Annotated in this window: 89 protein-coding genes and 4 pseudogenes; 29 read left to right on the top strand and 64 right to left on the bottom strand. The window is 74.3% G+C overall.

Translation table 11 applies throughout. The annotated features are described in order from the left end of the window. Nucleotides 1–189: 189 nt before the first annotated feature. Nucleotides 190–1,221, bottom strand: a complete 1,032-nt coding sequence (locus DEH69_RS26960) for a LacI family DNA-binding transcriptional regulator (protein ID WP_258534987.1) — start codon at nucleotides 1,219–1,221, stop codon at nucleotides 190–192. Nucleotides 1,222–1,642: 421 nt separating this feature from the next. Next, nucleotides 1,643–1,882: a hypothetical protein gene (locus DEH69_RS33175; protein WP_258534986.1), complete on the bottom strand. Its 240-nt coding sequence runs from the start codon at nucleotides 1,880–1,882 to the stop codon at nucleotides 1,643–1,645. Here DEH69_RS33175 and DEH69_RS26955 point away from each other — a divergent pair. Beyond that, nucleotides 1,868–2,374: a M15 family metallopeptidase gene (locus tag DEH69_RS26955; protein ID WP_258534985.1), complete on the top strand. Its 507-nt coding sequence runs from the start codon at nucleotides 1,868–1,870 to the stop codon at nucleotides 2,372–2,374. The genes DEH69_RS33175 and DEH69_RS26955 overlap by 15 nt on opposite strands. 25 nt (nucleotides 2,375–2,399) lie before the next feature. On the opposite strand, the gene DEH69_RS26950 is transcribed toward DEH69_RS26955, so the two are convergent. From DEH69_RS26950 to DEH69_RS26875, 16 genes are all read right to left on the bottom strand, one after another. Next, entirely contained in the window at nucleotides 2,400–4,073 is a 1,674-nt protein-coding gene (locus tag DEH69_RS26950; RefSeq protein WP_113689593.1) for a hydantoinase B/oxoprolinase family protein, read from the bottom strand. Next, entirely contained in the window at nucleotides 4,070–6,178 is a 2,109-nt protein-coding gene (locus tag DEH69_RS26945) for a hydantoinase/oxoprolinase family protein (RefSeq protein WP_113689592.1), read from the bottom strand. Before DEH69_RS26945 ends, DEH69_RS26950 begins: the two co-directional genes overlap by 4 nt. Nucleotides 6,179–6,224: 46 nt before the next feature. Then, complete coding sequence (locus DEH69_RS26940) at nucleotides 6,225–7,286, bottom strand: aminotransferase class V-fold PLP-dependent enzyme (RefSeq protein ID WP_113689591.1); 1,062 nt, start codon at nucleotides 7,284–7,286, stop codon at nucleotides 6,225–6,227. Nucleotides 7,287–7,338: 52 nt separating this feature from the next. Then, nucleotides 7,339–8,079 (bottom strand): aspartate/glutamate racemase family protein, encoded by a 741-nt coding sequence (locus tag DEH69_RS26935; RefSeq protein ID WP_113689590.1) that lies wholly within the window; start codon nucleotides 8,077–8,079, stop codon nucleotides 7,339–7,341. Continuing rightward, entirely contained in the window at nucleotides 8,076–8,945 is an 870-nt protein-coding gene (locus DEH69_RS26930; RefSeq protein WP_113689589.1) for an ABC transporter ATP-binding protein, read from the bottom strand. The genes DEH69_RS26935 and DEH69_RS26930 overlap by 4 nt, the downstream gene beginning before the upstream one ends. Then, complete coding sequence (locus DEH69_RS26925; RefSeq protein ID WP_220131347.1) at nucleotides 8,942–9,766, bottom strand: ABC transporter ATP-binding protein; 825 nt, start codon at nucleotides 9,764–9,766, stop codon at nucleotides 8,942–8,944. The genes DEH69_RS26930 and DEH69_RS26925 overlap by 4 nt, the downstream gene beginning before the upstream one ends. A gap of 5 nt (nucleotides 9,767–9,771) precedes the next feature. Continuing rightward, nucleotides 9,772–10,647, bottom strand: a complete 876-nt coding sequence (locus DEH69_RS26920; protein WP_220131346.1) for an ABC transporter permease — start codon at nucleotides 10,645–10,647, stop codon at nucleotides 9,772–9,774. Then, complete coding sequence (locus DEH69_RS26915; RefSeq protein WP_113689587.1) at nucleotides 10,644–11,597, bottom strand: ABC transporter permease; 954 nt, start codon at nucleotides 11,595–11,597, stop codon at nucleotides 10,644–10,646. The genes DEH69_RS26920 and DEH69_RS26915 overlap by 4 nt, the downstream gene beginning before the upstream one ends. Beyond that, nucleotides 11,594–13,150: an ABC transporter substrate-binding protein gene (locus DEH69_RS26910; RefSeq protein ID WP_113689586.1), complete on the bottom strand. Its 1,557-nt coding sequence runs from the start codon at nucleotides 13,148–13,150 to the stop codon at nucleotides 11,594–11,596. Before DEH69_RS26910 ends, DEH69_RS26915 begins: the two co-directional genes overlap by 4 nt. 616 nt (nucleotides 13,151–13,766) lie before the next feature. Further along, nucleotides 13,767–14,966 carry a 4-carboxymuconolactone decarboxylase gene (gene pcaC, locus DEH69_RS26905; protein WP_258534988.1) on the bottom strand — a complete coding sequence of 400 codons (1,200 nt, stop codon included), beginning with the start codon at nucleotides 14,964–14,966 and terminating at the stop codon, nucleotides 13,767–13,769. A 98-nt stretch (nucleotides 14,967–15,064) separates the two neighbouring features. Further along, nucleotides 15,065–16,486 (bottom strand): 3-carboxy-cis,cis-muconate cycloisomerase, encoded by a 1,422-nt coding sequence (pcaB, locus tag DEH69_RS26900; protein WP_258534984.1) that lies wholly within the window; start codon nucleotides 16,484–16,486, stop codon nucleotides 15,065–15,067. Further along, nucleotides 16,473–17,075 (bottom strand): protocatechuate 3,4-dioxygenase subunit alpha, encoded by a 603-nt coding sequence (gene pcaG / locus DEH69_RS26895; RefSeq protein WP_113689585.1) that lies wholly within the window; start codon nucleotides 17,073–17,075, stop codon nucleotides 16,473–16,475. Before pcaG ends, pcaB begins: the two co-directional genes overlap by 14 nt. After that, nucleotides 17,054–17,821, bottom strand: coding sequence for a protocatechuate 3,4-dioxygenase subunit beta (pcaH, locus tag DEH69_RS26890; protein ID WP_113689584.1), 768 nt, complete (start codon nucleotides 17,819–17,821; stop codon nucleotides 17,054–17,056). The genes pcaG and pcaH overlap by 22 nt, the downstream gene beginning before the upstream one ends. Before the next feature lie 8 nt (nucleotides 17,822–17,829). Beyond that, nucleotides 17,830–19,023 (bottom strand): thiolase family protein, encoded by a 1,194-nt coding sequence (locus tag DEH69_RS26885; RefSeq protein ID WP_181727621.1) that lies wholly within the window; start codon nucleotides 19,021–19,023, stop codon nucleotides 17,830–17,832. Next, nucleotides 19,020–19,811, bottom strand: coding sequence for a CoA-transferase subunit beta (locus tag DEH69_RS26880; protein ID WP_113689583.1), 792 nt, complete (start codon nucleotides 19,809–19,811; stop codon nucleotides 19,020–19,022). Before DEH69_RS26880 ends, DEH69_RS26885 begins: the two co-directional genes overlap by 4 nt. Further along, entirely contained in the window at nucleotides 19,808–20,668 is an 861-nt protein-coding gene (locus DEH69_RS26875; protein ID WP_113689582.1) for a CoA transferase subunit A, read from the bottom strand. The genes DEH69_RS26880 and DEH69_RS26875 overlap by 4 nt, the downstream gene beginning before the upstream one ends. A 127-nt stretch (nucleotides 20,669–20,795) precedes the next feature. On the opposite strand from DEH69_RS26875, the gene DEH69_RS26870 reads away from it, so the two are divergent. Next, complete coding sequence (locus DEH69_RS26870; RefSeq protein WP_113689581.1) at nucleotides 20,796–22,538, top strand: IclR family transcriptional regulator C-terminal domain-containing protein; 1,743 nt, start codon at nucleotides 20,796–20,798, stop codon at nucleotides 22,536–22,538. 51 nt (nucleotides 22,539–22,589) lie between these two features. On the opposite strand, the pseudogene DEH69_RS33170 reads toward DEH69_RS26870, so the two are convergent. The 4 genes and pseudogenes from DEH69_RS33170 to DEH69_RS26850 all read right to left on the bottom strand — a co-directional run. Beyond that, nucleotides 22,590–24,176: pseudogene (locus DEH69_RS33170) on the bottom strand (hydantoinase B/oxoprolinase family protein); the annotation flags it as partial. A 14-nt stretch (nucleotides 24,177–24,190) separates the two neighbouring features. Beyond that, complete coding sequence (locus DEH69_RS26860) at nucleotides 24,191–26,257, bottom strand: hydantoinase/oxoprolinase family protein (protein WP_181727620.1); 2,067 nt, start codon at nucleotides 26,255–26,257, stop codon at nucleotides 24,191–24,193. After that, nucleotides 26,254–27,204 (bottom strand): FAD-binding oxidoreductase, encoded by a 951-nt coding sequence (locus tag DEH69_RS26855; RefSeq protein WP_220131345.1) that lies wholly within the window; start codon nucleotides 27,202–27,204, stop codon nucleotides 26,254–26,256. The genes DEH69_RS26860 and DEH69_RS26855 overlap by 4 nt, the downstream gene beginning before the upstream one ends. Next, nucleotides 27,201–28,220, bottom strand: coding sequence for a phosphotriesterase (locus DEH69_RS26850; RefSeq protein WP_113689577.1), 1,020 nt, complete (start codon nucleotides 28,218–28,220; stop codon nucleotides 27,201–27,203). The genes DEH69_RS26855 and DEH69_RS26850 overlap by 4 nt, the downstream gene beginning before the upstream one ends. Nucleotides 28,221–28,307: 87 nt before the next feature. Between DEH69_RS26850 and DEH69_RS26845 the strand changes: the two genes are divergently transcribed. Next, nucleotides 28,308–28,805 (top strand): RidA family protein, encoded by a 498-nt coding sequence (locus DEH69_RS26845; protein WP_113689576.1) that lies wholly within the window; start codon nucleotides 28,308–28,310, stop codon nucleotides 28,803–28,805. Next, on the top strand, nucleotides 28,802–30,037 hold the full coding sequence (locus DEH69_RS26840; RefSeq protein WP_181727619.1) for an MFS transporter: 1,236 nt from the start codon (nucleotides 28,802–28,804) through the stop codon (nucleotides 30,035–30,037). The genes DEH69_RS26845 and DEH69_RS26840 overlap by 4 nt, the downstream gene beginning before the upstream one ends. Before the next feature lie 23 nt (nucleotides 30,038–30,060). Here DEH69_RS26840 and DEH69_RS26835 read toward each other — a convergent pair whose 3' ends face one another. The 22 genes from DEH69_RS26835 to DEH69_RS26730 all read right to left on the bottom strand — a co-directional run bounded on the left by DEH69_RS26835 (nucleotide 30,061) and on the right by DEH69_RS26730 (nucleotide 59,535). Then, on the bottom strand, nucleotides 30,061–31,119 hold the full coding sequence (locus DEH69_RS26835; RefSeq protein ID WP_113689574.1) for an ABC transporter ATP-binding protein: 1,059 nt from the start codon (nucleotides 31,117–31,119) through the stop codon (nucleotides 30,061–30,063). Further along, nucleotides 31,116–31,988, bottom strand: a complete 873-nt coding sequence (locus DEH69_RS26830) for an ABC transporter permease (RefSeq protein ID WP_113689573.1) — start codon at nucleotides 31,986–31,988, stop codon at nucleotides 31,116–31,118. The genes DEH69_RS26835 and DEH69_RS26830 overlap by 4 nt, the downstream gene beginning before the upstream one ends. A 4-nt stretch (nucleotides 31,989–31,992) precedes the next feature. Continuing rightward, a complete protein-coding gene (locus tag DEH69_RS26825) occupies nucleotides 31,993–32,865 on the bottom strand; it encodes an ABC transporter permease (RefSeq protein ID WP_113689572.1) in 873 nt (290 codons plus the stop codon). A gap of 134 nt (nucleotides 32,866–32,999) precedes the next feature. After that, the gene (locus tag DEH69_RS26820; protein ID WP_113689571.1) at nucleotides 33,000–34,073 is read right to left on the bottom strand and encodes an extracellular solute-binding protein; all 1,074 of its coding nucleotides are present in this window, start codon (nucleotides 34,071–34,073) and stop codon (nucleotides 33,000–33,002) included. Nucleotides 34,074–34,633: 560 nt separating this feature from the next. Next, nucleotides 34,634–36,913, bottom strand: a complete 2,280-nt coding sequence (locus DEH69_RS26815) for a N,N-dimethylformamidase beta subunit family domain-containing protein (protein ID WP_113689570.1) — start codon at nucleotides 36,911–36,913, stop codon at nucleotides 34,634–34,636. Between the two features lie 16 nt (nucleotides 36,914–36,929). Continuing rightward, nucleotides 36,930–38,552 carry an amidohydrolase gene (locus tag DEH69_RS26810; protein WP_113689569.1) on the bottom strand — a complete coding sequence of 541 codons (1,623 nt, stop codon included), beginning with the start codon at nucleotides 38,550–38,552 and terminating at the stop codon, nucleotides 36,930–36,932. Beyond that, nucleotides 38,537–39,607: a PotD/PotF family extracellular solute-binding protein gene (locus DEH69_RS26805; protein WP_113689568.1), complete on the bottom strand. Its 1,071-nt coding sequence runs from the start codon at nucleotides 39,605–39,607 to the stop codon at nucleotides 38,537–38,539. Before DEH69_RS26805 ends, DEH69_RS26810 begins: the two co-directional genes overlap by 16 nt. A gap of 69 nt (nucleotides 39,608–39,676) precedes the next feature. Continuing rightward, the gene (locus DEH69_RS26800) at nucleotides 39,677–41,158 is read right to left on the bottom strand and encodes an amidase (RefSeq protein ID WP_220131344.1); all 1,482 of its coding nucleotides are present in this window, start codon (nucleotides 41,156–41,158) and stop codon (nucleotides 39,677–39,679) included. After that, a complete protein-coding gene (locus DEH69_RS26795) occupies nucleotides 41,155–42,525 on the bottom strand; it encodes an amidohydrolase (RefSeq protein ID WP_113689567.1) in 1,371 nt (456 codons plus the stop codon). The genes DEH69_RS26800 and DEH69_RS26795 overlap by 4 nt, the downstream gene beginning before the upstream one ends. Beyond that, nucleotides 42,522–44,240 (bottom strand): gamma-glutamyltransferase family protein, encoded by a 1,719-nt coding sequence (locus DEH69_RS26790; RefSeq protein WP_113689566.1) that lies wholly within the window; start codon nucleotides 44,238–44,240, stop codon nucleotides 42,522–42,524. The genes DEH69_RS26795 and DEH69_RS26790 overlap by 4 nt, the downstream gene beginning before the upstream one ends. Before the next feature lie 52 nt (nucleotides 44,241–44,292). Further along, the gene (locus DEH69_RS26785) at nucleotides 44,293–44,670 is read right to left on the bottom strand and encodes a hypothetical protein (protein ID WP_147255879.1); all 378 of its coding nucleotides are present in this window, start codon (nucleotides 44,668–44,670) and stop codon (nucleotides 44,293–44,295) included. Beyond that, nucleotides 44,657–46,267: a GMC family oxidoreductase gene (locus DEH69_RS26780; protein ID WP_113689564.1), complete on the bottom strand. Its 1,611-nt coding sequence runs from the start codon at nucleotides 46,265–46,267 to the stop codon at nucleotides 44,657–44,659. The genes DEH69_RS26785 and DEH69_RS26780 overlap by 14 nt, the downstream gene beginning before the upstream one ends. Next, nucleotides 46,264–47,283, bottom strand: coding sequence for a phosphotriesterase (locus DEH69_RS26775; protein WP_113689563.1), 1,020 nt, complete (start codon nucleotides 47,281–47,283; stop codon nucleotides 46,264–46,266). The genes DEH69_RS26780 and DEH69_RS26775 overlap by 4 nt, the downstream gene beginning before the upstream one ends. Before the next feature lie 4 nt (nucleotides 47,284–47,287). Beyond that, nucleotides 47,288–48,301, bottom strand: a complete 1,014-nt coding sequence (locus tag DEH69_RS26770; RefSeq protein ID WP_113689562.1) for a phosphotriesterase — start codon at nucleotides 48,299–48,301, stop codon at nucleotides 47,288–47,290. A gap of 43 nt (nucleotides 48,302–48,344) precedes the next feature. Beyond that, a complete protein-coding gene (locus DEH69_RS26765) occupies nucleotides 48,345–49,811 on the bottom strand; it encodes an aldehyde dehydrogenase (RefSeq protein WP_113689561.1) in 1,467 nt (488 codons plus the stop codon). 25 nt (nucleotides 49,812–49,836) lie between these two features. Next, nucleotides 49,837–51,366 carry a glutamine synthetase family protein gene (locus DEH69_RS26760; RefSeq protein WP_113689560.1) on the bottom strand — a complete coding sequence of 510 codons (1,530 nt, stop codon included), beginning with the start codon at nucleotides 51,364–51,366 and terminating at the stop codon, nucleotides 49,837–49,839. Further along, nucleotides 51,359–52,696, bottom strand: a complete 1,338-nt coding sequence (locus DEH69_RS26755) for an aromatic ring-hydroxylating dioxygenase subunit alpha (protein WP_113689559.1) — start codon at nucleotides 52,694–52,696, stop codon at nucleotides 51,359–51,361. The genes DEH69_RS26760 and DEH69_RS26755 overlap by 8 nt, the downstream gene beginning before the upstream one ends. 117 nt (nucleotides 52,697–52,813) lie before the next feature. Further along, the gene (locus tag DEH69_RS26750; RefSeq protein ID WP_113689558.1) at nucleotides 52,814–54,766 is read right to left on the bottom strand and encodes a primary-amine oxidase; all 1,953 of its coding nucleotides are present in this window, start codon (nucleotides 54,764–54,766) and stop codon (nucleotides 52,814–52,816) included. Then, nucleotides 54,763–56,304 carry a gamma-glutamyltransferase gene (locus tag DEH69_RS26745; protein ID WP_113689557.1) on the bottom strand — a complete coding sequence of 514 codons (1,542 nt, stop codon included), beginning with the start codon at nucleotides 56,302–56,304 and terminating at the stop codon, nucleotides 54,763–54,765. Before DEH69_RS26745 ends, DEH69_RS26750 begins: the two co-directional genes overlap by 4 nt. A gap of 1 nt (nucleotide 56,305) precedes the next feature. Then, nucleotides 56,306–57,433, bottom strand: coding sequence for an N-methyl-L-tryptophan oxidase (gene solA / locus DEH69_RS26740; RefSeq protein WP_113689556.1), 1,128 nt, complete (start codon nucleotides 57,431–57,433; stop codon nucleotides 56,306–56,308). Next, entirely contained in the window at nucleotides 57,430–58,680 is a 1,251-nt protein-coding gene (locus DEH69_RS26735) for an aminotransferase class V-fold PLP-dependent enzyme (RefSeq protein WP_113689555.1), read from the bottom strand. The genes solA and DEH69_RS26735 overlap by 4 nt, the downstream gene beginning before the upstream one ends. A gap of 111 nt (nucleotides 58,681–58,791) precedes the next feature. After that, nucleotides 58,792–59,535, bottom strand: coding sequence for a GntR family transcriptional regulator (locus DEH69_RS26730; protein ID WP_113689554.1), 744 nt, complete (start codon nucleotides 59,533–59,535; stop codon nucleotides 58,792–58,794). A gap of 281 nt (nucleotides 59,536–59,816) precedes the next feature. On the opposite strand from DEH69_RS26730, the gene DEH69_RS31810 reads away from it, so the two are divergent. Then, nucleotides 59,817–60,140, top strand: coding sequence for a hypothetical protein (locus DEH69_RS31810; protein ID WP_181727618.1), 324 nt, complete (start codon nucleotides 59,817–59,819; stop codon nucleotides 60,138–60,140). Between the two features lie 13 nt (nucleotides 60,141–60,153). On the opposite strand, the pseudogene DEH69_RS26720 reads toward DEH69_RS31810, so the two are convergent. Beyond that, nucleotides 60,154–61,093: pseudogene (locus DEH69_RS26720) on the bottom strand (RNA-guided endonuclease InsQ/TnpB family protein). A 180-nt stretch (nucleotides 61,094–61,273) separates the two neighbouring features. Further along, the gene (locus DEH69_RS26715) at nucleotides 61,274–61,921 is read right to left on the bottom strand and encodes a cysteine hydrolase family protein (protein ID WP_113689552.1); all 648 of its coding nucleotides are present in this window, start codon (nucleotides 61,919–61,921) and stop codon (nucleotides 61,274–61,276) included. A 183-nt stretch (nucleotides 61,922–62,104) separates the two neighbouring features. Here DEH69_RS26715 and DEH69_RS26710 point away from each other — a divergent pair, with 183 nt between their 5' ends. Further along, a complete protein-coding gene (locus DEH69_RS26710; RefSeq protein ID WP_113689551.1) occupies nucleotides 62,105–62,833 on the top strand; it encodes a TetR/AcrR family transcriptional regulator in 729 nt (242 codons plus the stop codon). A 102-nt stretch (nucleotides 62,834–62,935) separates the two neighbouring features. On the opposite strand, the pseudogene DEH69_RS33720 reads toward DEH69_RS26710, so the two are convergent. Beyond that, a pseudogene (locus DEH69_RS33720) lies at nucleotides 62,936–63,307 on the bottom strand (hypothetical protein); the annotation flags it as partial. Between DEH69_RS33720 and DEH69_RS26700 the strand changes: the two are divergent. Beyond that, complete coding sequence (locus DEH69_RS26700; RefSeq protein ID WP_113689550.1) at nucleotides 63,306–63,527, top strand: hypothetical protein; 222 nt, start codon at nucleotides 63,306–63,308, stop codon at nucleotides 63,525–63,527. The pseudogene DEH69_RS33720 and the gene DEH69_RS26700 overlap by 2 nt on opposite strands. Before the next feature lie 238 nt (nucleotides 63,528–63,765). Beyond that, nucleotides 63,766–65,454: a hypothetical protein gene (locus DEH69_RS26695; protein WP_258534983.1), complete on the top strand. Its 1,689-nt coding sequence runs from the start codon at nucleotides 63,766–63,768 to the stop codon at nucleotides 65,452–65,454. Between the two features lie 33 nt (nucleotides 65,455–65,487). On the opposite strand, the gene DEH69_RS26690 is transcribed toward DEH69_RS26695, so the two are convergent. Continuing rightward, nucleotides 65,488–67,674 (bottom strand): hypothetical protein, encoded by a 2,187-nt coding sequence (locus DEH69_RS26690; RefSeq protein WP_258534982.1) that lies wholly within the window; start codon nucleotides 67,672–67,674, stop codon nucleotides 65,488–65,490. 535 nt (nucleotides 67,675–68,209) lie between these two features. On the opposite strand from DEH69_RS26690, the gene DEH69_RS26685 reads away from it, so the two are divergent. Next, entirely contained in the window at nucleotides 68,210–69,880 is a 1,671-nt protein-coding gene (locus DEH69_RS26685; RefSeq protein ID WP_258534981.1) for a carbohydrate-binding module family 20 domain-containing protein, read from the top strand. A gap of 7 nt (nucleotides 69,881–69,887) precedes the next feature. Here the strand turns inward: DEH69_RS26685 and DEH69_RS26680 are convergent, their stop codons facing one another. From DEH69_RS26680 to DEH69_RS26645, 8 genes are all read right to left on the bottom strand, one after another. Then, the gene (locus tag DEH69_RS26680; RefSeq protein ID WP_181727617.1) at nucleotides 69,888–70,904 is read right to left on the bottom strand and encodes a YcaO-like family protein; all 1,017 of its coding nucleotides are present in this window, start codon (nucleotides 70,902–70,904) and stop codon (nucleotides 69,888–69,890) included. Between the two features lie 14 nt (nucleotides 70,905–70,918). Beyond that, nucleotides 70,919–71,236, bottom strand: a complete 318-nt coding sequence (locus DEH69_RS26675; protein WP_113689548.1) for a hypothetical protein — start codon at nucleotides 71,234–71,236, stop codon at nucleotides 70,919–70,921. A gap of 283 nt (nucleotides 71,237–71,519) precedes the next feature. Then, entirely contained in the window at nucleotides 71,520–72,281 is a 762-nt protein-coding gene (locus DEH69_RS26670) for a S9 family peptidase (protein ID WP_181727616.1), read from the bottom strand. Beyond that, complete coding sequence (locus DEH69_RS26665) at nucleotides 72,278–73,027, bottom strand: aldehyde dehydrogenase family protein (RefSeq protein WP_113689547.1); 750 nt, start codon at nucleotides 73,025–73,027, stop codon at nucleotides 72,278–72,280. Before DEH69_RS26665 ends, DEH69_RS26670 begins: the two co-directional genes overlap by 4 nt. After that, complete coding sequence (locus tag DEH69_RS26660; RefSeq protein WP_113689546.1) at nucleotides 73,024–74,019, bottom strand: xanthine dehydrogenase family protein subunit M; 996 nt, start codon at nucleotides 74,017–74,019, stop codon at nucleotides 73,024–73,026. Before DEH69_RS26660 ends, DEH69_RS26665 begins: the two co-directional genes overlap by 4 nt. Continuing rightward, entirely contained in the window at nucleotides 74,016–74,642 is a 627-nt protein-coding gene (locus DEH69_RS26655; RefSeq protein ID WP_113689545.1) for a (2Fe-2S)-binding protein, read from the bottom strand. The genes DEH69_RS26660 and DEH69_RS26655 overlap by 4 nt, the downstream gene beginning before the upstream one ends. A gap of 130 nt (nucleotides 74,643–74,772) precedes the next feature. Continuing rightward, nucleotides 74,773–76,389, bottom strand: coding sequence for a helix-turn-helix domain-containing protein (locus DEH69_RS26650; protein ID WP_147255877.1), 1,617 nt, complete (start codon nucleotides 76,387–76,389; stop codon nucleotides 74,773–74,775). Between the two features lie 30 nt (nucleotides 76,390–76,419). Beyond that, nucleotides 76,420–77,478: a DUF917 domain-containing protein gene (locus tag DEH69_RS26645; protein ID WP_113689543.1), complete on the bottom strand. Its 1,059-nt coding sequence runs from the start codon at nucleotides 77,476–77,478 to the stop codon at nucleotides 76,420–76,422. 256 nt (nucleotides 77,479–77,734) lie between these two features. On the opposite strand from DEH69_RS26645, the gene DEH69_RS26640 reads away from it, so the two are divergent. The 6 genes from DEH69_RS26640 to DEH69_RS26615 all read left to right on the top strand — a co-directional run bounded on the left by DEH69_RS26640 (nucleotide 77,735) and on the right by DEH69_RS26615 (nucleotide 84,341). Next, a complete protein-coding gene (locus DEH69_RS26640) occupies nucleotides 77,735–78,988 on the top strand; it encodes an ABC transporter substrate-binding protein (protein WP_113689542.1) in 1,254 nt (417 codons plus the stop codon). Nucleotide 78,989: 1 nt separating this feature from the next. Beyond that, on the top strand, nucleotides 78,990–79,895 hold the full coding sequence (locus DEH69_RS26635) for a carbohydrate ABC transporter permease (RefSeq protein ID WP_220131343.1): 906 nt from the start codon (nucleotides 78,990–78,992) through the stop codon (nucleotides 79,893–79,895). A 28-nt stretch (nucleotides 79,896–79,923) separates the two neighbouring features. Then, a complete protein-coding gene (locus DEH69_RS26630; protein ID WP_258534980.1) occupies nucleotides 79,924–80,724 on the top strand; it encodes a carbohydrate ABC transporter permease in 801 nt (266 codons plus the stop codon). A gap of 77 nt (nucleotides 80,725–80,801) precedes the next feature. Then, complete coding sequence (locus tag DEH69_RS26625) at nucleotides 80,802–81,542, top strand: aspartate/glutamate racemase family protein (protein ID WP_113689540.1); 741 nt, start codon at nucleotides 80,802–80,804, stop codon at nucleotides 81,540–81,542. Between the two features lie 100 nt (nucleotides 81,543–81,642). Next, nucleotides 81,643–83,211, top strand: coding sequence for a hydantoinase/oxoprolinase N-terminal domain-containing protein (locus DEH69_RS26620; protein ID WP_113689539.1), 1,569 nt, complete (start codon nucleotides 81,643–81,645; stop codon nucleotides 83,209–83,211). Next, on the top strand, nucleotides 83,208–84,341 hold the full coding sequence (locus tag DEH69_RS26615; RefSeq protein WP_113689538.1) for a DUF917 domain-containing protein: 1,134 nt from the start codon (nucleotides 83,208–83,210) through the stop codon (nucleotides 84,339–84,341). Before DEH69_RS26620 ends, DEH69_RS26615 begins: the two co-directional genes overlap by 4 nt. 197 nt (nucleotides 84,342–84,538) lie before the next feature. Here the strand turns inward: DEH69_RS26615 and DEH69_RS26610 are convergent, their stop codons facing one another. The 3 genes from DEH69_RS26610 to DEH69_RS26600 are packed head-to-tail and all read right to left on the bottom strand — an operon-like array spanning nucleotide 84,539 to nucleotide 87,944. Further along, nucleotides 84,539–85,453 (bottom strand): TIGR03619 family F420-dependent LLM class oxidoreductase, encoded by a 915-nt coding sequence (locus DEH69_RS26610; RefSeq protein ID WP_113689537.1) that lies wholly within the window; start codon nucleotides 85,451–85,453, stop codon nucleotides 84,539–84,541. Nucleotides 85,454–85,507: 54 nt separating this feature from the next. Continuing rightward, nucleotides 85,508–86,704, bottom strand: a complete 1,197-nt coding sequence (locus DEH69_RS26605; RefSeq protein ID WP_113689536.1) for an acyltransferase — start codon at nucleotides 86,702–86,704, stop codon at nucleotides 85,508–85,510. A 43-nt stretch (nucleotides 86,705–86,747) separates the two neighbouring features. After that, nucleotides 86,748–87,944 (bottom strand): MFS transporter, encoded by a 1,197-nt coding sequence (locus tag DEH69_RS26600; RefSeq protein ID WP_113689535.1) that lies wholly within the window; start codon nucleotides 87,942–87,944, stop codon nucleotides 86,748–86,750. 277 nt (nucleotides 87,945–88,221) lie between these two features. Here DEH69_RS26600 and DEH69_RS26595 point away from each other — a divergent pair, with 277 nt between their 5' ends. The 10 genes and pseudogenes from DEH69_RS26595 to DEH69_RS26550 form a co-directional block, all read left to right on the top strand. Beyond that, on the top strand, nucleotides 88,222–89,475 hold the full coding sequence (locus DEH69_RS26595; protein ID WP_113689534.1) for a sedoheptulose 7-phosphate cyclase: 1,254 nt from the start codon (nucleotides 88,222–88,224) through the stop codon (nucleotides 89,473–89,475). Further along, nucleotides 89,472–90,242, top strand: coding sequence for a cupin domain-containing protein (locus tag DEH69_RS26590; RefSeq protein WP_113689533.1), 771 nt, complete (start codon nucleotides 89,472–89,474; stop codon nucleotides 90,240–90,242). Before DEH69_RS26595 ends, DEH69_RS26590 begins: the two co-directional genes overlap by 4 nt. Then, the gene (locus DEH69_RS26585) at nucleotides 90,239–90,667 is read left to right on the top strand and encodes a hypothetical protein (RefSeq protein WP_113689532.1); all 429 of its coding nucleotides are present in this window, start codon (nucleotides 90,239–90,241) and stop codon (nucleotides 90,665–90,667) included. The genes DEH69_RS26590 and DEH69_RS26585 overlap by 4 nt, the downstream gene beginning before the upstream one ends. A 1-nt stretch (nucleotide 90,668) precedes the next feature. Then, nucleotides 90,669–91,760: a zinc-binding dehydrogenase gene (locus tag DEH69_RS26580; protein WP_113689531.1), complete on the top strand. Its 1,092-nt coding sequence runs from the start codon at nucleotides 90,669–90,671 to the stop codon at nucleotides 91,758–91,760. 116 nt (nucleotides 91,761–91,876) lie between these two features. Further along, nucleotides 91,877–92,662, top strand: coding sequence for an SDR family oxidoreductase (locus DEH69_RS26575; RefSeq protein WP_113689530.1), 786 nt, complete (start codon nucleotides 91,877–91,879; stop codon nucleotides 92,660–92,662). Nucleotides 92,663–92,731: 69 nt separating this feature from the next. After that, nucleotides 92,732–93,835 (top strand): VOC family protein, encoded by a 1,104-nt coding sequence (locus DEH69_RS26570; RefSeq protein ID WP_113689529.1) that lies wholly within the window; start codon nucleotides 92,732–92,734, stop codon nucleotides 93,833–93,835. 45 nt (nucleotides 93,836–93,880) lie between these two features. Then, complete coding sequence (locus DEH69_RS26565; protein WP_113689528.1) at nucleotides 93,881–94,981, top strand: ketoacyl-ACP synthase III family protein; 1,101 nt, start codon at nucleotides 93,881–93,883, stop codon at nucleotides 94,979–94,981. Nucleotides 94,982–94,985: 4 nt separating this feature from the next. Beyond that, complete coding sequence (locus tag DEH69_RS26560; protein ID WP_258534979.1) at nucleotides 94,986–96,008, top strand: ketoacyl-ACP synthase III family protein; 1,023 nt, start codon at nucleotides 94,986–94,988, stop codon at nucleotides 96,006–96,008. Next, on the top strand, nucleotides 96,005–96,634 hold the full coding sequence (locus tag DEH69_RS26555) for an AAA family ATPase (protein WP_113689526.1): 630 nt from the start codon (nucleotides 96,005–96,007) through the stop codon (nucleotides 96,632–96,634). The genes DEH69_RS26560 and DEH69_RS26555 overlap by 4 nt, the downstream gene beginning before the upstream one ends. Next, nucleotides 96,631–96,909 (top strand): annotated as a pseudogene (locus tag DEH69_RS26550) (GH3 auxin-responsive promoter family protein); the annotation flags it as partial. The gene DEH69_RS26555 and the pseudogene DEH69_RS26550, both read left to right, overlap by 4 nt. Here DEH69_RS26550 and DEH69_RS33165 read toward each other — a convergent pair. Continuing rightward, nucleotides 96,861–97,007 (bottom strand): hypothetical protein, encoded by a 147-nt coding sequence (locus DEH69_RS33165; RefSeq protein WP_258534989.1) that lies wholly within the window; start codon nucleotides 97,005–97,007, stop codon nucleotides 96,861–96,863. The pseudogene DEH69_RS26550 and the gene DEH69_RS33165 sit on opposite strands and share 49 nt — an antisense overlap. A gap of 156 nt (nucleotides 97,008–97,163) precedes the next feature. Here DEH69_RS33165 and DEH69_RS31805 point away from each other — a divergent pair, with 156 nt between their 5' ends. Then, nucleotides 97,164–97,505 (top strand): alpha/beta fold hydrolase, encoded by a 342-nt coding sequence (locus DEH69_RS31805; RefSeq protein ID WP_181727625.1) that lies wholly within the window; start codon nucleotides 97,164–97,166, stop codon nucleotides 97,503–97,505. Then, entirely contained in the window at nucleotides 97,502–97,831 is a 330-nt protein-coding gene (locus DEH69_RS33160) for a methionine biosynthesis protein MetW (RefSeq protein ID WP_258534978.1), read from the top strand. The genes DEH69_RS31805 and DEH69_RS33160 overlap by 4 nt, the downstream gene beginning before the upstream one ends. A gap of 28 nt (nucleotides 97,832–97,859) precedes the next feature. Here the strand turns inward: DEH69_RS33160 and DEH69_RS26535 are convergent, their stop codons facing one another. After that, nucleotides 97,860–98,255, bottom strand: a complete 396-nt coding sequence (locus tag DEH69_RS26535) for a MerR family transcriptional regulator (protein ID WP_113689525.1) — start codon at nucleotides 98,253–98,255, stop codon at nucleotides 97,860–97,862. Nucleotides 98,256–98,333: 78 nt separating this feature from the next. On the opposite strand from DEH69_RS26535, the gene DEH69_RS26530 reads away from it, so the two are divergent. Together DEH69_RS26530 and DEH69_RS26525 are read left to right on the top strand one after the other, a co-directional pair. After that, nucleotides 98,334–99,560 carry an MFS transporter gene (locus DEH69_RS26530; RefSeq protein ID WP_113689524.1) on the top strand — a complete coding sequence of 409 codons (1,227 nt, stop codon included), beginning with the start codon at nucleotides 98,334–98,336 and terminating at the stop codon, nucleotides 99,558–99,560. 97 nt (nucleotides 99,561–99,657) lie between these two features. Then, complete coding sequence (locus tag DEH69_RS26525; protein WP_113689523.1) at nucleotides 99,658–100,539, top strand: NADP-dependent oxidoreductase; 882 nt, start codon at nucleotides 99,658–99,660, stop codon at nucleotides 100,537–100,539. 99 nt (nucleotides 100,540–100,638) lie between these two features. Here DEH69_RS26525 and DEH69_RS26520 read toward each other — a convergent pair whose 3' ends face one another. From DEH69_RS26520 to DEH69_RS26510, 3 genes are all read right to left on the bottom strand, one after another. Then, nucleotides 100,639–101,073 carry a MarR family winged helix-turn-helix transcriptional regulator gene (locus tag DEH69_RS26520; RefSeq protein WP_181727615.1) on the bottom strand — a complete coding sequence of 145 codons (435 nt, stop codon included), beginning with the start codon at nucleotides 101,071–101,073 and terminating at the stop codon, nucleotides 100,639–100,641. A gap of 121 nt (nucleotides 101,074–101,194) precedes the next feature. Next, nucleotides 101,195–102,418 carry a sulfotransferase gene (locus tag DEH69_RS26515; RefSeq protein WP_147255875.1) on the bottom strand — a complete coding sequence of 408 codons (1,224 nt, stop codon included), beginning with the start codon at nucleotides 102,416–102,418 and terminating at the stop codon, nucleotides 101,195–101,197. 388 nt (nucleotides 102,419–102,806) lie between these two features. Beyond that, nucleotides 102,807–103,505 (bottom strand): CBS domain-containing protein, encoded by a 699-nt coding sequence (locus DEH69_RS26510; protein WP_113689520.1) that lies wholly within the window; start codon nucleotides 103,503–103,505, stop codon nucleotides 102,807–102,809. Nucleotides 103,506–103,681: the final 176 nt, after the last annotated feature.

Below are 103,681 nucleotides of genomic sequence, written 5' to 3'. Positions count from 1 at the left end.
ACTGCGCCATCTCTACCCAACCACACAGCAAAATTAAGCTGCAACAATCTACTAGGATGGGTTTACGCATGGATTCGTCCGTTCTTGAAGGCACATGCAGATGCGGAGGCGGATGAAGTCGGCGAGGGGGCGGGTGGCAGCCCGCCCCCAGTCACCGGCCGTGGATGGTCAGGGATGAGCAGATCGCGGTCAGCCTCCCGGGGCGGAAATGGATTCTCGGTCGCGCAGTGGCATCGTGATGCGATGAACCGTGGCGTCCAGCGGCTCCCCGCCGAGGATCAGCTCGACGGCGGTGCGTCCCATGTCGTAGTGCGGCAGGGCCAGGGTGGTCAGGGCGGGCCGGAGCCAGGACGCGATGTCCTGGTCGTCGAAAGAGATCACGGAGACATCCCCCGGCACGGACAGGCCGGCTTCGGCCAGAGCCTGATAGGCACCGAAGGAAATCCGGTCGGTGGAGCAGATCAAGGCCCGCGGCCTCGCGCCCTCATCGAGGATGCGGCGCACCTCGCGGTAGCCGTCCTCGGAGTTCCAGTCGCACTCGATGACGCCGTCCAGCCCGCTACCGGCTTCTCGCAGTACCTCCTGGATACCGCGCATGCGCTCGTTTCCCGCGAAGACTCCCTCGGGGGTGGCCGGCAGCGCCTGGTGGCCGCCCACGGCCCAGATGCCTTCGGTACGACCGGCCTCCACCAGCAGCCGCGCCGCCACGCGGCCCGCATTGACCTCGTCGGGAATCACCGAAGGCGCGTCGAACCCGGGCGCGAGGCAGTTCAGCAGTACGACCCGGCGCCCGTGCAGCTCGGTCGGCGGGGTGATGTAGTGCGTATACATGGCGGCGAAGATCACGGCGTCGACCTGCCGGTCCAGCAGCGCGTGGATGAGCCCCGACACCGCATGCCGATCACCGCCCGTTTCCGCGATGAACACCAGATGCTCGTTGGCGTACGCGGCGTCGAGGGCTCCCCGGATGACTTCACCGGCGAAGGGCGTCGTCGTGATCGAGTCGGAGACCAGGCCGATGGTCTGGGTGGAGCGCGTGCGAAGGCTGCGCGCGTTGACATTGGGGCGATAGCCGAGCACGCGAGCCGCCTCAAGCACCTTGTGCCAGGAACTTTCGGAGATCCGCATGTCGGTGCGACCGGAGAGCACGAACGACGCCGTCGTTGGGGAGACCCCCGCCGCACGGGCGACATCGGCCATGGTCACGCGGCGTCCGGTCACAGAGAACTCCCCGGTGGCTGAATCGAATTAGCAGGTGCTCTGCACCATGCTGGAGGGCTACCACACCGTCAAGACCCCCATCAGTAACGTGTTGGCAACAAGCGGCCCAGGGCGCGTGTACCGGCCAGGCCGCCCGTGTCATGGGGGTGTCGCGTGGCGTTGGCTCTCGCTTCAGCGCTCGAGTGCGCCGCGGCCCGACGCGGCCGCCAGCTAAATCGTTTTGGTTCGCGACCGGACAGGGCGATGGAGTCGCCGCACAGGCGCCGCGGGAGTCATGGCGTCGATCGCGGTGGCCCGCCGCTCGATCCCTCAGTCGCGGTGGGCCTTCTCGGCGTGCGCCGTCCCGGCGATCGAGGCGGGGCGGGCGGCCGGGCCGCCGAGGGCGAACGCGTGGAGAAGCGGCACGAGGATGAGGAGCACGTCAGCCCCCCTCGCGCGGATCGGGGTCCCTCTCGACCAGCGTGAGGGCCGCGCGCAGGGCGGCGGCCTCGTCGGGGTCGAGCCGACCGGCGAACCGCACGAGGGCGCCGGTCCGGTCGGCCGTGGTGTCCAACGCCTGCTCGAGCAGCGCCGCGGTGTAGTCATCGGCGGAGCGAACGGCATGTGGCGCGAGGGCTGCCCGGCCACCCGCGAGGACCTGCGCCGGGTGGAGATCAACCACATCGACTTCGACGGCGAGGTCTCCCGCGGCGTTCTCGTCGTCAACGCGGATGTCGCCGACAGCGTCGTCCGCATCTTCACCCGCCTCTTCGACGAGCGCTTCCCCATCCGCAGGATGCGGCCGGTCGAGGAGTACGAGGGCGACAACAACGCCAGCATGGCCGACGACAACACCGCCGCCTACAACTGCCGCCGCCCCGACCAGATCAACGCCCCGCAGGCCGAGTCCCCGCACGCCAACGGCCGCGCCATCGACATCAACCCCCGCGAGAACCCCTGGCGGGACCCGCGCTGCGCCTGCTGGTCCCCGGGACCCGAGTTCGCCGAACGCGATGAGGGCCGGGGCAGGATCCTCGAAGGCGGCCTCGTCTGGCGGGCCTTCACCGAGGAGGGCTGGATCTGGCAGAACATCGACGTCCCCGACTACATGCACTTCGACACGGGATACCCCTCGGGCCCCTTCACCCCTGAGCCACGCGTCAACTCCCCGTGAATCACCGGACGTCCGGATCCCGCCCTCACGCGGAGCCGTAGACGTCCCGGGCGCGCCGGGGCGAGATGTAGGCGTCGGCCACGTCGCGGGCGACGAGCTCGGGGTCGCGCTGGCGCGGGTCGCCGTAGCCGCCCCCGCCGCCGGTGAGGACCTGGACGCGCTGGCCCGCGGCGAGCCGCAGGTCGGTGATCTTGTTGAGCCGACGCTCGTCCGGCGTGCCGGGAGCGACCACCGCGACCGGGCCTGTGGCGTCATGGCCGCCGAACAGCCCCCAGGCCGGGGTGAGGGACCGGTCGAGCCACAGCGAGAGGGCGGTGCCGTCCTGCTCGACCCTGAACGTCTTGTGCACGCCCAGGCCGCCGCGGAACCGCCCCGCGCCCTCGGAGTCCTGCCGCAGCCCGTAAGCCTCGATCGTGAGCGGGAACTTGTTCTCCACGAACTCGATGGGCAGGTTCTTGAAGTCCCCGTTGATGACGTTGATCATCCCGTCCTGGCCGTCGCCGTCGTGGAACGCGCCCCAGCCACCGGTCTCGGCGTCGATGAGCACGAAGTCCTCGGCGCCCGCGCCGTCGCGCGCGGTGCCGACGAACGAGACGATCATCGAGTCGCCGAAGTGGGCGGCGGCGACCCGTTCGGGCAGCACCGGGGCCAGCGCCCGCTGCACGAGGTCGATGAGCAGGCCGAGCGGCGTGTAGTACCACTGGACGGGCGCGGGCTCGCGGGCGTCGAAGACGCTGCCGTCGGGGATCACGACGCGCAGGTTGCGGAAGTTCCCGCCGGTGACCGGCGCCTCGGGGTTGATGAGCTCCTTGAACGCGACGCGGCACGCGGAGATCGCCTGCACCCGCCCCGAGTTCACCGGGCCCGGGGTGGCCGCGCTCGAACCGGTGAGATCGACGGCGATCTCGTCACCGGCCACCCGGACGGCGACCTGGACGCGCACCGGGGTGCCGGACACGCCGTCGTCGTCGATGAGGCCCGCCGCGGTGTATGTGCCGTCGGGGATGGCCGCGACCGCGCGGCGGTCCAGCTCCTCGGACTGGCGGAAGATGTCGGCCGTGGCGGCCTCGACCACCGGGCGGCCGAACTTCAGGTAGAGCGCCCGAAGGCGCTCGGCGCCCTTGTAGCAGGCGGCGACCTGCGCCTTGAGGTCGCCGCGGCGGGCGGCGTGGAAGAAGCTGTTCAGCGCCAGGATGTCGAAGATCTCCTCGTCGGGGACGCCCGCCTTCACCAGCCTGACCGGTGGGATGCGCAGCCCCTCCTCGTAGATGTGCCGGGTGCCGGTGGACACGCCGAGGTCCTTGCCGCCCAGGTGCCCGCCGTCGGCCCTGGTGGCGGCGAACGCCACGAGCGCGCCGTCGACGAAGATCGGCGCGAGCACGGTGATGTCCGTCAGGTGGGAGCCCTGGATATAGGCGTCGTTGAGGACGAACACGTCGCCGTCGGCGTAGCCGTCGAGCCCGATCTTCGCGGTCACGTGCTCGATGCACGCCTGGATGTTGCCCAGGAAGATGGGCAGTCCAGGCGCCTGGCCGAGCAGCCGCGCCTGGGCGTCGTACAGGCCGACGGCGCAGTCCTTCGCCTCGTAGATCACGGGGGTGTGGGCGCCGCGGAAGAGGGAGACGCTCATCTCCTCGGCCGCGGAGTTGAAGCCGTTGCGGATGACTTCGACGACGACGGGGCTGACGGTGGCGGTCATGTGCGGTTCCTGTCCGGGTGAGCGGGGTCGGCGGGGTCCGCGGGGGCGCGGGTGATGTCGAGGGAGCCGTCGGCGTCCACGACGGCTCGCCAGCCGGGCGGCACGACGGTGGTGGCGGTGAGCTCGGCCAGCACTGCGGGCCCCGGGACGGTGTCGCCCGTGGTGAGGTCGGCGCGGGCGACGACGGCGATCTCGTGGCGCCTGCCGTCGTACACGCCCTCGATGACGTGCGGCGGCCCGGCGGGCGCGGGCAGCTCGGCGGCGGCGGGCGGCTGGGCGGCGGGCGGCTGGGCGGCGGGCGACTGGGCGGCGGAGGGCTCGGCGGCCGACCGCTTGGCGACCAGCGCGAGCCTGGCGTTGACGACCTCGACGGGCGTGTCGGGCGACGCGAAGCCGAACAGCACGCGGTAGCGCTCGTCGAACGCCGCGCGGATGGCGCGGACCGGGCCGAGCCCGTCGATGGCGAGGTTCACGCTGTACTTCTGGCCGCGGTAGCGCAGGTCGAGCGAGCGCTGTTCCACCACGGGCCCCGCGGCCTCGATCGTGGCGACGAGGTCGGGGTCGAGGTCGGCGCGCACCGCGGCGAACGCGTCGTCCAGGTCGGCGGGGGTGACGGCGTCAAGCGGGCGGAGCAGCGAGGCGGCCCCGTCGTGCCGGAGCGGGGCGTGCAGCATGCCCCACGCCGAGAACGCCCCGGGGCGCGGCGGCACGACCACGCGGTCGATCTCGAGCTCGGCCGCGAGCGCCACGGCGTGCAGCGGGCCCGCGCCTCCGTAGGCGAGCAGCGTGAAGTCGCGGGCGTCAAGGCCGCGGCGCAGCGTGATCTGCCGGATGGCGTCGGCCATCGCGCTGTTGGTGATGGTCAGGATGCCCTCGGCCGCCTCGGTCGCGGTCAGCCCGAGCGGCGCGCCGTAGTCGGTGAGGGCCGCGGCGGCCAGGTCGGGGGAGATCGCCATGCGCCCGCCGAGGAAGTGCTCGGGCGCGATCCGGCCGAGCACCACGTTGGCGTCGGTGGTGGTGGGTTCGCGGCCGCCCAGCCGGTAGCAGACCGGCCCCGGCCTGGCGCCGCTGCTGCGAGGGCCGACGCGCATGCTGCCCGCCTCGGTCCAGGCGACGCTGCCGCCGCCCGCCCCGACGCTGAGCGTCTGCACCGAGGGGACCAGCACGGGGAACCCTTCGAGCTGCGACTCGAGGGCGATCTGCGGGGCGCCGTCGACGATCAGGCTCACATCGAAGCTGGTGCCGCCCATGTCGACGGCCAGCACATGCCCGGTCCCCAGCCCCGCGCCGATCGCGCCCGCGCCGATGACGCCGCCCACGGGTCCCGACATGACGACGCGGACCGGCTGCGCGGCCGCGACCCGCTCCGTGAGCACCCCGCCGTTGGACTGCATGACGAAGACCTCGCCGCCGAAGCCGCGTTCGGTGAGCAGCTGGCGCAGGCGGGTCACATAGCCGCGGATGACGGGGGCGATATAGGCGTTCAAGACGGTCGTGCTGACGCGTTCGTACTCGCCGAGCTCCGGGGCGATGTCGCTTGACGCGGTCACGGGCACCGCGGCGGGCAGGGCCGCGCGCAGGGCCTCGGCCGCGGCGCGTTCGTTGGCGGGGTTGACATAGGAGTGCAGGAACGCGACGGCCACCGACGCGTAGCCGCCCGCGGCCAGCAGGGCGGCGACGTCGCGTAGCTCGCCGGGGTCGAGGGGGGTGACGACCGCCCCGTGCCGGTCGGTGCGCTCGCCCACCTCGAACACGTCGCGACGGCCGAGCAGCGGCACCGGCTTGCGGTACTGGTTGTCGTACATGTCGGGGTGGTTGCCGCGGCCGATCTCGTACACGTCGCGGAACCCGCGGGTCGTGACGAGCGCGGTCCTGGCGCCGCCGCGCTGGATGAGCGCGTTCAGCCCCGCGGTGGTGCCGTACACGATCCCGGCGACGCCCGTGTAGTCGCCGTCGACGATCTCGTCGAAGCCGCGCACCACGCCGACGGCGATGTCGTCGGGCGTGGTGGGGACCTTGGTGGCCAGGCAGGCACCGGTGGCCTCGTCGAGGCGCACGATGTCGGTGAAGGTGCCGCCGACGTCGGCGGCGAGTCGATAGGTCATGGGGGTCCTTCCGTGATGCGGCTCGCTCGTGCGGCGCGGCGCGCCGTCAGGGGGCGGCGGCGAGCCAGGCGTCGGCCGCCGCTTGGGCCGCGGCGCCGGTGTCGGCGCCCGCGGCGTGGGTGAGGGCGACCAGCTCGCCGAGGGCGCGGGCGAGGGTGGCGTGGCGGCCGTAGTGGCTGACCCGCAGGTAGGCGCCGCGCGGGGTGGTGTCGCCTGCCACCCAGTGGCCGCCCGCCGCGGCGGCGCGCCAGGCCAGGTCCCGCGCGGCCACGCCGGATGGCACGGCGACGGTGGTGGCGAGCGGGCTGGCGTGGCGTTCGTCGGCGACCCACGGGGTCAGCCCGGCCGCGAGCAGCCCCGCCCTGACCGCGGCGCGCGTGGCGTGGTGGCGGGCGATCCTGGCCTCGATCCCCTCGGCCTCGACGGCGGCGACGGCCCGTTCGGCCGCCGCAAGCTCCGGCACCGAAGGGGTGCCGGGCAGCGCGCCCGCGGCGGCGCTCTCCGCCGCGGCGCGCCGCAGATAGGGGAGGTTGAGCGTGGACGCGTAGGTGTCGTCCTGCCGGTCGAGCAGCGCCCAGCCGCGGTCGGACAGGGTGGCGACGGACAGCCCCGCGGGTCCGCCGAGCGCCTTCTGCGGCCCGATGACGACGGCGTCGGCGCCGCGGGGCGCGGCCAGGCCGCCGACCGCGGCGACGGCGTCGACCGCGACGGCGGCGCCGTGGCGGTGCGCGACCGCCGCGATGTCGTCGACGGGGTGGGCGACGCCGGTGAGCACCTCGGCCTGGGTGAGCAGCACCGCGGCGGTCGCGGGCGCCGCGCGCAGCAGCGCGTCGACGCGGTCGGGGTCGGCGGGCTCGCCGTCGGGGAGGTCGAGCACGGTGACCGGCGCCCCCGCGGCCCGCAGCCACGCGCTCGTCAGCCGCCCGTAACGGCTCGACTCGATGCTGAGCACGGGGCGTTCCGACCGGCCGATGCCGTGGGCCAGCGCCTCGAGGGCGACCACGGCCTCCGCCTGAAGAAGCACGGATGGCCCCGCGCCGCCCGCGAGCCGTCCGAGATCGTCGGTCAGCCGGGCGTAGCGGTCGGGTGGGAAGGGGGTCTCGCTCATGGCGGTGCTCCTTGGGTCGAGTGGGCGGTGGCCCGGGCCGGGCGGCGCGGGGTCACCCCGCGGGTGCGCGGCGGGCCAGCGCCAGCGACTCGGTGTGCCGCGCCAGCAGCTCCACCGGGTCGAGCACCGGCAACGGGGTCAGTCCGGTGAGGGCGTCCGTGGTGCCGGTCCAGTAGGTGCAGGCGGGCAGGATGCTGCGCGCCCCCGCGGCCTCGGCGCGCCGGACGGCGGCGGGCCCCGACCGTTCGAGGCCGAGGCGCTGGGCCGCGATCAGCGCGTCGCCGACGTCGCGCGCGGTGTGCGTGGCGTCGGCACGTTCCACGGCGGGCCTGGCCACGGGCACGGGCTGCGGCGCGGTCATGAGGTCGGCCATGCCGTACCTGGCGGCGAGTTCGGGCACCCAGTCGGTGCCGTGCCGCTCGCTCTCGCCGTCCCCAGGCGGCACGTCCACATACAGGACGCACAGCGGGGCGAGCGCGGGGAGCAGGGCGCGGGCGGCCTCGAACGGTGCGGTCACGGGGATCGACACGGCGGCGCGGGCCTCGGCCAGGCCGGGGTCGGAGCAGCAGGAGATGCCGACCGCGTCGTAGCCCGCGCGTTCGGCCGCGACGACCGCGCGGACGAGGACGGGCACAAACAGCTCCTCGGGCGGGACATACACGGTCTCGGGCAGCCCTGGCAGGTGCCTGACCTCGACGTGGGTGTCCTGGCGCACGGCGCGGCGCGCGGAGCGTTCCTCGGCGGGCAGGTGCATGTCCGTGCCGACCGGGGCGAGCAGGAGAACGCGGGTCATGCCGTCGCCTCCCGCGGCTCGGCCGGGCGCGGCAGGCGCGGCACGGCGGCGATCAGGGAGCGCGTGTAGTCGTGCGCGGGGTGGCGCAGTACGTCCCGCGCGCCGCCGTGCTCGACGACGCGCCCGTCGCGCAGCACCGTGACCGTGTCGCACAGGTGCGCCACCACGGAGAGGTCGTGGGAGATGAGCAGGATCGTCACGCCGAGCCCGTCGCGCAGCCGGGCGAAGAGGTCGAGGATCGTCGCGCGCACGGCCACGTCGAGCGCGGAGGTCGGCTCGTCCGCGACCAGGACGCGCGGCTCGACGGCGAGGGCGCGCGCGATCGCGATGCGCTGGCGCTGACCGCCCGAGAACTGCCGCGGCCTGGCCCGCAGCGCCTCGGGCGGCAGGCCGACGAGGTCGAGCAGCTCCGCGGCGCGCTCGGCGCGGGCGGCGCGCGGCACGAGCCGATGCACGGCCAGCAGCTCGGTCAGCGTCTGCCCGACGGTGAGCCGGGGGTTGAGCGAGGCGAAGGGGTCCTGGTAGATCATCTGCAACGCCCGGCGCTGCGCCACGGTGCGGTGGCGGGTCAGCCGCTGCCCGCCGAGCGTCACGGTGCCGCGGGTGGGCGTGACCTGGCCGGTGAGGCAGCGGGCGAGGGTGGTCTTGCCCGACCCCGACTCGCCGACGACGCCGGTGATGGTCCCGCCCGGCACGTCGAGGTCGACGCCGTGCAGCACGGGCGTGGACCCGTAGGACACGGTGACGCCGTCCACGCGCAGGTCCGCGGACAGGCCGGTGGTCGGGTCCGCGGTCGGGTCCGCGGTCGGGTCCGTGGTCGGGTCCGTGGTCCGGGCCGCTGCCGGGTCCGCGGGTTTCGCCTTCATGGCGTCTCCAGTTCGAGGGCGCGCGCCGCGTCGATCAGCTCGCGTGTGTAGGGGTGCCGCGGTGCGGTCAGGACCTCGGCGACCGGGCCCGCCTCGGTGACCCGCCCGTGGCGCAGCACTGTGACGGAGTCGCAGACCGAGGTGACGACGGGCAGGTCGTGGCTGACGAACACGACCGTCAGCCCGAGGTCGCGGCGCAGGTCGGCGAGCAGCCGCAGGATGGTGGCCTGCACCGTGACGTCGAGCGCCGTGGTGGGCTCGTCGCACAGCAGGATCCGGGGCCGGGCGGCGAGCGCGAGGGCGATCACGACCCGCTGGCGCTGACCGCCCGACAGCTCGTGCGGGTATCTGCGGGCGAGGGCGGCCGGGTCGGGCAGCCCCACCTGGGTCAGCAGCGCGACGCTCCGGTCGCGGGCGGACCGCCGCCCTTCGCCGCCGACCACCCGACACACCTCCCGCACCTGAGCGCCGACCCTGGCCAGTGGGTCGAGGGCGCTCAGGGGGTCCTGGAACACCATGCCGACGCGCCCCGGCCCCGCGTCCCTCAGGCCGCGCGGGCCGAGGGCGCGCGTCGTGCCGAACGCCGTCGCCCGCCCGGCCTCCACCCGGGCGCGGGCGGGCAGCAGGCCGAGCACGGCGCGCAGCGTCATGCTCTTGCCCGACCCCGACTCCCCGACGATGCCGAGCGCGCCACCGGCCTCGACGGCGAACGACACGTCGTCGACGACGGTCCGCTCCGCCGCCCCCGCGCGCACCGTGACCCGCAGCCCCTCGACGCGCAGCCCGCTGCGCTCCGCCGTGCCCGCCGCCGTACTCGCCACCGTGGTCACCGTTCCCCCCACAGGTCCGTCAGCCCGTCCGCCACGAGCGACAGGCCCACCCCGGTCACGACGACGGCCAGCCCCGGCGCCGTGGCCAGCCACCACTTGGTGGTCAAAAACGCCCGGCCGTCGGCGATCATCGAGCCCCAGTCGGCGGTGGGCGGCTGGATGCCGAGCCCCAGGTAGGACAGCGTGACGACGGCGGCGATCACGAACACCACGTCGGTGAACAGGAACACCACCGCCTGCGGCAGGGTGTTCGGCAGCACGTGCCGCAGCAGCACCCTGCGGTGCGAGAGGCCGCTCTCCCGCGCCGCGTGGACCCACGGCTGGGCCGCGGCCACGGAGGTCGCCGAACGCGTCACGCGCGCGTAGGCCACCCAGCCCACCAGGGCGTAGGCCACATAGATGCCGCGCTCCCCCGTGCCCACCACGGCGACGATCGCCAGGATCAGGACGTAGAAGGGGAACGCCAGCACCGTGTCGACGAGGTAGGACATGCCCCGGTCGAGCCGACCGCCCGCATAGCCCGCGACGCTGCCGACGAGCGTGCCGACCAGGAAGGGGATGACGACCGTGACCGCGCCGATCCGCAGGTCGGTGCGGGCCGCGTACACCAGCCGGGAGAACACGTCGCGGCCGAGGTGGTCGGTGCCGAGCAGGTGCTCCCCCGACGGTGGCAGCAGCGCCGCCCGCAGGTCCTGGGCTGCCGGGTCGTGCGGCGCGATCAGCGGCGCGCACAGCGCCGCGAGGACGACGGCGCCGACGATGACGAGGCCCGCGACGAGCGAGCGATGGGCCAGCGCGCGCCGCAGCCGGGGCACGGGCGCGGCGAGCGCGGTCGCCTCGGGTGCGGCGGACGCCGCGGGGGCGGCGGTCACGCGGCCCTCCTCAGCCGGGGGTCGAGGAGCGCGGCGAGGTGGTCGGTCACCAGCGTGACCAGGACGACGGCGAGCGCCGTGTAGATGACCACGCCCTGGATGACCGGCAGGTCGCGGCTGCCGATCGCGTCGAACATCAGGTCGCCGAGCCCGGGCAGGGCGAACACCTTCTCCACGATCAGCGCGCCGCCGAGCAGGTAGGAGATGTTCGTGCCGACCAGCACGAGGGCGGGGAGCGCGGCGTTGCGCAGCACGTGGCGGGCCAGGATCCGCCGCTCGGGGAGACCGGCCGCGCGGAGGGTGGCGACGAAGTCGGCTCGCAGCACCTCGACGAGCTGGACGCGCAGGCTGCGTACCAGGACGGGCACGATGGCGAACGCCGCGGTGAGCGCGGGCAGCACGACGCTGACCGGGTAGCCGTCCCTGACGCCGCCGACGGGGAACCATCCGAGCCGCACCGAGAACAGCAGGATCAGCAGCAGCCCGGTCCAGAAGGCGGGCATCGCGATCCCCGCGGTGGTGAGGATCCGCACCGCGTGGTCGGCGACGCCGTCGCGGTGCGTGGCCGCCCACAGCGCGAGCGGCACGGCCAGGACGACGGCGAACACCGTGGCGAACGCGACCAGCCAGAGCGTCGGTTCGACGCGCGCGAGGATCAGCTCGCGCGTCGGCACGTCGTTCACCAGCGAGGCGCCGGTGTCGCCCTCGGTCACAAGGCGCGTCATGAACTCCCAGAACTGGACCGGCAGCGGCTCGTCGAGACCGAGCCGCTCGCGCAGGTCCGCGGCGGCCTCGGGGGTGGCGCGGCCGCCGAGCAGGGCGGTGGCCGCGTCCCCGGGGATGAGGCGCACAAGGAGGAACGCGATGACGACGACGCCGACCGCGACGCCGCCCGCCCGCAGGAGGGCGTGGGCCACCCGGCGCGCGAGCGGCGTGGCGGCCGCTCTCATGAGCCGGTCACCTCGTGCAGGCGGGTGGTGCCGTTGGGCAGGACGACCAGCCCTTCGACGCCCGCGCCCGTCGCGGTGATCGTCGGGATGTAGGTCAGCGGCACCGTCGGGACCTCGTCGGCGGCGATCTGCTGGATGCGGGCGTAGACCTCGGCCCGCGTGGCGTCGTCCGTGGCCGCGACGCCCTGGGCCGCGAGGTCGATCACCTCGTCGTTGCGGTAGCCCGTGTGGTAGGAGTCGGCCACGTCAGGCAGGAGCTGCCAGCGCACGAGGTTGCTGGGGTCGCCGGTGTCGCTGATCGCCCAGGTGACGGCCAGGTCGTAGTCGCGTTCGCCGAAGCGGGCCCAGAACGTGGTCGAGTCGAGCGTCTCGATCTCCACCGTGACGCCGATCTCCGCGAGCGCGGCCTGGATGGCCTGGGCCTGCTGTGTCTGGCTGGCGGAGGAGTTCTCCACGATGAGCGTGGTCGCGAGCCCGTCGGGGTGTCCTGACCGCGCCAGCTCGTCGCGCGCCGCCTCAAGGTCGTGGCCCAGCACGTCGGTGTCCTGGGCGGAGAACTGGATGCTCGGCGGCAGGAACGTCGTCGCGGGGGTCGCCGTGTCGTAGGTCGTCGCCGCCGCGATCGCCTCCCGGTCGAGCGCCGAGGCGACGGCGCGGCGCAGGCGCACATCGGCGAACGCGCCGTCCACGGTGTTGAACGCGAGCAGGCCCTGCTGCCAGGAGTCGGAAGAGTTCACCCGGACGTCGGGGTTGGCCTCGAGCTCGGCCACGTTGGCGGCGGGCACCGCGTCGATCACGTCGACCTGCCCGGCCTGGAGCTGCTGGAGGAGCTGGTTGTCGTCGTCGACGACCGTGAAGACGACCTCGTCGACCGACGGCTGGCCCTGCCAGTAGGCGTCGTTGGCGGCGAGGGTGATCTCGCCCGTGGTCCTGTCCCAGGAGTCCACGGTGAACGGGCCCGTGCCCACCGGGTCGTCGAAGAACTCCTCCTCGGTGCGCCCGCCGAGGTCGGCGGGCAGGATCCCATTGGCGAAGGTCGCCAGGTCGGCCAGCAGCGGCGCGTACGGCTCGGACAGCGCGACGACCACGGTGAGGTCGTCGGCCGCGGTCACGTCGGTGATCGGCGCGGACAGCGGCAGCGCGCCGCCGACGTCGAGGTGCCGGTTCAGGGTGAAGACGACGTCCTCGGCGTCCAGGGCCGAGCCGTCCGCGAACGTGACGTCGTCCCGCAGGGTGAACGTCCAGCTCAGGCCGTCGTCGGCGACCTCGTATGACGCGGCGAGGAGCGGCTCGACGCTTCCGTCCTCGCGCAGCTCCACCAGGGGTTCGAAGATCTTGTCGAGCGTGTAGGCGTTGTTCGTGGCGAGCTCGTCCGCCGTCGGGTTGAGGTCCGTGACGCCGCGGCTGGTGCGGGCGAACACCAGGGTGCCGTCGCCCGATCCGGCCGCGGCGTCCTGCTCCCCTGAGGGCGAGCCGCAGGCCGCGCCCGCCGCGAGCACGACGAGGGCGATGAGGGCGGCGGCCATGGGCCGCCGCGGGGCGTGTCTGTCCATGGGGATGTCCTTGCGGTCGATCGGATCACCACGGCGCGGCGCGGGCGCGGCGCGGCACGGGGAGGGGAACCGCTCGGCGCCGCCAGGCGCGCGGCCTGGCGGGGCGACGAGGGAGTGGACGACGCACGCCGACGGGCGGTGGGCCGTTCCCGCAGAGGAACGCGAGCGCCCTGGCCTCATGGGCGGGGCTGTGCCGACGGGCCGTGACGGCCCGGGCAGCCACGCCTCAGCGGCGGGCGCTCACGCAGGACATCGTGAGCCGGTCACCGAGTGCGGCTGGACGCAGAGCACCACGCGCAGCGGACGCGGGGCGCCGCAACGACGGGGCGCGGCCACGCGCGCCCGGTCCAGGGCCCGTGCCGCGCGGCCCACGCGTGCTCCGCCGCCGCGCATCGCGCGGCACGGCGGGGCCGGGGCCTCGGCGGACATGGTGCTCCACGGGGTTGTTCGGTGGGCGCCGGGGACACCGGTCGCCCTTCAGATGCGGGCGGTCGCGCGCTGGCGCTTGTGGCCTGCGCGCTCAGCATGCGATCGGCCGGTCCGCCCTGTCAACCGGCGTCCGCACGCCGGACGCGCGCCCCCGCGTGACGCCGCCCACACCCTCCGGTGTGCGCCGTCAGGGGGAGGGCTCCTCGCCGTCCGCCTCGCGCAGGGCCCTTCCCGCGATGGTGAACGCGGCGTTCGCGGCGGGCACTCCGCAGTAGACGGCCGTCTGGAGCAGCACCTCGGCGATCTCCTCGGGGGTCAGGCCGTTGCGCAGCGCGGCCCGGGTGTGCAGGGCCAGCTCGTCGTGGTGGCCGCCCGCCACGAGGGCGGTGAGCGTGACGCAGCTGCGGGCGCGGCGGCTGAGCCCGGGGCGGTTCCAGATCTCGCCCCAGGCGTAGCGGGTGAGGAAGTCCTGGAAGTCCTCGGTGAACGCGGTGGTGCGGGCCCTGGCCCGGTCCACGTGCGCGTCGCCGAGGACGGCCCTGCGGATGGCGGTGCCGACCGCGCGCCGTGCGGCGTCGGTGCCGGGGTCGCCGCCCCGGGCGGCGGGGGCGGCGGGGGCGGCGGGGGTGTCGGGGGTGTCGGGCTCGGCGAAGTGGCCGAGCAGGGCGGCGCCCACGGGACCGGGGCGTTCGACGTTGACCAGGTGCGCGGCGCGCGCGATCTCCACCAGGTCGGCGCCGGGGACGGCGTCGGCGATCTCCCTGGCGTGAGCTGGCGGGGTCACCGGGTCGTCGCGTCCGGTCAGCACCAGGGTGGGGGCGGTGATGGCGGGCAGGTCGGCGCGCAGGTCGCAGGCGGCGAGCGCGGCGCAGCACGCGGCGTAGGCGCCGTCGTCCGCGCACCGCAGGTCGGACAGGAGCGCGGCGCCGAGCGGGGTGTCCGCCACCTCGGGCGCGAACCAGACGCCGGTGCGGCCCGGCACCAGCGCGCCCGTGCCGCGGGCGGTCACCGTGGCGGCGCGTTCGTGCCATGGCTCGGGCGGGCCGAAGTGGGCGGAGGACGACAGCACGGCGAGGCGCGAGACGCGGTCCGGGTGACGGGCGGCCAGGTGGAGGCCGATGGCGCCGCCCAGGGAGATCCCGGCATAGGCGAAACGCTCCCAGCCCCGCGCGTCGGCCAGCCGCAGCACCGTCGCGGCCAGGTCGTCGAGCCTGGCCGCGCCGTTCGGCGGCAGCGGGGAGGCGGCGGAACGGCCATGGCCCGGCAGGTCGAAGCGCAGCACGCGGTGATGGCGGGCCAGCGCGGCGAGTTGGGGCTCCCAGACGGCAAGCGATGTGCCGAGCGAGGGGCCGAGGATCAGCGGGGGCCCATCGGGCGGCCCCGCCATGCGGTGGTGCGGCAGCGCGTCGTTCGGCGGAACGTCGTTCGGCGGAACGTCGCTCGGCGGAACGTCGCTCGGCGGCGTGGCGTTCAGTGGTGCGGCGTTCATGGGGCGCACCGGCCGAGTGCGCGGTCGACGAGGGAGGCGGCGGAGCCGAGGTGGTCCAAGGGGTCGGCGAGGGCGGCGAGGCCGGGCATGCGGTCGGCGAGCGAGGGCTCGGCGGCCAGCAGCGCGTCGGCGAGGGCGACGCCGCGCGCGGCCGCGTCGCGCGCGGCCGCGTCGAGCAGGCGGCGGGCGCGGGGGCGGCCGAGCAGCGGGGTGAGGGCGAGGGCCAGCCGCTCGCTGACGACGAGCCCGCGGGTCGCGTTCAGATTCCGCCGCATGCGCGCGGGGTCGACGCGCAGGCCCTCGGCCAGCTCCGCGGCGTCGCGGGCCGCGCCACCGGCGAGGCGCAGCAGCTCGCGCAGCGCCTGCCACTCCGCGTGCCAGGCTCCGGCGGGGCGTTCGTCCTCCGCGGCGAGCGAGCCGAGCAGCGTCGCCGCGAGCGCGGGAGCCTGCCGGGCCGCGGCGGCGATCAGGGTGGCGCGCACGGGGTTGCGCTTGTGCGGCATGGCCGAGGATCCACCGCCCCGCCCCTCGGCGACCTCCCCCACCTCGGTCCGCGACAGCACCAGCACATCGGCGGCCATCTTCCCCAGCGCGCCCGTGGTCAGCGCCAGCGCGCACCCCAGGTCGGCGACCGGTGCCCGCAGCGCGTGCCAGGGAACGGCGGGCTCGTCCAGGCCCGTCTCGCGCGCGTACACGCGCAGCAGGCGCACGCCGGGGTCGCCCTCGGGGCCCCACGCGCCGCCAGGGGCCATGGCCGGGGCCTCCGCCGTGAACGCCGCCAACGTGCCCGCGGCGCCACCCAGTTGGGCGGGCAGGGGGAGCCCGGCCAGGCGGTCGCGCGCGGCGGTGACAAGGGTGTGCCACCCCGCGGCCTTGAGGCCGAAGGTGGTGGGGACCGCGTGCTGGGTCAGGGTGCGGCCGGGCATCGGCGTGGCGCGGTGGGCCTCGGCCAGCGCGGCCACGGCCTCGGCGGTGCGCGCCAGATCGGCGAGCACGGCCCCGCGCGCCCGGCGCGCCGTCGTCATGAGCGCGGTGTCCAGGATGTCCTGGCTCGTCGCGCCGCGGTGCACATGGTCGGCCGCCGCCTCGTCGCGGGCGGCGACCGCGCGGGTCAGCTCATCGACGAGGGGGATCACGGGGTTGCCGCTCGCGCGGGCGCGCAACGCCAGCGCGCGCGGATCGATGCGCGCCGTTTCGGCGGCGCGTGAGACGGCCTCGGCCGCCTCGGCCGAGGTGAGGCCGACCGCGGCGCGGGCGCGCGCGAGCGCCGCCTCGGCGTCCAGCATCGCGCGCACGAACGCCGCGTCGCCGGTGGCGGCCTCGGCCGCGGAGCCCGCCCACCCGGGGGAGAGCAGGCCCACGTCGGGGGCGCGGTCATCGGAAATCCGGTCATCGGAGATCCGGTCATCGGAGATCAAGGAAGACCGTCTCCTTCTCGCCCTGGAGGTGGATGTCGAAGCGGTAGCGCCGAGCGGGTCCGAGCGGCTCGGCCTTCGCCACCAGCGTCGCGCGGCGGGCGGGGTCGAGCGAGGCGAGCAGCGGATCGGCGGCGAGGGCCGCGCGGTCGTCGGGGAGGTACAGGCGCGTGAAGAGGTGGTGCAGCAGGCCGCGCGCGAACACGCACACGCTCACATGCGGCGCGTGCCCCCCGCGCGCCCCCGGCGGCAGCGTGCGGGCCGACCAGCGGCCATCGGCGTCCGTGGCGACCCTGCCGAACCCCGTGAACTCCTGGGAGAGATCGCCGTCGCGGCGGGCCAGCGAGCCGGGCGCGCGCGGCGGGCGGCCTTCGGGGGCGTTCTGCCACAGCTCGACGATCGCGTCGGGAACGGGCCGCCCCGCGCCGTCGTGGACCCGGCCGTGCACGGTGACGGCCCCGGGGTGACCCGCGGGCGCGAGGTCGCCGCCGCCGGCGAACGGCAGGGCGTGGCCGAAGAACGGGCCGACCGTCTGCGAGGGCGTCGGCGGCAGCGCCGCGGTGCCGCCCGTCACCGGCCCTCCTCGGCCCATGTGGCGCGGGGGCCGTCGAGGACGATGTCCCACCGGTAGCCGAGCGACCACTCGGGGCGCGAGAGCGCGTGGTCGTAGGTCGCCACGAGGCGCCGCCGTGCGTCGTCGTCGGTGACGGAGCACAGGACCGGGTCGTGCGCCATGAGCGGGTCGCCGGGGAAGTACATCTGCGTCACCAGGCGCTGGGTGAACGCCGTGCCGAAGACCGAGAAGTGGATGTGAGCGGGGCGCCAGGCGTTGTCGTGGTTGCGCCAGGGGTAGGCGCCAGGCTGGATGGTGGTGAAGTGGTAGGAGCCGTCGGGCCCGGTCAGCGCCCGGCCAGCGCCGGTGAAGTGCGGGTCGAGCGGCGCGGGGTGGCGGTCGAGGCGGTGGGCGTAGCGGCCCGCGGCGTTGGCCTGCCAGATCTCGACGAGCTGGCCCGCCACCGGGCGGCCCGCCCGGTCCAGCAGCCTGCCGGTGACGGTGATCCGCGCGCCCTGGGGCTCGCCGCCGTGCTGCCGCGTCAGGTCGGCGTCGAGCGGGGAGACGTCGGAGTCGCCGAAGACGGGCCCGTGCAGCTCCACCGCCTCGGGGTCGAGTGCCACGGCGACCAGCGGCCTGGTGGGGTGGCGCAGCGCGCTGCCGCGGTAGGGCGGGTAGTCGCGCGGCGGATGGTCGGAGGCGGGGGCGCCGGACGCGCGTTCACGCCGGTATGCCGCCCGGTGGGCGGCCATCTCGGCGTCGATGTCCCGCTGGGTGGGTGTCATGGGACGGGTCACCTTTCGAGTACCAGGGCGAGCCCCTGGCCGACGCCCACGCACAGGGCGGCGACGCCGACTCCCGTGTCGTGCGCGGCGAGTTGGTGGGCGACGGCGCCGGCCAGGCGGGCGCCGGACGCGCCCAGCGGGTGGCCGATGGACAGGGCTCCGCCGCGCGGGTTGACCAGGGCCGGGTCGAGGTCGGGCAGCTCGGCCAGGCAGCCAAGCACCTGGGCGGCGAACGCCTCGTTGAGCTCGACCGTGCGCAGCTGGTCGAAGCGCCGCCCGGCCCTGCGCAGCGCGGCGGTGACGGCGGCCACCGGGCCGAGGCCGTACCACTGCGGCTCGATGCCGGTGACGGCCGAGGCGGCGACGCGGGCAAGCGGCGTGCGGCCGGTGAGCTCGATGCCGCGCTCGTCGGCGATGAGCAGCGCCGCCGCGCCGTCGTTCAGCGGGGACGAGGTGGCGGCGGTGACGGTGCCGTCGGGGCGGAAGGCGGGCCTGATCCTGGCCAGCGCCTCCGGGGTGCCGCCGTCGCGGACGCTCTCGTCGCGTGGCAGGTCGACGCCGGGGAGGGGCACGACCTCGGCCGCGTAGTGTCCTTCGGCCCAGGCGCGGGCCGCCCTGGCGTGGCTGGCCAGGGCGAACGCCTCCTGCCGCGCGCGGCCGATGCCGTGCTTGGCGGCGATCAGCTCGGCGCCCTCGCCCAGCGGAACGGTCCACTCGGGCGGCATGCGGGGGTTGACCATGCGCCAGCCGAGCGTGGTGGAGTGCAGCTCCTGGTGGCCCGTGGGAAAGGCGCGCTCCGGCTTGGGCAGCACCCATGGCGCGCGGCTCATGGACTCCACGCCCCCGGCGACGACGACCGAGGCGTCCCCGACCGCGACCGCGCGGGCGGCCTGGATCACGGCCTCGAGGCCCGAGGCGCACAGCCGGTTGACGGTCGCGCCGGGCACCGTGGGCGGCAGCCCGGCCAGCAGGGCGGCCATGCGGCCGACGTTGCGGTTCTCCTCGCCCGCGCCGTTGGCGTTCCCGATGACCACGTCGTCGACCTTCGCCGGGTCGAGGGCGGGCGAGCGGTCGAGCAGGGCGCGGATCACGTGGGCGGCCAGGTCGTCGGGGCGCACGCCCGACAGGGCGCCACCGTAGCGGCCCACCGGGGTGCGGACGGCGTCGGCGATATAGACGTCGCGCGTGGTCACGAGGCTCATGCGGCTTCCTCCCGCGGGGACTTGAGGGCGCGCAGCGCGGCCAGCTCATCGCCGGTCGGGGGCTCGGTGACGGCCGGGTCACGGGGGACCCGCACCTCCCAGCCCGTTGCGGCGCGCACCCGGTCCACGGTCACGCCGGGGTGCAGCGCGGTGAGCGTCAGCTCGGCGGTGCCGGGGTCGGGGGTCAGCACGCCCAGGTCGGTGATGACGGCGACGGGGCCGCGCCCCGGCAGCCCGAGCGCGGCCCGGTCGCCAGGGCCCGTGCCATGGCCGACGGTGGTGACGAAGTCGAGGCGGGGCACGAAGCCGCGCCGCGAGTGGCGCAGCACCAGCAGCACGCGGCCGCAGCCCGCGGCGATCTCGGGGGCGCCGCCCGCGCCCGGCAGCCGGATCTCGGGCCGCCCTGGACCGCGGCTGACGGCGGTGGTGTTGACGTTGGCGAAACGGTCCACCTGGGCGGCGCCGAGAAAGCCGACGTCGATGCGCCCGCCCTGGAGCCAGTAGTTGAACATCTCGGGCACCGGGACCACCGCGTCCGCCGTGTCGGCCAGCTCGCCGTCGCCGATGGACAGCGGCAGCCTGGCGGGGCGGGCGCCGATGGCCCCCGACTCGTAGATCAGCGTCAGGCCGGGGTTGACGGTGCGGCGCGCGAGGTTGGCGGCCGTGCTTGGCAGGCCGATGCCGACGAAGCACGTGCGGGCTCCGGCCAGCGCGCGGGCGGCGTTGACCTCCATCAGCTCGTCGGGCGTCCAGTCGGCGGTCCAGTCGGCGGTCGGGTCGGCGGTCATCGGGGCGTGGCTCCTTCCCTGGGGCTGACCTGGGTGCGGGCCCGGGTGCGGACCTGGGTGCGGACCTGGGTGTCGAGCCAGGCCGTGAAGGTCTCCCGGTCGCGGGAGATGGCGTCCCACTCCCGGTAGAAGGCGTTGTCCCGCGTCGAGTAGCCGGCCGCGTAGGAGGGGTGGGCGCCGCCGGGGACCACGGCGACGGCGTCGACGACCCACGTCGGCAGCGTGAGCGCGCCGGGGCGTGGCTCCAGGGCGGGGACGACCTCCTCGACGGTCACCAGCACGCGGCGGGCGGCGAGCACCGCCTCCTTCTGCACGCCCGTCAGGCCCCACAGCTGAACGTTCCCCGCGGGGTCGGCGCGCTGGGCGTGGATGACGGTGACATCGGGGTTGAGCGCGGCGACGGCCGCCAGCTCCGCGCCGGTGAACGGGCAGACGACGGTCGCCACGGTGTCCGTGCGGCGCGGGATGTCGCTGCCCCGGTAGCCGCGCAGCACGGCGAACGGCAGGCCCGATGCCCCGGCCACATAGCGGTTGGCCATGCCCGCGTGGCTGTGCTCGTCCAGCGCGAGCGGGCGCGGCCAGCCGTTCTCCACGGCGTCGCGGAAGCGGTGCAACGACCCGACGCCGGGGTTGCCTCCCCACGAGAAGACGAGCCTGGCGGCCAGGCCCGCGCCGATGAGCTGGTCGTAGACGACGTCGGGGGTCATCCTGACCAGGGTCAGATCGGCCCTCCCCTGCCGGATCAGCTCATGGGCGGCGGCGAACGGGATGAGATGGGTGAAGCCCTCCATGGCCACGGTGTCGCCGTCGTGGATCAGGTCGGCCACGGCGTCGTGGAGGGAGCGGATGTCGGCCATGGGAGGTGCGCCCCCTCGACGTCGGGCGTTCGCCTGGTGAACTATTGTTCGCGAACGGCTGCGGGTTCGAGTGTGGGCTCGGCTCCGCCGCACTGTCAATGGGAGCGACGAGGAGGGCCGTTCCACGATGGCGACGCCCAGTCCGGCCACGACGACCACGACCACGACCACGACGACATCGGCGCCGCCGCCCGAGGCGGTGGGGCCGCTGCTGCGCGGGCTGGCCGTACTGCGCGCGCTCGCCGCGGGGGGCGGCGGCCTGTCGGCGGGCGAGCTGACCCGGCTCACCGGCCAGGCCCGTTCCACGGTCGACCGCACGCTCGGCACCCTGGCGCGCCTTGGCCATGTGCGGTGGGAGGACAAGGCGGCGGTGCTCGCGCCGCGGCTGATGGAGGTGGGCAACGCCTACCTCGCGGCCTGCCGCGTCCCCGAGCTGCTGGGCGGGCGGGTGGACGAGCTGGCCGACGCGCTCGACGAGTCCGTGTCGCTCGCGGTGCCCGACGGGGACGGGGTGCGCTTCGTCCACCAGGCGACGCGGCGGCGGGCGATGTCCCTGGCCTTCCGCCTCGGCGACCTGCTGCCAGCGGAGTGCGGCGCGCCCGGCGCGCTGTTCGCGGCCGGTTGGGGCCCGCGGGACTGGGAGCGCTGGCGCGAGCGCAGGGCGGCCGACCCGGACCGCGCGGCGTTCCCCGCCGTTCCTCCGGGGGCGGCCGCGCGCGGCGCCGCGTCGTTCGAGGACCGCGTGGCCGCCGCCGCCCGCGCGGGGCGCTCCGATGACGACCAGCTCATCGAGCCGGGGCTGATCGCCATCGCCCTGCCGGTGCGCGGCGGCGACGGGCGGCCTGTCTGCGCGGCCAGCGTGGTCAGCCACACCAGTCGGCACAGCCTGGCGAGCCTGCGCCGCGAGCTGCTTCCGCCGCTGCGCCGCGCGGTCGCCGCCATGGAAGCCACCCTGGCAGCTCCCCCGCCGCCCGCCGCGCCCGAGGCCCCTCCCGAGGCCCCTCCCGAATCCGCCGCCGGGTCCGCGTCCTGGGCCGTCGCGGCCCGCCTCCGCGCCGCGAAGCACGAGCTGGGCGCCGGGTTCGTGGAGTCCCTGGCCCGCGGCCTGGCCGTGCTCGCGTCGTTCGACGCCGCCCGTCCGGCGTGCACCCTGGGCGAGTTGGCGCGCGCCACCGGTCTCGCCAGGGCCACCGTGCGCCGTTCGCTGATCACGCTGGAGCACGCGGGCTACGTCGCCAGGACGGGAACGGCCGGGTCAGGAGAGGTCTTCCGCCCTCTGCCCCGGGTGCTTGAGCTGGGATACGCCGATCTTTCGGGGCTGACGCTGCCGCGGATCGCCGGGCCGCACCTGGCCCGCCTGGTCGAGCGGGTCCACGAGTCGGCCTCCCTGGCCGTGCTGGCCGGGGACGACATCCGGTACGCGGCGCGCGTCCCGACCGTGCGCATCATGAGCGTCGACATCGCCGTCGGCACCCGCTTCCCCGCCTACGCCACCTCGATGGGCCGGGTGCTGCTCGCCGACCTGCCGACGGAGGAACGCGCCGCCAGGCTGCGGGACATGGAGCCGCGGCCGCTGACCCGCCACACCGTCACCGACCGCGCCGAGCTGGCCGCCGTGCTGGATCGCGTCGCGCGCGAAGGGCACGCGCTCGTGGACGGCGAGCTCGAAGAGGGCCTGCGCTCGCTCGCGGTCCCCGTGCGCGACCGCGCCTCACGGGCCGTCGCCGCCGTCAACGTCTCCACGCACGCCGGCCGCCGCACCGCCGCCGAGGCCAGCGCCGCGCTGCTGCCCCCGCTGCGGGACGCCGCGGCGGCCATCACGGCTGACCTCCGCGTCGCCAGCCGCTTCGCCCCCGTCCGCCCGCTCTGAGCGCGCGGCGCGCCGCGGGGGCGCGCCCGGGGGCCCGCCCGGGGGCCCGTATCCCCCGCCGCCCGCGGCGGTGAGCCGCACGATGTCGCCCTCGCGGACCGAGAGGGACGACGTGTCGTACGGCAGCGGCTCCCACGGGCCGCCCGCCCGGCTCACCATGGCGCTCGCGGGCGCGCCAGGGCCGCCGCCCGCGGCGCCTGGCGCGGCGTGCTCGGGGCGGCGCTGCTCCGCCGCGACGCGGCCGCTCGCCCGGTCGGCGAGCAGCTCGTAGTCGCGGCGCACCGCGAGGCCGCCTCGCCAGGTCCCCTGACCTCCGCTGCCCGGCACAAGGGCGCAGGAGCGCACGCGCCACGGGTACTCGAGCTCGATGACCTCGGCGGAGATGAGCGCGCAGTTGGAGGTGTACGCGTCGATGCCGTCGTCGCCCGCCGCGCCGCGGCGCGCCCCGCCCCCGCCGCCGACGGTGTCCATGAGCGTCTTCGACGCGCCGGTGCGGGGATCGACGGCGTGCATCAGCAGTACGGGGAACGAGACATGGCTCGCCGCGACGGCGCGCTCGGGCAGCAGCTCGCCCAGCGCGCGGAACACCACGTCGGTGAGCGCCTGGACGGCCATGTGCCGCGACATCACCGCCGCGGGGCGGCGCGGGCGGAAGAGCGACCCCTCGGGCGCACGCGCCTCGACGTGCCGCATATAGCCGTGGTTCTGCCGGATGCCGGGGCCGAGGAAGCAGCGCAGGGCGTAGTAGAGGCCCGAGTACGTGCTCGACCAGGGCACGTTGAACGTCCCCGTCGTCTGCGCCGCGGAGCGCGAGAGGTCCACGGTCATGCGGCCGTCGGCGACGGTCACGGCCGCGTGCACGGGCAGCGGCTCGTCGTAGTGCAGGCCGTCGCCGTCGAGGAAGCCGGTCGCCGTCACGGTGCGCTCGGGCCAGCCGCGCAGGACCGCGGCGGCGCGCGCCGACGTGTCGTCGATGAGGTCGTCGGCTGCGGCGCGCAGCGTGGCGGCGCCGTGCCGCGCGGCGAGCTCGCGAAGCCGCTCGGCGCCGCGGCGGCACGCCGAGAGCTGCGCCATGAGGTCGCCATCGACCGACTCGGGGTCGCGCACGTTGCGCAGCAGGACGTCCCACAGCGCGTCGTTGCGGACGCCGCGCTCGACGAGGCGCACGGGCGGCAGTTGCAGCCCCTCCTCGTAGAGGTCGCGCGACGCCTCGGGGTGGCCGGGGACCGCGCCCCTGTTGCGGGCCGAGACGCCGCCGATGTCGACGTGGTGCGCGACGGTCGCGACATGGCCGAGCAGCTCGCCGCCCGCGTACACGGGCATGAACACCTCGAGGTCGGGCAGGTGGGTCGCGCCCGCGTAGGGGTCGTTCGTCACGACGACGTCGCCGTCGTCGAGCGGGCCCGTGCGGGCGAGGGCGCCCGCGAGGGCGAACTCCAGCGTCCCGGCCTGCGCCGGGATGAGGTGCGAGTCGGCGACGAGGCGGCCTCGCGCGTCCAGGAAGCCGCACGAGAAGTCGAGCATCTCGCGGATCAGCGGCGAGAACGAGCAGCGCTTGAGCAGCAGCGCCATCTCCCCGACGACCGCATCGAAGCCGTTCCACAGCAGCTCGCGCACCGCCGGGTCCTTCACTCTCATCGGCCCGGCTCCCATCAGTTCTCCTCGCGTTCGATGACCATGCCGAGGCCGTCGGCCCTGGCCACCCGCCAGCCGCGCGGGATGAGCGTCGTGGTGTCGGTCTGCCGCACGATCGCGGGCCCGCACAGCCCCGGCTCGACGTCAGCGCGTTCGACGACGGTGTACTCGACCGGCGTGCCCGTGGCGTCCCAGCCAGGGCGGCGGCGCCACACGGGCGCGCGCGGCGGCCCGTGGCCCGCCGCCCAGTCCACGGCGGCGCGCGGCACGACGGCCCGCACCCGCAGGGTCACCAGCTCCACCGGAACGCCGTCCCACGCGTGCCCGTACGCCGCGCGGTGGGCCTCGGCGAACGCGGTCTCGAGGCGTTCGGTGTCCTCGCGCCGCAGCGCGCACGCCCCGGAGACGGGGATCGTCAGCTCGTACGCCTGCCCCGCGTAGCGCAGGTCGGCGTCCAGGCTCAGCTCCGGCGCGTCGGCCACGCCCGCGCCGCGCAGCAGGCTCGTGGCCTCGTCGACCAGCTCGCCGATGAGCGCGTCGACGCGCGCGTGGTCGAGTGCGCGCAACGGGGCGACGTAGGTGCGGCCGACGTCGTGGCGCCCTTCCCCCATCAGCAGCCCGAGCGCCGAGGTCAGCCCCGGGTGGCGCGGCACGACGACGCGCGCGACGCCCAGGTCCTCCGCGATCGCGCACGCGTGCAGCGGGCCCGCGCCGCCGAACGCCAGGAGCGCGTGGCCGCGTACGTCGATCCCGCGAGCGACGGTGACCGCGCGCAGCGCGTCGGCCATCAGCCCGTCGGCGACGCGGATGACGCTCGCGGCCGCGGCCTCGGCCGACAGGCCGAGCGGCCCCGCGACGTCCCGCTCGATCGCTGCCCTGGCGCGTTCCGCGTCGAGCGGGAGCGCGCCGCCGAGCAGGCCCGCGGGATCGATCGAGCCGCGCACGAGGTGCGCGTCCGTGACGGTCGCGTGCGGGCCCGAGCCATAGGCGGCGGGGCCCGGGTCTGCGCCCGCGCTCTCGGGGCCGACCCGCAGCGAGCCGAAGGCGTCCACGCGCGCGAGCGACCCGCCGCCCGCGCCGATCGGCAGAACGTCGATCTGCGGCAGCGCGACCGGCAGCCCGGCGACCTCGCCGCGGTAGCGGCGGCGCGGCAGCCCGCCCTCGATCAGCGCGACGTCGGCACTCGTGCCGCCGACGTCGAGCATGACGACGTCCGGCTCGCCCAGCCGCAGGCCGAGCTCGGCGGCGGCGACGGCGCCAGCGGCGGGCCCCGAGACCAGCAGCGCGACGGGCAGCCTCGTCGCGAGCGCCGCGGGGATGACGCCGCCGGTCGACGTCATGAGCTGGAACGCGCCGCCGAAGCCCCGCTCGCGCAGCCGCGCTTGGAGCCGCGCGATGTAGCCGCCGGTGCGCGGCAGCAGCGCGGCGTTGAGCACGGTGGTCGCGGCGCGCGGGTACTCGCGGAACTCCGCCGCGACCGACGAGGACAGCGTGACCGGCACGCCGGGCAGCTCCTCGCGGACGAGGGCGCCAGCGCGCCGTTCGTGCGCGGCGTCGGCGAACGAGAACAGGAAGACGACCGCCACGGCGTCGACGCGGCCCGCGAGGGCCCGCGCCGCGCGGCGCACGTCGTCCTCGGCGAGCGGGGTGACGACGGAGCCGTCCGAGCCGGTGCGCTCGCGCACGCCGTGGACGCGCTCGCGCGGCACGAGCGCGGCGGCCTTGGGCCGCCACGGGTCGTAGAGGTCGGGGCGCTGCTGCGTGCCGATCTCGAGGATGTCCTCGAACCCCGCGGTGACGAGCAGCCCGACGCGGGCGTGGTCGCCGGTGAGGACGGCGTTCGTCGCGACCGTCGTGCCATGGACGACGGCGGTGATGTCGCCTGGCGCGAGACCGGAGCGTTCGAGCAGGCCGTCCACCGCGGTGACGAGGGCGAGCCCTGGATCGGCGGGCGTGGAGCGGACCTTGTGGACGTGCAGGGTGCCGTCGGCCGCGAGGAGCGCGGCGTCGGTGTGCGTGCCGCCGATGTCGACGGCGATGACGTTGCGCGCGCCCGCGGCCGCGCCGTTCACAGCCCCGTTCACAGCCGCTCCAGGAGGTCGGCCGCCGCGCGGGCTGACCCCCAGGACAGCGCCACGCCCGCGCCGCCGTGGCCGTAGCAGTGCACGACGTCGCGTCCGCAGAGCCGTTCGGCGGCCAGGCGCACCTCGGGGCGCACGGGCCGGTGGCCCACCGCCCTGCCGATGACGCGGGCGCCCGCGAGCGCGGGCTCGGCCAGCGCGGCGCGCCGCAGGAGCGCGCGCTCGGTCGCGCGGTCGGCCCTGGGATCGAACACGCCGTCCTGCGCGGGTCCTCCGACGACGACGTCGTCGTGGCGCGGGACGACGAACAGCGGCGCGAGGGGTCCGTCGCGCACGATCGTGGTGCGGGTCAGGCCCGGGTTTTCCAGCAGCGCGACCTGGCCGCGGACGGGCCGCAGCGCGGCGTCGCCCGCAAGCGGCCCCGAGCCGAGCCCCGCGGCGAGGACGAGGACGTCGGCGCCCGGCGCGCAGTCCGCGAGGGCGGGCACCTCGCGCGGCTCGATGTCCACGCCCGCGGCGGCGCAGCGCTCGCGCAGCCAGGGCAGATAGCGGCTGGTGTCGACGAGCGGGACGCTCGCGACGGTGCCATGGCGGTATCCGGGGGGCAGCTCGTCGGCCCTCGCCTCGCGCAGCGGCGGCGTGAAGCCGCGCGTCCACGGGTCGGGCGCGGCCGGGCCGACGCCGACCGTGCGCGCCTCCTGTTCGCGCACGCCGGTGTGGGGTCCGGCGTCGCGGCGCAGCCGGGCGAGCGTGGCGTAGGCCCACTCCCGCACCCGCTCGCTCCGCTCGACGAGCGGCACCGCCCACAGCGCCGCCGCCGCGGCTGAGGCCGTCCGCTCGCCGCTCTCGCGCGCGAGCACGCGCACCGCGTGTCCGCGCTCGGCGAGCACCAGCGCGCAGCTGAGGCCGATGACCCCGGCCCCGATGACCGTCACGGGGCGACGCGTCACGGGGCGCCCTCCCCGCGGTCGAGGAGGCGCCGCGGCTCGTCCACGAGCATCCCGGTCAGGCGCCCCGCCGGGATGCCGCGCTCGCGCAGCGCGGGCGCGATCCGCGCCATCAGGTGGCCATAGCCGTGGCCGCCGTGCGTGCGCAGCTGGGCCTTCGTCCACAGCGATCCGCCCAGGACGTGCCGCGCCCGCGGGTGTGCGGCGCAGAACCGCGCGAAGAACTCGAGGCGTTGGGCGTCCGAGGGGTTGTGGACGCGGCCGACGTGGCTGTCCTCCGTCCCGAAGCACATCTCGAGCACGGCGCCCTCGGCCGCGAGGTCCGCCCAGTAGGCGGCGTCCATGTACTCGTCGGCGTTGGTGAGGACGACGCGCTCGGCGGGCAGCCCCTCGGCGGCGCACAGCGCCAGCACCTCGGGGCCGCGGGTCGCGCCGGGGTCGAGCCGCACCGCGACGGCGGCGCCGGCGCGGATGGCCGCCCGCGCGGCGGAGCGCAGCATGGAGCGCTCGGCCTCGGGCAGGTCGGCCGTCGTGCCCATGATGCCGAGGATCCCGGCGCGGTAGCCGGTGCCGGGCACCCGGTCGAGCAGCGCACCGGCCAGGTGGCGTTCGAGGCCGTCCTCGTCGAGCTCGGCGATCCACGCGGGGAGCGTGGCGCGGATGTAGGCGCCGTAGGCGCACACGATGGTCATTCCCGAGCGCCGCGCGACGTCGGGCAGGCCGGCGTGGTCGGGCCCGAGGCCCCACGAGGTGTCCTCGACGAGCGAGCGCTGCCCGAGGGCGACGGCGGCCGCCAGCTCGGTCACGGCGACATCGGGCTCGTCGAGGCGCAGGTTGTCGGCCAACGCCAGCATGTTCAGGCGCAGATGGCCGATCGTCCCCGGGCCCACACGGTCGCCCGAAGGGCCTGGCGCCGAGCCGTCGCGCCGGAGCGCGGAGGCGTCGCTGAGGACGTGGTCGTGCATCGACGTCACGCCAAGGCGCTCCGCGGGTATGGGCCCGAGCACCGTCTCGATCATCGCTCCGCCTCGATCCCGGGTCTCGACCACCCCTACGGTGGATCCAAAGAAGATAGTATCGGATACACATCGAACGCGGGAGGGTCCATGGCCGGTGCCGAAGAGAGAGTCAGGGAGCTGGGGCTCGACATCCCCGACTACGCGGATCCGCCCTATGGGCGGCGTTATGGCCCCATGAAGCCGTTCCACCGCGTCGGCGACCTGCTCCAGCTCAGCGGGCTAACCCCCGAGACCCGCGCCGGTGAGCGGCTGCACCCCGGCGTCGTCGGCGTCGACGTGACGGTCGCCCAGGGCTACGCGGCCGCGCGGCTGACCGCGATCCACGCGCTCGGCATGATCCGCTACGCGATCGGCTCGCTCGACAACGTCGCGAGCCTGTCGCGGGCCCTGTGCTTCGTGGTCTGCCCGCCGGGGTTCGAGCTGCCGCACGAGGTCTCCAACGGCGCGAGCGATCTCTTTATCGAGGTCTTCGGCGACGAGATCGGCAGCATGGGCCGCGCGTCGATCGGCGCGACGGCGCTCTCCCGGCACAACTGCTTCGAGCTCTGGCTCGACCTGGAATGCCTTCCCGAGCCGACCGCGTGAGGGGAGCAGCCCGCGACATCACCAGGACGGTCCCGTTCTGGCTCGTCTTCGCCGCCTCGACGCTGGGCGCGATGACCAACGCGGCGAGCACGCCCGTCATCCCCGTGTACGTCGAGCGCGTCCTGGGCGGCGGCACGACGCTGTCGGGGCTGGTCATCGCGCTCGCGGCGGCCGCCTCGGTGATCGCCATGCCGGTCGCCGGGATGCTGGGCGACCGGCGCGGATACCGGGTGGTCGCCCTGGCGGGCGGCGCGGTGGCGGCGCTCGGCATGGTCCTGCTCGCCGTCGTTCCCTCGTTCCTCGGGGCGGGCATCGGGCGCGTGCTGTTCGGGCTCGGCAACGCCGCCGCGATGACGCTCGTGATGACCTGGCTCGTCGCGATGGCGCCCGTGGCGCAGCGCGGCAAGGCCCTGAGCGTCTTCGGCCTGAGCGTGTGGATCGGGCTCGCCCTCGGGCCGCAGATCGGCGCGGCCGTGAACCAGGCGATCGGTCCCGCCGCCGTCTTCGCCGTGTGCGCCGGTCTCGAACTGGCCACCGCCGCGCTCATCGCCTGCCTGCCGCGCCCGCCGCGGCCCGCGCCGTCGGCCAGGGGAGCGCCTGGGCCGCGGCGCGCGGTTGCCGTCAGGCGCGCGTTCCTCGCGGTGCGGGTGCCAGGCGCCGTCGCCGCGGCGGCCTGGTGCGGCGAAGGACTCATGCTCGGCTTTCTCATCGTCCACCTGGAGGCCGGGGGCGTCCCGGCGAGCGGCCTCACGGGCGCCGCCTCCGTCTTCGCGGTCTTCTCGGTCAGCGTCATCGGCGCGCGCATCGCCCTGGCGAGCCTGCCCGACCGCATCGGCCCCGTGCGCTCGACCGCGATCTCGCTGTGCGCGCTCGCCGCGGGCCTGGCCACGCTCGGGCTCGCGCGCGACTTCTGGGTCGCCGCGGCGGGCGTGGCGCTGACCGGCGTCGGCTTCTCACCGCTCTACCCGTCGCTGACGATGCTCGCCACGGGCGGCCTGACCGCGGGGAACAGGGCGCTCGGCCTGGGCATGTTCTCCAGCTTCACCAGCGTCGGGCACGCGGGCGGGGCCCTCGTCGGCGGGCTTGTCATCGCCGTCGCCTCGACGACGTGGGCGTTCGTGCTCGTCGCGGGGCTGCAACTGGGGGCGCTCGCCGTCGTGACGCCCTTCGGCCGCGACGACGCGCCGCGCGAGCGCCACGCCGGGGAGGCGCCGCGCGACCCCGCGGCATGAGCCCCCCGGCGCCGCGCGACGGGTTAGGCGGCGACCGGAACGGGCCGGGCGGGCGGCGTGTCGATGACATGGACGCGCTCCGGGTCGCGGCAGACGACCCGGACGCGCGTGCCCATCACGAGCGACGACGCGTCCACGGACGGGGGCAGCGAGCACACGACCTTGCGGCCCGCGTCGGTCATCAGCTCAAGGCGGAACCGCGTGCCCTGGAAGCTCAGGAGGTGGATCGTGCCCTCGACGTGCCACGCGGGACACGGCTCGTCGCCCGGGACCAGCTCGAGGTCCTCGGGGCGCAGCACGGCGGTGCCGTCGGCCTCGGCGCCCAGCGGGTCGTCGAGGATGCGCCCGCCCGAGGTGGGCAGCAGGTTCGCCTCCCCGAGGAAGCCCGCGACATACGCGTCGACGGGGTGGCGGTAGAGGTCCTCGGGCGAGTCCACCTGCACCAGGGTGCCGTCGCGCATGATCGCGACGCGGTCGGACATCGTCAGGGCCTCCGTCTGGTCGTGCGTCACCGACACCGTCGTGATGCCGACCTTGCGCTGGATGCGCGTGAGCTCGACCTGCATCTGCTCGCGCAGCTGCTTGTCGAGCGCCGCCATCGGCTCGTCGAGCAGGAGGATGCCGGGCCTGGCCGCCAACGCCCGGGCGAGCGCGACGCGTTGGCGCTGGCCGCCGGAGAGCGTCGCCGGGGCGCGGTCCGCCATGCCGGGCAGCTGGACGAGGGCCAGCATCTCCGTGGCGACGGCGCGCCGCTCCTTGGCGGGGCGCCGCGCCGCGAGGAGCGGGAACGAGACGTTCTCGCCGACCGTCATGTGCGGGAAGAGCGCGTAGGACTGGAAGACGACGCCGACGTTGCGCTTCTGCGGCGGCCGCCCGCCGACGTCCACGCCGTCGAACGCGACATGGCCGCTGTCGACCGCCTGGAGGCCCGCCACGACGTTCAGCAGCGTGGACTTGCCGCTGCCGCTCGCGCCGAGCAGCGTGACGAACTCCCCGGGGCGCACATCGAGGGACACGCCCTTGAGCACGTGGTTGTGGCCGAGCGTGACGTGCACATCCGAGATCGAGAGTGCGATGGTCATGGCGTGACTCCTTCGGGCGCGGCCGGGCCTTCGGCGCGGCGGGCGGGCACCGCGCGCCCCGCCCCCCGCCGCACGGCCTTGCTGACGGGGACGATGGCGAGCACGAGGAGGGCGAGTCCCGAGACGAGCGTCGAGGCCGCGGTCAGCTCGGGCGAGAACGCCTCCTGCGACGCGTTGAGCATCTGGAGGGGCAGCGTCTGCTGGCCCGGCGGCATCAGGAAGACCGCGAGGACGACCTCGTCGAAGATCACGACAAAGGCGAAGAGCGCACCCGACAGCAGATAGGGCAGGATCGCGGGCAGCTCGATCTTCCACAGGATCAGCGGCCACCGCGCGCCGAGGGTGCTCGCCGCGGGGCGCAGGGCCGGGTCGATGCGGGCGATGCCGCCGGAGACGATGACGAAGACATACGGCAGGGCGATGAGCGCGTGCCCGACGACCAGGGTCGCGAGCGTGCCGCGCAGGAAGGGCAGGTCCATGGTGACGCCGTGGAGCCCGACCGCGTAGGCGATCGGCGGGAGCGCGATCGGGACGATGAAGAGCGTGCGTATCCAGCGCTGCGCGGTCCTGTTGCGCACGCGGGTCAGCCCGAGCGCGGCCAGCGTGCCGAGGGCGGCCGCGATGACGGTGGAGAGCGCGGCCGTCCACAGGGACAGCCGGAACGACTCGGTCCACTCGGGGTCGGCGAGCACCTCGGCGTACCAGTCGAGGGAGAAGCCGTCGGGCGGGAACAGGATGAAGCTGCCCGACGTCCACGACGTCGCGACGAGCACCAGGAAGGGAACGATCAGGAGCAGGCTGGAGAGCATCGCCACGACGACGATGGGGGTCCGGTACCAGCCGAGGCTGCGGCCGAGGGTCGTGCTCATCGCGTCATCCCCACTTCTCGCTCACCCGGAACAGGCGGTCGGCGAGGAGATAGACGATCATCGTCCCGCCCACCAGGAGGATGCTCATCGCGGCCCCGATGTCCGGCCGGTTGGCCTGGTTCATCTGGGCGTTGATGACGCCGGACACGGTCATGTTGCCCGGGCCGCCGAGCAGCAGCGGCGTGACGTAGAAGCCGAGGGACATGACGAACACGAGCACTCCCCCGCTCAGCATGGACGGCAGGATCTGCGGCCAGGTCACGGCGCGGAACGTCAGCCACGGCCCGGCTCCGAAGATGGTCGCCGCGCTGAGCTGCTGCCGGTCGATCGACTGGAGGGCCGTCATCACGGGCAGCACCGCGAACGGCAGCATGACCGCCACCATGGCCGGATACATCCCGGCCGTCGTCTGGTACAGCTCGATCGGCTCGTCGGCCAGGCCGAGCAGGTCGAGGAACCAGTAGATGGCGCCCCGTGGCAGTTCGAGCAGCATCCATCCGAAGGAGCGCACCATGATGGACGTCCAGAGCGACAGGACGAGGGCCGCGAGCAGGGTGAAGCGCAGCCACGTGGGCGAGGCGACGACCGCGAGCGCGTAGAGCGTTCCCAGGACCATCGTCAGGGCCATGACGATGACCGCCATGACGACCGTGCGCGCGAGCGATCCGGTGAACGCGGGCACGTCGAAGGCGTCGGCATAGGCGGCGGTGCCGCCCTCGAAGGACCGTCTGACGAGCGTGAGGAGCGGGAACCCGAGCGCGAGCGCGAAGAAGGCGAGGGGTGGCCACAGGAGCCACCGGTGCTCGGCCCTCGACACTCCAAGCGGCTTGCGCCCGCGCGCGTCCGTCCGCGCTCTCGGCATGGTCAGCGATGGCATGCTCACTCCGTCATGCTCCGGAAACCCGACATGTGGATCCAATGTAGTTATTAATGGATGCCTTCCCTTGCGGTCGTGTTTCGGGAAGGTGACAAACGGCCGCGGCGGACAGCCCCTCCGCCGAGAAGGGGTGCTCAGCCCGCGAGCCAGGCCGTGTAGGAGTCGAGCAGCAGCTGCCTGTGGTCGGCACGCCACTGCTCGTCCCAGCGCAGGACCAGCTCCTCCTTGTCGGGCGAGTTCGCCAGCTGCTCGGTGACGTCGGCGGGGAGGTGGTCGAACACCTCGGAGTTCACGGGGCCGTAGAGCGTCCGCTCCACGAACGCCGCCTGCCGCTCGGGGTCGTCGATCCACTCGGCGAGCGCGACGACGGCGTCGGGATTGCCCGACTCGGCGGGGATCACAAAGCCGTTGGGGGTGATGAACGCCTGGTTCCACTGCACCGTGACGTCGGCCCCCGCGTTCCGCAGCGCGGTGAACTGACCGGTCACGGTCACGGCGATCGAGGCGCTGCCGCTGGTCAGCAGCTGCTGCACCTCGGGGTAGCTCTGGTAGAACACAAGCTCGTCGCGGATCGCGTCGAGCCTGGCCTCCGCGCGCTCGATGTCCAGCGGGTACAGGTCTTCGGGAGCGACGCCGTCGGCCAGCAGCGCGATCTCGTACGACGCGTCGAAGCTGCCGGGGGCGCCGGGCCAGGCGCGCTTGCCCGGATAGGTCTCCGTGTCGAAGAAGTCCGCCCAGTCCTCGGGCCCCCCTTCGGGGAACGTCTCCGTGAGCCAGCCCTGCGCGAGACCGGCGTAGAAGCCGCCGACGACATAGGGCCGCAGCCCCTCGGGCAGGAGGTCGCCGCGGATGTCCTCGGGCAGCTCGACCAGGTTCTCGGCGTTGGCGAGCGCGTCGGCGGCGGCGACCTGGAAGACGTCGTAGTCGCCCGCGTCGCCCCCGAGCATCCCGTTGAAGACGGCGTCCTCGATGGGGACCGACACCACGTCGACGCCGGTCTCGTCGGAGAAGCCGTCGAAGTAGGCGGCCTGGCGGCTCTCGTTGGTCGGTCCGCCGTAGTCGGCCCAGACGATGTCGCCGCCGATCCCCGACGCGCCGCCGTCGGACGGCGGGTCGCCGGAGTCGGCGCAGCCCGCCGCCAGGGCGGCCACCACGGCCATCGCCGCACCCATCATCGCGACGCGGCGTACTCGGATGATGGGTGCCATGCGATCCTCCTCGGGACGGCGCGATTCCACCGGATGGATCCAATCTAGATGAGAGTGGATCCTGGATGGTAGCGGGGATGTTTCGGGCCCGCAACCGTTGGCGCATCCGCTGGGGCGACGGGCGGGTGGGCGCGACGCCGGGGCCGCCGCGCGAGCTTCGCCGCGCGGGCGGCCCCGAGCTTGCGCCCTCCCGCCGAACCCCGTCGGCGGCTGCCGGGTTGCCCCCGGTGGGCGACCGCACCAGCACGACCCGGGCCCCGCCCGGCAGCCCGCGAGTCCGCGCGCTCACGCCCGTCGGTGGGCGACCGCATCGGCAGGACCGGCGCCCTGCCCGGCAGCTCCCGAATCCACGTGCTCCCGCCGAACTCCGTCGGCTGACCACCGCGCCAACGGCACCGGCCCCGTACTCCCGGGCCGGTGCGCGGGCTTCGCCGCGTGGGCAGCCCCCCGAAGCCCGCGCCATCACGCCCGTCGGCGGATGGCCGCCCCAGGAGCCGGGCCGCGCTCCCGGACGAATCCCGTTGGTGGGCGCCGGGTTGGCCCCGGTGCCCGCCCGTTGCTCAGGGGTCCAGGACGGGCGTGTCCGAGAGGAAGCGGTCGATGACGTTGCCGAGCAGGCGGCCCACGGGCGTCTCGCCGCCCGGGTCGCACAGGGCCCCGGCGAACGCGATCGACCCGGTCGAGAACACCGCGCCGCCACCCGCGCGCGGCACCAGGACCAGGTCGGATCGCACCCTCGGGTTGCGGGCGCCGCCCAGGATCCTGCTGGTCATGTTGAAGTTCTCCCTGGCCTCCAGCATGTCGTCGCCATGGCCGACCGAGGTCGCGAGAACGACGGCATCGGGCGACGTGCCGAGCTGCGGGCTGGCCGAGTCGATCTCCAGGCCCGCGGCCCCGCCCGAGACGCCGTGGCGCCCGAAGCCACGCGCGCCGCTGGCGTTGAGCACGCCGTCGAAGACCCAGGCCACCCGCGGGTCGTCCGTCGCGCGGCGGTACCCCGCGGAGGCGCCGGGATTGCCCGCCGCGACAAACCCGACGCCGAACGTCTTCTGCGGGGCACGCCCGCGGAAACGCCAGATGCCGCCCGGCTCGCCCGTGAACGACAGGTGGTACTCGCCAGGCTCAGCGCACCACGCCTGGGTGCCGCCCCACCTGCGGATCTCGATGACCTGCTCGTCGCACGGGTCGAACGCCGTGACCCAGTACATCCCGTTGCCGCCCAGGTAGAGCAGGCGCCCACCGGTCGAGGCGTACTCCTCGTAGGCGTCGAGCATGCGCCCGGTCGCGTACTCGGGGTGCGATCCCGTCATCACGGCCGCGTAGCGCGAGAGCAGGGCCGCGCCCTCGCGGTGCACGTCGGCGTCGGTGGCGATGTCGAAGGCGCGGCCGGTGCGATCAAGCCAGTCCACGATCTGCATGTCGCCGGTGAACTGCCACACCGGCGCGTTGTGGTCGTAGACGCGCTCGCGCATCGTGAGGATCGGGCGGCGCCAGCTGGAATAGAAGACCGGCGAGCCGTCGCCGTGCGCCTCGTACAGCGACAGGCCGAGCTCGCGGTGGGCGTCGCGGAACAGCTCGAAGTCGTCGAGCGTGGGCACCATCTGGCTCCACACCTGCGTGCGCGGACTGTCGACGCCCACGTGGTCGTTGGCGTACGCGAGGTAGGAGTTGGTCGGCAGGACGAGCAGCAGCGGCGCCGTGGCCGAGCCCTCGGGCGGCCCGACGAACACGGGCACGAGGTCTTCCGTGCCGTCGTCGGCCGTGAGGCGCGCCGCGTACACCCCGCTGCGCAGGTCCGGTGGGAGCGCGATCCCGCCCTGCGACACCCAGCCGCAGTCCGTCAGGTCGTCGCGGTGGAAGTGGATCGCCGCGTACGCGTCCGGCGCGAACCGCGCGTCGGTGACCTCGCCGCTCCAGCCGGACGCGGTGACGGCGCGGTGCGGGTGGTGCGCCGTCACGCCGTGGTGGCCGCGCCCGCTCGCGTCGGTGACGCGGGTGGTGGCGGCGATGCCCTCGGGTCCGATGTCCGCGCCCAGGTCCCAGGCCGCGACGACCGCGGGGTGCTCCGCGAGCCGCGCCCGTGGGCCGGTCGCCGAGGCGTCCGCGACGATCACGGGGTTCTCGACGCGGCCGTCGAAGCCGAGCTCGGGACGGCCCCCCGCGCCCAGCGAGCGGCACCCCCACAGCAGCGGCCCGGCCGCGGGCACGACGCGCGCGCCCAGGACCGCGGACGCGGTGGCCGTCCCGCCGGGCGGCCGCACGAAGCGGTTCGAGGCAACGGTCCCCGCGGGGGTGACCTCGATCCGAAGCCGCTCGCCTGGGCGGCCAGGGATCGCCGCCCTGACCTCGACCCAGCAGCCAGCGGCCAGCGGCTCGCCGACGGCGAGGCTCACCGGGCCCGCCGTCGTGCACACCCCGACGCACGCCCGCCCGTCAGGGCCGAGCCCCACCCACCAGCCGGTGCCGTCCGCGGCGTGCGCGATCGCGACCTGGGGGCCGAGCGCCGGGTCGCCCGGCGTCGTCGGCAGGAGCGCGAACGCGACGAGGAGCCCGCCCTGACCGATCGGTGGAACGCCGTCGAACCGCGCGTACGACCCGGTGGCCGTCGGCTGGTCGATGCCGCGCGCCGCCACGGGCGCGGCGCCAGGCACGTTCTCGATGCGGCGGCGGACGCCCGCCGACGGGATCTCCAACGCCGAGAGCCTGACCAACTCGCCGCGCCAGCTCGCCGCCGCCGTGCTCACATGCAGCGCGACCGTGTCGCCTGGGCGGTAGGAGATCCGGTCGGTGTAGCCCATCACGCGCCGCGGCACGACCACGCCGGGTGCCTCGTCGCCCATCAGTGCCCTCCCCCGCTCATGCGGCGAAGACCTCGCGCCCGCCGACGACGGTGCGCAGGACGGTCGCTTCCGCGAGCTCGTCGTCGTCGGCCTCGACCGGGTCGGCGCTCACCTCGACCCAGTCGGCCAGCTTGCCTGGCGCGAGGCTGCCGCGGGCTTCGTCGGCGAAGCAGTAGTAGGCGGAGCCGAGAGTCCACATGCGCAGCGCCTGGGCCGGGGTGAGCGCCCAGCGCGCGCCGAGCGCGCCGGTGCGCCCCCGCACGCGCCGGGTCCTCGCCTGCCACATGCCGAACAGCGGCGACATCGGGAAGTCGGGGCCGTCGGACCCCCCGGCCATGCACACGCCAGCGGCGGCCCACGCGCCCAGCGGGGCCAGGTCATCGGCGGCGGCGCCGAAGCGGTCGGCGATCCCGGCGCCGACCCGCCAGTGCATGGACGGCTGGGTCGACAGAACGACGCCGAGGCGGGCCGCGCGCTCCATCGACTCCGCCGAAGGCCACAGATAGGCGTGCATGATCGAGAAGCGCAGGTCGCGGATCGGGTGGCGCCGGTCGGCCCGGTGGAAGCAGTCGAGCACGATCCGCACCGCCTCGTCGCCGACGGTGTGCACGGCGAGCGACCAGCCGCGGGCCGCGCAGTGGTCGACGAGCGCCTGGAACGTCGCGGTCGAGCACACCTGGGTGCCGTGGTAGCCGGGCCTGCCTGGCCACTCGCGGCCGATGAGCGCGGTGCCGAAGCCCCCCGTTCCGTCGAAGTACACCTTGAGCGGGCCGATCCTCAGCCGCTCGTCGCCGAAGCCCGTGACGGTGCCGAGCCCGGCAAGGAACTCCTCGGGCGGGAGCGCGGTGTCGACCAGCGGCATCGCGAGGGTGCGAAGCGTCAACGTGCCGCGCGCCCACGCCTCTTGGTAGACCGCCAGCTCGGCAGGGACGAGCCCTGGCTCGGCGGCGCCCACGACGCCCAGGCTGTGCAGGTGCGCCTGCCCCTCGGCGAGCGCGGCGTGCAGCGCGTCGCGATCGACGGGCGGCACGTGTGAGAACACCAGGTCGGCCGCGGGCCGCTCGACGAGCACGCCGGTCGGCTCGCCTTCGGCGTCGCGCTCGATGGTGCCTCCGGGCGGGTCGGGCGTGGAGCGGTCGATCCCGCACCGCGCGAGCGCCGCCGAGTTCACGATGGCGTCGTGCGTGCGGCGGTCGAGGTAGAGGGCGGTCGTGCCCGAGACGGGATCGAGGTCGTGCCGGTCGGGCAGCCGCCCCTCCGCCAGGTCCTCGGCGTGGACGTGCAGGCCCGCGACCGCCCAGTCGAGGCCGGGGTGGCCCGCCAGCCAGTCGCGCACGCGCTCGACGATCTCGCGCACCGAACCGGCCTCGGAGATCGTCAGCCGCCGCCGTTCGAGGCCGACGACGAGCGTGTGCACATGGGCGTCGATGAAGCCGGGCAGCACCGTGCCGCGGGCCTGCTCGACCCGTGCCGACGGGCTGAGCGCGCGCAGCGTCGGCAGGTCGCCCGTCGCGGCGACCCGGTCACCGCGCACGAGCATCGCCTCGGCCGTCGGCCGCGCGGCGTCCATCGTGCGGACGCGGCCGCGGACGATCACGTCGCGATCGTCCGCGGCCTGGCCGTTCAGTCGGCCAGCCATGCCGTGTACCAGTTGAGCAGGTCCTCGGTCGCCTCGGCGCGCGCCTGTGAGTCCTGGTAGACCACGGCGGTGTGGCCTGGGGCGGTGACCAGCCCTTCCTGGATGTCCTCGGGGATGTACTCGTACGCCTCGGGGTTGCCTGGCCCGTAGCTGGTGCGCGCGGCGAACTCGGCCTGGCGCTCGGGGTCGTGGAAGTACTCGGTGAGCGCAAGGATGTTCTCGGCGTTGGGCGCCTGACTCGGGATCGCGATCACGTTGGGCGACACGACCGCCTGCTCCCACGAGACCGTGACGTCCTGGCCCGCGTTGCGCAGCGCCGTGAACTGACCGCTCGGCCCCATGGCGACGGCCGCGGTGCCCGAGACGAGCAGCTGCTGGATCTCCGGATAGGACGTGTAGAACACCATGTGCGGGCGCAGCTCGTCGAGCTTCGCCGAGCAGCGCTCGAAGTCGAGCGGGTACAGCGCGTCGGGGGCGACGCCGTCGGCGAGCAGGGCGATCTCGCACGAGCTGTCGTAGCTGCCTGGGGTGCCGGGCCAGGCGCGGTCGCCCGGATAGGTCTCGACGTCCCAGAAGTCCGCCCAGGTCTCGGGGCCGCCGTCGGGGAACGTGTCGCTGAGGTAGCCCTGGGCGTGGCCGACGTGGAACGTTCCGAACGCGTGGGCGCGGATGTCCTCGGGCAGCGCCTCGTCCTGGTACTCCTCGGGGATCTCAAGGAGGTTGTCCACGTTGGCGTACACCAGGTCGAGCCCGACGTGCGTCGCGTCGTAGTCGCCGGGGCCGCCCGACAGCATCTCCTCCTGCATCGCGTCGTTGACCACGACTGAGACGACGTCGACGCCGGTGTCCTCGGTGAACGGGGCGAAGTAGACCTCCTGGCGGGCCTCGTTGGTGGGGCCGCCGAAGTCGGACCAGATGATCTCCCCGCCGAGCCCGGACGCGTCGTCGCCCGCCCCCGATTCGTCCTCGGCACAGCCTGCGAGCAGCACCAGCGTCGCGGCGAAGGCGACGCCCGCGGCCTTGCGGCGTCGGCGTCGTGTGAAGGGTGAACGCATGGGACTCTACCTCCGAGCTCAGCATGATTGGATCCAAAGTATTTACTAGGGGATCCACTTGGGTTGCCTTCATGTGTCCGGCGCGTTGCCGGTTCGTGGGGCGGTGGAGCCGGGGGCGGCGCGGACATGGCCGATGACGGCTTCGACGGCGGCGCCGATCGCGAGCAGGCGCGCGTCCTCGCGGGACGGCCCCACGAGCTGCATCCCGACGGGCAGCCCCTCGGGGGTGAAGCCCGCGGGCGTCGTCAGCACGGGGTGCCCGGTGACGGTCAGCCGACAGGCCGTGCGCTGCCACGCGAAGTACCGCGCGAGGCGCACGCCGTCGATCTCGTCGACCCATTCCACGTCGGCTGGCGGCGCGGCCACGGGCGTCGCCGGGTAGGCGACGGCGTCCACGTCGTCGAGCACGGCGGCCGTGGCGCGGAATAGCTCCGTGCGCCTGGCCAGCGCGTTCGCCAGTGCGTCGGCGGAGATCGCGCGGCCTTCGGCGACGTTGCGGAGGTAGTCGTCGCGCAGCCCTGAACGCCCCGCGTGCGCCCCGCCGTCGGCGCCGAAGCCGAACAGCTCGATGGCCTCCCAGCACGCGTCCGCGCCCGCGAGGTCGGGCTCGACATCGACGACGGTGACGCCAGCGGCCTCAAGCGCCGCGCGCGCCCCGGCGTGCACCGCGCGGACATCGGGGGCGATCGGCAGCCCGCCGACGTCGGGGCTCCAGGCGATGCGCAGCCGGGCGGGGTCGAGGTCGGCCACGCGGCCGAGCGCGGCCGGGTCGTCCACCCAGGACAGCGGCCAGCGCCGGTCGCGGCCCGCGATGCCCGAGAGCAGCAGCGCGGCGTCCCTGGAGTCGCGCGCCATCGGGCCCAGCACGACATGGGGGTTCCACGCGTCGCCAGGCCGCCCGCTCGGCACCGTCCCCGGCGTGGGCCGCAGCCCCACGACGTTGCAGAACGCGGCCGGGAAGCGGATGCTGCCGCCGCTGTCCGAGCCGTCGGCGAGCGGCAGCAGCCCCGCGGCCAGCGCGGCGGCCGCGCCGCCGCTGCTGCCGCCCGCGTGGCGGCTGGGGTCCCAGGGGTTACGGGTGGTGCCGCGCACGGAGTTGAACGTCAGCGTGCCGAGACCGAACTCCGGGGTGTTCGTCTTCCCCACGATGAGCGCGCCGGACGCGCGCAGGCGCTCGGCGAGCACGCTGTCGCGAGCCGCGGGGCGCGCGTCGCGGTAGGCGGCGGAGCCATGCGTCGTCGGCAGCCCCGCGACATCCATCAGGTCCTTGACGGCGGTCGGCAGGCCATGGAGCGGGCCGAGGTCGTCGCCGCGCGCGACGGCGCGGTCGGCGTCCGCCGCCATGCGCAGCGCGAGGGACTCGGGGACGCGCGTGACAATCGCGCGCAGCCCATCGGCGCCCTCGTCGATCTCGTCGATGCGCGCGAGGTGGTGCCGCATCACCTCGACCGCCGACAGCTCGCGGCGGGCGATCGCGGCGGCCAGGTCCCGGGCGGGCCACCGGTGCAGGGGAAGGCCGCCGGGGTCGGCGGCCGCCGCCGAGGCCGTCACCGCCCGTCCCCCGCCCCGGCCTTGAACACCGTGCGCCCGCCGACCTCCGTACGCAGCACGCGCAGCGCGCGCAGCGCGTCCGCCCCGACGGCCAGCGGGTCCGCCGACCACAGGGCCCAGTCGGCGAGCGTGCCGACGCGCAGCATCCCCCGTTTCCCCTCGGCGAGGCTGGCATGGGCGGCGCCGACGGTGTACGCGGCCAGCGCCTCGTCCACCGTGATCGCCTCGTCCAGGCTGAGCGGCACGTCCGATCCCTCGATGCGCCGGGTGACCGCCTGCCACATCAGCAGGCGCGGGTCGAACGCGAAGAACGGCCCGTCCGAGCCGAACGCCACGACGGCCCCTGCGTCGATCCAGCTCCGGACGGGGTTGGCGCGCTCGGCGCGGTCCCCGAGCCGCTCGCGGAGCCCGCGCCCGTTGTGCCAGATGATCGAGGGCTGCAACGAGGCCACGACCCCGCAGCGCGCCGCCGCCGCCAGGTCCGCCTCGCGTGGTTCGAGGTAGGCGTGGATGAGCTGGAAGCGCCGCTCGCGCACCGCCGCGCCCGCGGCGGCGAACTCCCGCGTCACCGCCTCGATCGCCGCGCCGCCCACCGCGTGCGCGCCGACGCCCCAGCCGTGCTCGGCGCAGAAGCGCACCAGCCTGGCGAGGTCGTCGTCCGCCATCCGCCGCAGCCCGCGGTAGCCGGAGTCGTCCCAGGGCTCGTGGAGGAGCGCCTGGCCGCGCAGGCCCTCGCCGTCGACATAGATCTTGATCGGGCCGATCCGCAGCATGTCGTCACCGAAGCCGGTCGAGACGCCGGTGCCCGCCAGGTGCGCGATCACGGCGTCGATGTCGGGGGTCGGCGCCGAGCCGGGCTCGAGGTAGGGCATGGCCAGCGTGCGCATCGTCAACGCGCCGAGCCGGTGCGCCTCCTGGTAGCCGCGCATCTCGTCGATCGTCACCGCGGGGTCCACGACGCCGGTGAAGCCGAGCGCGTGCAGCAGCGGCTGCACGCGGCGCAGCCCGGCGACCCGCTGACCGAGCGCGGGCTCGCCGCCGGGCCATGTCGCGTCGCCCGCGGTGCGCCGCATCGCCGCGGCGTACGCGTCGGCGTCCGCGCCCGCGTCCAGGTACGCGAGCGCCTTCAGGCCGCCGCGCTGCATGTGCAGGTGCGCGTCGATGAGGCCGGGCAGGATCACGCCGTCGTGCGGGTGCTCGGGCGTGCCCGCGGGCACCGCGGCGCGCACGTGGTCGACGGTGCCGACGGCGAGGACCCGGCCGCCCGCGACCGCGAGCGCCGAGGCGCGCGGCCGCAGCGGGTCCATCGTCACGACGGGCGCGATGTGGACAACGGGCGCGGCGGCGTTCTCGCGAGGGGCGGTCACGCGACCACCGCCTGGGCGGGCTGGCGCGGGTCGGCGGCGGACGCGAGGAACCCCGTGCGGGCGTCCAGGTAGATCGCCTCGACGGCCGCCGCGTCCCGCGTGAAGGCGGGCCAGCGCCGCACATCGTGCCCTCGCCGCGCCAGCTCCGCGAGGACGGCCGGGTCGAAGCGGTCCTCGACGAAGACGTGCGCCGCGAGGTAGTCGAAGGGCGCGAATGAGTTGGGGAAGCTCCACGTCGAGAAGCGCGGCGCGTTCACGGCCTCCTGCACCTCCATGCCGAAGTGGAAGGCGTTGAGGAAGACCTGGAGCATCGCCTGCACCTGCATGTCGCCGCCGGGGCAGCCGAACGACAGCACGCTGCCGTCGTCGCGCACGGCGATCGCGGGGCTCGGCGTCAGGCGTGGCCGCTTGCCCGGCGCGACCCCCGCGGGGTGGGCGGGGTCGGGCCGCGACTGGAGGCCGCGCAGCGAGGGCACGATCCCGGTGCCGGGGATGACGGGCGATGTCGACGCGCCGTCGGACGGCGTCGCCGAGAAGGCGTTGCCCCAGCGGTCGATGACGCACACATAGCTCGTGCCGCCCTCGCCGATGTGGCGCACCTCGTCGGCGCTGATCGCCTCGGGCAGCGCCTGCGACGCGCCGAAGAGCGCGGGCGGCAGGCCGGGGAAGGCGCGCTCGGGGTCGATCGCCGCGGCACGCGCGGCGATGTGCTCGTCGCCCAGCAGCCGTTCGAGCGGCACATCGACGAACTCCGGGTCGCCGAAGTGGTGTTCGCGATCGGCGAAGACGCCCTTGAGCGCCTCGACGACCGTGTGCGCATACGCGGGGCTGTTGTGCGCGAGACCGCCGATGCCATGGCGTTCGAGGATGAGCAACGCCTCGGCCAGTATCGGGCCCTGGCACCAGGCGCCGCACGTGAGAAGGGTGAAGTCGCGCCAGCGGGCCTCGACGACCGGCTCACGGCGCGAGCGGAACTCCGCGAGGTCGTCATGGCGCAGATAGCCGCCGTTCGCCTCGTGGTAGGCCACGATGCGGTCGGCGATCTCGCCCTCGTAGAACGCCGCGCGCGCGGCCTCGAGACCGGCGACGCGGCCGCCGCCCGCGCGCTCCTCGGCGTCGATCATGATCTGGATCGTGCGGGCGAGGTCGGCCTGCACGAAGCGCTCCCCCACCCTCGGCGGGCGGCCGCCCGGCAGGTAGATCGCCGCGTTGGCCTCCCACCTGCGGTAGCCCGCCTGGCGCTTGGCGATGCCGTCGGCGAGCAGCGGGAAGACGGGGAAGCCGTCGCGCGCGAGGCGCGCCGCGGCGGCGGCGACCTGGGCGAAGGTCATCGTGCCGTGGTCGCGCAGCGCCGTGATCCAGGCGTCGGGCGCGGCCGGGACGACGGTGCGCAGGACGCCGGTGGGGATGGTGCCGCCGTGCTCGGCCATGAACAGGTCGGCCGGGAGGCGCCGCGGCCAGACGCCGAGCCCGTCGAGGCTCACGGCGGTGCCGTCGGCGAGGCGGATCATGAGGGGCGCGACCCCGGCGAAGTTGACCTCGTCGGCGTGCAGCACGGCGAGCGCCATGCCCGCGCAAGCGCCCGCGTCGACAGCGTTGCCGCCCGCCTCCAGGATCGCGAACGCCGCGGCCGAGGCCAGATGGTGCCCGGACGAGACCGAGTGCCGCGTGCCGACCAGCGCCGGATTCGGCGCCAGCCAGGTGGGTGACGTCATGGTCGGACCTTCCTCCATTGTTCGGTGGTCTCACGCCGCCGTGCGCGGGGGCTCACCAGTCGAGCCCGAGGTCGCGCAGCCGGCGTTCGAGGACGGCGTGTTCGGCCGCGCCCCTGTCGGGGTGGCGCCTGGCGTCGACGATCCGCGGCGGCCGCCCCCTGACCGCCGCTCGGGCGGCGATCGCGAACCCGTCGGGGAGCCGCACGATCGCGTAGCGGGGCAGCTCGGGGTCGGGGTTGCGGCGCACGAAGTCCAGCACCTCGGCGATGTCGGGGTCATAGGGCGGGGCGGGCGCGGCGCGGGCGCGCGCGATGAGCTCGGCGGTCACCAGGGCCCGCACCCGGGTCCGCAGGATCTCGGCGTCCTGGATCGACAGCGCCATCGCGGCCCTCACCCCGCCGCCGCGGGCGCGCGGTTCAGCTCGTCGCACGGCACGCGCCCGCCTCCTCGAGCAGCAGCCGGGCGACCTTCTCGCCCATCACGACCGCGGGCATCGCCGTCGTCGCGCGGGGGACCCTCGGCATGATCGAGCAGTCCGCGATCCGCAGCCCCTCGACGCCGTGCACCCGCGCCCGCTCGTCCACGACGGACAGGGCGTCGTCCTCCGTGCCCATGCGGCAGGTGCCCACGGGGTGCCAGTAGTTGTCGGGGCTGCGGTACAGGTGCGCGACGAGCGCGTCCCGGTCGAACGTCTCGGGTCCCGGGTGGATCTCCGCGCCGACGAGGGGGGCGAGAGCCGGGTCCGCCGCGAGCTCCCGCAGGATCGCGGCGCCCTCGGCGAGCACGGCGACGTCGACGCCCTCGGGGTCGGCGAGGAAGCGGTGGTCGATGAGGGGCTTCGCCTCGGGGTCGGCGTCGCGCAGCCGGACGAACCCCCGGGAGCGCGGCTGGAGCGCGGAGACGCCCACGCTCCAGCGCTTGCGCTCGATCAGGTGGGTCGGGCTGTACGGCAGGAAGTGCAGGTCGAACGCCTCCGTGTCGAAGCTCGACGCGGCCTTGCCCATCGCCTGCTCGTCGGGGCACCAGCCCGCCGCGCGGGCGCGTCGCATCGCGGCGGTCATCTCGTCGGAGCCCGCCCAGCTCATCAGCAGGAACGGCTGGTCGTGCAGGTTCTCGCCGACGCCGGGCAGGTGCAGCGTGAGCGGGATGCCGAGGACCGCGAGCTGCGCGTAGGGGCCGATGCCCGAACGCAGCAGGATCGTGGGCGAGTTGTAGGCGCCGCCCGCGAGCACGACCGTTCCGGCCCGCACGGTGGCCGCCTCGCCCCTGTGCCTGACCACGACGCCGGTCGCCCGCCCGTCGGCCACGGTGACGCGGTCGACGAGGGCGTCGCCGACGATGCGGATGTTGGGCAGGGCGCGCACGGGGTCGAGGTAGGCGAAGGCGGTGTTGACGCGCGTTCCGTCCACGATGTTGACCGCCTCGGGGGCGAATCCTGCGGCCTCGTCGACGTCGTTGAGATCGGCGAGCCGCGGCATCCCGACGGCGGGCGCCGCCTCGTACCAGGCGCGCTGCCACGGGGTGAGCTCGTCGGCCCGGTAAGTGCGCACGCGCATGCGCCGCGTGCCCTCGGCGAACAGCGGCAGCAGGTCGTCGGTCGACCAGCCGGTCAGCCCGGCCTCGGCCCACGCGTCGTAGTCGCGCCGGTGCCCCCAGGTCTGGGTGCAGCCGTTGACGTCGGAGCAGCCGCCGATGGCGCGGGCGCGCTCGAAGCCGACGGTCCAGGGGTAGCCGTCGCCCGAGTCGTAGCCCCAGTCGTGCGAGCGCCCCAGGCGCGTCGCGTCGACGAAGTCGGCGGGCCAGGCGGCGGCGCCCTCGGGCCCGAAGTCGGGGCCCGCCTCCAGGAGGAGCACGTCGAGACCGGCCTCGGCGAGCCGGGCGGCGACGACATTGCCCGACGTGCCGCCGCCGACGACGACATACTGGGCCTCTTCGGGCAACACGCCCGTGTCGCGGGCGCGTTCGGCGCCGGTGGGTGTTGGGGTGGTCGGGGTGGTCGTGGGTGTTGGGGTGGTCGGGGTGCTCATGGGCGGTCCAGGAGGCGTCGGGGCTGGTGGACGAGGATCGTGTCGACCACGGCGGTGTCCCCGCCCGCCAGGTCGGTGATCGCCGGGGCGATGCGGCGGAAGAGGTGGTCGTAGCCGTTGCCGCCGTTGCGGTGGAGGTTGGCCTGCGTCCAGACGTCGGCGCCGATGATCAGCTGCCCGCCGAACCCCTCGCCAAGAAGCCACTCGACCATCTGGAGCCGTTCCACGTCCGTGGGGTTGCGCAGCGCCGGGGAGCCGTAGCAGAAGTCCGAGCCGAACGTGTCATAGCCGAGCACGGCGCCCGCCTGGGCGATCTCGCGGTGGTATCCGCGGTCCCACCGCTCGTCGAGATGGCCGATGACGACCCGGTCGGCGGGCATCCCCTCGTCGAGGAGCGCGGCGAGCACCGCGGTGCCGCCCGCGCCGCGGAAGGACAGGTGCGCGTAGACAGCGGCGCCCGTGCGCGCCCCGGCGCGGCCCGCCGCCCGCACGAGCCGCCACTCGGCCGGGGTGATGGGCCAGCTGGTCCCGATCTCGCCGAGCAGGGCGGGCCTGATACCGCTGGCGCCGACGCCGTCCGTGAGCTGCGCCACCAGGATCTCGGTGAGCTCGTCCACGCCCGCCTCGCGCACATGCGCGGGCATCGTCTCCTCCACGTAGAAGCCCGCGCCGACCAAGACGTGCACGCCCGCGCGGCGCGAGATCGCCGGGAGTTCGTCGACGCGCCGGCCCATGCCCTCCAACGTGAGCTCCACGACGGCCGACGCGCCCGCCTCTCGCACCCAGCTCAGCTCGGCGGCGGCGACGTCCGGGTCGTCGAGCACCAGGTTGCCCGGCAGTGACAGCGCGTTCCAGCGCAGATAGGCCGCGAGCTCGGGGCCCATCGGCACCCCGGCGGGCGGCAGCTCCCCCGGCGGCTTGGCCCACAGGCGCAGGTCGCTCAGCAGGTGCTCGTGCATCGACGTCGGGCCGAGCCGCTCGGGCTCGATCGGTCCGAGCACGGTGTGAACGGGCACGGGATCACCGTCCGAAGATCGCGCGGCGCGGATTGGCGGTGTGGATGAGGTCGAGCACGTCGGGGTCGATGCCCGCGCTCGCGGCGAGCGCCCTGAACTCCTCGAACAGGAACGTGTACCCGGGCCCGCCGAGGGCGCGCATGTGGGAGCGCTGGCAGACGTCCTGCGAGAGCAGGATCCGGTCCTGGTACCCCTTCTCGATCAGCGTCCTCAGGTAGGAGAGCCGCCTGTCGATCTGGTGCGCGACAAGCGCGCCGCCGATGCGGCAGGTCATGAGGCAGTCGAACTGGACGAACGCGCCGCGCCTCGCCAGTTCGAGCGAGTAGTCGACGCTCTTGACGGTGTCGGCGTGGCCGATCACCACGCGCGCCGGGTCGACGCCCTCCTCGCGCAGGATCTCCAGCTGCGCCAGGCCGGTGGGGAACGACGCCGCGTGCGTGCTGACCAGGGCGCCGGTCTCGCGGCTGGCCCGCGCGGCGGCGCGGAACGAGCGCTCCTCTACGGCCGTGATGTGCGAGAGATCCGACGCGACCTCGCCGATGATGCCCGCGCGCACGCCCGTGCCGGGGATCTCGTCGAGCAGGTCGGCGATGAGGAAGTCCGCGATGGTGTTGGTCGCGTTGCGGTCGAACCAGCGCTTGTCGAGGTAGGTGTCGTAGTAGTGGCCCGTGCCGAGGATGACCTGGACCCCGGTCGCCTCGGCCATCGCCTTGGTGGCCAGGACGTTGGCGACCGAGCGCGACCCGGTCCTGGGGTTCTGCTGCATGTCGCGCGGGTCCTGGCTCCAGCCGACGGGAGCCGCGTAGTCGCTCAGCTCGCCGTTGGTGACGTCGATCAGCGTCGAGCCCCCGGCCGCGGTGAAAAGACCCAGCTCGGCCTCGGCCTCCGACCACACGTTGAGGTAGCCGTCCTGGGGCGTCGTCCTCGTCATGTTGATGAAGATGTGCTCATGCGTCAGCGTGACCCCCAGCTGCTCGGGAAGCAGGGGGCCCGTGACGCTCTGGACCGTCTCGGCCATGGTCGTCCTCTCCGCTCGGATCGCCTGGATCGCCTGGATCGCCTCAGGGCGCCTGGATCGCCATGACGACGCTCTTGGGTTCGCAGAAGCCGCGCAGCCCCTCGTCCCCGAGGTCCCTGCCGAGGCCCGAGGCGCCGACGCCGCCGAAGGAGAGGGCCGGGTCGAACACGTTGTAGGTGTTCACCCAGACCGTTCCGGCGCGCAGCGCCGCCGCCATCCGGTGCGCCCTCGACAGGTCGCGGGTCCAGACGCCCGCGGCGAGGCCATAGGCGGTGTCGTTGGCGATGCGGATCGCGTCGTCCTCGTCGTCGAACGGGATGACCCCCACCACGGGCCCGAAGATCTCCTCGCGCGCGATGGTCATGTCGTTCGTGACCCCGGTGAAGAGGGTCGGCTCAACATAGAACCCCGGGCCGCGCGTTCCTCCGCCGACGGCCAGGGTCGCGCCCTCGTCGACGCCCTTCGCGATGTATCCGAGGACCCGGGCGCGCTGCTCCTCGGACACCAGCGGCCCGACGGTGACGCCGCCCGCGAGGCCGTCGCCGACCGGCACCGCCGCGACCGCGTCGACCAGGCGCCGCGTCATCGCGTCGGCGACGGACCGCTGCACGAGCAGGCGGCTGCCCGCCGTGCACATCTGGCCCGAGTGCCCGAACGACGCCCGCATCGCGGTCACGACGGCGGCGTCGAGGTCGGCGTCGGCGAAGACGATGTTCGGGCTCTTGCCGCCGAGTTCGAGCGTGAGGCGCGTGAAGCCGTCGGCGGCGGCGTGCGCGACGGCGCGCCCGACCTCCGTCGATCCCGTGAACGACACCTTGGCGATGCCGGGGTGGCGGCTGAGCGCGGCGCCGACGCGGCCGTCGCCGGTGAGGACGCTCACGGTGCCGTCGGGGACGCCGGCCGCGAGCAGGATCCGCGCGAGGCGCAGCAGCGTCAGGGGCGTGTCCTCGGCGGGCTTGGCGACCACCGTGCAGCCCGCGGCGAGCGCGGGGGCGAGCTTGAACGCCGCCGTCATGAGGGGGAAGTTCCACGGCAGGATGACGGCGACCGGGCCCACGGGTTCGAGCACGGTGTAGGCGTGGTGGCTTGCGCCGTCGACGGGGACGACGGTGCCGCCCAGGCGCGAGGGCGCCCCGGCGAAGTGGCGGAACGCGCGCGCCGCGCTGGCCGTGTCGGCGCGGGAGCGCTCGATGGGCTTGCCGTTGTCGCGTGTCTCGAGGATCGCGAGCTCTTCGATGTCGTCCTCGATTCCGTCGGCGACGCGGTGCAGGATCCGCGCCCGTTCGAGGGGGGCGAGCCCGCGCCAGCGGCGGTCCTCGTGGGCCGCCACCGCGACCGCGACGGCCGCGTCGACGTCGGCGTCGGTGGCCTGGGCGACGGTGGTGAGCACGTCCTCGGTGGCCGGGTCGACGACGGCGCGGGCCTCGCGGCCGCCCAGGGCGACCCACTCGCCGCCGCACAGGAACGGCTCGTAGCCCGGCAGCGCCGTCACGGTGGTCCTGATGGTCATGTGCGTCCTTCCGGTGGCGCCGGCTCTAGAAGATCCCGAAGTACTCGCGCTGCTCCCAGTCGGAGACATGGCGCAGATACCGGTCGAACTCGGCGCGCTTGATCGTGGCGTACCACTCCACGACCGTGTCGCCGAGCGCCGCCCTGAACGCCGCGTCGCCTTCGAGGGCGTCGACGGCGGCGCCGAGGCTGGACGGCAGGCGTGGGGCGTCATCGGCGTAGGGCGTGGCCGTCGGCGCCGGGGGGACGAGGCCGCGGTCGATCCCGTCCATCCCGCTGACGAGCTGGGACGCGATGTACAGGTAGGGGTTGGCGGCGGGCTCGCCCGAGCGGTTCTCAAGGCGCGTCGCGGGGTCGCCCTGGCCCCCGACGGCGCGGATCATGGCGCCCTTGTTGTCGATGCCCCACGCGACCCGGTCGGGCGCGAGCGAGTACGGCTGGTAGCGCTTGTAGCCGTTCACGGTCGGCGTCGTGAACGCCGCGGCGGCGAGCGCGTGGTCGAGCAGCCCGGCGAGATAGCGCGCCCCGAGGGGCGAGAGCGCGTCACCCGGCGCGTCGGGTAGGAACGCGCCCGCGCCCGTCGCGAGGTCGTGGAGCGACTGGTGCAGGTGCCACCCGGTGGAGGCGCCTTCCGCGCCCTGCGGCCGTGACATGAACGTCGCGTGATAGCCGAGTCCCGCGCTGATGCGGCGCACGGCCGTGCGGCACAGGACGACCGCGTCGGCGATGGCGGCGGCGTCACCCGCCTCCATCGTCAGCTCGAACTGGCTTGGCCCGAACTCCAGCTCGATCGAGCGCAGCGGCAGGTCGAGCAGCGTCAGTCCGCGGTAGAGGGCGTCCACGAGCGGCTGCATCGCGTCTAGGCCCTCGTCGTGGAGCAGTTGCGCGCCGCGCGTCGTGGGCAGGGCGGCGGGCGCGGCGCCAGGCCGCCCCGGGCCGCCGACGTGCTCGGGGCCGACCTCGGCGCCGGCGGCGCGGAACACGTGGAACTCCAGCTCGGCGCCCACCGTCATGCCGTAGCCGCGGGCGGCGAGCGCCGCGAGCCCGTCGCGCAGGATCGAGCGCGTGCAGAACGGCACCCTGGCGCCGTCGGGGAAGCGCACGTCGCACAGGAGCGTCGCGGTGCGCTCGGTCCAGGGCAGGACGCGGAACGTCGTCGGGTCGGGGACGAGCACGATGTCGCCCGCGCCACTGAAGCCGCCGACGCCCACGCCGGTGTCGGCGGCGAAGACCGCGAAGACCGAGAGGCCCGAGGTGTCCTTGAGCAGCAGCGAGCTGGGCGCCGTGACGCCGGAGCGCAGCGCCGCGGGCACCGCGGCCCTGGTGAGGGTCTTGCCGCGCAGGACGCCGTGCTGGTCGACGAACGAGAAGCGCACCATCTCGATGCCGAGCTCGTCGATGACGCGGCGCATCTGGCCCGCTGCCGCGTACTGCGCCTCGCTCCACAGGCCGTGCCGCTCGATGAAGCCGCCCCGGTCCTGGCTGAGCATCGGCCGGGCGGACACGCCTCCGCCCGCCGCCGCGACGGGGCGCTCGTCCGCGTTGCGCTCACGCATCGGCCGGGACCTCGGCCCGCTCGGTGCCCGAGGCCCACGGCGACGCGCGCCTGCGCTCGCGGTCCCGCTCGACCCACCGGGTCTGCCACCCGGCGTCGGGGGCGATCGTGTCGACGGCGAGCGGCCCGGTGAGGGCCGCGGCCTCCGCCTCGCTGACGGGGCGCGCCGGGGTCGGGGCGCCCGCGGCGAACGCGTCGATGGCGCGCAGCAGCAGGCGCCGGTTGGCCGTGACGGCGCGGTCGGAGGCGCCGAGGCGCTCGACCGTGCGGTCCTGGATGCGGCCCATGCTCTCGACGGCCCACTGGTCGTGGACGTTGATGTCGAGGCCCATCCCGGTGTAGGTCAGCTCCCGCTGCTCCCGCGGGTCGAAGCCCCAGTCGTTGCCCCGGTTCCGCAGGGGCCGGTAGTCGGGGAGGCTGACGCCTTCGAGGCGCTGCCTGAGCAGGGTCTCCTTGTCGGTGCGCTCGGCGAAGTCGTACCAGATCATGTACCAGTGGTGGTTCTCGTCGTCGATGGGCACGTGCCACTGGGTGAAGACCTTGGAGGTGCCGAAGGGGACGACAAAGGCGTTGGGGAAGAGCAGATTGGTCACCCTGACGTGCTTGATGTCCTCGGCGAGCTGCCGCAGCGCGTAGACGCGCAGGCCGTGGTCGGCCCTCTCCACCTCGATGTCGGGGCGGTGGTTCTCGCCGACGAGCGTCGAGAGCTTGCGGCCCGTGCCCTCGACCTCCTCGCTGAACTGCTGGCCGTAGACCTCGCGCGGGTCCTCCTGGATGAAGCGGTGGAGAAAGGAGACATGGCTCGGGTCGATGCCGCCTTCGAGTCCCTGGAGCCAGTTGCACTCCCACAGGCCCTTGAAGGCGAACGTGAACTCCTCGGGCGCGACAAAGCAGTCGTAGTGCGGGAAGGGCGGCGGGTCGCCCGCGCCGAGGTAGGCGAAGACGATCCCGTTGCGCTCGACACAGGGGTAGTTGGCGATCCTGACCTTGCCGAGGAACCGGCTGTGCTCGGGCTCGGCGGGCTGCTCGACGCAGCGCCCCTCGCCGTCGTAGAGCCAGCCGTGGTAGAGGCACCTGATGCCGTCGTCCTCGAGCCGTCCGAAGGACAGGTCGACGCCGCGGTGGGCGCAGAACCGGCTGATCAGGCCCCAGCCCTTGGGCCTGCGGAACAGCACAAGGTCCTCGCCGAGCAGCCTGATCGCCTTGACGGGGCGCTCGGCCGGCATCTCCGAGACGAGCGCCGCGGGCTGCCAGTAGGAGCGGAGCAGCGCGCCGAGCGGCGTGCCGGGACCCGAGCGGGTGATCTTGTCGTTGTCTTCCTGCTTCAGCATGCCGCGCGACTCCCTCGCTTCCGACCACCTGATCAGGTATCCGATCTGGATACTATTGGATCCAATGCTTGCGTGTCGAGGGCGGCGACTGTGTGCGCCGCCCGGAGACGCAGGCCATCACGGGGGCGTTGCAGGCGCGTTCCCTTCGCATGAGCAGGATGTCGCGCCGCCCCCGTGGCAGTGCCCGGAAGGCCGCGACGGCGGGACGTCGAGCGAGGGGTTGCGGTCGAAGAAGCCGTCGGGCTCAAGGCGCAGCCCTATGCGCTGCACGGGCATGATCGGCCAGTCCTCGGGGCGCGCGTAGTGGTGCGAGGCGATCACGGGCCACAGGACGAGCTCGGCGCCGTCGAGGGGGCGGTCGGCGCGCTGCCACGCCGTGATGCCCTCCTCGCCCAGCGGCGCCTGGTTGGGGTACTCCCCCGCGATGAAACGTTCGGCCGGGTCGTATGCCGTCGCCCACAGGTGCTTCGCGACGAACGGCGCCTTGCGCTCGACGACGCTGCCGGGGCGCGCGAACAGGCGCGTGGTGTCCGGCAGCGCGAGCCTGAAGGCGGTGGGGTCGCCGAACCGGTTGACGCGCTCCGCGCTCTCGACGCGCCAGTGCACGGCGCGCGACGGGTCGTTGGCGCGGGCGGCGGTCCGCTCGGACGCGATGACCGTCGGCACCATGCGGCACGCGTTGCCGTAGGGGTTGAGCGTCTCGTCCTCCTCGACCTCGGCGTGCACCTCGACGAGGCGGTTGAGCGGCCCGTCGACGGCGGTGTCCAGGCGGATCGCGAAGTAGTGCTGGTGCGTGGGCGCCTGGACGCCTGGGCTCATCAGGCGCCCGAACGGCGGCGTCGCGCCGTCGGCCGTGCCCGACACCGAGAGGATCCCCGTGAGCTTGACCTCGAGCTCGATCGCGCCGTCCTGGTAGAGGGACCAGTAGAAGCCGTAGTCGTAGTTGGCGACCGTCGCGAAGAACGAGATGACCAGCCGCCGCGAGCGGCGCACATCGGCCTCGCCGGTCCGCGTGTTGACGTGCTTCCACAGGACGGAGAAGTCCTCCTCGTGCAGGCACACGCCGTTCTTGACCGTCTTGACCTCGCCGAGGCCGTCGAGCACGTGGGCGTCGAAGTAGTGGATCTCGCCCAGGCAGTCGCAGCCCAGCTCGAGCGAGGCGGTGAGCGGCCCCGCGCCGTACTCGCCCCAGTCGAAGAAGTTCTTGCGGTAGGCCGTCGGGTCGGAGTCGAGGTAGGGCACATACATCTCGTTGACGGCGGCGCGCCGCAGCACGGGCCGCGCCGTGCCGCCCTCGCGATAGGTCAGGTCGTGCAGCACCAGCCCCTCGCGGTGGGTGAAGCCGACGCGGAACGACCAGTTCTGCCACGTGACCTCGTGCCCGTCCACGGTGAAGCCCGGGCCATCGGGCTGGGTGATCTCCAGCGGCGCGACGTCGCGGTCCGCGCCCCAGGTGCCCGAGCGGTACACGCCGGTCTCGCCCGCCATCGGCACCACGCCGTGGTCCTCGATACGGACGACGTCAAGCGTCTCCAGGTCGACGATGGGCACAAGCCCCGCCACGGGGCGCGCATAGCCGTTGTCGTCCTCCGACTCGCGGTGCCACACGGTGCCCCAGCTGAGCCTTCTGTCCTTCAGGTCCTCGGGCTCGAAGCCCGTGATCGACTCGGGGTCGACCCACACGAGCGAGGTGTCGTGGATCCCGCGCCTGGCCAGGGCCTCCTTCAGCAGCGGGTGCTCGCGGGCGGCCCGCGCGACGAGGCGGGCCTCCTCGGACGAGACGCCGGGCCGCTTGGCGTCGACGGGCCGCCATCCGACCAGGGACGCGGGGCGGTCGGTGCCCGCCGTCCACGCGGTGACCTCCCACGCCTCGTGCGCGTCGGGGTTCATGACGACGAGCCGCGCCGGGCGGCCCTGGCCCGGCGCGAGGCCCCTGGCGAGTCCTTCGTCGACGGCCATCCCCCAGAAGCGGGGACGGGCGCCGATGCGCTCGTCGCGCCGGACAAGGGCGACGACGCCTGCGATCTCCTCGGGGTCGAGCGGGTCGCTCCACCGACGTGCCGTGATCATGTCTCCTCCTCGGGGTGGCGGGTGCGGGACGGGCCGACGACGACGCTCACGCCGTCGGCGCGGGGGTCGCTCGCCCCTTCGAGCACGGGCCCCGCGGGCCCCGCGCGCCGCCGCACGACCTGGACGTGGCCCGCGGCGTCGTCCCTTGCGGGGAACCGGGCCACGGGCAGCCCCGCCGCCCTGGCCGCCGCGGCGACGTCGTCGCCGACCCCGGGCTCGGCGACAAGGGTGAGCCCGGCGTGGCCGAGGTCCACGTCGCCGACCACCCAGCGCGGACGGGCCAGGATCCCGTCCAGCGGCCGGGCCGCGTCCGTCATCGCGGGGACCAGCTGGGCCAGGATCCAGGGCTGGGCCCGCCCGCCCTGGCAGCCGGCGACGACCGTGGCCCCCGCCGCGTGGACGATGACGGGGCACAGCGTGTGCGGGGGCCGCGCCCCCGGGGCGAGGCGAGCGGGCGACGCGGGGTCAAGGCTGAACGCCGCGCCGCGGTTGTGCAGTACGACGCCGGTTCGGGGGTCGAGCAGCCCGGCCCCGAAGCTCTGGAAGACGCTCTGGACAAGGGTGACGCCCCAGCCCTCGTCGTCGATCGCCGCCACCGCCACGGTGTCCCCCGCGGCGCGCGGCTCGGGCCCGACGGCGGCGGGCGCCGCGTCGAGCCGCAGCAGGGCGCCGAGGTCGGCGCCGCCCGAGCGCGGGTCGCCGAGGTGCGCGGCCCTGGCCGCGACACCCGCCAGGCTGGCCTCGACCACGCGCGCAGGTGCGGGTTCGAATCCCGCATGCGCCGCGGCGCGCGCGACGCCCAGGAGCACGGGGCCCACGGAGGGCGGCGGCGCGACCGACCAGGCGCGCCCGGCGACCTCGCGGGTCACGGCGGGGGACGTCTCGGGCCGGTAGCGGGCGAAGTCGGCGAGCGTGTGCACGCCGCCCCGCGCGCGCAGCGCCCCGACCAACGCCCGCGCGGTGTCGCCCTCGTAGGCGTCGCGCGGATCGGCGGCGAGCCGCCGCAGCGTCGCCCCGAGTGCGGGCTGGCGCAGCGTCGCCCCGCGCGTCAGTGGCTCCCCGCCTGGCGCGAACACCGCGCGCAGGCCCGGGTCGGCCAGGACCGCGGCGCGGCGGGCGCGCAGCGCGCGGTCGAGGCCCGCGCTCACCCGGGTGCCGTCGTCGGCCGCGCCCGCCGCGTCGCCGAACGCCGCGCGGAGCGGCACGTTGCCGCCCAGGCGGGCCAGTTCGAGCCACCCGGCGACGATCCCCGGCACGGTCACCGCGTGCGCGCCCTGCCGGGGGACGGCGGTCCAGGTGGCCGCCGCGCGGTCGATGGCGCGGGGCGCCGTGCCCGCCGCGACGACCGCCGTGGTCGTTCCCCCCGGCGAGCGGACCAGGGCGACGAGGTCACCGCCGAGCGCGCACTGGTGCGGGTAGACGACCGTGAGCATGACGGCGGCGGCGAGGGCGGCGTCGAGCGCGTTGCCGCCCGCCGCGACGGCGCGCTCGCCCGCGGCGACGGCGTCGCGGTGCGGGGCGGCGAGGGCGACGGCCATATCAGAACCCCCGCCTGGCCGTCGAGACGAAGTCGAGGTCGGGGCGCGGAACGCCGTCGCACAGGTCGGCGGCCGCGTCGCCGAGGGCGGGCCCGAACTTGAAGCCGTGCCCCGAGCAGGCCGCCACGACCACGACCTCGGGGGCGTCGGCGAGCGGGCCGATGACGAAACGCCGGTCCTCCGTCATCGTGTAAAGGCACGCGGCGGCCTCGACGGGCGTCGTGTCGAGCCCCGGCACACAGGAGGCCAGGAGCTCGCGCAGCTCCGCGACCTCCCGCCGGCTCGGCGGGGCCTGTGGCTCCTCGGGGTCCCAGCGCGGGCCCGCGTCGACGCCGATCTTCACGCCGTTTCCCCCGGCGTCGGGGATGCCGAAGACCAGTCCTTCGGGGCGGTCGACGGAGAAGGCGCCCAGGCGCGGCGGCATGCCGACGGGCTGGCCCGCCCGAACGGTCACCGTGAGGATGCGCCAGACCTCGAACAGGGGCGCGAGCGACGGCACGAGCGCGCCCGACCAGGACCCGGCCGCGATCACCAGGCGGGCCGCCGTCAGCACACCGTCGTCGGTCGCGACGCGGACGCCCGCCCCCGTGGGCTCCCAGCCGCGCACCCGCGCGCCGTGCCGCAGCTGCGCGCCATGGGCGAGCGCGGCACGGCGCAGCGCCGCCAGCGCGCCCGCGGCCTCGATGACTCCGGCGGCGGGGTCGTGGACCGCCCCGTATCCCTCGGGCACGGCGAGCCCGGGCATGCGGCGGGCCAGCTCGGCCGGGTCGTCGACGGTCTCGCAGCCAGGACCCTGGAGCCGTGACGTGCCGCGGTGCGCGTAGAGCCCGCCCGTGCGGCGCACGAGCCGCTGGCCCGACTCCGCCTCGAGGGCGGCCCAGGCCGCGAACGCGCGCTCGACGAGGCCGTTCCACGCGGGGTGGGGGTAGGCGCGGCGGATCATGCGGGTCCTGCCGTGCGATGACCCCCTGGCGTGTCCGGGGAGGAAGCGTTCGAGCGCGATTACGCGCCGCCCGCGGCGCGCCAGGCTCGCGGCCGCGGCGCTGCCGTGCACGCCGAGCCCGATGACGACGACATCCGCGTCGTTCGCGCTGTTCGTGTCGTTCGTGTCGTTCGCGCGCCGGGTCATCCGTTCGCCTCCCCGCCGCGTCCCGCGGCGACCGCGCGGACGGCGTCGACGAGCGCGCCGATGTCGGCCTCGTCGTTGTAGACGTGGACCGACGCCCTGACGACCGAGGGCAGCGCCCGCGCGCCGAGGTCCCACTGGCCGTGGGTGGCTGGCACCGAGACGACGCGGACGTTCCTCGCGGCGAGCGCGTCGACCACGGCGGGGCTCTCCACGCCGTCGACGACGAACGTCACGATCGCGGACACGGGGCCCTCCGGGTCGGCGATCCGCACGCCGGGGAGGTCCGCGAGCGCGGAGCGCAGCAGCGCGGCGCGTGCGCGCAGCCATCGCTCGGTGCGCCGCGGCGAGCGGGCGATGGCCTCGCGCAGCGCGGCCCCCAGGCCGAGCCGCGCGGCCACCGCGCTCTCCCACGACTCGAACCGCCGTGCGTTCCGGCTGAGTTCCCAGCCGGAGGCCGACACCCAACGGGCCCCGCGCACATCGGGGGCGGTCGGCGTCAGCCGCTCGAACAGCGGCTCGCCGACATAGGCGAAGCCGGTGCCGCGCGGGCCGCGCAGGAACTTGCGGCCCGTCGTGACGAGCGCGTCGCAGCCGATGGCCCCCACGTCGACGTTCAGGTGCCCCACGGACTGCGTCGCGTCCAGGATGTAGGTGGCCCGGTGGCGCCTGGCGATCGCGCCGATGCCCTCCACGGGCTCGACGAGCCCGGAGGACGTGGGGATGTGCGAGACCGTGAGGATCGAGGGCCGCCCGTCCGCGAGCAGGGCGTCGAGCGCGTCGAGGTCGACCCTCCGGCGGCCGTCGACGGGCGCGACGACCAGCTCGACGCCGCGCTCCCCCGCCATCGCCATGAGGTGCAGCGCGTGGCTGACATAGGTCGTGCTCGACGCGATGACGCGCTCGCCGCGCCCTGGCCTGAGCGCGTCGACGAGCACGCGCAGGCCCGTGGACGCGCTGTCGAACAGGGCGATCTCGTGCGCCCTGGCGCCGATGAGCTCGGCGGCCGCCGCGTACACGTCCTCGGTCCGCTCGCGGGCCGCCGCCGCGGCCTCGTAGCCGCCGTGCCGCTCCTCAAGACGCAGATGGTCGACGACGGCGGCCATGACGCCGTGTGAGGGCAACGCGGAGCCCGCGGCGTTGAAATGGTGCGACAGACCCGCGCCGACGGTGCGCGCGCGCTCGGCGGCGACGTCGGTCTCCGCCCCCGTGCCGGAGGAGGTGACAGGTGCCGCCTCGATCGAATCCATCACGCATCACCCTTCCGTGGGGATCCAAAACTAACACGAGTGGATCCAACACGGCCACGGAAGCGTGCGCGGAACGCCTCGGGGCGGGTGAGACGCCAAACGGCGGGCGTTCTAGGCCGCCGGGACTCCGCCCCGGCCGCGGAAGACCGTCGACGAGCGCTTCTCGTACCACTCGGCCAGCTGCTCGCCCGCCTTCACGACGTGCTCACGCATGTGGGCCGCCGCGGCCTCGGCGTCCCCCGCGGCGAGGGCGGCCACGATGCGCTCGTGCTCGCGGAAGTTCTCGTCGCGATGGCGCGTGTCGTTGACGATGAGCTGGGCCGAGACATTGCGGGGAAACGTCTCGTTGACGTCGTTGACCACCTTGGCGAGACGGGCGTTGCCCGAGATCTCGGCGATCAGGGTGTGGAAGCGGTCGTTGTCCCGCTGGCTGACCGGCAGACCGGCCGGTTCGCCCCTGCTCTCCGCGACGGAGTGGTCGTACATCTCCTGGTTGACGCGGCGCAGCTCCTCCATCTGCTCGCCGGTGATCCGGCTGACCGCCCGCGCGGCGGCGAGCGCCTCGAGCTCCGCGCGCACCTCGTAGGCTTCGCGCACCTCCCAGGGCGCGGGGACCCGCACGACCGCGCCGCGATTGGGCAGCACCTCGATGAGGCCGCCGCTCTGCAACTGGCGCAACGCCTCGCGCACCGGCGTTCTGCTGACGCCAAAGTCGGCGGCGAGCTCCGCCTGGCGCAGCTGGGCGCCGATGGCGATCTCGCCGGACATGATCCGACCGCGGATGCGGCCTGCGAGGTCGTCGACGAGCGCGTGACCGTTCTTGGCCTCGGCATTCAGGCCAGCGGTGTCGGACATCCGCGGACTCGCTCCCTTCAACTCACCTGGAATCCACCTGGAACGGACGGGGACGCAGGGGCGCACGGCGGCGGCTCCGTGAGCGCGGAGTCTCCTCGCGCCCGTGCGATCGCCAGGAAAGCCTAGCGAATCCGAAACGAGGGGTCCTGGATCCAGCCACCGGGGGGCGGGGCGGGCGGCGGCCGAAACGGCCGTTTAACGCCCGGCTCACGCCCCCGAGACGCGGGCGGCGCCCAATTCTGTCGATCGACCGAAAGAAATATCCTCCGCGGGAGATGACCATGGCCGCACCCGCTTCACGACCTGACCCCGCCGCCCCACCGGCGCCTACCACGGCCCCCACGCCCACCACGGCCACGACCCGGGCCGCCCGCGCACACGCCCGCGCGCAGGGGGGCGCCCGCGTCACCGACATGCCGACGGTGCCCGCGACCGACCACCCGAGCCCGCGGCCCGGCGTGCCCTCCAGCCTTCTGACCTGGGCCGAGACCATCGGCGGCGGCAACTACAGCCACCGGGTCCTGGCCCGTGGCACCGCCGTCGAGCTGACCGACACCGAGGGCGACGCCTGCGCCCATGTGCCAGCAACGTCAACTGGTTCTTGACTTCCTGCCCCGTCTAAAGGTGGGGGGTTCCAGCGGTCGCCCGCTGGCGTTCCTGCTTCACCGACGACTGCCCTGTCCGGGAGGACTCCCGTTGAGGTCTTACACCGTCTCCACAGGCTGCTGCCGCCAGCCCGGCGGCCAGGATGGCGCGTGCCGCGTTCACATCACGGTCATGCACCGCGCCGCACTCGCACGTCCACGTCCGGACGTTCAGCGGCATCTCCGCCGCGACCCTGCCGCAGGCCCCGCACAGCTTCGAGCTGGGGAACCACCGGTCGATCACCACGAGGTCACACCCGCGCACGCCAGCCGCGCACGGTCACGCCCCTCATGCCGGGGATTGGCGATCTTCTCCCCGGTGGACAGGGTCACCAGGGACGTGATGCCCACGTCGACACCGACCGCCGCACCCGTGGCGGGGCCCTCGGTGATGGTGTCCTGGCACAGCAGGGAAACGAACCAGCGGCCCGCCGCGTCACGGGAGACGGTCACCGTGGACGGCTCCACTCCCTGAGGCAGCGGACGCGACCAGCGGATATCCAAAGGCCCGCTCATCTTCGCCAGCGTCAGCCGCCCATCACGCCAGGTGAAGGCGCTCCGGGTGTACTCGGCCGACGCCCTCGACCTCTTCAGCGACTTGTAACGGGGGTACCTGGCCCGCTTGGCAAAGAAGTTCCCGAACGCGGCTTGAAGGTGGCGCAGCGCCTGCTGGAGCGGAACGCAGGACACCTCGCCCAGGAAGGCGAGCTCCCCGGTCTTCTTCCATTCCGTGAGCGCGGCGGACGACTGCGCGTAGGAGATCCGGCGCTGCTCGCCGTACCAGGCCCGGGTGCGCTCCTCAAGCGCCTTGTTGTACACCAGACGGACACAGCCGAACGTCCGCGACAGCTCAGCCGCCTGCCCGTCCGTGGGGTAGAAGCGGTACTGAACGCCCGCTTGACCTGCCGCGCCACACCTCACAACCCATCAGCTCCCGCGTGAATGGCAGGCGTCGGCCGGTGCGCGGCGCACACCGCTCCGCCCCGACGGCCAACCGGCCCTCCCCGCCCCGCTCCACCGGAGCCTCGTCCCCTCCCCGGCCCGAAAACCGGGGCATCCACGAAGGAAAGCTCTGATGACGCCCTGAGGGCCGCTCAGGTGGCGCGCGCGGCGAGGTGGGTGCGATCGGCGACGGCCACCTCGGGGTTGGCGGGCGCGGTGGCCAACCAGCCGAGCACATCGGCCTGTTCGACGAGCGCGTCCCGTTGCAGATAGCGGATCGCCCGCAGGGCGGCGTCGTGGGCCTGGCTGGTGGACCCCGCGACGCAGTCGGTGACCACCCTGACCCGGTAGTCGTGCTGGTGGGCGTCGACGGCGGTGTAGTGCACGCACACGTCCGTCAGGCCGCCGATGAGGATCACCGTCCCCGCCTTGTACGCCTTGAGCACGATCTCCAACTCGGTGCCGAAGAAGGCCGAGTAGCGGCGCTTGCGGATCAGGAACTCGTCGGGCCTCGGCCTCAGCCCCGGCGCGAGCTCCGTCTCGGGGCGGCCCTCGACGCAGTGCGGCCCCTCGGAGCCGTCAAGCTCGCGCCCTATGTCGATGAGGTTGGGCTTGTGCACCTCCTGGATCCACACCACGGGGATGCCACGCTCCCGCGCGCGGTCGACGAGGTGGCGCTGCCGCGGGGCGCGTTCGCCACGGCCCGGCATGTGCGGGATCCCGGTGCCGGGCTCGGGCCTTTCCACCCCGCCGCCCTGGATGTCCACGACGATCAGCACGGCGTTGCCGACGACGTTCATGAGCAGGGATCCCCTCGCTCGGCTTGCTGATTTCTGTCAACGACAGAAACCTAACCCGGGGAAGCCGGGCGGAGCATGACCGGGGCGTAAATTCTGTCAACGACAGAAACCCGGGCGGCCTCTGGTACGGTGACCGCGCCGACGCGGTGCCCGCGCGCCGTCGGCGACCCGGAGGGAGGGACCATGCCGCATGCCGAGCACGCCAAGGGCGCGCGCCGCGGCCCCGGACGCCCGCGCGCCGCCCCCAAGCGGCACAACGGCCTCAGCACGCGCGACGAGATCCTCGCGGCGGCGTCCGCGCTGTTCGCCGCGCGGGGGTACGAGGCGACGAGCACGCGGCAGATCGCCGACGCGGCGGGCGTCAGACAGGCCACGCTGTACTACCACTTCACCGACAAGCAGGCGATCCTCATGTCCCTGCTGTCCAGCACCGTCACGCCCGCGCTCGCCCTCGCCCGGTGGCTTGACGCGGCGGACCTCACGCCCGAGGTCCGGATGTGCGCGCTCGTCCGCTACGACGTGCACACCCTGCTGCGGGACCGGCTCAACCTCCATGTCATCTACCACTTGCCCGGGCTGGTGTCCCACGACTTCGAGCCCACCCGCGCGGCCCAGGCCAGCCTGCGCGACACCTATCGCCGATTCGGCCGCGCGGTGCTCGACGCCATGCACAGGCCCGACCGCGCCGACCTGCTGGCCCGCGACCTCGACCTCGTCTTCGCCCTGGTGGAGGCGGCCGTGCCACAGCGCCAGTGGGGCGGCGACGAGAGCCGGTCCGCCTATGCCGCGTCGGTGGTGCGCGGCTCCCTGCGGCTCCTGGGGATCGAGGAGGCCCGCATCCCCGGGATCATCGCGTCCGCCGCCGAAGCGCTCGACGCCTACCCCGGCGCGCCGGGGCCGAAGGCGCCGTAGGCGGACCGGTCGGCGATGCCGCGGGCCCTTAAGCCCTCGCTTCCAGACGTCGAAGAGGCTGGCCCGGTCGGTGTAGGCGCCTGCCAGGCACGAGACGATCACGATCGGGGCCAGCAGGCCGTAGGGGATGCGGGCGATGCGCACCCAGATGCCGACCAGCGGGAGGTTGAGGATCAGCGGATGACGTTGGCGACGAAGAAGCTGGCGATGATCGCGGCCGTGCCGCGCCGCAGCTCGTCGCGGTCGGGGAGGATCCGGCCTGTGGGCCGCGTGGCCAGCCGCGGGGTGCCGCCGCGCAGCGCGCTCAGGACCGCGCTCCGCCACGACGACCGTCCTGCCGGGGCCCGCCTCGGCGGCCACGGCCGCGCCCCTCACGATGAACGGGCGCGACGCCCGCCCGAGGCGCCGGGAGGGCGGCGCCTTCCCCACATCGCCCGCGCGGTGCACAGCCTCCGCGCGCTGACGGGGGGTCATGCGGGGCCCGGGGAACGAGGGACCTCTGGCCGAGCGGCGCGTGCCGCGCATCCGCCGCATGGGCGCGAACAAGCCCTGGGACGCGGTCGTCTCGGCCATCGAGATCGCGCCGTGGGGCAGGGCCGGTGCCAGCAGCACGCCCGCGGGCAGCGCCTCGGTCGCAAAGGTGACGAACGCGGCGGTGGTCAACGCCAACAGCGGGCGCAGCGGTAGCCGTTGACCGGTGACGCGGGCATCGGCCAGGGGTGGGAAAGGGCAGTCGCCCTTCATGCGCCTATCGTGAAATCATCACACCGATGTGCGGGTCAAGCGGACCTTTCCCCCGCGCGGCTCCACGGTGCGGCGCGCCAGGCTCTACGGTGTAACGGGGCGACCGCGGCGTTCTCCCCGCGTCCGACGGAAGGGCGACCGAGACGGATGATCGAGGCAGTTGTCCGGGGAGAGACCTGTGGTGTCGCGTGAACGGTAGCGGCCCTCCCGCGGACATCACCGCGGCGCGGTGGAAGACGTTCGCCACCGAGCGCGCCGTCCTCGCGGTGGCGAGGACGGTGACGTCGACCGCGCGCCTCCTCGAAGTCCTCCCCGGCGTCTTCGGAGGGGATCCACGCGTCGAGGTGACCTTCGGCCAGGACCGCTCGTCGGCGTTCCACGCGGGGGTCGGCGACCTCCTGCGGGCGAGCGGGGTGCGCGTCATCCCCTGGGAGAACGCCACCGACCAGCCGTCCGACCTGGTCATCACCGCGAGCGAGAACGCCCGCTTCGACCACGTCGACGCCCCCGTTTTGATCCTGCCGCACGGCATCGGGTTCCAGAAGCTCGTCCCGGACGCCCGGGGCCCCGAGCGGCGGCTCTCCGGCGTGGTGCCGCCCTCGCTCCTGGCGCCCGAGCGCTCCTGGTACGCCGTGTCCCACCCCGCCCAGACCGAACAACTCGCCAGCGTCCGGCCTGACTTGGCCGACCGGACGGTGGTGGTCGGCGACCCGTGCCACGACCGGCTGCTGGCCAGCCTGCCGCTGCGCGACCGTTACCGGCGCGCCCTCGGGCTCCCCGAGGGGCGCGTTCCCCGGCTGGTCCTGCTGGCGTCGACCTGGGGCGGGGAGTCGCTGATCGGCAGCGCCCCGGAGCTTCCCCGCCGCCTGCTGGCCGAGCTGCCGCTCGACGAGTACCGGGTGGCCGCGACGCTGCACCCGAACGTGTGGTTCGGCCACAGCCCGTGGCAGCTGCGCACGATCCAGCGGGACGCCCTGGACGCGGGGCTCATCCTGATCCCGCCGTTCGCCGGGTGGCAGGCGGCCCTGGCCGCGGCCGACGTGGTGGTGGGCGACCACGGCTCGCTCTCGCTCTACGCGGCGGCGGCGGGAAAGCCGCTGCTGCTGGCCGCGTTCGGCCGGGAGTCGGTGCCGGGAACGGCGATGGCCGCGCTCGGCAGGGCCGCGCCACCGCTCGATCCCGGCAAGGGGATGCGCGAGCAGATCGAGGAGGCGTCTCAGCGGCATCGGCTCCAACAGTACGAGGATGTCGTCCGGGGGGCGTTCCACGAGCCGGGCCGCTCGCTGCCCCGCCTGCGCTCGGCCGTCTACGACCTGCTCGAACTCGCCGAGCCGCCGCTGCCGGTGGCGGCCGCGCGCCCGTTTCCCGCTCCCGAGCCCGAGCGCTCGGAGAGCATCGCCGAGGTGGTCGTCACCCGGCTCGCGCGGGAGGAGGGCGCCTGGGTCGTCGACGTGCGCCGCCACCCGGTGGCCTCACGGCCCGAACGCCCCGATTCCGCGCGGTGCTTCAGCCATCTGGCGAGCGAGGCGACGGGCCCCGAACGGTCCTGGGCGGAGAGCGCGTCCGTGCTCACCGTCGACGCGGCGCACCGTTCGCCCGACGAGGCCGAGCGGCGGATCGGGGACGTGCTGCGGCGCCACCCGTTCTGCCGCGTCGCGGCCGTGGCCCTCGCGGACGGCGTGCTGCTCGGCTGGCCCGACGGGCAGCGGGTCTTGGCGGACATGGCGGGCGTGACGGGCGCCCTGGCGCAGCCGCGGCTGGTCGCGGCGATCGGGTACGCCTGCCTTCGCGCGGGCATCCCGGCCGATGGCGTCTTCGTGCTGCGGGTCGGGGAGCGTTCGGCCGAGGTGACCCTGCGCCCCTGGCCCGCGCGCTGAGGGGCGCGGGGCCCGGGCGCGTCGGGCGAACGCTCAGCCGCCGCCCTCGCCGAGCAGCGCGTCGAGGCGCGCCCGCAGGGCCGCGGCCTCGGGGCCGCCACCGGCCTCGGTGATCTCAAGGGCGCGGCGAAGGTGCGCGCGGAGCGCGGCGGTGTCGCCCTCCGCCTCGGCGATCTCGGCGAGGGCCCGGCGCGCGGGCAGCTCGTAGTGCGGGGCCTCCACGGCCTCGAGGTCATCGGCGCCTTGGACGAGCGCGGCCCTGGCCTGGGCCGTCCGCCCCTCGGCCCGGTGGGCCATGCCCATGGCCACCCGCACCCGCCCGCCCATCCGCCGGTCGCCCGCGCCGGTCTCCTCGTCCACGAGCAGGCGCAGCGCCGAGGCCAGGGTGGACAGCGCGTCGCCTGGGCGGCCGTCGGCGGTCTCGGCGCAGCCGGTGAAGAAGAGGGCGATCGCCACGCCGCGCCGGGAACCGGCCCGCTCGCTCAGCTCGGCGCACTGCCGGAAGAGCGCGATGGCCCGCGCCGGGTCGTCGGCCTCCCACAGCCGCCCATGGAACTCCCGCACGGACGCCCGGAGCAGCAGGTTGTCCGTGGTGTCGGCCTCCGCGACGGCGGTCTCCAACTCGGCCCGCGCGCGGGCCACTTCGCCGAGGTCGAGCAGGGGCCGCGACAGCAGGGACCGCAGCCGGGCACGGGCCGCCGCGTTGCCCCCTTCCCCGTCGCGCGACGCGGCAACGATTCCCAGCTCGGCCGACTCGATCCAGTCGCGGACATGACGGTGGTGCAGGTAGAGGGCGCTGAGGGCCTCGGCCATCCGCCATGCCTCGGCGAAGAACCCCCGCGCCACCGCCGCGCGCAGCACGGCGAGCGCGTTGGCGCGCTCCGCGCTCAGCCAAGCGAGGGCTTCCCGCTTGCCTTTCGCGCCGCCGAACGGGTCGTCGGCGCCGCTCGGCAGGTCGTCGTGCGGGGAGATCCGCAGCCTGTCCCCCATCAGCGCCCGGTCCGCGCACGCGGTCCATCGCGCATAACGCCGCGTCACGCGCAGCGCCAGGGCCTCCTGCTCGGCCTCCGGGTCCTGGGCGGCGAGGCGCGCGGCGTGCAGCCGCACCAGCGCGTGGAAGCGGTAACGGCCCGGGGTGTCGTCGGCGGTCAGCAGGCTGCTGTCGTGGAGCGCGCGCAGCAGCTTCCGCGCGGTGGCCCTGGGCACCTCGGCGACGACGGCGGCGAGATCGGCGTCGAAGACGTCGCCAGGGAACAGCGCGAGCCGCCGGTAGAGCAGCTGGGACTCCTGGGCTAATGCCTGGTAAGCGAGCGTCAGAGCGGCGGCCACGCTCCGAGTCTGCCCCGCGAAGAACCCGTCAAGCCGGGCGCGTTCGTCCTCGAGGTCGCTCACCAGGTCCGAGAGCGACTGGTCCGTGTGGAGCGCCAGCTGACCCGCGACGACCCCGAGCGCCAGGGGCAGCCCGCCGCACCAGGAGATCAGCAGCTCCGCCGCCTCGCGCTCCGCGGCGATGGCCTCCTCGCCGCAGCGGGCGGTCAGCAGGCCGAGGGCGTCGGGCGCGTCCAGCGGATCCACAGGAAGGGAGTGGGCGCCGTCGATGACGACCAGCTCGGCGAGCCTGCCGTCGCTCACGGCGACGACCACGCTGCCCTCGGCCTTGGGGATGAACGGCCTGACCTCGGCGGGCTCCGTCGCCTCCTCCACGACGACCAGGACGCTCTGCCCTTCGGTGCGGGTGCGGAAGTCGTTGACCAGGTCGGGCAGCTCGGCGGGCAGGAACCCCTCGTCGACCCCGAGGGAGCGCAGGCACCCGCGCAGGGCGCCCGAGACATCCACGCGCCCCGCCGTGTCCCGCCAGCGGCTCAGGTCCACATAGAGCTGCCCCCCGGCGAACCGGCCCTCGGCCTCCTCCGCCATGCGGCGCGCGAGCTCGCTCTTGCCGACGCCGTGCATCCCGCTGAGCACCGCCACGGCGGGGCGCGTGGCCGTCCCGTCCAGCCAACGCCGCCACTCGTCCAGCGCCCCCGAGCGGTTCACCCACCACCGGGTGCTGGGAGGCACCTGCGCGGGACGCCTGAGCGGCGGGCGGGTCACCGTCGTGACGACATCGCCGTGCACGACGCCCACCTGGGTCAGCGCCCCCGTGTGAACGCCCGACGCCTCGTTGCGGACGTCCCGCGCCCGCGGCTCCCCGGCACCGCCCCCGGACTCGCTGCCCATCGCCACCCCCGTCACCCACGACCGGCGCCACTGCCGCTCTCGCTTCAGGAACTCCTCTGTAGGTTATGCCTCCTCACTCCGCTCGGGGGCAAGGGCCCTTCGGGACGGGCACCGCTCGGGTGGGCGGCGGGCGTCAAGGGTGGCGGGCGTCAAGGGTGGCGGGCGTCAAGGGTGGCGGGCGTCAAGGGTGGCGGAACCGTTTCACGCGGTCGTGGGAAGCACCCGGGCGGCAAGTTCTTGCAGGAGCCCTTTCGGGCTTTCGACCACGAGGACCACGGGTTCTGCGCGAAGCCTTGACCGACACCCGGGCCGGTTCTACGGTCCCCCATGAAATCACTTGCTGCAAGAACCGCCCTGGTTCTGCGGCACCACAGGCACGGCGCGTTGCCCTGGTATCGGTGTGACACTCCCTCTCCCCCTGGAGGCGTACGTGCGCAGCAGTCCCCGTAGACCCTCACACGCGAGAAGAACATGGAGCGCGGGCCGCCGAGGCAACGGCATCCGCAGGATCGGTCACGCGCTCCTCGCGGGCCTGGTGGCCGTCGCCGGATCCGTTGTCGCCCTGACGACGGCCGCTCCCGCCCAGGCCGCCCCGCCCGGCGGCAAGGACGTCACCGCCGTCCTGTTCAACTGGACGTTCGACTCGATCGCCCGCGAGTGCACCGAGCGCCTCGGCCCCGCGGGCTACGGCCAGGTGCAGGTCTCGCCGCCGCAGGAGCAGATCCAGGGCGGCCAGTGGTGGACGGCCTACCAGCCGGTCAGCTACCAGATCAACAGCCGCCTGGGCAACCGCGCCCAGTTCCAGAGCATGGTCAGCACGTGCCGGGACGCGGGCGTCGGCGTCATCGTGGACGCGGTCGTCAACCACATGTCCGCGGGCTCGGGCACCGGCACGGGCGGCTCCTCCTACACCAAGTACGACTACCCGGCCGCGCCCTACAGCGACGGGGACTTCAACAGCTGCCGCCGCGAGATCGGGAACAACTACGGCGACCGGTACAACGTGCAGAACTGCGAGCTGGTGGGCCTCGCGGACCTCAACACCGGCAAGGACTACGTCCGCCAGCGCATCGCCGACTATCTCAACGACCTGCTGTCGATGGGCGTGGCGGGCTTCCGCATCGACGCGGTCAAGCACATCCCGGCCGCCGACCTCGCCGACATCCGCTCGCGGCTTTCCGACCCGGGCGTCTACTGGAAGCAGGAGGTGATCTACGGCGCGGGCGAGGCGGTCATGCCCGACGAGTACCGCGGCACGGGCGACGTGCAGGAGTTCCGCTACGGCCGCGACCTCAAGCGCGTCTTCGAGAGCGAGAACCTGGCCTATCTGCGCAACTTCGGCGAGGGCTGGGGCTATATGCCGAGCGACGGCACGGCCGTCTTCGTCGACAACCACGACACCGAGCGCAACGGCTCCACCCTCACCTACAAGAGCGGCGCCGACTACACCCTGGCCCATGTCTTCATGCTGGCCTGGCCCTATGGCTCCCCCGATGTCCACTCGGGCTACGAGTTCACCGACCATGACGCGGGCCCGCCCAACAACGGCCAGGTGAACGCCTGTTGGCAGGACGGCTGGAAGTGCCAGCACGCCTGGCCCGAGATCGAGTCCATGGTCGCCTTCCGCAACGCCACCCGGGGCCAGCCCGTCACCGACTGGTGGGACAACGGAGGCGACGCCATCGCGTTCGGCCGCGGCGGCCAGGGCTTTGTCGCCATCAACCACGAGAGCGCCCCGCTGACCCGAACGTTCCAGACCTCGCTCGCCGCTGGCACCTACTGCGACGTGCAGGGCGACCGGGCGGTCACGGTCGACGGCTCGGGCCGGTTCACGGCCACCCTCGGCACCGACACGGCGCTCGCCCTGCACACCGGAGCCCGCGCCTGCGACGGCGGCGGCGACCCCGTCCCGCAGTCCGGAGCGGCGTTCCAGGTCAACGCGACCACCCAGCCGGGCGAGCACATCTACGCCACGGGCAACCTGCCGCAGCTCGGCGACTGGAACCCCGAGCGGGCGGTCCGCCTCGACGCCGCCGCCTACCCGGTGTGGCGCGCGGCCGTCTCCCTTCCGGCCGGCACCACGTTCCAGTACAAGTACATCCGCAGAGCCGAAGGGGCCACCGGCGTCACCTGGGAGAGCGGCGGGAACCGGACCGCCACCGTGCCACCGGGCGGGGTCGTCACCCTGAACGACACCTGGCGCTGAGGCGCCCTCAGGGGAACGGATGCGGGTGGGGGTTGATCTCGGCGTCGGTCAGCGGGCGCTCGCGCAGGCCCAGCAGGTGGGGCACCCGGTGCAGCCTGGGCAGCCCGGTCACCCGGCGGTTGCGGTGGCCGAACGTCATCGGGAGCGTCCCGGAGATCAGCACCTTGACGCAGCGCAGCCCGCCCGCCCTGTGCTCGGCGGCCGTCTGGTCGACGACGAGGCCGACGATGACGACGAGGCCGACGAGGCCGCTCGCGGCGTATCGGGCCACCGCCTCGTGGACGTTGTCCCGCAGGTCGTCGGCGGCGAAGCCGCCCCGCTCCCGGCGGCCGACGTCGGCGACCCGGCGGCTCGGCGCGGCTCCCGTGAGGAAGCCGAGCCGGGCCGCCGCCTCGGGCGCGGCGTGCAGGAGCACGCGGCCGGTCAGCATCCGCACCTCGAACGGGTCCGCCAGCATGCGGCGGACCCGTTCCGCCGCCCCTGGCTCGGCCCAGCGGCGGCGGACGTGCGGGACGCCGGGGCCGACCTCGTACAGGGCGCTGCGCAGGGCCGTCTCCGGGTCGGGGTGGGCCGCCGCCGCGCACGGCAGCGCGGGCTCGCCGTCCCCGGCGCGCTCGGGCGCCAGGGCGAGCGCGAGGACGGCGGGGATGCCCTGCTCCATCGTCATGTCGAAGGCCCGCGGCCGGTAGCCCTTCTCCGCCGTGATCGCCGCGGCCAGCAGCCCGACGCGGCGGTCGGCGGCCGTGGACAGGTCGGTCTCGGGCACCGGAAGCCGCCCGTACCAGGTGAGCAGGAACGCGTCACGCTCGGCGACCTCGAGCAGGCCGTGCGGGATCGCCTCCTCCACGCTGCCGCCGAGCGCGCAGCCACTCGATGTCTCGTAGGCGACGCCGTGCCCCGTGACGGGGTGGTGCCCCGTGCCGTAGAACGCCATCGCCTCGGGGACCAGGATCAGCTCGCCGCGGCCGAACGACCTGCCCCACACCCAGCGTTGCGGCTCGTCGGGCACGGCGGTCGCGATCATGCCGTGGCCCATGGTCAGGGGATGACGCTGACCGGGACGACCGAGATCAGCACAAAACCCGTCAGCACGGTGCCCGCGATCCCACCCGCCGTACCGATCCCCGAGAGCCGCCCCATCACCGTGCCTGTCGTGCCGAGGTCGACGAGCAGCAGCTTGGTGACCATGGGCGTCACGGCCGTGAGCAGCGCGGCGGGCACGAACAGGCAGCTGCCGCCGACGAAAAGCGCCAGCTCGCCGTCGGCCGCGCCGACGAGGCGCACCAGGGTGGGCGTGGCCGCCACGACCATGCCCGACAGCACGAGCAGCGGGCCGAGCGCCCGGCGCGGCGCCACGACGTCGGCGGCCCGTCCGCCCGCCCACGCCCGGTGGCGATCGCGGACAGGGCGATGCCGATCACCGTGGTGTTCATCTCCATGGTGAGCCCGACGTAGGGCGCCATCAGCCGCAGCGCGACCAGCTCGACGACGAGCACCGCCGACGACGAGCCGAAGACGAGGACGGCGCCGGTGCGCGGGCCGATCCCCGTCGCACGCGCCGCGTTCGGCGCGTTCGGCGCGCCGGTCGCGCCCGCCGTCTCCTCCGTAAGACCGCGCATGGTGCTCCCGTGACTCTCGTTCAGGACATGTGGGTGGCGAACCAGTCAAGCATCGGGCGGGGCCTGCGCTGGAACTCCAGGTAGCCGTCCCACCGCGCCGTCGTGCCCTCGATCCACAGGAGCCTCTTCTCGGCGACGGGGATGTTGTCGAACATCGCCTGGACATCGCTCGGGTGGGTGAGCACGTCGTCGCGCACCTGGTAGAGGAACGTCGGGACGCTGACGTTTCTCGCCCACTCCCTGGGGCTGCGGGCGGCGAAGTCGATGCCGGTGCGCCGGACGATCCGCCGCTCCAGGTCGTCGATCCGGTCGGGGACGCCGAGCGCCGCGAGCCGCCGCCCCATGATCGTGCGCGCGGTCACCGGCTGCGGCCCCACGAGGCGGCGCACCCGGTCGAACGCCTCGGGGAACTGCGTCATCGCGGCGAAGGTCGAGCTACAGCCGAGGCACCGGCTGAACAGGCCGACCGCCATGTCGCGGGTGTCGGGGCGCTCGCGCGCGTAGGCGAGGGCGCCGACGACGTCGCGGGCCTCGAAGATCCCGCTGGAGCTGATGCCGCCGTTGGCGGCGCCGCTCAGGCCGTGGTTGCGCAGGTCGTAGGCGAGGACGTGGTACCCGGCCCGGTGCAGGATCGCGTAGTCGCGGACGAAGTCGACCTCGAACCCGTTGCCGCTCGGCGCCCAGATCGAGTGCCATGGCTCGAGGTGCGTGGGCAGCCCTGCGCGGGTGAAGCCCGGCCATGGCGTCCTCGACCGTGGCCGCGCGGGCGAACGCGAACTCACGCACCGTGGCCGCCCCGCACGTGACGAATCGCGGCGACGATGTTCGGGTAGGCGCCGCAGCGGCACAGGTTCCCTGACATGAACTCCCGGATGGCCGCGGGGTCGTCGAGCCCCGGCCGGTCGAGCGCAGCGAGCGCCGACATCAGCTGGCCCGGCGTGCAGAACCCGCGCTGGAAGGCGTCGTGCGCGACAAACGCCTCCCGCAGCCGCGCCCCGCGCGGCTGGTCCGCCAGCGCGTGGACGGTGTGGGCGTCGGCGCCCTCGGCGACGACCACGCCGTCGTCGCCGCCCAGTTCGAGCAGCAGCGGGGTCAGGTGCGGGGCGCAGTCGGCGGCGACGGCCCGGCCGGAGCGGACGCTCCCGGTGAAGGCGACCTTGTCCACCCCCGCGGCGACCAGGGCCCGGCCCGTGGCGGCGTATCCGACGAGGCTCTGGAGGACATCGGGCAGGTCGGGCACCGCCCGCGCCCAGGAGCGCGCCAGCCACTCGCCCACGCCGGGCGTGAGCTCGCTGGGCTTCTGGATGACGGCGTTGCCCGCGGCCAGGGCGCGCACATGGACGTCCCCGTCGACGCAGCCGCCCGAGACGCCGCCGACCACCCCGCCCTCCGCCGTGACAAGCATGGGCGTGCCGGGGGGCCGCGGCGCCGAGCCGAAGGTGGCGACGACGGTGGCGAGGCCCGCGGTGCCGCCCGAGCGCCACACCCGGTGCAGGGCCTCCCAGGCCGCCGCGCGCGCACCGGTCACCGGCCGTCACCCAGCGTGCCGATGAGCTCGTGGAGCGCCCGCTGGACGAGTTCGACCTTGAACGCGTTGTGCGCGCGTGGCCTGGCGTCCGCGACGAGCGCGCGGCCCGCCGCGGCGACGGTCTCGTCCGTCAGCCGCCGACCGCGCAGCGCGTCCTCGGCCTCGGCCGAGCGCCAGGGGCGGGTCGCGATGCCGCCGAACGCCAGCGCGATGTCGCGGACCATGCGCCCCTCCCCGCGCAGCACGGCCGCAATGGAGACGACGGCGAACTCGAACGTGGCCCGGTCGCGCACCTTCAGATAGCCGGAGCGCGTGCCGCGCCGGGGCAGCGGCACCTCGACGGCCGTGATCAGCTCCCCGTGCCGCAGCGCCGTCTCGCGCTCGGGCGCCGAGCCGGGCTCGCGGTGGAGGTCGCCGATGGGGATGGCGCGCCGCCCTCGGGGGCCGAGGGTGTGGACGGTCGCGTCGAGCGCGCGCAGCGCGACGGCCAGGTCGGAGGGGTGGACGGCGATGCAGTGGTCGCTGCCGCCGAGGATGGCGTGCCAGCGGTTCTGGCCGTCCCGCGCGGGGCAGCCGCTGCCCGGCTCCCGCTTGTTGCAGGCGAAGCCGGGATCGCGGAAGTACCAGCAGCGCGTGCGTTGCAGGAGATTGCCGCCCACGGTGGCCATGTTGCGCACCTGGGGCGACGCGGTGGCCAGCAACGCCTGGGCCAGGACCGGAAGTTCGCGGCTCACCCTCGGGTGCGCGGCGACGTCGGCCAGCCTGGCGAGCGCGCCGATCCTCAGCCGTTCCCGCCCCGCGTCCCCCGCCACCTCGACATCGGCGAGGGGCAGGTCGTTGATGTCGACGACGAGGTCGTGTGCCTCGGCGCCGTCCTTCATCAGGTTGAGCAGGTCGGTGCCGCCCGCCACGAACGCCCCCGCGGGCTCGCCCGCGACGAGGTCCACCGCCTCGCCCGCCCGGCTCGTACGCGCGTAGTCGAAACGCCTCATCGCCGCGCCTCCTCAGCCTCGGCCGCGTCCCGCACGGCGTACACGATGTTCGGGTAGCAGCCGCACCGGCACAGGTTGCCGCTCATCCACTCGCGGATCTCGTCCCGTGAGCCGGTGTGGCCCTCCTGGACGCAGGCGACCGCCGAGACGATCTGGCCCGGGGTGCAGAACCCGCACTGGAAGGCGTCGCGCCGCACGAACGCCTCCTGCGCGGGGTGCGGTTCACCGCCGCGCGACAGCCCCTCGACGGTGGTGACCTCGCGGCCCTCCTGCATCACCGCGAGCGTGGTGCAGGACTTCACGCGCCGCCCGTCCACCAGCACGGTGCACGCCCCGCACTCGCCCCGGTCGCAGCCCTTCTTGGCGCCGGTCAGCCCGAGCCGTTCACGCAGGGCGTCGAGCAGCGTGACCCTGGCCTCGACGGACAGCGGGTGGTCGGCGCCGTTGACGCGCAGCGTGATGTCGGCGACGGGGCGCGGCAAGGCCGTGGGGCCGCCCGCGGCGGTGGCGGCGGTGGCGGGTCCCGCGGCCACGGCGACGGCGGCCGTGGCCCCGCCCGCCTTGAGCACGCTGCGGCGCGCGGGGCCCGCGGTGGCGGGCGCGTTCTGCTCTTCTTCGGACACGGGTTCCTCTCCCGGACGGCGGTGCGCCGAGCCCGGTGCACCCGGACCGGCTCGGGAACCACAGTCTCGGCGCGGGTCCGGCCGGTGAGGAGAGGGACGCCAACCCCAGGGTCGCCACCCCGCCCTCCGCTCAGCGCCTCTCGGACGGAGCGGTGGACGGAGCCGTGGACGGGGCGGTGCGCAGGGCCAGTTGGAGGGCCAGGCGGGTGGCGGGGTCGGCGAGGTCGAGGCGGAGGTCGTCCTGCACCCGGCGCAGCCGGTTCATGACGGTGTTGCGGTGAACGCCGAGCCGCGCGGCCGTCGCGCTGACCGAGCACATCAGGTCGAGATAGGTGCGCAGCGTCTCCTCCGACGGCGTTCCGGCCACCGGGCCGATGAGGGCCGCGGCCTCCCTGCGCGCGAGGTCGTCGCCCGACCAGGACGCGAGCACCCGCTCCACGGAGTGCCCCGCGTGGGCGCGCACCCGGTCCTTGCCGGGATGGGGGCTGGCCAGCAGGGCCGACCTGCGGGCGTCCTCGATGCCGCGCAGCAGCCCGTCGGCGCCGCTCTGCGGCGAGCCGACGCCGACGACCACGTCGCCCGGCTCGCCGCGCCGGGTCAGCTCGGCGATGGCGGCCCGCACGCCGCGCACCGTCGCCGCGACCGTGGGCAGCCCGTCGCTCGACGCCGCCGTCATCCACCCGGCCGCGCCTCCGGCGCGGGGCACAAGGCCCTCGACGGGCAGCCCCGCCGAGCGCAGCTCCTCCTCGAGCGCGGCCATCTCCCCCAGGTCGAGCGGCGCGTCGCTGACCGGGCGGACGAAGAGCGCCAGGTGCCAGCCGCGCGGCTGCCAGCCGAGCTGGAGCGCGAGGGCGAGCGCCTGGGCGGAGAGCTGGCCGCCCGCCGCGGCGATCTCGTCGAGCACGGCGGACGCCGCGTGCCTGCGGCGTTCCTCCGACAGGCGCTCGAAGCCGAGCCACGCGGCCACCGGGTGCTGCGCCACGGTGAGGGCGTCGAGGGCCATGGAGCGCCAGGCGGGGCCGCCGCGGCGGTTGGCCGCGACGAGGACCAGCTGGCCCGAGCCCTGGTCCGGGGTCCTGATGGGGAGAACGGCCGTGCCGCGCCCGTTGATCACATCGGTGAACGGGGCGGGCACCTCCCCCAGCGGAACGACCGTCGGCACGGTGGTCGCGCCAGGGTCGGCCGCGGGGTCGTGCGGCCTGCTGCGGGCGGCGTGGAGGATGCGGTTGCCCAACTGGAGCTGGACGACCCCTTGCAGCGCGTTGGCGACGATGTCGAGGACGGCCGTGGGCTCGCGCGGGGCGCGGCCCAGGCGGTCGGCGACCGCGCAGACCACCTCGGCGTGCCTGACCCGTGGGCTTCTGACCTGGAGCATCATCTCCGATATCGCCGAGGTGGCGCGGGCCCTCGGCAGGGCGAGCAGGGGGACGCCGAGCCGCAGGGCCAGGACGCGGGTGGCCTCGGGCAGCCGCGGGGCGCCGACCGCCACCAGGGCGTGGGCGCGCTGGCGCGCGGCGGCGCGCAGCGCCACGTCCACGTCCGTCCCCGCGAGCGCCCCCGGGGCGCCGTCGGCGCAGTCCACCACGGCGAGGCCGCCCACGACGCCGTGCGGCGGCGGCTCGCCGGGGGCGGCGGCCAGCCGCGCGCGGTCGAGCACGCGCACGTCGCCGACGGCGCGGTCGAGGTCGTCGTCGTGCGCGACGACCGGCACATCCGCGAGGTCGGGCAGCGCGAGAAGGTCACGCACGGTCACCGTCAACGGCCAGGAGTCCACCGCTCACCTCGCCCTTGCCCCGCCGACGGCGTGCCACGCGGGGTCCGCGGGCAGCCGCAGCACCAGCAGCGGGCGGCCCACGTGGAGCTCGTCCGCCATCACGACCTGCCAGGAGCGCACGTCCATTGCGACGATGACGTCGGGGTCACGCGCAACGACCTCGCCGTCGACGAGCGCCTCGGTGAACTCCTCGCTCGCGTCAAGCCGCAGGACCGCGCCCGAGCGGGCGTCGACGGCCGTCACCACCATCGCGGGTGAGCCGGTCGGCACATGCTCGATCCGCCGCACGACCCCTTCGAACAGGGCGGTGGCGGCGCCCGTGCGCAGGAAGTCGCCGAGGGGCGCCCTGCGCTCCTGGACGCGGCGCAGGGCGCGGCCGATCGCGGCCGCGCGGGAGAGCGAGCCGTCGATGACGGCGCCGCGCAGCCGACCGGCCGGGGCCGCGTACAGGACGGCCGCCGCCGAGCCGCCGAGCCCGGGGAGGGCGGCGCGCAGCACGTCCTCGGCCCGCCCGTGGTCGGCGTCGCCGACCAGCACCCATGTGCCGGTCGGGGAGGCGAGCGCGAGGGGCGCGGCGGGGATGCCACGCAGCGCCATCGTGGTCTGGTCGATGCGGGGGTAGGCGCGGCCCATGCCGTCGGCGTCGACGATCGGCACCCCGAAGGCCGCGGCGACCGGGACGGACACCAGGGCGTTGGATCCGCCGATCTCCAGGCTGGCGAACGCCACGGGCCCGGCGCCCAGGTGCCGGATCAGCGCGGTGGCGGCGGTGCGGGCCTCGTGCGCGGGCGGCCGCTCGCGCAGGATCTGCGGGGCGCCGACCTGGGCGACGAACATCACAACGCCATCCGCTGGCAGATCCGCCAACCCCACCACGGGGATCGGCCCGCCCGTCCCGACGACCGCGCGGGCGAGGGCGGCGAGCGTCTGCGGCGAGCCGCCGCCGCCCGAGCCCAACACCCGGGCGCCCAGGGCGACATCGTCGATCGCGCCGGCGTCGAGCGACGTCAGGCGGTCGGCGGCGCCGGTGGGCGCGCTCCCGGCGTCGAGTGGGATGGCCATGGGACAGCCTCTCACACGGCCCTCCCACCGGCCCGCGCCGGTTGTGCACGGTGCCCAGGCCGGGGGCCGGGATTGGGCGTTCCGCTCATTGTGGGCCCCGGCGGCGCCGTCCTAGGTTCGAGTCTCCCCACCACCCTCTTCCCGATATTTGGTGCCGAACCCGCACAAAGCACCGTCAACGAGAAGCACAGCCGTCAACGAGAAGCACGGCCGTCAACGAGAAGCACAAGAGGCCATCCAAGCACCGGGAGTACTGATGACCCGAACCCTCAGCGGCGGCGGGCGGCGCACGAGCGCCGTCGCCGCGGCGCTCGCCTTCATGTCGTTGGGTCTCGCCGCCTGTTCCTCGGACTCGTCAGGTTCGGACTCCGGCACCACCGAGCTGACCTGGTACATGTGGAGCAGCTCAGAGGCGGAGGTCGACGCCTGGAACCACGTGGGCGACCTCGTCACCGAGCGGTACCCCGACATCACCATGTCGTTCGAGACCGCGAGCTGGGCGGACTACTGGACGCGCCTCGCGACCCAGGCGGGCAGCTCGTCGGGCCCGTGCATCGTCGGGGTGCAGTCGCTGCGCGTGACAGGCGTCGCCGATCTCCTCCAGCCGCTGGGGGACGTGCTGCCCGACGACGTGGACCTCGGGGACTTCGACCCCTCGATCCTGGACGCGATGACCGTGGACGGGCAACAGCTGGCGCTGCCCTACGACTTCGGCCCGCTGGTCGTCTACTACAACAGGGACGCGTTCGCCGACGCGGGGCTCGCCGAGCCCGAACCCGACTGGACCGTCGACGACTTCACCGCGGCGGCGCGGACCCTCACCAGCGGCGACCGGTACGGGTTCGCGGCGTTCCCCAACATCGACTACTTCCTGCCGTGGGCGGTCAACATGACGGGCAAGCAGGCGGTCGACGCCTCGGGCGAGCTAAACCTGACCGACCCCGACTTCGTCGAGGCGTTCCAGTGGTATGCCGACCTGGTGGGCACCGAGGGGGTGGCCGCCGAGGTGCCCGCGACGTCGAACTCCTCCGCGCTCGACCAGTTCCTCGCGGGCAACGCCGCCATGACCGTCGACGGCCCGTGGAACCTGATCAACGCCCAGTCCACCGCGGGCTTCGACGTGGGCATCGCGCCGGTCCCCGCCGGTGAGGCGGGCCAGACGTCGGTCACCTCGGGCTCGGGCTTCGGCATCACCCAGGGCTGCTCGGACGCCGAAGCCGCCGCGCGGGCCCTGTCGGTGATCACGGGGCCCGAGGCCGGGGAGTACCTGGCGAGCAGCGGCCGCGCGTACTCGGCGCGCACCGCGCAGCAGCAGTCCTGGTACGACAACGCCGTCGAGGGCGCCCAGGAGACCCTGGAGGCCGCGGCGGCGTCCGCCGAGGCCGAGCGGACGACGGCCGACTGGACGAGCGTGGTCAGCGCGTTCCAGCAGTACGGCACGCAGGCCATCAACGGGGAGACCTCGGCCGAGGAGTTCCTGAACACCGTCGCGGAGCAGGCGGGTTCGTGACGTGAGCTCTCACCTCGCCGCCCGCCGGTCCCGGGCGCGCGCCCGGGACGGGTGGGCGGCGCTCGGCTTCCTCAGCCCGATGGTCGTCGGATTCGGCATCTTCATGGTCTACCCGCTGGTCGCCTCGGTCGTGGTGAGCCTGTACGACTGGCCGGTGTTCGGGGAGCGGACCTTTGTCGGGCTCGACAACTACCGTGCGCTGCTGGACGCGTCGACGTTCTGGACGGTCCTGCGCAACACCATGGTCTTCGTGCTGGCCTATGTCCCGGCGAACATCGCGATCTCGCTCGGCCTCGCGGTGTGGATCTCCCCCCGGATCCGCGGACGCGGCCTGTACCGCGCGCTGTTCTTCCTCCCCGCGGTCACGCCCCTCGTGGCCAACGCCGTGGTGTGGCAGGTGATCTTCTCGCCCGGCGGCTTCGCCGCGTCCACGTGGTCGTCCGTGACGGGCGGGGACGCCCCCAACTTCCTGGGGTCGAGCACGTGGGCCATGGCCATCGTCGTCCTGCTGTCGCTGTGGCAGGGCATCGGCTACAACCTGCTGATCTTCTCGGCCGGGCTCGACGCGCTCCCCGAGGACGTCATGGAAGCGGCGACCCTGGACGGCGCGGGAGTGGTGCGCCGCTTCCGGTCGATCGTGCTGCCGCTGCTGTCCCCGAGCCTGTTCTTCGCGCTGGTGATGACGCTGATCTCGTCGTTCCAGGTCTTCGCCCAGCCGTTCGTCCTGACCGGGGGCGGCCCTGGCGACGCCACGGAGACGCTGGTGACGTATCTGTACCGGACGGGCTTCGAGCGCTTCGACATGGGGATGGCGAGCGCCATCGCCTGGGTGGTGTTCGGGCTGATCATGCTCGTGACCGCGCTCCAGTTCCTCGGCCAGCGCCGGTGGGTGCACTATGGCGACTGACCGCGCGCCACGCCCTCGCCCGGCGTGGGTGTCCCAGATCCTGCTCACCCTGGTGCTGCTGTGCTACCTGTTCCCCTTCGTGTGGATGGTGGCCACCGCGCTCAAGCCCGCCGACGAGATCTTCCGCAAGCCGCCCACGCTGGTCGGATCCCGGCTCGAGTGGGCCAACTTCGCGGGCGCCCTCGACCATCTGCCGCTGTGGCGGCTGCTGTGGAACTCGGTGCTCACCTCGGCCCTCGGCGCGCTCCTTGTGGTCGCGGTCTCGGTGCCCGCCGCCTATGCCTTCGCCCGGCTGCGATTCCGCGGCAGCAACGCGCTGTTCGTGTGCTTCCTCGGCACCCTGATGGTGCCGCAGGAGGTCGTCGTCACCCCGATGTTCCTGCTGACGCGCGAGCTGGGCTGGGACAACTCCTACCAGGCGCTCATCCTGCCGTGGGCGTTCACGGCCTTCGGAACGTTCCTGCTGAGGCAGTTCTTCCGGACGATCCCGGTGGAGCTTGAGGAGGCCGCGAGGCTGGACGGCGCGAGCAGGCCGCGCGTCCTGTGGTCGGTCATCGTGCCCATCGCCAGGCCCGCAATCGCGGTGCTCGCGGTGTTCACGTTCCTGACCTACTGGAACAGCTTCCTGTGGCCCCTGGTCATCGTCAGCAGCATGGACATGGCCACCGTGCCCCTCGGCCTCCAGATGTTCCTCGGGCAGAGCGGCAACCGCTGGGACCTGCTGATGGCCGCCGCGACGCTGGCCGTCGTCCCCATGGTCGTGGTGGTCCTGCTGCTCCAGCGCCACCTGGTGCGCGGCATCGCCCTGTCGGGACTCGGCGGGCGCTGAGACCGTTCCCCCGAATCTGAGTTCCCCCGAATCTGAGCTTCCCCGGACATCTGAGCATCGGTTAGGTCGGAGAAACCATGTCCAAGAACGTCACCGTGCACGTCGTCAGGCCCGTCGTCGGCGCCGGTATCCCCTCGCTCGCCGACGGGGCCGAGGTCGCGCCCGGCGTCACCGTGCGCACCCGGCGGGTCGCCTCGGGCCCCGAGTCGATCGAGTCCGCCTACGACGAGGCGCTGGCGGGCCCCGGCACCCTGCTCGCCGCGGTAGAGGCCGAACGCGAGGGCGCCGACGCCGTCGTCATCGACTGCATGGGCGACCCGGCGCTCGAAGCGGCCCGCGAGCGGCTGACCGTTCCCGTCCTGGGCCCTGGACAGACCGGGATGCACCTCTCCGCGCTGCTCGGCCACCGCTTCACCGTGCTCGCCGTGCTGCCCCGGCTGACGAGCCGCTTCGAGGCCGCGGCGGCGCGGTACGGGCTGGCGTCGGCGCTCGCCTCGGTGCGCGCCGTCGACGTCCCGGTGCTGGCCATCGAGTCGACGGGGGACGAGCTGGTCGCGCGCATGGCCGAGCAGGCGCTCGCCGCGGTCCGCGAGGACGGCGCCCATGTGCTGCTGCTCGGCTGCACCGGGATGCTGGGCCTGGCCGAGCGGCTGCGCCCCGCGCTCGACGCCGCGGGGCTCGGCGGCGTCCCGGTCGTCGACCCCGTGCCCGCCACCGTGCAGGTGGCCGCAGGGCTGGTGCGCAACGGGCTGCGCGCCTCGGGCCTCTCGTATCCGCCGCCCCCGCGCAAGCGGTACGTCGGGGTGCCCGCCGCCTGAGCGCGGCACGGGACCCAAGCCCTCTCCCCACAGGAACGCCCCCCCCCACAGGAACGCCTCCCCACGGGAACGCCCCCCCACGGGAACGACAAGGAGCAACGTGCACATCGGGATCGACGTCGGCGGGACCAACACGGACGCCGTCCTCATGTCGGGCGAGACCATGCTGGCCTCGGTCAAGCGGCCCACCAGCGCCAATGTGACGGACGGCATCGTCGCCGCGCTGGCGGGGCTGGCCGAGGCCGGGCCCCTCGACGCCTCGGCCGTCGCCGCGGTGATGATCGGAACGACGCAGTTCACCAACGCCGTCGTCGAGCGCCGCCAGCTGTCGCGCACCGGCGTGGTGCGGCTCGGGCTGCCCGCGGGCACGGGCGTGCCGCCCATGTCGGACTGGCCGCGCGACCTCGCGGCCACCGTGGGCCACCACGTTCACCAGGCGCACGGCGGCAACGAGTTCGACGGCCGCGTGCTGTCCCCGCTGCGGCCCGACGAGCTGCGGGCGATCGGCGAGCGGCTGGCCGCCGACGGCGTGGAGGCGGTCGCCATCAGCTCGATCTTCTCCCCCGTCTCGCAGGACGCGGAGCTCGCCGCCGAGTCCCTGCTGCGGGAGGCGCTTCCGGGTGCCCGCTACTCGCTCTCCCACCGCATCGGCAGGCTCGGGCTGCTCGAACGGGAGAACGCCACCATCCTCAACGCCGCCCTCCTGGCGTTCGCCGAGACCGTCACGGAGGCGTTCACCGCGGCGCTCACCTCGAGCGGCATCGACGCCCCGCTGTATCTGTCGCAGAACGACGGCACGCTTATGGACGTCATGTACGCGCGCAGCTACCCCGTCTCCACGTTCGCCTCGGGGCCCACCAACTCCATGCGCGGCGCCGCCCTGCTGACCGGGCTCGCGGACTGCGTCGTCATCGACGTCGGCGGGACGACGTCCGACATCGGCATGCTGGCGGGCGGGTTCCCGCGCCAGGCGGGCAGCGAGGTGGACATCGGCGGGGTGCGCTCCAACTTCCGCATGCCCGACGTCGTCTCGGTGGGCATCGGCGGCGGCAGCCGCGTCCGCGCCGAGGGCCAGGGCGCGGCGGGGCCCGTCACGGTGGGCCCCGACAGCGTCGGGCACGCGCTGCGGGAGCGCGCCCTGGTGTTCGGCGGCGACACCCTCACCGCCACGGACGTGGCCGTCGCCGCTGGCCTGGCCGAGATCGGCGACCCGGCGCTGGTGCGCGGCCTCGACCGGCACCTGGTGCGCCACGCGCTGGAACGGATCACCCACCGCATCGCCGAGACCGCCGACCTGATGCGGGTGACGCCCGACCCGCTGCCCGCCGTGCTCGTCGGCGGCGGCAGCGTCCTGCTCGGCGACCGGCTGCCGGGGTTCGACACGGTGTCGCGGCCGAAGGACGCGGGCGTGGCCAACGCCATCGGCGCCTCGATCGCCCAGGCGGGGGGCGAGGTGGACCGGATCTACACGCTCGGCGCCGGCGGCAGGGCCGGGGCCACCGAGGCGGCCAGGACCGAGGCCGCCGAACGCGCCGTCGCCGCGGGCGCCGACCCCGCCACCGTGGAGGTCGTCGACATCGACGAGCTGCCCATCTCCTATCTGCCGGGCAACTCGGTGCGCATCCGCGCCAAGGCCGTCGGCAACCTGCTCCTTGGAGAGTCCCGATGACCTCGATCCACGCCCCGCTCACCCGCGTCGACCTCGGGCACCTGCCCGCCATCGCGCGCGGCTCGGCCCTCCTCGGCACCGGCGGGGGCGGCGACCCCTACATCGGCCGCCTGCTCGCGGCGCGGGCGATCGAGGAGCACGGGCCCGTTCCCGTGACGGCCCTGTCCGATGTGCCCGACGACGCCCTGGTCGTCGTGGTGGGCGGCATCGGGGCGCCCACGGTGATGGTGGAGAAGATCCCGGCCGTCACCGAGGTGACCCGGGCCATCGACCGGCTGCGCCCCGCGCTGCCCCGGCCGATCACCCATATCGCCTGCACCGAGATCGGCGGCGTCAACTCCATGCTGCCCATCGCCGCCGCCGCCCGGGCCGGGCTGCCGCTGGTGGACGCGGACGGCATGGGCCGGGCGTTCCCCGAGCTCCAGATGCTCACCCCCGCGCTGAGGGGCGTCACCGCCTGCCCGCTGACGGTCGTCGACGACAAGGGCAACGCGATGCTGCTCGACGCGGTGGACAACCTCACCGCCGAGCGGCTGGCCCGCGCGGTCACGGTCGAGATGGGCTGCTCCGCCACCTACACGATGTACCCGATGCGGGGCGCCCAGGCCAGGGAGGGGCTGATCCCCGCGACCCTGTCGCAGGCCCACGACCTGGGCCTGCGGATGGCCGCGGCCCGCGGGGAGCACCGCGACATCGTCGCCGAGGCGTGCGCGGCGCTCGCGGGCTGGGAGCTGTTCCGCGGCAAGGTCACCGCGATCGAGCGGGCCACGGTCGGGGGATTCGCCCGCGGACGCGCGTCCCTCGACGGCACGGGCGGCCACCAGGGGCGGCGGCTCGACCTGGAGTTCCAGAACGAGTACGTGGTGGCCCGCGTCGACGACCGCGTGGCCGCGAGCGTTCCCGACCTGGTGTGCGTGCTCGACGCCGAGACCGGGACGCCGGTGACCACCGAGGGCATGCGGTTCGGCGCCAGGGTCGCGGTCATCGGCGCACCGGCCGACCCGCGGTGGCGCACGCCCGAGGGGCTGCGCCTCGTCGGCCCCACCAGCTTCGGCTACGACTTCCCCTTCCGCCCGGTCGAGGAGCTGGCGGCCGAAGAGTTGGCGGCCGAGAAGCTGGCGCCCCGCTGACCGCGTCGGCGGCGAACGCCGCCTCCACCGGCTCGCGCGTCACCGCCGCCCTCTCCGTAACGGTGTGTTACTTCCCGGTGTCGGGGCGCCCATCTCCTGGCGTGACGAAGCGCCCCCGCCCGCCTCGCGCGATGCGGCAACGCGGCGAGGCTCCGTAGCGAGGGGCGCGGACCCGGGGAAGACGGCCAGGACAGGCCCTATCGCAGGCCCTCGCCGCGGGTGTCGATCACCTTCTCCGTGAGCAGGCGCAGCAACTCCCAGTCGTCCTCGGCGGGGCGGCGCAGCCGTGCGTCCCCGACGTCCACGTTGAGGACCGTGTATCGCGCGCCGAGCTTCGCAAGCAGGCTCAGGTCCTCGTGAAGCTGCTCCAGGGTCCCCTGGCCGAGCAGGCGCCGCCCCCGCGGCACGGGCCGCTGAGTGAGGGCCAGCGGGATGGTCGGGCAGAAGTCGGGGACCCGGCGCCCCGCCGCCGCGGCGGTGTCGGCCAGCACCCGGAGCGCCGGGGCCAGTTCGGGGCCGCGCGGCCACAGCGGGAACCACGCGTCGGCGTGCAGGGCGGCCCGGCGCAGCGCGCCGGGGCTGCTGCCGCCGACCCAGATGGGCGGGTGGGGTCGGCGCGCCGGGAGGGGCGCGGTCCGCACCGCGTCGAAGTGGAAGAACTCGCCGTGGAAGCTCGCGATCTCCTCCGTGAACAGCGTCCGCAGCGCGGCCAGCACCTCGTCGGTCATCGCGCCGCGCCGGTGGAACGGCAGCCCCAGCGCGTCGAAGCCCTGGCGCGCCCAGCCGACCCCCACGCCCAACACCAGCCGCCCCTGGGAGAGTTGGTCGAGAGTGGTGGCGATCCTCGCCAGCTGCACCGGGTGCCGCTGCGGCCCGATGACCACCCCCGTGGCCAGCTCGACGGTGCTCGTGTGCGCCGCCAGCCACGTCAACGTGGTGAACGCCTCGTAGAACGGCGCGGGCGAGCGCCGGTGCGCGTCCGGGGTGAGGGCGATGTGGTCGGACACCGTCAGGATGTGGAAGCCGAGATCCTCGGTGGTGCGCGCCCAGCCGCTCAGGGTCTCCGGGGTGGTGTGGGCGCCGAAGTTGGGGAGGTTGATGCCGTAGCGCACGGCCTTGCCTTTCGCGGCGTGTGTCGGTTCCGGGTGGTCAGGAGTGCCGGTCGGTCAGGGGCGCAGGTCGGTCGGCAGCGCGGGGACGGGTGGCGGCCCCGTGGGCCGCCGCGCCGTCTCCGGCGCCATGGCGCGTGGGCGCCGCCCCGACCACCTGCGCATGGCGGGGCGTTCCACCCCGATGTACAGCAGCCAGGCCAGCAGGAGGCTGACGGCGAAGCAGAGCGCCACCAGTGCCGTGCCCATGGGCAGTGAGTATTGCCTGCCCTCGCCGAGCAGGCGCTGCCCGTAGTTGAGAACCGGCCAGTGCACCAGGTAGAAGGCGAACGACACCTCCCCGAGCCAGGTCATGGTCCGGCCGCGCAGCACCGTGTGTCTCCCGCGCACGTCGAGGGTCGCCACGGCGGGTATGAGCAGCGCGAAGGGGACGACGCTCGTCGCCGTGAGCGCGTACAGGCCCGGCAGGTGGAGGGACAGGGCGTAGCAGGCCAGCAGGAGGGCGAGCACGGGGGCGAGGGGAAGGCGCGGCCAACGGCCCTCCAGCACGACGCGGGCCATCACGATGCCCAGCGTGAAGTCGAGCAGCCGGGTGATGGGGAAGATGTAGACGAGCCAGAAGCCGAGGGCCGGGACCGGGGTGTCGGGCGCCATCATGGACGGCTCGCCGGGGACGGCCGCGTACGCCACGGCGGGCAGGGCGATGATCGCGCCCATCAGGCCCGCGGCCCACCACCACAGGCGCCCGGCGGGGACGGCGGCGATCCACCGGTGCAGCAGCGGGAACATCAGGTAGAAGAACAGCTCGCAACCGAGCGACCAGCTGGGGTTGTTGACGCTGAAGAAGACGGGCTCCCCGGTCGCCCACGGCTGGAGCAGCACCAGGTTGAGCAAGGCCGTTCCCAGCGAGACCGAGGCGATGGCGTAGAGCGCCATGGTCAGCGCGTAGGTCACCAGGTGGTTGGGGAACAGCTTGAGCAGCCGTCGGCGCCAGAAGGCCGTCACGGGGTCGCCCGGCCTGGCGGCCCAGGTCAGGACGTAGCCGCTGAGCAGGAAGAAGAACGAGACGCCCGCCCAGCCCGCCTTGCTGAAGGCGGTGAAGAGGGCGTCGGAGACGCCGGTGTGGGAGAACGGCCGGAAGATCGCGATGTGGAACAGGAAGACGGCGAGGGCCGCGAGGAACCTGAGCCCGGTGATCGAGGCCAGCCGGGGGCGGGCGCTGGCCGATGGGGCGTCCGTGGGCGCGGTGCTCATGGGCGCGGTCGCTTTCTCGTGGTGAACGGCGGGGTGGGCGGAGTCAGTTGGCGCGCGCCTCGGTGGCCTGGGACGCCTCGGTGGCGGGCGCGGGGGCCTCGACGCGCCGGTCGCGCAGCAGTTCGCCGATGCCGAGGGCGAGTCCGCACAGGGTGACGCAGGCCCCGGCGAGCGCGATCCAGCGCAGCCCGGCGTTGTCGAGGACGACGCCGCCGAGCCAGGAGCCGCCCGCGTTGGCCAGCTGGAAGGCGGAGATGTTAACGGCGAGGGCCAGCGTGGGGGCGCCTGCGGCGGCGCTCAGGATGCGGGCCTGAAGGCCGGGGATGATGGAGAACGACGCGGCGCCGAAGACGAACACCGCCACGGCGGTGACCCAGCGGACCGGGGCGATGGCCCCGAAGAGCACCAGGATCAGCGTCAGCGCGGCGAGCAGCAGGCAGAGCGAGGGCATCAGGGAGCGGTCGGCGAGCCGCCCGCCGAGGATGGTGCCCACGACGGAGCCGACGCCGAAGACGATGAGCAGGACGGCCACCGCGTTCTCCGAGAAGCCGGTCACATCGGTCAGCAGCGGAGAGATGTAGGTGAAGACCGTGCCGAATCCGGCGCTGCCGAGCACGGTCATCAGGATGGCCATGCGCACGCGCCTGACGCCGAGCACCCGCAGCTCGGCGACGCCGCCGCCATCGGGCGCGGTCGCCGCGGGGCGCACCACGGCGGCCACCAGGAGGGTGGCGCCCGCGGTGATGGCCGCGACCGCCCAGAAGGTGGCGCGCCAGCCGTGGCGCTCGCCGATGAATGTGCCGAGCGGAACGCCGAGCACGGTCGCGAGGTTGAGCCCGAGGGAGACCCGGGCGACGGCCGAGCCCGCCTTGCCCTCGGGCACCATGGCGACCGCGAGGGTGATCCCGACCGCGACGAACGTGCTGTGGATCAGGGCGGCGAAGACGCGCGCGACCACGGCCACCCAGTAGGTCGGGGCGAGCGCCGCGACCACGTTGCCCAGGATGAACACGCCCATCAGCAGGAGCAGCAGCGTCTTGCGGGGGACGCGCCCCGTGGTGAGGGTGACGATCGGCCCACCGATCACGACGCCCATGGCATAGGCCGTGACCAGCAGCCCGGCGGCCGAGATGCCGACGCCCAGGTCGTCGGCGATGCCGGGCAGGATGCCCGCCACGACGTACTCGGACGTGCCGACGCCGAAGACGCACAGCATCAGTGCGAAGAGCGGGATGGGCATGACTGATCCTTCGTTCCGGGTCGGGACGCGGGCGAGGACGTGCGGGGAACGACGCGCCACGAGGAGGGCAGCGCGGCGGCATCTCACCGTAACCCATGCTTGTGCATTTTAAAATCCTTGACTCTGCATACATTCTGGTTCAGGGTGTGCGGAGAGTGCCGGACGGCTCACGCCGTCCGGCCCGGGGCGAGCCATCGCCGTCTTCCGTCCCTCCCACCCCGGCCCTCTCACCCGTCTCACCCGCGATCCCGCGGAAACCCAGCGTCTGAGGTGTGCGATGACCACGTTCGACGTCCCGCGCCCGACCACGGCGGCGCCCACCGCCGACCACGTCGCGGAGCCTTCCGGACTCTTCACCTACAGCAGCCAGGTGGACTCCTGGGTCGTGCGGACGGTCAAGCCCGTCCGCTACGAGATCCGCCTGTGCGACGACCTGTTCGAGCCCTCACGTACCGACCTGCTCGAAGCGGGCAGCGGCGGCCCCGCCGCCCCCGGCACCAGGCCGCGGCGCTTCGTCGTCGTGGACGCCCGCGTGGACCTGCTGCACGGCGACCGCATCCGCTCCTACCTCGACCACCACGACATCGATCACCACCTGTGCGTCGTGCGCGCCGACGAGTCCGTCAAGAGCTTCGAGACCGCGGCGCACATCGTCCGCGAGATCGACGCGTTCGGCATCGCCAGGCGCCGCGAGCCGGTGATCGTCATCGGCGGCGGCGTCCTGATGGACATCGTCGGCCTGGTCGGCAGCCTCTACCGGCGCGGCACCCCGTTCGTGCGCGTGCCCACCACCCTGATCGGGCTCGTCGACGCCGGAGTCGGGGCCAAGACCGGCGTCAACTTCAACGGCCACAAGAACCGCCTCGGCACCTACTTCCCCGCTGACCTCACCCTTCTCGACCGCCGTTTCCTCACCACCCTCGACCGGCGCCACCTCAGCAACGGGCTGGCGGAGATCCTCAAGATCGGCCTGATCAAGGACCGGGGCCTCTTCGAACTCCTGGAGCAGCAGGGCCCGTTGCTGCTGGAGGAAAAGCTCCAGGGCCTCTCGGGCGCCGGGGAGCTCGCGGCGGCCGAGGTGCTGCGCCGCGCCATCCACGGGATGCTCGAGGAGCTTCAGCCCAACCTCTGGGAGACCGAGTTGGAGCGGGTGGTGGACTACGGGCACACCTTCAGCCCCACCGTCGAGATGCGTGCCCTGCCCGAGCTGCTGCACGGCGAGGCCGTCTGCGTGGACATGGCGCTGACCACCGTGCTCGGCGAGCGCCGCGGCCTGGTGAGCGTCGCCGAAAGGGAGCGGGTGCTCGCCGTGATGGCGTCCCTGGGGCTGCCGTCCTGGAACGACCTGCTGACCGGCGAGATCCTGGACGCCGCCCTCCGCGACACCGTCAGGCACCGCGACGGCCAGCAGCGCCTGCCGCTGCCCGTGGGCATCGGCTCGGCCCTCTTCGTCAACGACGTCACCGCCCACGAACTCGCCGCCGCCGTGGACGTCCTGCGCGCGCTCCACGGGGCGGGTGACCGCCGATGACCCCCGCGGGACGGCTCGGCACCGCCGTGCTGCTGGCCGACACCACGTCGCCGTCGGGAGTCCACGGCGTGCACGGCGCCGCGGGGCTCTCCCACTGGAAGTGCCTGGCGGGCCAGCACGATCTGACGGGCCAGTGGGAGGCCGTCGAGTGGGCGAGCGTGCCACCGGGCGGCGTCAGCGGCGAGCACCGGCACACCCGCACCGAGGAGCTGTACTTCATCCTCGCGGGCGAGGGCGAGATGGCGCTCGACGGCACGCTCCACCCCGTTACCCCGCGCTCGCTCGTCCTGACGGGGCTCGGCACCGTGCACGGCCTGCGGAACACCGGGGACACCCGCCTCGACTGGCTCGTGGTGGAGGTCAGATCCCCCCACACCACCCGCGTCCTGACGGGGCGGACCGCCGACCGGGCCGCCCCCTTCCCGCCACGGAACGAGGATGACGTGAACGCCACCGTCCTGCACCTGACCGACGACCAGGGCGTCGACCCGGGCACGCTGCTCACCGGCCCCCTGCGCCTCGTCGAGACCCGCTCCCTCCCGCCCTCCGCCCACCTCGACCTGGAGTCCGACGCGGTGGAGCACACCGTGTTCGTCCTGGGCGGCTCGGGCAGGGCGCTGACCGGCGACACCGGGGCCGACCTCGCCCCCGGCGTCGCCGTCACCCTGCCAAGGGGCACCGGGGCACGGCTGCTCGCCGGAGACGAGGGGCTGCGGCTCTTCCACGCCGAGCTGTCCCTGAACACGCCCGCGGAGGGGGAACGTTGATCGTCACCGGCACCGGAACACCGACCCGCACGCTGCCGCTTGACGGCGCCGAGCGCACCTGGCGCTGCCTCGCCCGGCGCGGGATGCTGCACAGCGAGTGCGAGAGCTTCGACCATGTCGTCCTGGCGCCGGGGCAGCGGCGGGATTTCGACACCGAAGGGGTCGAGCACGCCGTCCTCCTGCTGGCCGGAGGCGCGGCCCTCGCGGGGCCCGAAGCGCCCCGCCCGCTCGGCGCCGGGGACCTCGCCCTGGTGCCCGGCACCGCCGACGCCTCGGTGGTCGCCGGGGAGAACGGCGCCGAGGCCCTTGTCCTGAGCGTGCTCTCCGAGGCCGCCCGCCTCCTGCTGCCCGCCAGGATCCCCGAGATCCCGCCCGGGCGGCGCAGCATCGGCGTCCCGGCCGACGCGGGCGCGGAGGTGGGGTGAGATGGCGACCGCGCTCACCCCCCGCGCCGCCGCCGTGGACGGCGGCTGGCCCACCGGCACCATGCGCGCGGCCGTCCTCACCGCGGAGCACCGGGCCGAGGAGGCCACGCTGCCCGTCCCCGCGCCCGCCGCGGGCGAGGCGCTGATCGCCCCGCTGCTCGTGGGCCTGTGCGGCACCGACCTGGAGCTGCTGCACGGCACCGCGACCTATGTCAGGGACGGGCGGGCGCCCTATCCCCATGTGTTCGGCCACGAGTGGGTGGGCCGCGTGGTGGCGCTCCCGCCGCAGGACGCCGACGCCCCCTCGGCCGGGCGCCCCGTGGTCGGCGACCGCGTGGTCGGCCACACCATGATCTCCTGCGGGAGCTGCCGCGCCTGCCACCGGGGCCGCCGCAACGAGTGCGGCGATCTGCGCGAGGTCGGCCTCTACGGCCAGCAGGGCGCCGCCGCACAGTATCTGCGCATGCCCACACGGGCGTTGACCGTCGTGCCCGACGAGGTCGGCGACGCGCAGGCGGTGCTTGTCGAGCCCACCGTGACGGTGCTCGAAGGACTGGCCAGGACAGGCCGCTCGGCAGGCGACCGGGCGCTGGTCCTGGGCACCGGCACCATCGGGCTCCTCGCGGTGCAGCTGGTCGCGCGGCTGACCGGCGCCGTCGACGTCGTCGGGGTGGCGGAGAACGGCCTGCGCACGGCCGCCGCGTTCGGCGCCCGGCGCCTCTTCCGCCCGGGGCAGGCGCCGGGCGGCCACTACGACCTGGTGGTGGAGGCGTCGGGGGCGCCCGAGGCGTTCCACGACGCGGTGCGCGCCGCGGCCGTGGGCGGCGACATCGCCGTGGTCGGGGTCGCGGGGCACCTGGTCGACGGCGTGGACGTGGGCGACCTGACGCTGCGCGGCATCACCGTCCACGGCGTCCGCCACGGCCTCGACCACTACGACCGCGCCCTGCGCCTCTTCGCCGAAGGCGCGCTCACCGCGGACGGGATGATCGCCCGGCGCGTGCCCCTGCGCCGGGTACCCGACGCCTTCCGCCTGCTCCAGGACGGCGACCGCGCCGCGCCCAAGGTCACGCTCGACCTCACGGCGGCCTGAGCCCCGATCCCCGAAGGCTTCCCGATCCCGAAGCCCCCCGCACTCCAGCACCACACTCCCCGCACCGCACTCCAGCACCACACTCCCCGCAACGACCGCGATCGAAAGGATCCGCCATGTCCCGGAGCATCAGCCTCGTCACCGGTGCCTCGTCCGGCATCGGCACGGAGACCGCCCGCGCCCTGGCCGCCGCGGGCCACGACGTGCTCGTCGGGTACGGCGGCAACGAGAAGTCGGCCAGGGACCTCGCGGCCGAGCTCGCCCAGACGCACGGCGTGCGGGCCGAGCCGGTCGCGTTCGACCTGGGAGACCCCGAGGCCGCCGTGGCCCGGCTGCGCTCGGCGGCGCGCGACGCCGGGGGCCTGGACGTGCTGGTGAACAATGCAGGCGTCAACCGCCGCGCCCACGCCGTCGACGAGGACCTGGCGTCTTGGTCGCGCGTGCTCACCGTCAACCTCACCAGCCCCTTCGCGCTCGCCCAGGCCGCCGCCCGGCTGATGGTCGAGCAGGGCAGGGGCGGTCGCATCATCAACGTCACCAGCGTCCACGAGCACATCCCCATCACCGGCGGCAGCGCCTACTGCGTCTCCAAGGGCGGCCTCGGCATGCTCACCAGGGTGATGGCCGTCGAGCTCGCCCCCCACGGCATCACCGTCAACGCGGTCGCCCCCGGCGAGACCGCGACCCCCATGAACGGGGTGCCCCCGGGCCACCCCGTCACCGCCATCGCCAGGCCCAACATCCCCGTGGGACGCCCCGGCGCCCCCGACGAGGTCGCGGTGCTCATCCGGCACCTCGCCTCCCCCGAGGCGCGCTACACCACCGGCACCTCCGTCGTGGTCGACGGCGGGCTCAGCCTCGTGGCCGCCGAGGCCAACGCCGCCCACGCGGGCCGGCTCTGATCCCGCGCGGCGGCCCCAGGAGCACCGACAGAAGCACCGACACAAGCCCCATCCGCTCGAGGAGTTGACGTGACCTCAGCCCCAGGCCGGACGACGACCGGCATCCCCACCGCCCGCAATGTCGACCACCACGCCTTCACCGTCCCCGACCTCGACCAGGCCATCGACTTCTTCGTCGACGTCCTCGGCGCCGAGGAGCTGTACCGCATCGGCCCGGTGCGGGACGACGGCGACTGGATGGCGCGCCAGCTCGGCGTCCACCCCAGGGCCAGCGCGCACATCGCGCTGCTGAGGCTGGCCGAGACCAACATCGAGCTGTTCCGTTACACCGCCCCAGGGCAGCGCACCGAACTCCCCCGCAACAGCGACGTCGGCGGCCACCACCTCGCCATCGGCGTCAGGGACATCGACGAGGCCGCCGCCCATCTGCGCACCGTCCCCGGCGTCACCGTGCTCGGGGACGTGCAGCACATCACCGAAGGACCGATCAGCGGAAACCGCTGGATCTACTTCACGGCGCCCTGGGGCCTCCAGATGGAGCTCCAGCAGGTCAGCGACGCGTTGCCCTACGAGAAGGAGACGGCCGAACGGCTCTACCGCCCCGAAGGGCGCTGGCTCACCACCCGGCGTGGCATTCCCGGCACCCTCGGCGTCGACCACGTCTGCTACACCGTCCCCGACCTCGACCAGGCCATCGACTTCTTCACGGGCCCGCTCGGCGGACGGCTCCTCTACCGGGTGGAGCTCGCGGCCCCCGCCGACTACTGCGCACGCCAGCTCGCCGTTCACCAGGACATCGAGGTGGACGCGGCCATGCTGCGCCTCGGCCCGGTGACCAACGTCGAGCTGTTCCGCTACACGGTGCCCGACCAGCGCACCCGGCTCCCGCTCAACAGCGACGTCGGGGGGCATCACCTCGCGTTCTTCGTGGACGACATCGACGAGGCCGCCGCCCATCTGCGCACCGTCCCCGGCGTCGAACTGCTCGGCGAGCCACAGCTGATCGACGACGGCGGCCCCATCCACGGCGACCGGTGGATGTACTTCAGGGCGCCCTGGGGCCTCCAGATGGAAATCCTCCACATGCCCGACGGCATGCCCTACGAACGGCACACCACCGCCCGCAGGTTCGGGCCGAGCCCGGCCTGGCACGAGGGCGGCGCCGCCGCCTGAGCCGCGGCCCATCGGCCAGGACCCCCATCAGGACGGAAGGACGTCATGCGCTGGGACGACCTGTACATCGCAGGACTCGGCACCCATCTGCCCGCCCCCGAGAGCGCGCGGAAGGCCGCCGCCGAGGGGCGTTATCCCGCGGACGAGCTGGCGGAGAACCAGCTGCTGTCCGCGCTCCACACCGACGACATGAGCGCGGTGGACATGGCGGTCGCCGCCGGGCGGCAGGCCATCGCGCGCGGCGGCCACGCCCCCGAGGACGTGGCGTTGGTGCTGCACGCCGCCATGTACCACCAGGGCGAGGACTTCTGGACCCCCGCCTCCTATGTCCAACGCCACACCGTCGCGGGCTCGGCCCCCGCGATCCGCATCGACCACGCCTCCAACGGCGGCATGGCCGCGCTTGAGCTCGGCGCCTCCTGGCTCGCCGCGAGGGACGCGGCGCGGGCGGTGCTGATCACCACGGGCGACCGCTACGCGCTGCCCGGCTTCGATCGCTGGCTGAGCGACAGCGGGCAGGTCTTCGCCGACGGCGCCACCGGGCTGCTGCTGTCGCGGCGCGGCGGCTTCGCCCGGCTGCTGGCCTCGACCTCCACGTCCGACCCCGAGCTCGAGGACGCGTACCGGGACGTGGACGGCGGGTTCACCCTGGTCCCGCACGGCTCGGGCGCCCCGTTGGACCTGCGGGGCCGCAAGCGCCGCTACATGAAGCGCGTCGGGTTCGACTTCGTCGAGGAGCGGCTGGTGACGGGGCTGCTGGCGAACACCGAGCGCACGCTGGCCGAGGCCGACACCTCGCTCGACCGCGTGGCCCGTGTCGTGGTCCCCAACGTCGGCCGCGAGCTGCTGGGTTGGGAGTTCTTGGCCCCCTACAAGATCGGCGTCGAGCGCACGGTGTGGGAGTGGGGGCGCCGCACGTCGCACATCGGAGGCGGGGACCAGCTCGCCGGGCTCACCTATCTCCTGGAGTCCGGGGCGCTGCGCCCCGGTGACCAGGTGCTGCTCGTGGGCGTCGGCATCGGCTTCAGCTGGACCACGGCCGTGGTCACCGTGGACGAGCCGCCCGTGTGGAACGGGGCGGACGCCGGCACGCTCCGCATCGAGGCTTGGGAGGACGACCATGAGGTGGACGGGGATATACGTTGACGCCGTGGCCGCCCGCCTCGGCGAGCCCGTGCCGACATCATGGGCGGTGGCCGATGGCCGCTACGACGAGGAGGAGGCGGCCAGGTCGCGGCAGCGCGCCGCGCGGGTCAGCGCTCGGCCCGCGCCCGACCTGGCCGTCGCGGCGGGACTGGCGGCCCTGGCCCGCTCCGGCAGGCCGCCCACCGACATCGGGCTTCTGCTGCACGCCAACTGCTACGACCAGGGCGTGACGTTCTCCAACGTCGCCTCCTACATCCAGCGCGAAGTGCTCGGGCACGGCGACGTGACGGCGATGGAGCTCCGGCAGATGTCCAACGGCGGCATGTGCGCGATCGAGACGGCCGCCATCCACCTCAGCGCCGTGCCCGCGCTCAGGGCGGCGCTTGTGACCACGGGGGACCGGTTCGCCGAGCCGCGCTTCCCCCGCTGGAGCGCGGACAAGGGCCTGGTGTTCGGCGACGGCGGCACCGCGGCCGTGCTCTCCCGCCGCCCGGGGCCCCTGCGCCTGGTGGCCACCGCCACCTACTCGGCCCCCGAGTTGGAGGGGCTGCACCGGGGCGACGACCTGCACGATCCCCCGGAGCCAGGGGCCCCGCTCGACCTGGCCGCGCGCAAGAGGGCGTTCCTCGCGGGCTTCCCCGTCGCGGAGACCATCACCCGCAACGCCGAGGGGATGCTCACGGCCGTCAAGCGCTGCGTGCAGGACGCCGACGGCGACGTGTCGGACATGGCGGCGGTCCTGGTCCCCTTCTTCGGCGCCGACCTGTCCCACAAGCAGTGCGTGGACCCGCTGGGCATCGGCGCCGACGACACGCTCCTCGACTACGGCCTCGACATCGGGCACCTCGGCTCGGGCGACCAGGTCGCCGGGCTCGCCCACCTGCTGGGGACGGGGCGCCTGCGCCCCGGGCAGCGGGCGCTGCTCGTGGGCGTGGGCGCGGGGTTCAGCTGGACATGCGCCGTCGTCGAGGTCACGGACGAGGCCGCCGAACGCGCTGATGCGGCGGGGGAGGTGGGGAGCGCATGACCGAGTCACCGTGCGTCGTGCTCATCGGCGCCGACGGCGCGGGGAAGTCGTCCGTGCTGCGCGACCTCGCCACCCGGCTGCCGCACTGGCGGATCGCCTCGACGGACGACACGTTCCTCGGGGAGTCCCACCGCCTCATCGCCGACCTGCGCGGGCGGCTGGCCACCGACGTCCTCCCCGGCCTCGGCACCACGTACTCGCCGGAGTTCCTGGCCTGCTTCCTCCAGACCGCGGTGGTCTACCTCAGGGACCTGCTGCGCGAGCGGGACCCGGCCACCCCCCTGCTCATGGACTCCTACTACTACAAGATCCTCGCCAAGTGCCGGCTCGCCGGCGTGGACGAGAACCCCATGTACTCCTGGTGGCGTTCCTTCCCCCGGCCGCACGCCGTGGTCCACCTCGACGTCTCGCCCAGGACCGCCTGGCTCCGCTCCGGCCGCGGAGCGCGCCTCAACCCCCTGGAGCACTTCGGAGAACGCCCGGACTGGCCGGCGTTCGACAGCTACCAGAAGGGGCTGCGCAAGCTCATGCTCGAAGAGGTCCAGGACCTGCCCGTCACCGTCGTCCCCGAACAGCCGAGCGTGGCACGGGCCTCGAACGCCGTGCTGGGGGTGCTGCCCCGATGACCGCGCCATCCGACTGGACGGATCCCGGGCACGCCCGACGCCACCGGGCCAGGGTCATCGCCGAGCGCGACACCCCGCGCACCGCCATCGACGACGCGCCGCACGCCCAACAGCGGGTCCTTGAAGACCTGTTGGCGGCCAACGCGGGCACGCTGTTCGGCCGTCGGCACGGCTTCGCGGGCATCAGGACGCCGGACGACTTCCGCGCCGCGGTCCCCGTCCAGGACTACCGGGCCCACGCCCCGCTGATCGAGCGGACCGCCGCGGGCGAGCCCAACCTGCTCACGGCCGACGCGCCGAAGGTGTACTTCACCGGCAGCGGCAGCACGGGCGCCACAAGAGCGCACGGCGCCGCGTCTACGCCGACCCGCACGCCGAGCTGCTGTCGGGGGACGAGGGCCCCGCGCTGCTCGCCGAGGTGCGGCGGGCGACCTTCCCACCCGGCGGCCGCCGCACGCCGCCCTGAGGGTGGCCGCCGACGCCCACCGCCCGCGCGCGCCGCCCCGAACTGCTCGCGCGCGTCGCCGAGATGGCCGAGGCCGCGTCCCCCGAGGCCACCGCCTGGGCGCAGCGCGCCATCGCCGCCAGGCTCAACGCGCAGGTGGTCCTGCGCGCCTCGAACGTCCCGACGGTGGTCATGGTGGGCGCGGAGGACGCGTTGGTCTCCCTCGACGAGGCGCGCTCGGCGGCCGAGCTGGGGCGCGCGCGGCTGGTCCACGTCGCCGAACGGGGGCATCTGCTCCCGCTGGAGGCCCCGGACGAGGTGACCGCGGAGCTGGTCGGCCTGGCCGACCGGGTGGCCGCGCACCACGCCCCGCACCACGCCCCGCACCACGCGGCCGGGGCGGGGAAGGGCGGGGCGGCCGGATGAACGAGGACCACGCGCGGTGGGGCCACACCGCGTCGACAGGGCTGGGCTTCACCCACCCCGACATCGTGGAGGCCCACTTCGCCGCGTGCGCGGACGCGTACCGCGCGGCCTTCGACGAGGCGGGCATCGAGCCGGGCTGGCGGGTGCTCGACGCAGGCTGCGGCAGCGGGGCGTTCCTGCCCTGGATCGCCGAACAGGCCATCGCCCTCGGCCTCGACGGCGACTGGAAGGCGTTTCTCGACCCCGAGGCGCCCGACCACCCGCTGACCGCCCCTGGCGGCTCGGTCAGCGAGGGGAACACCGTCGCCATCGGCACCGTGCCCTGAAATCCAGGGGCTTCGGAGCCCTCCGGGGTCACGCGGGAGCTCGGGCGCTGAGCGGAAGGGCCTGGTCCTCGGGGTCCCGCCATCCCTCGATGACGCTCTCCAGCATGGCGCGGGAGGACTGGAGGTCGGCCATCGCGCGGGTGATCCGCTCGTGCTCGGCCCGCAGCTCGGCGACCAGGTCGGAGCAGATGGGCACCAGGCGCCTGCCCTCGTCCCTGACACAGGGCAGGACCCGGCCGATGGTCTGCGTGGTCAGCCCCGCCGCCAGGAGCGCGCGGATGCGGCGCACCGTGTCGATGTCCTGCTCGCGGTAGACGCGGTACCCGCTCGGCATCCGGGTGGGCTCGAGCAGCCCCTGCTTCTCGTAGTACCGCAGCATGCGCTCGCTGACGCCCGTACGCGCGACCATCTCACCGATCCGCATGGCCAACTCCTCCGGCTCGCAGGGCGGTTGCCCGCCCGCTTGACTCTCACACTGATGTCAGACTCTAGCTTTCCACGCATGAGGAAAAGCACCGTCATTCTTGTCACGCTCTGTGTGTCGGTCTTCGTGGTCGGCACCTCCGAGTACCTCATCGCGGGGCTGCTCTCGCAGGTCGCCGATGATCTCGACGTCTCCGTGAGCGCGGCCGGGCAGACCGTGACCGCCTACGGCCTCGGGGTGGTGATCGGGGGGCCGCTGGTGACGCTGCTGACAGCGCGGCGGCCGCGCAAGGGGCTCGCCCTGTCGCTGATGCTGGTCTTCGCGGCGGGCAGCGCCATCAGCGCCCTGGCCCCCACCTACGAGATCCTGCTGCTCGGCCGGATCGTCTCCTCGCTCAGCCACGCCGCGTTCTTCGCGCTCTCCCTGGTGGTCGCCAGCCGGGTCGTCCCACCCGACCGGGTGGGCAAGGCGACCGCGGCCGTGGTGTCCGGGCTCACCGTGGCCACCCTCCTCGGCGTGCCGCTCGGCGCCCTGCTCGGCGAGAGGACCCACTGGCGCACGCCGTTCGTCGTGCTGACCGCCCTGTCCCTGGTGGGCACCGCGATGCTCGCGCTGTGGCTGCCCCGCCAGGAGGGCGAGTCCGCGGGCGCCCGCGCGGAGATCCGCGTCATGGCCCAGCGGACGGTGCTGCTCGCCATCGCCACCACCGCGGTCGGCTTCGCCGGCGTGGCCACCGTCTTCACCTATGTCGCGCCGCTGCTCACGGATATCACGGGCTTCGCCGCCTTCGTGGTGTCCATCCTGCTGCTCGCCTACGGCGCGGGCAGCTTCCTCGGCAACATCATCGCGGGCCGCCTCACCGACCGGGCCCCGGCCGCCACCCTGCGCGGGGTCTTCGCCGCCCTGGCGATCCTCCTGGCCTGCACGCCCTTCGCGATCACCTGGAAGCCGACGGCCGTGCTCGCGATCCTGCTGCTCGGCCTGCTCGCCACCGCGACCATCGCCCCGCTCCAGGGCCTGATCCTGCGGCACGCCGCCGAGGCCCCCACGTTGGCCGTGTCCGTCAACGTCGGCGCCTTCCAGCTCGCCACCGCGCTCGGCTCCGTGGTCGGCGGCGTCATCGTCGCCGCCGACGGGCTGCGCTGGACCGGCCTCGCGGGCGCGGTACTGAGCGGCCTCGGCCTGCTGATCTCCTGCTACGCCCTGCCGCTGCGCGCCCAGCACCGGGCGAACGAGCCGGGCGCGGCCGACACCGAGGAGACCGCGCCGCTCTCCGCGGCGCCGTCCCCCGCGTCGCCCGCCTGACCGGGCCGACCGACACCTCCGCACACAGACACACAGACACACAGCCACACAGACACACAGACACACAGACCGAGCATCAAACGAAGGGACGCCCGCCATGCGAGCCGTTCAGATCGACGCCCACGGTGGCCCCGAGCGCCTCACCGTCCGGGAGGTGCCCGAGCCGAAGGCCGTCGAGGGGGAGCTGCTGGTCCGCACCGTCGCCAGCACCCTGAACCCGGTGGACTGGAAGACCCGCGCCTGGGAGAGCGTGGGCATCGAGCCGCCCGCCACCCTGGGCTGGGACTCCGCGGGGGTCGTGGTGGGCGGTGCGGTCGACGGCTTCGCCGTCGGGGACCGGGTGTTCGCCATGTCCGCGCAGGTCGCCACGGGTCTGGGCACATGGGCCGAGCTGGTCTCCCTGCCCGCCAGGCTGGTGGCCCACGCCCCGGCCACCCTCACGCTCCCCGAGGCCGCCACCCTGCCACTGGCGGGGGTCACCGCCGTCCAGGCCCTGGAAAAACTCCGGCTCAAGGAGGGCCAACGGCTGCTGGTCACAGGCGGGGTCGGCGCCGTGGGCGGCCTGGCGATCCAGCTGGCCAGGCACGCCGGGATCGTGGTCGACACGCTGGTCTCCCGGGCCGAGCACGTCGCGGAGGCGCGCGCGCTCGGCGCCGAGCTCGTCATCGACCGGCCGGTGAACCTGCCGCACGACAGCTATGACGGGGCGTTGGACACCGCGGGCGTGGACGTCTCGGCGGCCGTGGCGCCGGGCGGCGCGTATGTCTCCGTCTCGGACGAACCGCTGCCCGACCTGCCGGGGGCCGCCAAGAGCTATGTCCAGGAGGACAACCAGGCGCTGGCCCGGCTGGCCGCCCTCGTCGACGCGGGCGAGCTGCGCACCAGGGTCGCCGCGTACCACCCGGTCGATGAGGTGCGCCTCGCCCATGAGCGCTTCGAGGCGGGCGGCCTGCTCGGCAAGGTCGTCCTGCTCTTCTGACCCGGCGCGCCGCCCCCGCCCGGCCCCCCGCCCGGCCCCCCGCCCGATCCCCCGTCGGCCCCGTCCCGCTCGCGTCGCGGCGAGCGGGACGGGGGCCGGTCACGACCTGATCTTGATCAGCAGCGGGGCCAGGTCAGGCGAGACGGCGGCCATCTCAAGGGCCGTGTGCAGCTCGGCGTTGAACGTGTCGGTGTACTCGCCAAGCCGCTCGCGGCCCGTGTCGGTCAGCCGGATCATGGTGCAGCGCCGGTCGTGCTCGCTGGTGTAGCGCTCGACCAGGGCGCCCTTCTCGAGCCGGGTCGCCACCCGGCTCAGCGTCGACTGGTTGACGCCGAGCTCGTCCGCGAGCTCCTGCATCCGGTAGCTCTTGGGCTCCCGCTCGCGCATGGCGTCGAGGGCCATGTAGTCGGTGAGACCGATGCCGTGCGAACGCATCAGTCTGCGTTCGAGCGTCTGTGCCACATAGGAAGACAGCTTGAAGAGATTCCGCCACAGGCCGAGGTCCTGTTCCTGCTGGCGAGACAACATGACCATGGCTAACCCTCCGGACGCCGTCGAGCACCCTCGCCCAACCTGCCCCCTTGACCAAAGGTACCATCGATCAAGCATTAGTACATGAACATGCAACGATTAGTTCGGGCATTCGACAGGCGGGCTATTGGCGCGCGTGCGCGGATCGCCAACTCCCGTAGTTCTCGCGCTCGCGCAGAAAGGACACCGGTAGCCGCGCGACGTCAAAGCCGGGGCCCTCGCCGTCCGGCAGCCGTTCGTCCGGCGCCACCGTCGGCTTCCACCCCCGGAACATGCGCCGCTCGACGCCGCTCGGCACGGGCGTGCGGGCGAACTCGCAGATGCGCCGGACGGCAAGCAGCGGCGTCTGGACGATCTCGGAGTAGTCCATGTCGAGCACGTCGACCCCTGGCCACGGCACGGGGCCGTACCACTCCCCCGAGGAGAGCGCGCTCGCCATGCAGGCGGCCCACTCCCCCGCGGCCTCCCGCGACCCCGCGGTGGACGACCAGGCGCGGCGCAGGCGCGAGGACGTGTCGGCCAGCCGGGACAGCGAGACCAGCGGATCGCGGTGGACCCTGACGATCCGGGCGTCGGGATAGGCGTGGAGAAGGTCGGAGAGCCGGAACGAGTGGAACTCGTTGACCAGCAGGGGAATCCCCCCGCTCACCCGGTCGAGAATGGCCGCGAGCGCATACCGGTGGAACGTGTAGGCAAGCCGTGCGTCCTGCTTCATGAGCCAGGCGAGATAGCCGGGTATCCGGTATTCGAGCCCGACGGAGAAGGAGGAGAAGCAGTATCCGAGCAGCAGATGGTCACCGTAGGGGCGACCGAGATCGGGACCGCGCACTCCGGAGAACGGCCACAGCGCTCTCCACAGAGCGCCCTCGAATGGATCGGCAGGCTCCCGCGCCTCCGCCCAAGGAGCCCCGTCCGCCGTCGGCGAAAGAACCTCCCACAGGGAGGGAACGCTGAATTCCGGATGCTGGCTCAGCATGCCCTGGAGGAACCTGATACCGGTGCCGGGAAGTCCGGTGATGACCACGGGGCGGAACCCCTCGGGCTCGGCGCTCACATGCCCGGGCTCCACAAGAGCGCGCACCTTGATCTGGTTCGTCAGGGCGAGCACGAGCCGGTCGAGCGTGACGGAACGCCCCTGCGGCGTCAGATCGGCCTCGGTCTCCAGCGCCTCCGCCAGCTTCTCGTAAGCGGCGACGAAGCACCGGGGTAACCGGGGGACGGCGGGCTCGCGTTCATGCACCAGGTCGAGCACCCGGTGCATGGCGAACGACGGCTGCCCCGCTCGGGGCCCCCGCTCGTCCGGCTCCCTGGTGTCCGTGCCGACGCAGGCTTCGGAATACTGCCGCAAGATCCCCCCATGGCCGAGATACCGTGCACCCGCCGAAACGTGTCCCGCTCCCGGCCCGAATAGCGGTCGTCTCGGGCGAGAGAAGTCCGGTGGTCAAGGCGCCTGCAACATCATGGCAAACTCCACCCTCTCCAGGAAAGTCGTTCGCCCCACGCGTAGATCCGGCGGACGCGCGCTCCGGCCACGCGGCACATCGGGATAATCCCCTGCAATCAACTGATTGCAGACAGCCGCATCACATCGGAGATCCCGCGCATCCGCGCCCGAGGCCGCGACCCGAATCGCTTTCCCCTTCGAGAAGCGTCACACGACGCACTCGCTCATCGGCCGCATCCCCTTTGCCGACGTGCCGTGCCGACATCGCGGGAACGGGAGTTCGCCGGATTTTTCAGCGTGGCGGTCCGTTCACCCGGCGCGTGGGCTTCTTTCCCCTGTCGGTCCCGGAGTCGTCGACGCGGTAGGCGAGGCGGTTGACGACGGCGATCACGCCGTCCGTCTGGGCCGTCATGCGCAGGGCGATCGGGACGTCGCCGCTGCGTTCCACCCGGCCCCTGAGCGTCACCACGCCGTCGGCGACGGTGACCTCGACGGCGCCGGGGGGCAGCAGGAGCGCCCTGGCCATGACGTGGTCAAGCACCTCGGCCCGCAGCTCCGCGTCCGTCCGCAGGAACACGCTCAGCAGGTCCCTGCGGCTGACGATGCCCACGAGCCGGTCCTCCTCGTCGAGCACCGGCAGGCGCCGCACCTGGTGGCGGGCCATGGCGCGGGCCGCGAGGACGAGGGGGTCCCTGGCGTGGACGGTGATCGCGGGGGCCGACATCAGCTCGCCCGCGGTCCTGGCGCCCGCCTCCCCCGCCGCCCGGCGCTCGGCGCGCCGACGCCCAGGGCGCCACCGGCCCCCCGCGCCCCGCGGCGCCAGGAGGTCGGCCTCGGACACGACGCCGACGACCTTCTCATCATCGTCCACGATCGGCAGCCCGCTGACGCGGTGCTCGGCGAGCAGGGCGGCGATCCTCTTGAACGGCGTGCTGGGCGTGGCCCTGACGACGTCGTGCGTCATGACGCCGCCGACCATGCGCTGCTTCATGGCGTTGCCTCCTTGTGTCCCGCGCTCGCTCCACCCTCCGCCCCCGCCCCCTCGGCTCCCAGGGCCGAACGGGGCCGATCCGCGGGGCCGTCCGGCTCCCCCGAGGAGCCGGACGGCCCCACGCGTGAACGCGCGCGTCAGCTTTCGATGGTGCAGCGGGTGAGCTCGATCACCAG

This window comes from Streptomyces sp. PT12 (assembly GCF_003311645.1).
Classification (GTDB): domain Bacteria; phylum Actinomycetota; class Actinomycetes; order Streptomycetales; family Streptomycetaceae; genus Streptomyces.
The sequence above is the reverse complement of the archived record's forward strand: the minus strand, read 5'-3'. Positions and strand labels throughout refer to the sequence as shown.

Bases quoted from the DNA above. Each gene is read 5' to 3' on its own strand.
- DEH69_RS26735 (WP_113689555.1), bottom strand. From the start codon at position 58,680: ATGGATTCGATCGAGGCGGCACCTGTCACCTCCTCCGGCACGGGGGCG.
- DEH69_RS31805 (WP_181727625.1), top strand. From the start codon at position 97,164: ATGGCCGAGGCCGCGTCCCCCGAGGCCACCGCCTGGGCGCAGCGCGCC.
- DEH69_RS26565 (WP_113689528.1), top strand. From the start codon at position 93,881: ATGCGCTGGGACGACCTGTACATCGCAGGACTCGGCACCCATCTGCCC.
- DEH69_RS26510 (WP_113689520.1), bottom strand. From the start codon at position 103,505: ATGAAGCAGCGCATGGTCGGCGGCGTCATGACGCACGACGTCGTCAGG.
- DEH69_RS26590 (WP_113689533.1), top strand. From the start codon at position 89,472: ATGACCCCCGCGGGACGGCTCGGCACCGCCGTGCTGCTGGCCGACACC.
- DEH69_RS26640 (WP_113689542.1), top strand. From the start codon at position 77,735: ATGACCCGAACCCTCAGCGGCGGCGGGCGGCGCACGAGCGCCGTCGCC.
- DEH69_RS26950 (WP_113689593.1), bottom strand. From the start codon at position 4,073: ATGACCGCCACCGTCAGCCCCGTCGTCGTCGAAGTCATCCGCAACGGC.
- DEH69_RS26815 (WP_113689570.1), bottom strand. From the start codon at position 36,913: ATGGGCGACGAGGCACCCGGCGTGGTCGTGCCGCGGCGCGTGATGGGC.
- DEH69_RS26805 (WP_113689568.1), bottom strand. From the start codon at position 39,607: ATGCGTTCACCCTTCACACGACGCCGACGCCGCAAGGCCGCGGGCGTC.
- DEH69_RS26535 (WP_113689525.1), bottom strand. From the start codon at position 98,255: ATGCGGATCGGTGAGATGGTCGCGCGTACGGGCGTCAGCGAGCGCATG.
- DEH69_RS26595 (WP_113689534.1), top strand. From the start codon at position 88,222: ATGACCACGTTCGACGTCCCGCGCCCGACCACGGCGGCGCCCACCGCC.
- DEH69_RS26615 (WP_113689538.1), top strand. From the start codon at position 83,208: ATGACCTCGATCCACGCCCCGCTCACCCGCGTCGACCTCGGGCACCTG.
- DEH69_RS26605 (WP_113689536.1), bottom strand. From the start codon at position 86,704: ATGAGCACCGCGCCCACGGACGCCCCATCGGCCAGCGCCCGCCCCCGG.
- DEH69_RS26760 (WP_113689560.1), bottom strand. From the start codon at position 51,366: ATGCGTGAGCGCAACGCGGACGAGCGCCCCGTCGCGGCGGCGGGCGGA.
- DEH69_RS26580 (WP_113689531.1), top strand. From the start codon at position 90,669: ATGGCGACCGCGCTCACCCCCCGCGCCGCCGCCGTGGACGGCGGCTGG.
- DEH69_RS26945 (WP_113689592.1), bottom strand. From the start codon at position 6,178: ATGACCTATCGACTCGCCGCCGACGTCGGCGGCACCTTCACCGACATC.
- DEH69_RS26755 (WP_113689559.1), bottom strand. From the start codon at position 52,696: ATGCTGAAGCAGGAAGACAACGACAAGATCACCCGCTCGGGTCCCGGC.
- DEH69_RS26715 (WP_113689552.1), bottom strand. From the start codon at position 61,921: ATGAACGTCGTCGGCAACGCCGTGCTGATCGTCGTGGACATCCAGGGC.
- DEH69_RS26930 (WP_113689589.1), bottom strand. From the start codon at position 8,945: ATGAAGGCGAAACCCGCGGACCCGGCAGCGGCCCGGACCACGGACCCG.
- DEH69_RS26555 (WP_113689526.1), top strand. From the start codon at position 96,005: ATGACCGAGTCACCGTGCGTCGTGCTCATCGGCGCCGACGGCGCGGGG.
- DEH69_RS26810 (WP_113689569.1), bottom strand. From the start codon at position 38,552: ATGGCTGGCCGACTGAACGGCCAGGCCGCGGACGATCGCGACGTGATC.
- DEH69_RS26660 (WP_113689546.1), bottom strand. From the start codon at position 74,019: ATGAGGCGTTTCGACTACGCGCGTACGAGCCGGGCGGGCGAGGCGGTG.
- pcaH (WP_113689584.1), bottom strand. From the start codon at position 17,821: ATGACACCCACCCAGCGGGACATCGACGCCGAGATGGCCGCCCACCGG.
- DEH69_RS26835 (WP_113689574.1), bottom strand. From the start codon at position 31,119: ATGACCATCGCACTCTCGATCTCGGATGTGCACGTCACGCTCGGCCAC.
- DEH69_RS26910 (WP_113689586.1), bottom strand. From the start codon at position 13,150: ATGGACAGACACGCCCCGCGGCGGCCCATGGCCGCCGCCCTCATCGCC.
- DEH69_RS26770 (WP_113689562.1), bottom strand. From the start codon at position 48,301: ATGGCCGAGACGGTCCAGAGCGTCACGGGCCCCCTGCTTCCCGAGCAG.
- DEH69_RS26530 (WP_113689524.1), top strand. From the start codon at position 98,334: ATGAGGAAAAGCACCGTCATTCTTGTCACGCTCTGTGTGTCGGTCTTC.
- DEH69_RS26780 (WP_113689564.1), bottom strand. From the start codon at position 46,267: ATGAGCACCCCGACCACCCCAACACCCACGACCACCCCGACCACCCCA.
- DEH69_RS26845 (WP_113689576.1), top strand. From the start codon at position 28,308: ATGGCCGGTGCCGAAGAGAGAGTCAGGGAGCTGGGGCTCGACATCCCC.
- pcaG (WP_113689585.1), bottom strand. From the start codon at position 17,075: ATGGGCCGAGGAGGGCCGGTGACGGGCGGCACCGCGGCGCTGCCGCCG.
- DEH69_RS26940 (WP_113689591.1), bottom strand. From the start codon at position 7,286: ATGAGCGAGACCCCCTTCCCACCCGACCGCTACGCCCGGCTGACCGAC.
- DEH69_RS26820 (WP_113689571.1), bottom strand. From the start codon at position 34,073: ATGGCACCCATCATCCGAGTACGCCGCGTCGCGATGATGGGTGCGGCG.
- DEH69_RS26750 (WP_113689558.1), bottom strand. From the start codon at position 54,766: ATGATCACGGCACGTCGGTGGAGCGACCCGCTCGACCCCGAGGAGATC.
- DEH69_RS26520 (WP_181727615.1), bottom strand. From the start codon at position 101,073: ATGGTCATGTTGTCTCGCCAGCAGGAACAGGACCTCGGCCTGTGGCGG.
- DEH69_RS33160 (WP_258534978.1), top strand. From the start codon at position 97,502: ATGAACGAGGACCACGCGCGGTGGGGCCACACCGCGTCGACAGGGCTG.
- DEH69_RS26680 (WP_181727617.1), bottom strand. From the start codon at position 70,904: ATGATCGCGACCGCCGTGCCCGACGAGCCGCAACGCTGGGTGTGGGGC.
- DEH69_RS26875 (WP_113689582.1), bottom strand. From the start codon at position 20,668: ATGGCCGACATCCGCTCCCTCCACGACGCCGTGGCCGACCTGATCCAC.
- DEH69_RS26850 (WP_113689577.1), bottom strand. From the start codon at position 28,220: ATGATCGAGACGGTGCTCGGGCCCATACCCGCGGAGCGCCTTGGCGTG.
- DEH69_RS31810 (WP_181727618.1), top strand. From the start codon at position 59,817: ATGGCCGCACCCGCTTCACGACCTGACCCCGCCGCCCCACCGGCGCCT.
- DEH69_RS26830 (WP_113689573.1), bottom strand. From the start codon at position 31,988: ATGAGCACGACCCTCGGCCGCAGCCTCGGCTGGTACCGGACCCCCATC.
- DEH69_RS26790 (WP_113689566.1), bottom strand. From the start codon at position 44,240: ATGACGTCACCCACCTGGCTGGCGCCGAATCCGGCGCTGGTCGGCACG.
- DEH69_RS26745 (WP_113689557.1), bottom strand. From the start codon at position 56,304: ATGGCCGTCGCCCTCGCCGCCCCGCACCGCGACGCCGTCGCCGCGGGC.
- DEH69_RS26690 (WP_258534982.1), bottom strand. From the start codon at position 67,674: ATGGGCAGCGAGTCCGGGGGCGGTGCCGGGGAGCCGCGGGCGCGGGAC.
- DEH69_RS26645 (WP_113689543.1), bottom strand. From the start codon at position 77,478: ATGGCCATCCCACTCGACGCCGGGAGCGCGCCCACCGGCGCCGCCGAC.
- DEH69_RS26885 (WP_181727621.1), bottom strand. From the start codon at position 19,023: ATGAGCCTCGTGACCACGCGCGACGTCTATATCGCCGACGCCGTCCGC.
- DEH69_RS26710 (WP_113689551.1), top strand. From the start codon at position 62,105: ATGCCGCATGCCGAGCACGCCAAGGGCGCGCGCCGCGGCCCCGGACGC.
- DEH69_RS26600 (WP_113689535.1), bottom strand. From the start codon at position 87,944: ATGCCCATCCCGCTCTTCGCACTGATGCTGTGCGTCTTCGGCGTCGGC.
- DEH69_RS26525 (WP_113689523.1), top strand. From the start codon at position 99,658: ATGCGAGCCGTTCAGATCGACGCCCACGGTGGCCCCGAGCGCCTCACC.
- DEH69_RS26575 (WP_113689530.1), top strand. From the start codon at position 91,877: ATGTCCCGGAGCATCAGCCTCGTCACCGGTGCCTCGTCCGGCATCGGC.
- DEH69_RS26880 (WP_113689583.1), bottom strand. From the start codon at position 19,811: ATGACCGCCGACCCGACCGCCGACTGGACCGCCGACTGGACGCCCGAC.
- solA (WP_113689556.1), bottom strand. From the start codon at position 57,433: ATGACCCGGCGCGCGAACGACACGAACGACACGAACAGCGCGAACGAC.
- DEH69_RS26915 (WP_113689587.1), bottom strand. From the start codon at position 11,597: ATGAGAGCGGCCGCCACGCCGCTCGCGCGCCGGGTGGCCCACGCCCTC.
- DEH69_RS26935 (WP_113689590.1), bottom strand. From the start codon at position 8,079: ATGACCCGCGTTCTCCTGCTCGCCCCGGTCGGCACGGACATGCACCTG.
- DEH69_RS26870 (WP_113689581.1), top strand. From the start codon at position 20,796: ATGGCGACGCCCAGTCCGGCCACGACGACCACGACCACGACCACGACG.
- pcaC (WP_258534988.1), bottom strand. From the start codon at position 14,966: ATGGCGGGGCCGCCCGATGGGCCCCCGCTGATCCTCGGCCCCTCGCTC.
- DEH69_RS26825 (WP_113689572.1), bottom strand. From the start codon at position 32,865: ATGCCATCGCTGACCATGCCGAGAGCGCGGACGGACGCGCGCGGGCGC.
- DEH69_RS26765 (WP_113689561.1), bottom strand. From the start codon at position 49,811: ATGACCATCAGGACCACCGTGACGGCGCTGCCGGGCTACGAGCCGTTC.
- DEH69_RS26625 (WP_113689540.1), top strand. From the start codon at position 80,802: ATGTCCAAGAACGTCACCGTGCACGTCGTCAGGCCCGTCGTCGGCGCC.
- DEH69_RS26700 (WP_113689550.1), top strand. From the start codon at position 63,306: ATGCGGGGCCCGGGGAACGAGGGACCTCTGGCCGAGCGGCGCGTGCCG.
- DEH69_RS26730 (WP_113689554.1), bottom strand. From the start codon at position 59,535: ATGTCCGACACCGCTGGCCTGAATGCCGAGGCCAAGAACGGTCACGCG.